Raw genomic sequence first — 110,797 nt, 5'->3', positions numbered from 1 at the left:
ACCTATAACGTTCCATAGATTCCCACTCACGGAAGATTTCCCATGCCTCATTCGGCCACCCGCCTTGATGCCGCCCCGCCCACTCCCTTCAACCTGCGCCCCCTGCTGCTGGCCAATATGGCCTGCACCATGGCGATGATGGCGTTTGTCTCGCTGATCGGCCCCATCGCGCGGGTGCTGGGGCTGGCGACCTGGCAGGCCGGCGCGGCGGTGACGGTGTCCGGTGTGATCTGGATGCTTTTGGCGCGGCCCTGGGGCCAGGCCAGTGATCGCCTGGGTCGGCGGCGCGTGCTGTTGCTGGGCACCGGGGGCTTCACCCTGGCCTATTGGGCCCTGTGCGTGTTTATCGACGCCTCCCTGCAACTGCTGCCCTCGGCGATGCTGGCATTTATCGGGCTGGTGCTCGGGCGCGGGTTGATCGGGGTGTTTTACGCGGCGATCCCAGTGGGGGGCTATGCGCTGATCGCGGACAATATCGAGCCGGCCCATCGCGCCAAGGCCATGGCCTCGCTGGGGGCGGCCAACGCCTGTGGCCTGGTGTTGGGCCCGGCGATTGCCGCGCTGCTGGCCCGCCACAGCCTGAGCCTGCCGTTTTATGTGATGGCGCTGCTGCCGATGCTCGGGTTTCTGGTGTTGCTGATGAAGCTGCCGCGCCAGGAATTGCACCTCAAACAACCGCCCAAGGCCGTCAACCTCTCGGACCCACGCTTGCGCCGGCCATTGGTCGTGGCCTTTGCGGCGATGCTCTGCGTGTCGATTGCCCAGATCACGGTGGGCTTTTTTGCCCTGGATCGCCTGCAGATGAACCCCGCCGACGCCGCACAAACCGCCGGGATCGCCCTGACCATGGTCGGCCTGGCCTTGATCTGCTCGCAATTGCTGGTGCGCAAGCTGGAATGGCCACCCCTGCGATTGATCCGCGTCGGCGCGCTTGTTTCGGCCCTGGGGTTTGCCGGGAGCATGTTCGCCGATACGGCGTGGATCCTCTGGCTGTGTTTCTTCGTCTCGGCGGCCGGCATGGGCTGGATCTTCCCATCGTTCGCCGCCCTGGCGGCCAACGCGGTGGACGCCTCGGAACAAGGCGCCACTGCCGGATCGGTGGGGGCGGCGCAAGGGCTGGGCGTGGTGGTCGGGCCGCTGGCCGGGACCCTGATCTATGCCGTTGAACCGCGGCTACCCTACCTGGTCGCCGCTGCCCTGCTGTTGCTCATTGCGCTCTGGCCGGCACCGCGCCACTAGAGGATCCGGTAAAGCAAGCGCTCGACTCGGACGCGACTGACCCGGCGCAGGAACTTGCCGACGGCTTCGGGGTAATCCACCAGTGTCTGCAACTGCTGGTAGCCCTGGATCCGCGTGGTGTGCTGGAAAATGTCCTCCAGCTCGCGGCGCCGTGGCGCCAACCACTGGCCCTGGGGATCGTCGATCAGCAGGGCGTTTTCCAGGTCCAGGCGAAAGGCCCGGGGGTTGAGGTTATTGCCGGTGAGCAAGGTATAGCGTTCGTCGACCCACATGCCCTTGAGGTGATAGGTGTTATCCCCGTCGCGCCACAGGTGCAGGTTGAGTTGGCCACTGTCGATCATGCGCTGGTGGCGCTTGGCAAAGCGGCGCAGGCTGATTTCGTAGAGATACGGCAGCGCGGCGATGATTTTGAAAGGCTCGCTGGGCGGGATGTAGAAGTCGTTGGCGGTCTTGTCGCCAACGATGATGTCGATCTTCACCCCACGGGCCAGGGCCCGGTTGATTTCCCGGGTCACCGGCAGTGGCAGGTTGAAATACGGGGTGCAGATGGTCAACTGCCGCTGGGCACTGGCGATCAGCTCGCAGATCACCCGGCTCAGCGGGTTGTTCTTGCCCACTCCCAACAACGGGCTGACCGACAACCCACCAATCCCAGCCTGGCCGGCCGTGGTGTCATAGGTCGCGTGCTTGAGCCGGCTGCGCAGGTCGCCGATGTCATTGCGCAGGCTGCGGGTGGTGGGCAGGTTGGGCAGGTCCAGGCGGTGTACCGCCTTGGCCGCCACCAGGCCGTGTTCCACCAGGTGCTGCATGGAGTCGGCCAATGGCTTGTTGTGGATCAGGTGATAGCGGTCGAAGCGGTATTTATCGAACTTGTGCAGATACACATTGTTCAGGCTGGCGCCGCTGTACAGCACGCTGTCGTCGATCACGAAGCCCTTCAGATGCAGCACGCCAAACAGCTCGCGGGTCTGCACCGCCACCCCATACACCGGCACATGTGTCGGATGTGACTGAGTCATTGCCTGGTACCAGGCGCTGTTGCCCGGCTGCTTGCCCGCACCGATCAACCCGCGCTGGGCACGCAGCCAATCCACCATCACCACAATATCCAGTTCGGGCCGTGCGGCCTTGGCGGCGTGCAGCGCGTCAAACACCTCCTGGCCCGCTTCGTCCTGTTGCAGGTACAACGCGACGATGTAGATGCGGTGTTGGGCCTGGGCGATTTGCTCCAGCAGGCAGCGGCGAAACTCGGCGGCGCCGGACAGCACCTCAATCGCGTCGGTGGCCAGGGGGAAACCGCGCAACTTGGGCAACAGGGAACGTTTGAATAACGACGGCATAGGGCTCGCAATGATCGAATCCGAAGAGCCCGAGAGCTTACACCATGGGGGGTCCTCAGGTCTGCCCACTGGCCACTGAAAATAATTGATTGACCAAGAAGAACGATCGTTCTACTGTTTGCAGTATGAACAATATGACCAGCAGTGAAACCCGCGACATTATTCTGGACGTCACCGAAAAGTTGATCTATCGGCACGGCATTGCGGCCACCGGTATGGATCTGTTGGTGAAAACCGCCGGCGTCTCCAGGAAAAGTATCTACCGCTACTTTGCCAATAAGGACGAACTGGTGATCGCCGCCCTGCAGCGGCGCGATGAGCGCTGGTTGCAGTGGCTGCGCAGCGAGGTCGAGCAATACGCCAGCAGCGGCGCCCGCTTGCTCGGCGTGTTCAGCGCTCTGAAGACCTGGTTCGGCTCTGCGGACTTTCGCGGCTGCGCCTTTATCAATACCAGCGGCGAAACCGGTAACCCGCAAGACCCGGTACGTTTACTGGCCAAGGCACACAAACAGAAGCTGTTCGAGTATTTGCTTGAACTGTGCGAGGCACATGGCACCCCGGCCCCGGAGCAGCAGGCCGCGCAACTGCTGATTCTGGTCGATGGCGCCATTACCATCGCCCTGATCATGGGCGATGTCACCGCCGCTGATAATGCGCAATGCATGGCGCATAACTTATTGGCACTTTGAAAGTTGTACGGGTTTAACAACTAACGATCCAAAGGAGCAGTCAAATGACCGCCAATGCACACGTGCGTCCGCCCTTGCCGCCCTTTACCGAGCAATCGGCCATTGAAAAGATCCGTCTCGCCGAAGACGGCTGGAACTCCCGTGACCCGCAACGCGTGTCGCTGGCCTACACCCTGGACACCCAGTGGCGTAACCGCGCCGAATTCGCCCATAACCGCGAGCAGGCCAAGGACTTCCTGACGCGCAAATGGGCCAGGGAACTGGACTACCGCTTGATCAAGGAGTTGTGGGCGTTTACCGGCAACCGCATCGCGGTGCGTTATGCCTATGAATGGCACGACGATTCCGGCAACTGGTTCCGCTCCTACGGCAACGAGAACTGGGAGTTCGACCAGGACGGTCTGATGTCCAATCGGCATGCGTGCATCAATGACATGCCGATCAAGGAAAGCGAACGCAAGTTCCACTGGCCGCTGGGACGGCGCCCGGATGATCATCCGGGGCTGTCCGAACTGGGGCTGTAACCTTGTAGGAGCCGGGGGGCGTCGAGTCCTTGCCGGCTCCTGCAATGCCCGTCAATCCTGCTTCAACCCCACCTGATACAACACGCCATCCTCCTCATCCGTGAGTACGTACAGGAAACCATCCGGGCCCTGGCGTACATCGCGGATACGCGCCTTCAGTTCGCCCAGCAGGCGCTCTTCGTGGACCACCTTGTCGCCCTTGAACTGCAGGCGAATCAGCTCCTGGCTGGCCAGGGCGCCGATAAACAGGTTGTGCTGCCAGGCTTTGAAGCGGTCAGCGTCGTAGAACGCCATGCCGCTGATGGCCGGTGACTTTTCCCACACATGATGGGGGCCGACCGTGCCTTCGGCTGTCTTGCCACGGGCCTCGGGAATCGGCAGCAAGGAATAGTTGATGCCGTGGGTCGCCAGGGGCCAGCCATAGTTCTTGCCACGTTCGATGATATTGATTTCATCGCCGCCACGCGGGCCGTGTTCGTTTTCCCAGAGGGTGCCAGTCCACGGGTTCAGCGCCGCGCCCTGTGGGTTGCGCTGGCCATAGGACCAAATCTCCGGCCGCGCTCCCGGCTGGCCGACAAACGGGTTGTCATCCGGCACGCGACCATCCGGGTAGATGCGCACCACCTTGCCTTGCAGCTTGTCCAGGTCCTGAGCCGTGGGCCGATCGTTGTTCTCGCCCAGGGTCACAAACAGGTAGCCGTCTCGGTCAAACACCAGGCGCGAGCCAAAGTGATTACCGGTAGAGAGCTTGGGCTCCTGGCGCAGGATCACCTGGAAGTCCTTGAGGCCGCTCAAGTCATCGCTCAAACGGCCACGGCCTACCGCCGTGCCGGCCGTACCGCCCTTGCCGCCACCTTCGGCGTAGGACAGGTAGACCAGGCGGTCTTCCTTGAAATCCGGTGACAACACCACATCCAGCAAACCGCCCTGCCCTTTGGCCCAGACCTGCGGCACGCCACTCAATGGCGCCGATAATTTGCCATCACTGCTCACATAGCGCAGCGCGCCTGGCCGCTCGGTGACCAGGAAACCTTGCTTGTCGGGCAAAAACGCCACCGCCCAGGGATGGTCCAGGCCTTTGACAATCGGGGTCGCGGTGAGGCTGCCTTGCTCGCTGGGGAACTGGCGGGTCTCGGCGGCCAACGCGGGCAGCGCGCTTGCCAGGGCGACAGCGCAGCAGGTCGCTAAAAGGGTTTTGCGTAGAAACATACGTGGGGTTCCTTGCGTTCAGGGCCGGCGATTGCCATTGGCATCTTGTGTCGGGGCTGAAGGTTGGGTGGCAGGGCGTGTGGGCACTGCATCACGTTGCGGATAGCGATTGCCGATACCGCCGTTTTCCAGGGTCGGCGGCCGCGGTACCGGCGCGGTGTAGGTACCGCGGGCGGCGGGCGTATTGGGCTGGGTGCCCTGCATGCTATTGGGATTGGCCCGCTTGATCGGGCTGTTATACGGGTTGTTGTTGCCGGGCAGGTTTTGCGCCTGCAACCCGCCACTCAAGGCAAGGCCCAGGGCCAGTACTGCAAGGCTGCGTGTACGGCTGTTCAAGACAAAACCTCTATAGGGCGAGGAATACCTGCATTCGATAACACGCTACGCCCTGGGTTCGGATTTGGTAACTAAATACTTTCCAGGCAGGTGTAACACGGCTTTTCGAATGCCCCTGTGCCAACCGGCCGACAGCCGAAACTTTTGCCAGCGGCTACAGGTCACCTGAAGACCATTCCCCATCAGGAAGCACGGCCATGCCACGGGCAATATGGAAAGGCGCAATCAGCTTCGGCTTGGTACACATCCCCGTGTCGCTGGTCTCGGCCACCTCGGCCCAGGGCGTGGATTTCGACTGGCTGGACAAACGCAGCATGGACCCCGTGGGCTATAAGCGCATCAACAAGATCACCGGCAAGGAAGTCACCGAGGACAACATCGTTGGCCATTGCGCTGTTCATGACACAGCAACTGCCGGAGCGTTTTACCGCCACCAGCGGCCCCAAAAACCGCATCGGCAAGATCTTTATCGACTACCTGCGCAATGGCCGCGGTGCCAGCACCGTCGCCGCCTATTCGGTACGCGCCCGCCCGGGGCTGCCGGTTTCCGTGCCCATCAGCCGAGATGAACTCGACAGCCTGCGCAGCGCCCAGCAATGGAATGTGACGAATTTGCAGGCGCGCTTAAACAGCCTGAAAGCTGATCCCTGGGCGGGTTATGCCAACCGCCAACGGCTCAGCAAGAAGATGTGGCAGAAACTGGGGGCCCAGCCGCCTGAATAGAGCCCCCCGGTGGCAAGGGGGCTGATGCTCAGATCAGGATAAAAATCACTGCCAAACCGGCAAAGATCGCCCACTTTTCCAGGTAATAGCGGGTGCGGTTACGCTTTTTCAGCTCCTTGCCCCGCAAGCGGATCTTGTACAGGCGGGTGAAGGCGCGGTTCAAGCCACCGGTCTTGTCCCCGGCATCATTGGGTGAGCCGGCGGCCGCCATGACGTTGCGGCTGAACCAGCGATTGAATGCAGCCGCCCAACGATATTTCATCGGCCGCTCGATATCGCAGAACAGAATGATGCGGTTTTGCGCCGTGGTGTTTTCGGCGTAGTGGATGTAGGTCTCATCGAACATCACCGCCTCGCCGTCACGCCAGTAATAATTCTCACCGTCCACGTTGATGTAGCAGCCTGGATCGTTGGGCGTATCCAGCCCCAGGTGGTAGCGATAGGAGCCAGCATAAGGATCGCGGTGGCGGACCAGCCTGGAACCTGGCGGCAGTTCGGCAAACATCGCCGCTTTGATCGAGCCGATACTTTGCACCAGCTCGGTAGTGCGCGGGCACAGCTTCATGGCCGAGGGGTGACTGTCGCCGTACCACTTGAGGTAGAAACGCTTCCAGCCCGATTTGAAAAACGAGTTGAAGCCCACGTCGTTGTATTGGTCGGAGCGCTTGATCTCGCCGGCGCGCATCAGGTTCTGGCCTTCCTCGCGGATCTCCTGCCAATGCTCCTGGAGCGGGCTCAGGTCGGGGAAGTCACTGGGGGCAAGGTACGGCCGGCCGGGCAGCTTGGAGAACAGGTAAAGGAAGCAATTGACCGGGGCGAGGAAGGTGGAGTGGTCGCTTAATTGACGGCCCAGCTTATGTCGCACCCGGCCACGCAGATGGACATACGCAATGGACGTAACGTACAGAGCAACAATAATGAGTTTCACGAGAATTCGTCACATATCAGAAGAGTACAGGCTGCTCCGCCAGGCCCTACCGGGCTGGGGATGGAAAATGCAGCACCTGAAATCACAATTCATTAACAGACCCACGACCGTCTTGGAGACAATTCGGATAGTGGCCAATGGCAGTTATTTTAGCCATAGTTTGTAACCAAAGGTTAACTAAGAATTGTGAAAAGGTGTCTTCCGACTGTATAGCCGCGCCACCTCGAACGGGCGGTGGCGGGAGTGCCGGGCTGCGACGCAGCCCGGGAAAGGTCCGGTGTGACTCAGCCCAATGGCGGCTCATCCTTGCGTTCACGCCGGGTAAAACGGTCATCGTCCAGGCCTGAATAGGCCACAGTCTGGCGCCGCGTCAAGACCAGATGGCGAACCAGCGCAACGAACATCCCCAGCAGCAAGCCGACTGCCAGGCTCAATGCAACCACCAGGACTTTTTTCGGTTTGATCGGGCTCAGCGGCTCTTGCGCGCGCCGGTCAATCGTCACCAGTTTCAACGCACTCATATCAATATTCAGGCCACGCAGGCGTGCCACTTCAGCACGCAAGGGCTCGACGTCCTGCAGGAAAATATCTTCATTGCCCCGCCGCTTCAGGACTTCGACTTGGCGATTGACCTCCAGCAGTTGCAGCTCCTTGCCGATTTCCGCAACACGGCTACTGGTGAAGTCATCGCTGGTCCGCTGCTGCAAAGCCCTGCGCTCGGCTTCGAGGGCGTCGGTGCCGAGGAAGTACAGGGGAATCTGCTGATTATTGACCTCGGTACGCATCACCTGACTGGAGCCACTACGCCCGGCATCGGCCATAGACGAGGGTGTGGTCGGGCTCTTGATACCCATGGACTTGGCAATCGAGATCGCTTCGTTCAACTCTGCCAGGCGGTTGGAACGCTGCATTTTCATCTGTAGGCGCAGGGCACTGAGTTCATCTTCCAGCTGTGCGCGTTTGAGCTTGTCGCCCTCCAGCAGCTTGGCGATCTTCGATTCCTTGTCGGTTTCATAATTGGAGCGCGCTGCATCAATCTTGCCCTTGAGCTCGGTGAGGCGGTTGTTGACGATCACCTTGAGGTCGGCGCCCACCTGCTCACGCTCTTGCGCAATGGCGTAGTCGACAAAACCGTTGAGAATCGCCACCCCGTCAACGTCCGTGGGGTATTGCAGCTCAAGACGAATATAGCTGCTCAGGGAGTCGGATTTTTTCGGGTCGGGCAGGATCAGCTTGATCGAGTTACGGTTGAACGCTTCGAAACTCTGTTCAAGGCTGCGCCCTGGCTCCTGAAACGCCTGGAACAACGCGGGGTTGGCCTTGAAGAAGCTCAGTCGTGCGTCATACGAATCCAGTTGCGCGCCGACTTTGGCCAGTGCGTCCGCTGGTGGCAATTTGTAGACTTCGGAGCGATTGAGGGCATCCAGCTCATTGATAGCCGCCGGGCGCAGCACGCTGCTGACCTGATACTCACGGGGCGCCAGCAACGCATAGCCAACGCCAATCACGCCGGCAAACAGGGTACAACCGATGACTAGTTTCTTTTGTCGCCAGATTGAGTGGAACAGATCAAATAAATCAATTTCATCGGACACCACGGGGGCTTGCACCTGGGGAGCTCTGTTCAAAATGGGGACACCCTTCTAAAAGTGGACGCTGGCTGCCCACTACACGATAGATCTGAATAACCAACTGAAAATACAGGGACAACGCCCTGGATATAGCCAATACGACACGAGGCGACGGTTATCCGACCATTGCGTCACTGAAAAAATCCCTACCGCACTCAGAATGTTTTCCTTCAGAAAAAATAATGTCATATACGGCATTGATCAGCGTAGACGACATATCGGAAACCACCGCGCTCACGATATGTCAGAATCGCTTTAAATATCTGCTGGCAAAGGAAAAAAACCGACCGCAGCACAACTTTGGGAAATTTCCTACAAAATCTTTTAACGGAACTTGCTACGGAGCATTTCTTGCTGTTGGCGGGCCCGCCATTTATATGTCGCATCAAAAAGGATTTTTTACATGCCCTCGTCCCCTTCCCGCACCACGCCGTGCCCGACCGAACAGGACAAACAAGCCCTGCAAGGCACCTGGGAACAAATCGCCCTGGAAGACAGCGGCATCGCCAACCCACCGGATGAACACAGTGCGCCCGGTGCGCTGACCACAATCGAGGGGGATCAGTTTCGGGTCATGACCCAAGATGGCGAGGTATTACTGCAGGGCAGTTTTACCCTGGACGCCAGCACCACGCCCAAGAGCATCACCTGGATCGACGCCATCGGTGCCGACGCCGGAAAGCACCTGCCCGCCAGCTACACCCTGGATGATGAGCGCTTCGTGTTTATCGCGGCGGATGAAGGCATGCCCCGGCCGACGCGTTTCAGTACGACGCCAGGGCAGACAATGCGCACTTTCGTACGCCGGTCATGAACGGATGAGGGGCATTCGTTTTTGCGACAGGATTTTCACGAAGTATTCACGTTTGGCGCGCTAGGTTAGACCCAACTCCTCAGATGAATCCCTTGGCCCGCCGCCCCAGCGGGCCTTTTTTTTGCCTTCAGGCCGGGCGCTTGACGGCGGTCAGGGTGTAGCACATCGGCAGTTGCGCCGGCTGGTTCTCGTACTGGTCGTAGAGCTCTTCGCGATTGGAGTGCGGGTACTCCTGCAGGTGGCTGATCTGCAAGCCTGCCGCGATGGCCGCGCTGACAACCTCGCCTAAGGTGTGCACGAACCAGTAAGACGCCGCGGCTGCGCTGTTACTCGGCCCTTCATAGACAATCGCCTCGTGCTGCACAAAAGGCTCGCGGCGAAAATATGAGGTGACCGGCAGCATCGGGTTCGGCGCTTCGGGGTCGAACACTTCCAGGATCGGATGAGTCTCGTAGATCACCAGCGTCCCGCCGTCTTTGAGGGTGCTGGCGACATGCCCCATGAATAGCCCGATATCCGGCATCCAACCCAACACCCCGATGGTGATCAGGGCGATATCAAAACGCCCCTGCAACCGCTCGGGCAAATGATGAATATCGGCTTCGATAAACTCGGGCGCATGGGGTGAGCGACTGGCCAGCTCCGCCGCCTGTGCCAGAAATGCATCGGACTGGTCGACCCCCACCACACTGCTGGCGCCCAGCCCATACAGCGACAGGCTTTCACGGCCGTTATTGCAACCCAGTTGCACGGCGTCCCGCCCCTTGACGCCCACCTGCATTAACAGGGTGGTCAGGGTGGGATCCAGGCAGGAGAAATCAGGCGCGCCGACATCCGCGAGCAGGCTTTGCCAGTGCTCGGTAGCTTTGTGGTGTTCGGCGGATTCGTTCCAGGCGGCCTTGTTGCTGGCGATTGCCTGTTGAGCAGACAGCGTGTCCATTGCGTCTCCAAACCATTGAACGTGCGCAACACGATGGCGATGAGCGTCGTCAAGAAAACAGAAGGGAGTCCGCCCCGCACCGACAGCCTCGCCATCCTTGAACCGGTAAAGAGCCATCACTGCAGGGCGAACGCTGGAAACTTAATCCACGGTCATTGCATGTTCAACTGTTAACAAACACAGATCGGACGGCCGATACAGTTTCGATACAACTCGATGCTTTTTGTAAGGATTTCCGCAAAAAAAAGACAAACCAGGCACTTCCAGCGGCCCGACACGCCTGCCTGTCATATAACTCACGCCGCACATATGCGACAATGCGCGCCAAATTCCAACATACACCCCATATTTTCTGCTCGGCGACTGGGCTTCACGCCTTGATGTCGCTGTTGACGCATGCCCGTTGGCCCGGGCTCCGAATGGGTCCCGGCCCAAATAAGCGCACCCCAAGCTATTGATAGGTAAAGTAATTGATCTCCACAGCTAACATCACCATGCAGTTCGGCGCCAAGCCGCTGTTTGAGAACGTCTCGGTCAAGTTCGGCGCCGGTAACCGTTATGGTTTGATCGGTGCCAACGGTTGCGGCAAGTCGACCTTCATGAAAATCCTCGGTGGCGATCTCGACCCGTCCGGCGGCCAGGTCATGCTGGAGCCGAACGTGCGCCTGGGTAAGCTGCGCCAGGATCAGTTCGCCTACGAAGAATTCAATGTCATCGACACCGTGATCATGGGTCACGAAGAGCTGTGGAAGGTCAAAGCCGAGCGCGATCGCATCTACTCGCTGCCGGAAATGAGCGAAGAAGACGGCATGGCCGTGGCCGAGCTGGAAACCGAGTTCGCCGAAATGGACGGCTACACCGCCGAATCCCGTGCCGGTGAACTGCTGCTGGGCCTGGGTATCGGCATCGAGCAGCACTTCGGCCCGATGAGCGAAGTGTCTCCAGGCTGGAAGCTGCGCGTATTGCTGGCCCAGGCGCTGTTCTCGGATCCGGAAGTGCTGCTGCTCGACGAACCGACGAACCACCTGGACATCAACACCATTCGCTGGCTGGAAAACATCCTGACCCAGCGTAACAGCCTGATGATCATCATCTCTCACGACCGTCACTTCCTGAACAGCGTGTGCACCCACATGGCTGACCTGGACTACGGCGAGCTGCGCCTGTTCCCGGGCAACTACGACGAGTACATGACCGTGGCGACCCAGTCCCGCGAGCAATTGCTGTCGGACAACGCCAAGAAGAAAGCGCAGATCTCCGAACTGCAATCGTTCGTCAGCCGCTTCTCGGCCAACGCCTCGAAAGCCAAGCAGGCCACTTCCCGCGCCAAGGCGATCGACAAGATCCAACTGGCCGAAGTCAAGCCTTCGAGCCGTGTGAGCCCGTTCATCCGTTTTGAACAGACCAAGAAACTGCACCGCCAGGCGGTCATCGTCGAGCGCATGGCCAAAGGCTTTGACGGCAAGACCCTGTTCAAGGACTTCAGCTTCCAGGTTGAAGCCGGCGAGCGCGTGGCGATCATCGGCCCGAACGGTATCGGCAAGACCACCCTGCTGCGCACCCTGGTCAACGAACTGACCCCGGACGCCGGTAGCGTGAAGTGGACCGATGCGGCCGAACTGGGCTACTACGCCCAGGACCACGCCCACGATTTCGAAGACGACGTCACCCTGTTCGACTGGATGGGCCAGTGGGCTCAGGGCGAACAAGTGATCCGCGGCACCCTGGGCCGCATGCTGTTCTCCAACGATGAGATCCTCAAGTCGGTCAAGGTCATCTCCGGTGGTGAGCAAGGTCGCATGCTGTTCGGCAAGCTGATCCTGCAAAAGCCCAACGTGCTGGTCATGGACGAACCGACCAACCACTTGGACATGGAATCCATCGAGGCGCTGAACCTGGCGCTGGAAAACTATCCGGGCACGCTGATCTTCGTCAGCCACGACCGTGAGTTCGTATCGTCCCTGGCCACCCGCATCATCGAGTTGAGCCCAAGCGGCGTGATCGACTTCAGCGGCACCTATGACGACTACCTGCGTAGCCAGGGCGTGGTGTTTTAAGGGCCGCCAATAGCGGTTAGCCACACGCTGCAAGTAAAAGCCCCGTCAGCAGTGACGGGGCTTTTTGCATTTCCAGGCTCGACCAACGGCGCGTCAGGGCCGATGATTGTTAGCCTGCTTCCTTTTCTTCCAAGCCCTTGCCATGATGCGTTCACCGCCCTGCCGCGAATGAGCCTCCATGCCAGCCGCCCCCAGCTCCCTGTCGATCACCCTGCAGATCGTCTCCATCGTCTTCTATACCTTTATCGCGTTTATCTGCATTGGCCTGCCGATTGCGGTGATCCCCGGCTACGTCCATGAACAACTGGGTTTCAGCGCCGTGGTGGCCGGCGTAACCATCGGTTCGCAGTACCTGGCCACCCTCCTCAGCCGCCCCATGGCCGGGCGCATGTCGGACAACGTCGGCACCAAGCGCGCGATCGTGCTGGGCTTGAGCGGTATTCTGCTCAGCGGTGTCTTGACGTTTTTTGCCACGCTGCTGCACAGCCTGCCCAGCCTGAGCCTGGGAATTCTGCTGGTCGGTCGCGTGTTGCTGGGCGTGGCCCAGGGCCTGATCGGTGTCGGCACCATCAGTTGGTGCATGGGCCAGGTCGGCGCCGAACACACCGCGCGCTCGATCTCCTGGAACGGCATCGCCTCCTATGGCGCCATCGCCATTGGCGCGCCGCTGGGCGTGGTGATGGTTGCGCAATACGGTTACAACAGCCTCGGTCCCGCGCTGGCCGTGCTGGCAGCCCTGGGCCTGGTGCTGATCCGCAAAAAACCCTCGGTGCCGGTGGTGCGCGGCGAGCGCCTGCCGTTCTGGGCGGTGTTCGGGCGGATCGCGCCGTTTGGTGCCAGCCTGTGCCTGGCGTCCATTGGCTACGGCACCCTGACCACCTTCATTGCCCTGTTCTACCTCAATCGCGGCTGGACCGGCGCCGCCTGGTGCCTGACGGTGTTTGGCATCTGCTTTATCCTCTCGCGCCTGCTGTTTATCTCGAGCATCAGCCGTTTTGGCGGGTTTCGCGCGGCGATTGCCTGCATGACCCTGGAAACTCTCGGCCTGACCCTGCTATGGCTCGCGCCCTCGCCCGCCATTGCCTTGATCGGCGCCGGCCTCACCGGGTTTGGCTTGTCGTTGGTGTACCCGGCACTGGGCGTCGAAGCCATCAAACAGGTGCCCAACAGCAGCCGGGGTGCCGGGCTGAGTGCCTATGCGGTGTTTTTTGACCTGGCGCTGGCGATTGCCGGACCGCTGATGGGTGCGGTGGCGTTGAACCTGGGCTACTCGTGGATTTTCTTTTGCGCGGCGCTACTGTCCGTCACGGGCCTGGGCCTGACCTGGCTGCTGATGCGCCGGGCCTACTGATCCGCAGTCTGCATCCCGGCCCGCGAGTGCTGGCCGAGGGTGCGACTGAAAAATCGTCCGGCCTCGGAGATCAGGTCGCGGTGAATATCCTCGCGGTCCACCCCATCGGCATCGGTACAAAGCGCCGGCATCAGCGCCAGTTGCTCGTCATCGCAAGGGGCCATGAAGATAAAGTGCCCAGCCCCGGCCAACAGTTTGAAATCCGGCGGCTGTGGCAGCTTGCGCGCCAGGGCGGCGGCGTTTTTATCCACGGCTACCAGCTTGTCGCCATCGCCGCTGTACAGCAGCACCGGCACATGCACGTCGCCCAGGGTCTGACGACCGAACATCAGGCTAAGCGGCGCCATCAGCATCAACGCGTGGATCCGTGGGTCGGCCTGGGGTTGCAGGTCATCACGGTCGGCCACCAGCTCACCCTTGGTGGTACAGGCGTCGCGGTCTTCGGGACGCTCCTGGCAATAGCGGCGCAAACGCTCGAGATCCGGTTTGGCCCCGGCCAGGATCAGCGCCGTCTCGCCGCCCGCCGAATAGCCGATCACCCCTACCTGGCCCACGTTGACGAACGGCGACAGCATCGGGTCGCCCAGGGTCGCGGTAATCGCCGCAGAAATCTGGATCGGCCGGCCATACAGGTTACTCAAGGTACCCAGGCGGCTGTGGTCCTTATAGTTGTCGCCCGGGTGCAGCACGGCGACCACCACAAACCCCTTGCGCGCCAGCGACGTCGCTAGGTCGTGCAAAGCCAGGGGCGTGCCGGTGTTGCCATGGGACAGCATCAGCAACGGGAAGCGGCCGATGGCGACCTTGGCGTCCTCGGCGGCGGCGACGCGATACGCCCCCACCTGACTGAGATGTTCATCACCCGTGGACGGATAAAACGCGATGGCTTTCATCGGCTGCGAATCCAGCGGGTCAAGAAAGCTCATGCGGTGATAGCCCACGCTCCAATGGGGGTGCGGGGCGACAGCGGCGTGCACTGAAACGAGGCCGCCAAGCAGGGAAACCAGCAAGACTGCACAAAGACGCATCATGGGGATGTCCACCTGTGCCGTGTGACGCCTGCAGGCCGATGCAGGCTCGGGCGGTATAACCCGGTGCTGCATAAGCTGCGCCATATTCGCCGGTTCAAAACAAAAAACTCCGTATTCCGCCAGCATTGAAGCTAGCAGAATACAGAGTTTAGACAGCCCGAATCAGATTGAAAGGCGCTCGTGCTTACGCCGCGACGAACAACTGCTCGCTGATCAGCGCGTTGGCATCGTTCAATGCCTTGCTGCGTGCTTCGTCACCATAGGCCAGGCCGTGGGCCCGTACGAACTCGATATCGGTGATACCGAAGAAACCCAGCAGCACTTTCAAGTAGTCCTCGTGCCCGACGCCGGTCGGTTGGCCAACGTGCAGGCCACCGGCGGTGGAGACCACGATGACTTTCTTGTTGCCGCACAGGCCTTGCGGGCCGGCTTCGGTGTAGCGGAACGTCTGGCCAGCGACGGCAATGCGGTCGATCCAGGCCTTGAGCTGGGTGGGAATGGTGAAGTTGTACATCGGCGCGGCGATAACCACCGCGTCGGCAGCCAGGAACTCGGCCAGGGTCGAAGCGCTCAGGTCGGCTTCGTGCTTCTGTACTGCATCACGCAACTCGGCGGCGGTGCCCAACGCGCCCAGGGTAATCCCGGAAAAATGGTTGATACCTTCGCTGGCCAGGTCACGGTAGGTTACTTCCACACCCGGCTCAGCCGCCTGCCAGGCCTTGACCACTTCGCCGCTCAACTGGCGGGATACCGAGTTGTCACCGAGGATGCTGGAATCAATATGCAAGAGTTTCATGTGGGATCTCCAAGTGAGGATCGCCACCGGCGATCTGATGGGGAGAATCCTACAGATCAATCCAATAGCCGATTAGCCGGTTAAAATGCGATAGTTCGTCCCACTGACAGGACAATAGGCCCAACATGCAAGACCTCAATGACCTCTACTATTTCGCCAAGGTGGTGGAAGCCGGTGGCTTCGCGGCGGCAGGCCGGCTGCTGGGCATCCCCAAGTCGCGGCTGTCGCGGCGCATTGCCGAACTGGAAGAACGCCTCGGCGCCCGCCTCTTGCAGCGCACCACCCGGCAACTGACCCTGACCGCCGTCGGCGAACGCTACCTGGTGCACTGCCAGGCGATGCTGCTGGAAGCGGAAATGGCCGACGAAGCCGTGGTCAACATGTCCAGCGAACCCCGGGGCCGGCTGCGGGTCAGTTGCCCGGTGGGCCTGGCCCACGAAATCCTGCCGACGGTGGTGGCGCAATTCCTCGCGGCCCACCCACTGGTGCAACTGGAGATGATGCTGATCAATCGCCGCGTCGACCTGGTGGCCGAGGGTGTAGACGTAGCTTTGCGTGTGCGCGAGTTGGGGGACGAAGACCCACTGCTGGTGACCCGTCGCCTGCGTCAGGCGCAGACGGCCATGGTCGCCAGCCCCGAGTTTGTGCGCGACCGCCAGATCAACAGCCCGGCCGACCTCAAACACCTGCCGGTATTGGGCGCCCTGGAAGCCGACCGTATGGTCCACCTGCGCATGCTCGACCCTGCCGGCAATGCCACCGACCTGGCGATGGAGGCCCGCCTGGGCATCGACGACTTCCTGGTGCGCAAGGCCAGCGCCCTTGCCGGCCTGGGCTTCACCGTGCTGCCCATGATGTATTGCGAGCAGGAGCTGGAAAGTGGCCAACTGGTGCAACTGCTGCCCGAGTGGTCGCTGCCCGGTGGCTGGCTGCAAGCGGTGTACCCGCATCGACGCGGCGTATCCCCAGCGGTGCGCGCCTGGATCGACTTTCTGGCCCATGCCTTCAACAGTTGCGGAGATCGACTGCTATGAGTACCCGGAGCATGACCGAAGACGACGTCGCCCAGTTCTGCCTGGGCTTGCCCGGTGCACGGGAGGATTACAAGTGGGGCGGTGTGCGGGTGTTCTCGATTGCCGGCAACAAGATGTTTGCCCTGCAGAACCTGCGCGGCGACTCCCTGGCGTTCAAGGTCGACAAGGAACTGTTCCTTGGCCACGTCGACCGCCCCGGCATCCACCCGGCGCCGTACCTGGCGCGGGCGCAGTGGATCATCATGCAGGTGCCCTACCCACTGGGCGGCGAAGAACTGCGCGGCTTGCTGCAGCGCTCCCACCAGTTGGTGGTGAGCAAACTGCCCAAACGCACGCAGATCGGCCTGAGGCTGGACGAGTAAGCCAGCCCAGGTCGTCTTGGACACACCTTGATCATCGAGACATGCACAGCCCCCTGTGGGCGCAGCTTCGCTCTCAAGCCCCGCGCGGCTAGAAGACTGCCAGCAGCGTGCCACCCAGAAACAACCGATCAATCCAGAACACCTGGTGCAGCAACACAATCAGCCAGAACACCACCTGATAAGACACCTTGCGCGTCTTGTGCCGGAACACCTGCTGCGCAACCAAGGCCCCCGGCCAACCACCAGCCAGCTCCATGGCATGCAGGATCTTCTCCGGGGTGCGCCAGCTATCGCTCTGGGCCTTGCGCTTGTCGCTCCAGTACAGGCAAAACGTCACCACGCTGACCAGGCCATAGGCCGCCAACGGGATCAGCGACACCCCGCGATACGCCAGCAGTGCCGCGCCAAACAACGGCACGGCACACAACAGTGCAAACACCACAGCCTTCAAGCGCAGATGCTGGACTGTCATCACGCCTTGGCCGCCGCCCAGTCAATCCAGCCGAACTGCCAGGTGGCCAGGATCAGCAAACCGAACGCAATGCGGTACCAGGCAAACACTGCATAGCTGTGGCTGGCGATGAACTTGAGCAAGCCACGCACTGCAATCATCGCGAAGATGAACGAGACCACAAAACCGACGGCAAACACCGGCAGATCCGCAGGCTGGAACAGGTCACGGTATTTATAGCCCGAGTACACCGCCGCCCCGACCATGGTCGGCATCGCCAGGAAGAACGAAAACTCGGTGGCCGTCTTGCGCGACAGGCCAAACAACAGGCCACCGATAATGGTCGAGCCGGAACGCGAAGTCCCTGGAATCATCGCCAGGCACTGGGCAAAGCCCACTTTCAAGGCGTCTTTCCAGGTGATGTCATCGACGGTTTCGGCATGGATGACATGCTCGCGACGCTCGGCCCACAACATGATCACCCCGCCGATCACCAGCGCAGTGGCCACCGTGATCGGGTTGAACAGGTATTCGTGGATCAGGTCGGCAAAAATCACCCCCAACACCACCGCCGGCAGGAAGGCGATCAGCAGATTGACGGTAAAGCGCTGGGCGTTGCGCTGGGTCGGCAGGCCGGTCACCACGTCGAGGATCTTGCGCCGGAACTCCCAGACCACCGCCAGGATGGCGCCCAGTTGAATGATGATGTTGAACGCCATGGCGCGCTCGCCACCGAAGTCGAGCAAGTCAGCGACGATAATCTGGTGCCCGGTACTGGAGATCGGCAAGAACTCTGTCAGCCCTTCGACAATGCCAAGTATCAATGCCTGAAAGGCGGTCCAAAGATCCATTATTCCCCCAAAGGTCATGCGACGGCATGCCTCGTTGATATTTTCTAGGTGTTCACTAACGATGAGCACGCGGCAAGGCTGCGCGCAGGATCAAGGCTGACCTGCAAAAATTCTGTGAAAAATCAGGCAGTACTCAGGTTTTTTGATTCCGGGCCGAAAGCCTATCAGACAAGCCCGAATTTCGCTTCGCGTTATCACTGGCCGATCAACGCAGCACCGAAAATTATAAGAACGCGGAGTGACAAGACTATGAACAGTTTGCGCAATATGTCGATCAGTCGGCGCCTCTGGATGATCCTGATAGTCGCCGTGTTGATGTTGATGACCCTGGGTTTGTTGATGCTCAAGCAGATCCACGACGACCTCTACCAGGCCAAGAGCCAGAAGACCCAGCATGTGGTGCAGACCGCCAGCGGGATTCTGAATTTTTATCACGGCCTTGAAACCACCGGGGTGCTGACCCGCGAAGCCGCGCAGAAACAAGCCCTGAGTGTGGTGCGCGGTCTGCGCTACGACCAGAACGAATACTTCTGGATCAATGACCTGACGCCGGTGATGATCATGCACCCGGCCAACCCCAAGCTCGACGGCCAGAACCTATCGGCCATACGCGATCCGGACGGCTTTGCGATCTTCAATGAGTTCGTCACCCTGGCCAAGGCCAAGGGCGTCGGCATGGTCGATTACCGCTGGCCGAAACCCGGCGCGGCTGAGCCCGTGGCCAAGACCTCCTATATCCAGTTGTTCGAACCCTGGGGCTGGATCATAGGCTCCGGCGTCTATGTGGACGACGTACAGGCACAATTTCGCGGCCAGGTCTGGAAAGCCTCGCTGATCGGCCTGGGCATTGCCCTGATCATGGCCCTGCTGGTGGTGCTGATTGCCCGCAGCATCGTGCGCCCGTTGCAGGAAGCGGTACAGGCCATGGCCAACATCGCCAGTGGCGAAAGCGACCTGACCCGCAGCCTCGACACCCATGGCCAGGACGAAGTCACGCAACTGTCCCGACACTTCAACACCTTCACCGCCAAACTGCGCCAGGTGGTCAGCCAGTTGCAGGTGTGCGCCAATGCCCTGGCCCAGTCGTCCGCCGAGCTGGGCAACAACGCCAGCCAGGCCCATGACCGCAGCCAGCAACAATCCCAGCAAATGGAGCTGGTGGCCACCGCCATCAATGAAGTGACCTACGGCGTCCAGGACGTGGCCAAGAATGCCGAGCACGCCGCCAGCGAAATGCGTGACGCGCAGACCCAGGCCGAACAGGGCCAGGTCAATATCGACGGCAGCCTGCAACAGATCGACGCGCTGTCCGGCACCATCAGCCAGGCGGTGGAAGTGATCCGCACCCTGTCCACCGAAAGCACGCAGATTGGCGGGGTGCTGGAGGTGATTCGCTCGATTGCCGAGCAGACCAACCTGCTGGCTCTCAACGCCGCCATCGAAGCGGCCCGCGCCGGCGAACAAGGCCGTGGTTTTGCCGTGGTCGCCGACGAAGTGCGCCTGCTGGCCCAGCGCACGCAAAAATCCACTGCCGAAATCCAGAACATGATCGAGCGCCTGCAAGGGCATTCCGAAGCAGCGGTCAAGGTCATCAGCGACAGCCACCAGGCCTCGCAACTGACCATCGAACAAGCCGGTCAGGCGGGCGCCAGCCTGAATGCCATCGGCCAGGCCCTGCGCAACCTCAACGGCCTGAACGCCTCGATTGCCAGCGCGACCCTGCAACAGGCCCACGTGGTGGAAGACATCAATCAGAACGTGACCCAGGCCGCCGGCCTGTCCCACAGCACTGCGCTCGCGGCCCAGCAATCGAGCGAGGCCAGCGTGCATCTGAAGGACTTGAGCGAAGAACTCAACGGCCTGCTGCGCCAGTTCAAGGTCTAGCCCTCCTCCCGGCAGCAGCCCGCTCGCCACAGCGAGCGGGTTTGCCACAGCAATCCTTCTTCCCATAATTAGCCCCCGGCCTGGACAGGATTTTGCCCGGCCGGTTGGGTACAATCGCCCTCCTCTTCGACTCTTCCAAGGAATCCCATGTCCGGGCTTGAACTGTTTGCCGCCGCGCTGGGGGTGATTGCCGTCTGGTTGACGGTCAAGCAGAACCCGTGGTGCTGGCCGATCGGCCTGGTCATGGTGCTGCTGTACACCTGGGTGTTCTTCGAGGTGAAGCTGTATTCCGACATGCTGCTGCAAGTGGTGTATGCCGGCCTGCAGGTCTACGGTTGGTGGCAATGGACTCGCGCCGGCGAGGTCAAGCAAGGGCGCCAGGTCAGCAGTCTTGGCAGCCAGGCGATCCTCCTGAGCCTGACGGTTGGCGCAGTCGGCAGCCTGTTGCTGGGCGCCGCCATGGCACACTGGACCGATGCTGCACAACCCTGGCTGGACGCCGCCCTGACCGGCTTCAGCCTGGTGGCGCAGATGTGGATGGCGCAAAAACGCGTGCAATGCTGGGCACTGTGGATTGTGGTCGATGTGATTTTTGTCGGCCTGTTTGTCTACAAGGGGCTGTACCTGACGGCCGCGCTCTATGCCCTGTTCACAGTGATTGCCGTACAAGGCTGGCGCGAATGGCGCGCCGATCCGGCGTTGCGCACATGAAGGTGCTGGTGATGGCAGGCCCCGAGTCCAGCGGTAAAAGCTGGCTGGCCGAGCAGTTGCAGGCGCATTTCGGTGCGGTGCTGGTGGGCGAGTATGTGCGCTATTTCATCGACCACTACCAGCGTGATACGACCCTCGCCGACATCCCGGACATCGCCCGTGGCCAACTGGCCTGGGAAGATGCCGGCCGTGCCCGGCAGCCGCAACTGCTGATCCTCGATACTCACCTGCTGACCAACAAGCTGTGGAGCCTGACGCTGTTTGGCGATGCCCCCGCGTGGCTCGACGAGGCACTGCTGGCCCGCCATTACGACCTGCACCTGTTGCTGTCGCCCGAAGGCATTGGCTGGACCGCCGACGGTCAACGCTGCCAGCCGGACCTGGCCGACCGCCTGGCCTTCTTCCAGGCCAGCCGCGACTGGCTGGAGCAGCATCAGCAACCGTACAAGGTGATTGGCGGGGATTGGCAGGCACGCCATGACCAGGCGTTTGCCGCCGTGGCACACCTGCTCGACCAATAAAGCCCCTACTCGTGGATCAGTTGCCGTTGATACTGTGGGTCAGCCTTGATCTGCTGTTCGGTAAACGGCAACGGGCTGAGCTTTTTCGCGGAAAACGCCTGGGTCTGGTCCTTGAAGTACGGCGACGCCGGATCGCTGGACAGTGAGAACGCCAACACGCCTTCCGCTTTCGGCCCCTGGTCGTCGAAGGTGACGATCTGCAAGTAACTGCTGCCGCTGACCACCTCACGCTTGCCATCGGCCCTCGGCACGCTTTGCATGGCGTTGTAGATCCCCAGTTCCTGTGGGCCACCGTGCATCGGAGTGCTGCCCGAGACCTGGATATCGCCCCAACGAGTGCCTTCTTTCAACCCCGATTCACTCACCTGCGCCATTGACGCCAGCATTGCCTCACGCAACGCCTTGGCCACCTCCGGCTGCTCGATGAGCAACCCGCGCGGGGTGGTTTGTGGGTGGTCCGGGTCAAACGCAACGCGCCACACCTGCGGCACTTGCTGCAGGTGCTCCATGACCTGGAAGAAATGCACCAGGCCCAGGCCGCTGTCGAGGTTGGCCTTCTGGTCCCAGTCCTTGAGGCGGGTACACAGGGTTTTCAGGGCGGCATCCGTCTGTTGCGCGCAGAACTTGAGCAGATCCGGCATCACCTGCCCAGCCAGGTACACCTGGTTATCCAGCACCATGTGTTGCAAATCGGCGACGGTGATCGGCTGTGTGTCCAGGTCCTGCAAGCGCTGCAAGGCAAAACGCGAACGTGCGCCCAAGGCAATGTGATCCTGGCTGACCACCGGCGAAAAGCCGGCCAGCGGGGCCTTGGGGTTGGCCATCCAGGCCGAGTCGTTGGAGTGCTGCACGTAGTCCCGGCGCGCCAGCTGCGGCAGTTGATCAGCGGCAAAGATCCCCGGCTGGGCGGCGCGCGGGTCGATATCCCAGGCGCAGGCACTGTGGGCACCGTCAAGCATGATCATCTGCAGACCGGCACGCGGGTCGCTGCATTGTTCGAGTTTTTTTGCACTGACGTTCGGCACCACCGACAGGTTCATATACAGGCTCTGCCCCTGATCGTCCGCCGCCAGGGTGTTGACCCAGGGAATCCCTTGCAGGCGGTGTACCGAGGCTTGCAAGTCCTTGAGGCTGCGGGCCTGGTTCATCGCGTACCACTGCTGCAGCACGCGGTCATTGCCCAGGTTGGCGTCGCGCAGGCTGAAAGCGTATTGCCCGTTCCAGTCGAGCTTGCCCGGCCATTGCACCACCGGCCCGAACTGCGAACTGTAGACCGTTTGGGTGTGGGCCTCGGCGCCCTTGACCTGTACCGTTACCTGGGTTTTCTGCAGGGGGATCGACTTGCCGTCGAGCAAATAGCGGGTCGGGTCCTTCGGGTCCAGGGTCAGGCGATACAGGGTGAAATGCTTGGATGTGTCCACCGTATGGGTCCAGGCCACATGCTGGTTGAAGCCGATATTGACCACCGGCAGGCCCGGCAAGGCGGCGCCCATTACGTCCAGCTGACCAGGAATGGTCAGGTGCATCTGATAAAAACGCATGCCGCCGATCCACGGGAAATGCGGGTTGGCCAGTAACATGCCGCGCCCGTTGAACGAGCGCTCGCTACCCACCGCCACCGCGTTGCTGCCGCGCTCCAGGGCAAAGCGTTGCTGCTTCAAGGTGGCGACCTCAAACGCTCGCACATCGCTCTGCACCGCCACGCCTGGCTGGGGTGGCGTCGCCCCCGCCAAGGCCTCGGCGAATTGCCCGACACCACCTTCCACCAGCAATCGGCGGGTCAGCTTGACCAGGTCATCGGTCGTGATCGGCCGCACCCAGGGCGCCCTGGCACTGCATCGGTCGGTCCTTGGCCCCGCGCTCTTGCATGTAGCGGTTGTAACCCGCCGCATAGCCGGCAAGACGCTGCTGCATCTGCGGGGTCTGTGCCTTCCAGAAAGCCGTCACTGCTTCGGGCGTATTGAGCCAGGTAAAGAACACATCGCTGGTCAGGTTGTTGCGCTCTTCCAGGGTCGCCTGCTCGGCACCCGAAGTAGCGGGCGCGCTGGCCATTGACCGTGACCACTTCGTTGGCCAGCAGGCACAGGTTGTCCTGCGCGTAGGCATAGCCGATGCCATAGCCCAGGCCGCGCTCATCGTTGGCGCGGATATGCGGGACACCAAACCCGGTGCGGCGGATATCGGCGCTCAGTGTGCCCGCCTGCACGTCGCTCACCTGGCGGGCCGTCGCACACAGGCTCACCCCCAGCAACACACCCGCCACGCAAACCCTGGACAACCCGTTGGAAATAATCACGCAGACCCCATCATCAAGCCAAATTGAACGCCCAAGGCGGGGCCGACTCGCCAACACCAGCCCATGGATAAAGACGTAGAAATCCGCAGAAATTTAGGCAGCGCGCGCCTTATTTACCGGCGCCAGGAAGGTGACAGACGTGAGACCGAGAAAATTTATCCGGCTTGGACTTCATGATTTGCGTGGCTCATACGTCTTATTAACTAGAGAGCACCATCGTTTTCCTGATCAGGCTCTGATAAGGAGTTTTTGCATGCACAACCCGCAACTGCCCACGGACGGACATTTTATGGCACACGACGCCGCTTTCGGCGCAAGTAACCCAGCCTTCGGCAAGGCCCCCGAGCATCAAGGCAACCAACGCATCCGGCATCTGCTCAAGTGTTTTGGGTTGCGTACCAGCCTGATCCGGCTGAAAGTCATCGACGCCCTGCTCACCGCCGCCGAGAACGGCCGCTCGCTGGGTGTACGGGGTGTGCACAGCCACTTGCTGGAACTGGGCATCCCGCTGTCGTTTCTCAGTGTGCGCGAGGTGCTCAAGCGCCTGTGCAGCGAGGGCGTGATCACCCTCAACAGCGACAAAAGCTACAGCCTCCATGAAGAGGCTGCCAAGGTCCTGGCTGCCAGCGCCTGACTTACAGGTTGGGCTTGACCTTGCGGCGCATGATGCCGTTGATCACCACCACAATCACCGCCACGGCAATGGCGATGTACTGGAACGTCTTCTCACTGATGGCGCCGATGTTCTGCAAATAGGACAGGCCAAACATCGTGCCGAGGACGACCAGGGAAATCAGAATCGAGTAAATCAAGCGTTGCTTCTGGGTCATGACGGGTTCCTGAAACCTGAAAATTGTATCTAGAGCGTATCAGGGCCTCATGTTACAGGCGATAAAGCGCTTTGGCATGACCCTATTTGCCTTGCCAGCGCAACGGTTGTGGCGAGCGGGCTTGCCCGCGCTGGGCTGCGTAGCAGCCCCAATACACCCAGCGCATTGCTTCAGTTGAACACGCGGGGCCGGATTTTAGGGCTGCTACGCAGCCCAACGCGGGCTAGCCCGCTCGCCACGGGGCAGTTGGTCAGGGGCTTATTGGTCCTTGAACTGCGGCGCACGCTTGGCCACGAACGCGGCCATGCCTTCCTTCTGATCCTGGGTCGCGAAGGCGGCGTGGAACACCCGGCGCTCAAAGCGCACGCCTTCCGACAGGCTGACTTCAAAGGCGCGGTTCACGCTTTCCTTGACCATCATGCTGATCGGCACCGATTTGCTGGCGATCAGCGCCGCAACCTTGAGCGCCTCGTCCAGCAGTTCGTCCGCCGGCACAATCCGCGCCACGATGCCGCAACGCTCGGCCTCCACGGCGTCGATAAAACGCCCGGTCAGGCACATCTCCATGGCCTTGGCCTTGCCCACCGCACGGGTCAGGCGCTGGGTGCCACCCATGCCCGGCAGGACGCCGAGGTTGACTTCCGGCTGGCCGAACTTGGCCGTGTCACCGGCCAGGATAAAATCGCACATCAACGCCAGCTCACAGCCGCCCCCCAGGGCAAAACCATTGACCGCCGCGATGATCGGCTTGCGGCGGTTGGCCACACGGTCGCTGTCGCTGAACAGATCGTCGAGGTAGATCTGCGGGTAGGTCAGCTCGGCCATTTCCTTGATGTCGGCGCCAGCGGCAAAGGCTTTCTTCGAGCCGGTCAACACGATGCAACCGATGTCGGGATTGGCTTCCAGGCTGTCCAGGGCCTGGTTCACTTCGCTGACCAATTGCGCGTTCAAGGCATTCAGCGCCTGGGGGCGATTGAGGGTAATCAGCCCGACACGGCCTTGAACGTCGAGCAAAATGGTTTCATAACTCATTGATCCGTTCCTCTTCAAAGATTGCGCGAAATGACCATGCGCTGAATATCACTGGTGCCTTCATAAATCTGGCAGACCCGCACATCACGGTAGATCCGCTCCAACGGGAAGTCGCTCAGGTAACCGTATCCACCCAGGGTTTGCAAGGCGGCAGAACAGACTTTCTCGGCCATTTCCGAGGCAAACAGCTTGGCCATGGACGCCTCCACCAGCGCAGGCTTGCCGCTGTCGCGCAGGGCCGCCGCGTAGTGCACCATCTGCCGGGCCACAGCGATCTGGGTGGCCATGTCCGCCAGGCGAAACGCTACAGCCTGGTGCTCGATCAGCGGTTTGCCGAAGCTTTCCCGCTCACGGGCGTAATCCCGGGCAGCTTCGAACGCCGCACGGGCCATGCCCACCGATTGCGCGGCAATACCCACGCGACCGCCCTCCAGGTTGGCCAGGGCGATTTTGTAGCCTTCGCCCTCCTCGCCCAGGCGGTTGGCGACCGGCACCTTCACATCCTCAAACAGAATCTGACAGGTGTCGGACGCATGCTGGCCCAGCTTGTCCTCGACCCGCGCGACGGTGTAGCCCGGCGAGTCAGTGGGCACGATAAACGCGCTGATCCCACGCTTGCCGGCCGCAGGATCGGTCACGGCAAATACAATCACCACCCCGGCGTTCTGCCCGGAGGTGATGAACTGCTTGCAGCCATTGAGCACGTAATGATCGCCCTCAAGACGCGCGCGGGTTTTCAGGCTGCTGGCATCGGACCCGGCCTGGGGTTCGGTCAAGGCAAACGCACCGAGCATTGCGCCGCTGGCCAGGGGCTTGAGGAATTGTTCTTTCTGCAGGTCATTGCCGAACTTGAGAATGGGCACGCAGCCCACCGAGTTGTGCACGCTCATGATGGTCGAGCAGGCGCCATCACCGGCAGCGACCTCTTCCAGGGCCATTGCATAGGCCAGGTAGCCGGTGTCGCAGCCGCCCCACTGTTCCGGCACGAGCATGCCGAAAAAACCCAGCTCGGCCATCTCAGCGATAGCCTCCCTGGGGAAGCGATGCTCGCGGTCCCACTCGGCAGCGAACGGTTTGAGCCGCTCCTGGGCGAATTGCCGGGCCGCGTCGCTGATTTGCAGTTGTTCGTCATTGGGCAACATAAAAATTCCTTAATCCAGGCATTCGACGGCCATGGCGGTGGCTTCACCGCCGCCGATGCAGATGGCTGCAACGCCGCGCTTGAGGCCCCGCTGGCGCAGCGCTGAAAGCAGGGTCACGAGGATCCGCGCGCCGGATGCGCCAATCGGATGCCCCAGGGCACACGCGCCACCGTGGACGTTGACCTTGTCGTGGGGGATTTCCAGCTTGCTCATGGTCACCAGGCTGACCACGGCAAAGGCTTCGTTGATCTCGAACAGGTCGACATCGCCCAGGTCCCAGCCGGTCTTGCTCATCAGCTTGCGAATCGCCCCCACCGGCGCCACCGGGAACAGCCCCGGCTCATCGGCAAAGGCCGCATGGCCGTGGATCACTGCCAGAGGCTTGAGCCCACGCTTCTGCGCTTCGGACTGGCGCATCATCAGCAAGGCCGCCGCGCCGTCGGAGATCGAGCTGGAGTTGGCCGCCGTCACCGTGCCGCCTTCGCGGAACGCCGGCTTCAAGGTGGCGATCTTGTCCAGGCGCGCCTTGGGCGGCTGCTCGTCATCGGTGATGGTCTTTTGTTCCTTGCCCACGGTGACCTGCACCGGGACGATCTCGGCGCTGAAACGCCCGGCACTGATCGCCTGCTGGGCGCGGGTCAGCGAGGCAATGGCAAACGCATCCTGGGTTTCGCGAGTAAAGCCATTGGCCTCGGCGCAATCCTCGGCAAAGGTGCCCATCAGGCGGCCCTTGTCATAGGCGTCTTCGAGGCCGTCGAGGAACATATGGTCAAGCACCCGGCCATGGCCCATGCGGTAGCCGCTACGGGCCCGATCCAGCAGGTACGGGGCATTGGACATGCTTTCCATGCCGCCGGCGATCACCACCTGCACGCTGCCGGCCAGCAGCGAGTCATGGGCGAGAATCGCCGCCTCCATGCCCGAACCGCACATTTTGTTGAGGGTGGTGCAACGTGTCGATTTATCCAGGCCGGCACCCAGCGCGGCCTGGCGTGCCGGGGCCTGGCCGAGACCGGCGGGCAGCACGCAACCGAACAGCACTTCATCCACGGCGTCGTGGGCGATACCGGCGCGCTCGACAGCCGCACGAATCGCGGCGGCGCCCAGTTGCGGCGCGGTCAGGCCCTTGAGGTCGCCCTGGAAGCCGCCCATGGGCGTGCGTACGGCGCTGACAATAACAATCGGATCGTGAAGCTGAGTCATGACAAATCCTCCTTACTTGGCCGCCATGCGCAAGGCCCCGTCAAGACGGATCACCTCGCCATTGAGCATGCTGTTTTCAATGATATGCCGGGCCAGCGCGGCGTATTCGGCCGGTTTGCCCAGGCGTGGCGGGAACGGCACGCCGGCCGCCAGGGAGTCACGAACCTCCGGGGTCATGCCGGCCATCATCGGTGTTTCAAAGATGCCCGGGGCGATGGTCATCACGCGGATGCCGAAGCGCGCCAGTTCACGGGCGGCCGGCAGGGTCAGGCTGGCAATCGCGCCCTTGGACGCCGCGTAGGCGGCCTGGCCGATCTGCCCGTCGAAGGCCGCCACCGAAGCGGTGTTGATGATCACCCCGCGCTCACCGTCGGCATCCGCCGTGGTTTCGGCAATCGCCGCTGCGGCCAGGCGCAGCAGGTTGAAGCTGCCGACCAGGTTGACGTTGATCACCTGGGCAAAGCTGGCCAGGGCATGGGGCCCATTCTTGCCGAGGATTTTCTCGCCACGCACCACGCCCGCGCAGTTGACCAGGCCATGCAGGGCGCCAAACGCCGCCACCGTGGCCTGTACCGCAGCTTCGGCGGCCGCTTCCTGGCTGATATCCGCGACCACACTGCGCGCCTGCGCACCCAGTTTTGCAGCCTGGGCCGCCACGGCGTCGGCATTCAGGTCCACCAGCATCACCTTGGCGCCTGCGGCCACCAGCATTTCGGCGGTAGCCGCGCCGAGGCCCGAAGCGCCGCCGCTGACCATAAATACCTTGTTTTCAATCTGCATCGTTGTTTCCTTAAAAGGGGATCAAGCCGTGGTCGCTGCCTGGACCTTGGCGATTTCCTGGTTACGCAAAATAAACCGCTGCAGCTTGCCGCTCGGGGTCTTGGGCAAGTCGCTGACAAATTCGATTTCCCGTGGGTAGGCGTGGGCCGCCAGGCGCTTGCGCACATGCAGGCGCAGTTCCTCGGCCAACGCGGCGTCGGCGCGGTACTGGCTGTTGATCACCACAAAAGCCTTGACCAGTTCGGTGCGCTCGGCGTCCGGCTTGCCGACCACGGCGGCTTCGATCACCGCCGGGTGCTCGACCAAGGCGCTTTCCACATCGAACGGTCCTACCCGGTAGCCAGACGTCGTGATCACATCGTCGCTGCGCCCGACAAAACTGATGCTGCCATCGGGGTTCAATTCCACGGTGTCGCCGCTCAAGTAGTACTTGCCGACGAAGGCCTTGGTCTTGACCCCTTCATAGCCGGCGAACCAGCACATCGGTGACTGCTCGCGGTCGATCGCCAGGATGCCGGGCTGGCCGGCGGGCAGTTCGTGGTGGTTGTCGTCCAGTACCACGATGCGGTGCCCCGGCGAGGCAAAGCCGGCGGAGCCGACATGCACCGGGTGTTCCAGTCCGTGGTGGTTGCACAGGACCATGCCCAGTTCGGTCTGGCCGTAATGGTCGTGGATGGTCACGCCCAGGTTATCGGCGAACCAGCGGATCACTTCCGGGTTCAGCGGCTCGCCGGCGCTGCTGACAATGCGCAACCGGCCCTTGATCGAGCGCGCGAACTGCTCGCCGCCGGCGATCAGCAGGCGGTAGGCCGTGGGCGAACCGGTCAGGTTGGTGATCCCGTATTTGTTGATGACCCGGCAGGTGCTTTCCAGGGTGAACGGGCCATCGTAGAAGGTGATCGGATGGCCCATGGACAACGGCCCGGTCACACCGAAATAGATGCCATAGGCCCAGCCCGGGTCGGCGACGTTCCAGAACGCGTCTTCGGGGCGCAGGTCCACGGCGTCGCGGGTATAACTCTGGAACGCAACCAGGGCCTTGAGCGGCACGGCCAGGGCTTTCGACGGGCCGGTGGTGCCAGAGGTGAACATCAGCAGGAATGGATCATCGGCGCCCAGCAGTACCGGTTCGCACACATTCGAATAGTTGGGCAACTCGGCCCAGAAGCTGAAATCGCCGCGCACAATGCCTTCGCCCTTGGCGCCGGCCACGGTGACGATTGTCGGGCAGTCAGCGACTTCGGCAAGCTTGCTGCGGTTGACCGCGTCGGTCACCACCAGCGCCGCGCCGGAGCTGTTCAGGCGATGCTCGATGGCCTTGGGGCCAAAGGCCGTGAACAGCGGTTGATAGACCGCGCCGATGCGCCAGGTGGCGAGCACCGTCACCAGCAATTCGGCAGTGCGTGGCAACAGGCCGGCGACCTTGTCGCCACGCTTGACGCCCTGGGCCAGGAGGAAGTTGGCCAAGCGCGCCGCCTGATCCTGCAATTCGCTGAAGGTCACGGTGGCGCTGCGGCCATCCTTACCCTCCCAAAACAACGCAATGCGCCCCGGCAACGCGTGCCGGTCGCAGCATTCGACGCAGGCGTTGAGCGCCTGCAAGTGGCCGGCCAGTGCGGCCTCGACGGTTTGCTGGTAGTTGAACTGGGTGGTAGCAGCCAAATAATCGCGCATCGTGGCAAATCCCTGTGTCTTTTGTTGTTTTGGGGGGCGTGCTTTTGCGGGGTTGAATCGGGGGAAATAGTGGCGCCAGAGCGGCGCAGGGACAATGGTCAAAGCTTTCAATATGGCTGACTGGTTTGGCCAATGGCGCCTTGGACCAAACCGTTGCGTCATAGAGGCCAACAATCAGCCGGTCAACGCAAGCGATTGGACGCCCCGCCCGCCGGCTTCTAATCTGAGGGCCTGCGCCACGAAGAAGCCCCTCGATGATTGTTCGCCCCAAACCCAACCTATTCGGCATCCTGTTCTCCCTCAAGGGTTCGATTGCCAAGCGTATTGCCCTGCGCAGCCTGCTGGTGACCCTGCTGGCCTCGGTGATCGTGCTGGTGGAAACGCTGCACCCGGCCTACTTCTCCAAGGTCAACGCCACGCCGTTCACCCTGCTCGGGCTGTCGCTGTCGATTTTCATGAGTTTTCGCAACAACGCCTGCTACGACCGCTGGTGGGAAGGCCGCAAGCAACTGGGGCAGATGGTCATTGAAATCCGCTCGCTGATCCGCGAAACCCAGGTTTTTACCCAGCCAGGCGAACGCGAGGGCCTGTTGCGCGGCCTGTGTGGTTTTGCCCATGGCCTGGTGGCGCGCCTGCGCCTGGAAGACGAGGCCCGTGCCACCCAGCCGTGGGTCAATGTCGAGTCCGGCCACCCGAACCTGCCGGACCGGATCCTGCAAACCTTCGGCGCCCACTGCTCGGATGCCGCGCAACAGGGACGGATCAGCGACTGGCGCTACACCCAGCTGGAAACCCGCCTGGTGGGGCTCAGCCAAGTCCAGGCGGCGTGCGAACGGATCAAGAGCACACCGCTGCCCTTCCCCTACACCTTGCTGCTGCACCGCACCATCTATCTGTTCTGCATCCTGCTGCCCTTTGCCATGGCCGAGCCCCTGGGTTGGCTGACACCGATTTTCACCGCCATCGTCAGCTACACCTTCTTTGGCCTGGATGAAATCGGCGATGACCTGGAGGACCCCTTCGGTTTCGACGAGAACGACCTGCCGTGCAATGCCATCGTGCGCACCCTGGAACGGGAGATCCTCGCCGCCCTGGGCGAAACTGCCCTGCCAGCGCCCCTGGAGCCCGTGGACTATGTGCTGACGTGACGCGGGTTTGACACTCGCCGGTGTCTGACCGAAGCTGAGCGCTTTGCACTAGCTGCCCAGCTTTCGGACGCCTGCATGTCAAAGTCACGCCGTTACGCGATCATCGGCCTGAGCGCCCTGTTATTGGTGGTACTGGTTTTTTGGTATTTCTCCCGCAGCCCGAGCGTGTCCGTGCCGCCGGCTGTTGCCCACGGTTACTCCAAAGCCCTGAAAAAAGCGCATAACGGCGAGCCCGGCGCCGCGCGCGTGCTCTATCAGCAACTGGGGCGCCCAGACCTGTCCGACGTGCGCCGCGCCGCCCTGCACAGCGAATTGCACAACTACCCAAGCCCCCAGGCCTTGAAGCTGGCGGACAAGGACTTGAGCCACCCATCCCCCCTGGTGCGCCAGGCAGCCATTGCCAGCATTGTCGGCCTGGTGCCTAGCGGCCAGCGCACCCTGTTGCTGGGCCCGTTGCTCGACGATGACGAGCAAAGCGTGCGATTTGCCGCCGCCAACGCCCTGCTGGGCCTGTCGCCCGACACCCTGGGCCTGTATTTCGGCCCCTTGCAGCTCGTGCTGGATGAGTATGTAAAGTACCTCAAGGCCCAGCCCGAAAGCCCTGATGGCTGGATCCAACTGGCGCGCCTGTACATCCACAGTGCCCTGTTGCCCGAGGCCCAACATGCCCTGGAGCAGGCGCTGCGCCTGGACCCGGACAACCTGCCGGCGGTGGTTTCACGCATCGAGTTGCTGGATAAACAGGGCAAGGTCGATGACTCGCGCCAGATCCTCGCCACCCAACTGCAAGCCCACCCCGAGTCAGCCTATCTGCAACACGCCCTGGGCATGTGGCTGCTGCACCATGGCGAACGGGAATACGCACTGCTGGGCCTGTCCAAGGCGGTGGAGCTGGAGCCCGACAATCAGGATTACCGCTACGACCTGGCCACCACCTTGCATGACCAGGAGGAACTGGAAGCCGCCCAGCGCCAGCTGGAAGAAATCGTCCAGCGCCATCCCGCCAACCGCAAGGCACGGGTGCTGTTGATCAACTACTGGAAGGAAAGCGGCCAGTTGCAGAACGTGCAGGTACTGCTGGCCCAACTGGAGCAGCAAAACCCGGACGATCCCGCGCTGCAGCAGGGCCTTTGAAGCGCTGCAGGCATTGAAAACTGTGGATTGGCCTGCACAAAAACGAGAAAACGTTGAACCGCCCCACAGCCCCACGGTCAAGTGAATATGGCGCGCCTTAGCCGGCACGCCGCTCAACTTATACGTGACCCGAGGGCACTTCTTGTCTACATCCAAAGAGCTGTTCACAGCAAAGGCGGCCACCGGCATTGAAGGTCTTGATGACATTCTTTCCGGGGGGCTATCGCGTAGCCATCTGTTCCTGCTCGAAGGTGAGCCCGGCACCGGCAAGACCACCGTGGCCCTGCATTTTCTCCAGGCCGGGGCCAAGGCCGGGGAACGATCGCTGTATATCACCCTGTCGGAAACCGAGCGCGAGCTGCGCCAGGGCGCCCAGTCCCACGGTTGGGAGCTGGATGAACATATCCATATCTTTGAACTGACCCCACCCGAAAGCCTGCTCAATGCCGAGCATCAGCAAAGCCTGCTGTACTCCTCCGACCTGGAGCTGGGCGAGGCTACCCGGCAGATTTTCGAGGTGGTGGAACGGGTCAAGCCGACCCGCGTGGTGATCGACAGCCTCTCGGAAATCCGCCTGCTGGCGCAAAGCTCGTTGCGCTATCGCCGGCAGATCCTGGCGATCAAGCACTACTTCGTGCGCTACGACGCCACCGTGCTGCTGCTGGATGACCTGACCACCGAATCCCTGGATAAGACCGTGCACAGCGTGGCCCACGGGGTGATCCGCCTGGAAGAACTGACCCCCAACTACGGCGCGGAACGACGCCGGGTCCGGGTGGTGAAGTACCGGGGCCAGAAGTATCGCGGCGGCTTCCACGATTTCACCATTATGCAAGACGGTGTGCATGTGTTCCCGCGTCTGGTGGCCGCCGAGCACCGCGGTGGCTACAACCGGCAGACCCTGACCAGCAGCATTCGCGAGCTGGATGCGCTGCTGGGCGGCGGTATCGAGACCGGCTCCAGCACCCTGATCCTCGGCCCTGCCGGTACCGGCAAGTCGCTGATCTCGATGATCTTCGCCGCCGCCGCGGTGGCCCGTGGCGAAAAAGCCGCCCTGTTTATTTTCGATGAAGAGCTGGGCCTGTTGTTCGACCGCATGAACAACATAGGCATCGACCTGGCCGCCCTACAAGCCACCGGCAATCTGCTGATCGAGCAGGTGGACGCCGCCGAGCTGTCGCCCGGCGAATTTTCCCACCGGGTACGGCGCTGCGTGGATGAGCGCCAGATCAAGACCGTGGTTATCGACAGCATCAACGGTTACCAGGCGGCCATGCCCGAGGAAAACGCCCTGGTGCTGCACATGCACGAGCTGTTGCTGTACCTCAACCGCCGGGGCGCAGCGACCTTCATGACCGTGGCCCAGCACGGGTTGGTCGGCGACATGCAAGCGCCGGTGGATATCACCTATCTGGCCGACACCGTGATCCTGCTGCGCTACTTCGAAGCCCTGGGCAAGGTACGACGGGCCATTTCCATCATCAAGAAACGCACCGGCAGCCATGAGTCGACCATTCGCGAATACCGCATCGGCAGCCAGGGCATGACCATCGGCGAACCCCTGGAAGCCTTCCAGGGCGTGCTGCGCGGCGTCCCCACCTACATGGGTGCCGGCAACCCGCTGCTCAAGGATGAGCGCTTGTGAGCAGCCTGCCGGCCATTTCCGAGCGCGCGATCATTCTCGCGCCCTTGGGACGGGACAGCACGCTGGCGCTGATGATGCTCAACGAAGCAGGTTTCAGCGGTATTGCAACCCCCAACCTGTCATCGCTCTGCGATGAACTGGAACAAGGCGCGGGCCTGCTGATCATCGCCGCCGAAGCGTTGCATGGGGTCGGGCTGGAGCCGCTGCTGGAGTATCTGCAGCAGCAGCCGGCCTGGTCGGACCTGCCCATCGTACTGCTGACCCACCATGGTGGCACCGAACAGAACGCCTCATCGCACTTGAGCGCCAGGCTGGGCAACATCACCTTGCTGGAGCGGCCGTTTCACCCGGTGACCCTGATCAGTCTGGTGACCACCGCCCTGCGCGGGCGGCGACGACAGTACGAAGCCCGCGACCGCCTGATCGACCTGAGCCAGAGCGAACTGCGCCTGCAAAGCACCCTGGAAACCCTTGAACAACAAGTCGAAGAACGCACTGCGCAATTGCGCAGCAACGAAGAAGCCTTGCGCCAGTCACAAAAAATGGAAGCCGTCGGCCAATTGACCGGCGGCATCGCCCACGACTTCAATAACATGCTCACCGGGATTATCGGCAGCCTGGAGCTGCTGCGCCGGCGCCTGGCCCGGGGCCGCCTGGATGACCTCGACAGCCTGATCGACCTGGGTGTGACCTCGGCCAACCGCGCCGCCGGCCTGACCCACCGCCTGCTGGCGTTTTCCCGCCGCCAGTCGCTGGATTCCAAGCCGGTGGAGATCAACCAACTGGTGACCTCCATGGGCGAACTGCTGCAACGCAGCCTCAATGAAAGCATCGTGCTCGACATGCAGTTGAGCGGGCAGCTGTGGACCGCCGAAGCCGACCCCAATCAACTGGAAAGCGCCCTGCTCAACCTGGCCCTGAATGCCCGGGACGCGATGCCTGATGGTGGCCGGCTGGTGGTGGAAACCCGTAATCGCCACCTCGACAACGTGTTTACCGCCGCCTACGGCACTTTAACCCCCGGCGACTACGTGGAGCTGAGTGTCAGTGACACCGGCTGCGGCATGCCGGAAAACGTGATCAGCCGAGCCTTTGACCCCTTCTTCACCACCAAGCCCATCGGCCAGGGCACCGGCCTGGGTTTGTCGATGATCTACGGCTTCGCCCGCCAGTCCCATGGCCATGTGATCCTCCACAGCGAGGTCGGCAAAGGCACCACGGTGAGCCTGTTCCTGCCGCGCTTTGTCGGTGAAGTCACCGCCGATGTCCCCCTCGACTCGACCCTGCCGCCATTCGCCAACGCCGGTGAAACCGTGCTGATCGTCGAGGATGACCCGGCGGTACGGGTGCTGGTGAGCCAGGTGCTGAGTGAGCTGGGCTATGCCTTTGTCGAAGCCGCGGATGCTGACAGTGCGCTACCGATTATCGAATCCAGCCAGCGCATTGATCTATTGATCAGTGATGTAGGGTTGCCGGGGATGAACGGTCGCCAGTTGGCAGAGATCGGCAGGCAGATTCGCCCGGACTTGAAGGTGTTATTCATTACCGGGTATGCCGAGCATGCGGCGGTGCGCGGGGGGTTCCTGGATCCGGGCATGCAGTTGATCACCAAGCCCTTTACCTTCGACCTGCTGACGGCGAAGGTGCGGGAGATGATTGCGACGTGACACGGATGAGCACAGCGGGAGCCAGGCTCCCGCATCGCACAGCGATCAGGCAGCAGGTGCGCGTAGCACGCGGGCCTTGGTGAAGACGACTGCATGCTGATTATCGGCAAGCCAGTGCTGGTTTTTTACTTCACGCCAACAACCGTTGGATATGCTCCTGCAACGTATCCAGGTCAAACGGCTTGGCCAGGATCGGTGCATTGCGCGTAATCGGGCTATTGCAGTCGAGGATCTCCTGCGGATAACCACTGATAAAGATCACCTTCAGCTCCGGCCGCAGCTTGATCGCGGGCTCGGCAATCTGCACCCCGGAAATTCCGCCAGGCAGGCGATAGTCAGTCACCATCAAGTCCAGGTGGGGCTTGGAAGCGAGGATTTCAAAGGCCTGCTCGCCGTTGATGGCCTTCAGTACCCGGTACCCCAGGCCCGAAAGGTACTCGCCCAATACGAACATGATCGACTCGTCGTCCTCGACGATCAGTACAACATCTTGCGCATCTTCACTCATGGGAAGCCTTTGTCCGGTCAATTGCTGCTGATACGACCCTTGGGTCACGCAGAGGTTGCGTCTGGCTGACGATTGATTTCACGCCGCGCCCGCCAAAGGCAGGCACACACGGAACAATGCGCCCTCGCCTATCCGGCTCTCGACTTCAATCGTGCCGCCGTGGGCCGCAACGATCTGCTCAGAGATAAACAGCCCCAGGCCCAGCCCTGCCACCGCATGGTTGGCGGACACCCGCTCGAACTGCTGGAAAATCCGCTTCTGATTGTCTTCGCTGATGCCGATGCCGTGATCCCGTACTTCCACCCTGGCCTCGTCATGTTCGGCGTACACCCGCACCGTCACCGGGCTCTTGGCGCCGTAGCGCAGGGCATTGGTCAGCAAGTTGGAGACCACCTGCTCAATACGAAACTCATCCCACTTGCCCTCCACCGGCTGCGGCGCATCCAGTTGCACCGACGACTCGGCCGCTGCCACTTGTGGGGCAAAGTTCTCCAGCAGGTTGCGCACCAACTGCGCCAGGTCGAAATGCCCCGGGCGGATCGACAATTTGCCGGTGCGGATCCGCGAGACGTCGAGCATGTCTTCGATCAAGCGGATCAGGCTCTGGATCTGCCGCTCATCGCGGTCGACCATGGCGTGCATCTTGTCCAGGGTAAAGGCGGCGGCGTTGTCCCGAGCCAGGTGCATCTTGCGCAGCTGGGTTTCCAGGATCAGGCCGTTGAGGGGCGTGCGCACCTCGTGGGCGACGATCGACATGAAGTCATCGCGCATGCGCACCGCCTGCTCCAGTTCCGCCTGGGTCGCCTGCAGGCGGTTGAGCAACAGTTCCTGCTCGCGGCGACTGTGCTCCAGGGCTTCGACCTGCAGCTTCATGGCCTTGCTCTGGCGATACAGGTCGACGAACACATTGACCTTGCTCTTGACCGCATGGATGTCCAGCGGCTTGTGCAGGAAGTCCACCGCACCGCTCTCATAGCCTTTGAAGGCGTAGTTGAGCTCACGACCGGCGGCGCTGACAAACACGATGGGAATGTTCTTGGTCTTTTCGGTGCCGCGCATCATTTCGGCCAGTTCGAAGCCATTCATGCCGGGCATCTGCACGTCGAGAATGGCCATGGCGAACTCGTGCTCCAACAGCAGCGACAAAGCTTCGTCGGCACTCAATGCCTTGTAGACATGACGGTCCTCGCGCTTGATCAGCGCTTCAAGGGCCAGCAGGTTTTCCGGCAGATCGTCGACGATCAGCAGTTTGGCCTGGATAGTACTTAGCATGGGGAGGGTTCCAGGGAAGCCAGCAAATCGCCAATGCGGCTCAAGGTGAGAATATGGTCAGGGGTATGCAGCGCCAGGGCCGCCATGGGCATTACGGCCACCCGGGCCTCCGCGGGGTCCTGGATGACGGTGGTACCGCCGCGCTGCTTGACCTGGGCCAGGCCGCGCGCGCCATCCTGGTTGGCGCCAGTCAGCAGGATCGCCAGCAGGTTCGGGCCATAGGCGTCGGCGGCCGACTCGAACAGATAATCAATGGCCGGGCGGGAGTGATGCACGCGCTCTTCCTGGCTCAAGGACAGGCTGTGGTCATGCTCCACCGACAGGTGGTAGCCGGGGCTGGCAAAATACAGGGTGCCGGGCTGGATCGTTTCCTTGTCCCGGGCTTCTACTACCGGTATTGCCAGACGCCGATCAAAGACTTCTGCCAACTGGCTGCGACGTTCATCCGGCAAGTGCAGCACGGCGATGATCGGTAGGTTGAACCCTGGCGCCAAGGCCCCGAAAACACTCAGCAACGCCTCGACCCCGCCAGCGGAAGCGCCAACGACAATGGCTTGGACACCCGACACCAAGGCCGGGCTGGCAGCTGCTTCATTCATGATTTGCGGTAGATCCGTTCTTGCTTGACCAGGGGTTCGAACTGTTTGCTGTAGGCGGAGAAGTCCAGGGTTTCCTTACTGCCCAGCACCAGGAAGCCACGATGACACAGCGACTCATGAAACAATCCAAAGGCCCTATCCTGCAACTTTTTATTGAAATAAATCAGCACGTTACGACATGAAATTAATTGTGTTTCTGAGAATACGCTATCCGTCGCCAGGCTGTGGTCGGCGAACGTTACGTTCTCGCGCAGAGTCTTGTCGAAGATTGCGTAATCGTAGGCCGCCGTGTAGTAATCGGCAAACGACCGCTGCCCGCCCGCCTGCTGGTAGTTGTGGGTATAGGCTCGCACACTCTCCAGGGAGAAGATCCCCTGCTTGGCCTTTTCCAGGGAGCTGGGGTTGATATCAGTGGCATAGATGATCGTGCGTTCAAGCAGCCCCTCCTCACGCAGCAGGATGGCCATGGAGTACACCTCCTCCCCCGTGCTGCAACCGGCGATCCAGATCTTGATCGACGGATAGGTCTTGAGCAGTGGCACCACTTCCTGGCGAATGGCCAGGAAGTGCGACGGATCACGAAACATCTCGCTGACCGGAATGGTCAGGAACTGCAGCAACTGCATAAAGGCCGTGGGATCGTGCAACACCCGCTCCTGCAAGGCCGAAATGGTCTTGCAGTCGAACTGGCGCAAGGCATGGGCCACACGGCGCTTGACCGAAGCCCCTGAGTAGTCGCGAAAGTCATAGCTGTACTTGAGGTAAATCGCCTCGATCAGCAAGCGCAGTTCAATATCAGTACTTCGATCCACTTAGTGTATTTCCACTTAAATGCGTTCCATCTTGGGCAACCACACCCGGATCAGCGAGAACAGGCGGTCCAGGTCAATGGGCTTGGCCAGGTAATCGTTGGAGCCCGCCGCGAGGCAGCGTTCCTGGTCGTCTTTCATCGCCTTGGCCGTCACCGCGATGATCGGCAGCTTGCGCCAGCGCGGATCCTGGCGGATCAGGGCGGTGGCTTCGTAGCCGTCCATCTCCGGCATCATCACGTCCATCAACACCAGGTCGATGTCCTCGACCTCATTGAGTCTCTCGATGGCCTCACGGCCGTTACGGCCAATGACCACAATCGCGCCCTTGTGCTCCAGGGCGCTGGTGAGGGCGAAGATGTTGCGTACATCGTCGTCCACCAGCAGCACCTTGCGCCCCTCGAAGACCTTGTCGCGACTGCGGGCGGTCTTGAGCATCTTCTGCCGCTCCTGGGACAGCTGGGATTCGACTTTGTGCAAAAAGAGTGTCACTTCATCCAGCAACCGTTCAGGTGAACGTGCGCCCTTGATGATGATCGAGCGCGAATACTTGCGCAGCTCCGCCTCTTCGTCCCGGGTCAGGTTGCGCCCGGTGTAGACGATCACCGGCGGGAACGAACAGATATCCTCGGTGGCCATGCGCTTGAGCAACTCGTTACCGAGCATGTCCGGCAGCTTGAGGTCGATGATCATGCAGTCGTAGACCGTGCTGCGCAGCAGGTCCAATGCTTCCTGGGCGAAGCCGACGGCGGTGATTTCAATGTCTTCATCGCCGATCAGGCGGGCGATGCTCTCGCGCTGCAAGTCGTCGTCTTCCACCAGCAGGATGCGTTTGACCTTCTGCGTCAGCTTGGCCTCCAGGCGTGCAAACACGTCCTTGAGCTCTTCGCGGGTGGTGGGCTTGACGGCATAGCCGATGGCGCCCATATGCATGGCGGCCTCCACGCGATCCTCCACGGAAATCACATGCACCGGGATGTGGCGGGTCTCGGCGTGCTCCTTGAGGCGTTGCAGCACGGTGAGCCCGGAGTGGTCCGGCAGGCGCATGTCCAGCAGGATCGCGTCGGGCAGGTACTGCTCGGCGAGGTTGTAGCCCTCGTCCGCACCATGGGCCACCAGGCAGTGGTAGCCCAGTTCATGGGCCAGGTCGAAGAGGATCCGTGCAAAGTTCGGCTCGTCCTCCACTACCAGGATGCAACGGGTGGCGAACGGTGCCAGCTCGCGGTCGTCGGCAAAACGCGGGATCAATGCTTCGTCTGCCACCGGCAGCGGCGAAATTTTCACTGGCGCCACGGGTGCCGGGGCAACCGTCACGGCCCGCGACTGCTCGATAGCCGGCGCGTCTTCGTCGCGCTCCACATACTGCTCCGGCAGCACCAGGGTGAAGATACTGCCCTGGCCCGGCTCACTGGTGACATTGATATAGCCGCCAAGCAAGGTGGCCAGGTCACGGGAAATCGACAGCCCCAGGCCCGTACCGCCATAACGACGGTTGGTGGTGCCATCAGCCTGGCGGAACGCCTCGAAGATGCTTTCCTGCTGGTCCAGGGCGATGCCGATCCCGGAGTCGCGCACGGTAAAGGCAATGCCCTCCCCCGGCTGGCGGGAAATGGTCAGGCTGACCTGGCCCTTCTCGGTGAACTTGACCGCATTGGACAGCAGGTTCTTGAGGATCTGCTCCAGGCGCTGGCGGTCAGTGAACAGCATCAGTGGCGCGCCGGCCTGGACCTCCACCTGGAAACCCAGCTTGCGGTCGCTGGCCAACGGCTCGAACATCCCGCGCAAGCCCTCGGCCAGGCGCGCCACGCTGGTGTTTTCGGGGCGCATATCGAGCTTGCCGGCCTCGACCTTGGCGATATCCAGGATGTCGTTGATCAGGTTGAGCAGGTCGTTACCCGCCGAGTAGATCGACTCGGCAAACTTGACCTGTTCGGCGCTGAGGTTTTCCTCGGAGTTCTCCGCCAGCAACTTGGCCAGGATCAGCGAGCTGTTGAGCGGCGTACGCAGCTCATGGGACATATTGGCCAGGAACTCGGACTTGTACTTGCTCGAGCGCTGCAACTCATCGGCGCGCTCCTCCAGCTCGACCTGTACGCGATTGAGCTCGACGTTCTTGCGGTCCATGGCGTCGCGCTGGTCGGCGAGGATCTGGGTCTGATCGGCCAACTGTTCGTTGGTCTGTTCCAGCTCGGCCTGCTGGGTTTCCAGGTGGGCCTGGGACTCCTTGAGGATGCGCGACTGCTCTTCCAGCTCCTCGTTGGCGGTCTTGAGCTCTTCCTGCTGCACTTGCAGCTCTTCATTGAGCTGCTGGGTCTCGGCCAGTACTTCCTGCAGGCGCTGGCGATAGCGCGCCGCCTCGATGGACGTGCCGATATTGCCGGCGATCAGCTCCAGCAGCTCCACATCGCGCTCGTCCAGTGCGCGCAGAAAGCCCAGCTCGATCACCCCGTTGACCCGATCATCATCGCTGGTCGGCACCACCAGCACGCTGCGCGGTGCGCCATCGCCCAGGCCGGAACTGACCTTGAAGTAGTCCACCGGCACATCATCCAGGCGAATCAAGCGATGCTGCTGGGCAGCCTGGCCGACGATGCCCTCGTCGCGGTAGATCGCCTGCTCCTGCTGCTCCTGCTCACGGGAGAAGCCATACGTCGCCACGCGCTTGAGGCCACCGTGCTCCTCGCGCACATACAGCGCGGCCACCACCGAGCCCATGTATTGGGCACAGAACTGCAGGATATTGCGCCCCAGCAGGTTCAGGGTCAGTTGGCCAAGCACCTGTTCGGCCAGCTCGGTCTGGCCGTTGCGCAGCCAGGCCTGCTGTTCCAGGCGCTTGGCAATCTTCATCTGCGAGGCCAGGTTGGCACTGTAACTGTCTGAAAGAGCTAATAGATTCTTCCTTCCGACATAGGCCAGGAAGCCGCTCAAGCCCAACACGAACAGCAAGTAAACCGCCACGCTGAATACCGTGGTGCGGGTCACGTCCTTATTACGCTCGAGCCGGAACTGCTGCTCCATGGCAATCGCTGCGTCGTATTCCTTGCGGATCTCGTCGGTCAGACGCTTACCCCGCCCGGCCTTCACCGCGCCACGGTAGTCGCCGTTTTGCCGTTGCATGTCGATCATCGTCTGGGCGTAGTTGTTCCACTCCAGCTGCAATGACTCCAGGCGCTTGAGACGATCCACTTGCTGGGGGTTATCCGCGACCAACGACTGCAAATTGCGCAGATCGGAAATGATCCGCGGCTTGGCCACCTCGTAGGGGTCGAGGAAATGCTCGTCGCCGGTAATCAGGAACCCGCGCATGCCGGTTTCCTGATCCACCGTCAGTTTTGCGGTCTCATTAAGGTTATTGATCACCCGGTCCGTGTGTTCCACCCACTGGATCACCGACAACAGATAGGTGATCAGGCACACGAAAAACACCGCGCTGAGCACGCCCACACCCAACGGCAAAGCCACGTTGCGGCTCAGGAGTTTGCGGAAGCTGTTTTCATCGACTGACGAAGCGGGAGTCATGGGCGTGCCTTGGCCAAGTGCGGAAAAACCGGAAGTTTGCCCCAAAATCGACCACAAGGGCTATGTTTCTGCCGTATTTCAACGACACAGCCAGGACATCAAGCCTGATTATCGGCACAATGCCCGCCCTGTTTCGGGAACTTGCCGGGATCGACGCAACTCACTAGAGGATGGTCTTTCAACTGCTCAAGACCTGTACCTCCACTATCTGGGAACCCTCACTATGTCCGCAGCCTCCACCATCCTTGTCGTCGAAGACGACGCCATCGTGCGCATGTTGATCGTCGATGTGCTCGAAGAACTGGAGTTCAAGGTGCTTGAGGCGGCAGACGCCGAAGCGGCGCTGGCGTTCTTGGAAGACAGCGCCCATGTGATCGACCTGATGATGACCGACTGGGGCCTGCCGGGCATGAATGGCAAGGAACTGGCGGATAAAACCTGCACATTGCGCCCAGCCCTGCCCATCCTGCTTGCCAGTGGCTATGCCGAAAACATTGAGTTGCCTGCCGGTGTGCAGATGATTGCCAAGCCGTTCTCCATTGAGCAACTGCGCGACAAAGTCAAAGGCATGCTGGTGGGCGGCTGATCGCACCCAGGTGTCCGTAGGCGGCCTTGTTGTGGCGAGGGGGCTTGCTCCCGCTGGGGCGCGAAGCGACCCTGAAACGAGACTGGGGCCAGCCCGCTCGCCACAAGCCACTGTTCGCGCTCGCTATTTGGCCTTGAACTTGGAGTAGGACTGGTGCAAATCAGCCGCCCAGCCGTCTATCACCCCCTTCACGTCAGCCGCTTTCATGACCTGGCTATCGTTCTCCAGCGGCTTGCCAGTGCCTTTGCGCACAACCTGGGCAAGCACCCGCCCACTGCCACCATCGAGAAACTGCGCCTCGGTGCCCAAGGTGGTTTCCTGGTCGCGAATCCCCGTGCCGGTACTCACCGCTGCTGCCACCAAGGCCACCGGAATGAACTCATAGGGCTTGAGGCCTTCAGTCTTGCGACTGACCGCCGTGATCGCCGCCCGTACCACGATCACCCCGGGGCCCGGAGCGCTGGCCAGTGGCAGTGACTTGACCAGCTCACGCTTTAGCGCCTGGTTGTAGTACTCGTTGATGCTGCGCAAGGTGTCTTCGGGGATTTGCGCCGTGGCTTGGGGCTTGGGGAAAAACTGGGTCGGTTCGATATACACCGAGGTGTAGCGCTTCAGATTCAGCTTGGGATCGACCCAGCGCATCACCTCTACGCCCGATGGCGACTTGGCTTCCTTCAACTGGCTGTAGTCCGAAAGAAACCCCGAATACTCGTCCGGCTGTGGGACTTTACTCGCGCAACCGGCCACCCCGAGTGAGGCAATACACAACGCACTGATCATCAGCCCTAGCTTCATGGCGCAACTCCTTGGCGTTTATCGCCGAAACGTGAAGTTACAGGTATAGCCAATTCCTCAGAAATAACCTGCCTCCAGCCCCCCAGTGCGGGTTATTTCGCAGCTTCGATTTGCCCCGCAGTTGGGCGCTCCTGCTTAACCTCAGCGCCGCCGAAACAGCGGCCGCGGCTCAATCACCGAGCGGCCATAGCTCACACTCATGCCCGCCAGGCCCTTGAGCGCGTCAGCGGCCGACTTGTCCTCGCGCACGGCGAACCCATCGAAGCCACACTGGCGCATATGGCTGAGCTGGTCGCGCAGCACATCCCCCACCGCCCGCAACTCACCCTGCCAGCCCAGGCGGGTGCGCAGCAGGTAGGCCTGGCTGTAGGCTCGGCCATCGCGAAAGCTGGGGAAGTCCAGGGCAATCAGCGGCAGCACATCCAGCCACGGCTGCAGGTGTTCCACTTCATCATCCGGGCCGAGCCACACCGCGTCCTGTGGCGGGTCTGGCGCAATGCGCCGGCTCAGCCACAGGACCAGCGGCAGAATCAGCGCCCCCTCGGGCAGCGCTACTTGTGCATCGCGCACCAGGGTCCAGGGGTCATCGTGCTTGATACGCGCCACGCCCTGTTCCAGGCTCAACAGATTGTTCATGCCGGTTGCACCACGCTGCCATACACCCGCTCCTTGAACGGCTCCAGGCCGATGCGTTGCACGGTGTCGATAAAGGGCTCGTCACTCTCCCGGTAGCGGACGTAGGTGGCGATCAGGCGGGAGATCACATCCGGGATTTGTGCCGCACTGAACGCTGGGCCAATCACCTTGCCCAGCGCGCTGGCCTTGCCCTGGGCACCGCCCAGGGTGATCTGGTACCACTCGCTGCCATTTTTATCGACCCCCAGGATGCCGATATTGCCGATATGGTGATGCCCACAGGCATTGATGCAGCCGGAGATGTTCAGGCTGATATCACCCAGGTCATGCAGGTAGTCGAGGTTGTCGAAGCGCTGCTGGATCGCCTGGGCGATGGGGATCGACTTGGCGTTGGCCAGGGCACAGAAGTCGCCGCCCGGGCAGGCGATGATATCGGTCAGCAAGCCGACATTGGCGCTGCCCAGGCCCTGCTCGCAGGCCAGGGTCCACAAGGCATGCAGTTGCGCCTTGGGTACGTCCGGCAGCACGATGTTCTGTTCATGGGCGGTGCGGATTTCACCGAAGCCGAACTGTTCGGCCCACTGCGCCACGGCGTCCATCTGCGCGGCACTCACGTCGCCCGGCGGCGCGGCGATCCCCGGCTTGGTGGACAGCACCACACTGGTGTAGCCGGGTACTTTGTGGGGCTGCACATTGCGTGTCACCCAGCGTGCGAACGCCGGGCTGTCGGCCATGTGCGTGCCAAAGTCCAGGTCGGTATCGGGCAGGGCCTGATAGTCCGGCGGTACAAAGGCCGAGGCCACGCGCTGGTACTCATCCTCGGTCAATTGCGCCGGGCCATCGCGCAGGTGCTGCCACTCCTCCTCCACTTCCTGGGAAAACGCCTCGATACCCAGGGCCTTGACCAGGATCTTGATCCGCGCCTTGTATTTGTTATCGCGCCGACCATGGCGGTTGTACACGCGCAGGACCGCTTCGACGTACGACAGCAGATGCTGCCAGGGCAAGCCATCGCGAATCTGCAAGCCGAGGATCGGCGTGCGCCCGAGGCCACCGCCCACCAGCACGCGCAACAGCATCTGGCCGTCGGCGTCCTGATATAGATAAAGGCCGATGTCATGCATCATGATCGCCGCCCGGTCCTGGCGCGCCGAGCAGATGGCGATCTTGAACTTGCGCGGCAAAAACAGGAATTCGGGGTTGATGGTCGACCATTGCCGCAGGATCTCTGCGAGCGGGCGCGGGTCCAGCAGTTCGTCGGCGGCCACCCCGGCAAAGGCTTCGGTGGTGATGTTGCGCACGCAGTTGCCCGAGGTCTGGATCGCATGCATGTCGACTTCGGCCAGGCGCTGGAGGATGTCGGGCACCTGCTGCAACTCGATCCAGTTGAACTGCATGTTCTGGCGCGTGGTGAAGTGGCCGTAGCCGCGGTCGTAATCCCGGGCAATGCTCGCCAGGGTGCGCAGCTGCTGCGCACCGAGGGTGCCGTAGGGAATCGCCACCCGCAGCATATAGGCATGCTTTTGCAGGTACAGGCCGTTTTGCAGGCGCAGCGGCAGGAATTCCTCTTCGCTCAAGTCGCCAGCGACAAACCGTTCGACCTGATCACGAAACTGCGCCACACGCTCGAAGACCAGAGCCCGGTCGTACTCATCGTACCGATACATCTCGCTACCTCATCATGGCTGACCGCGCTCGACGGCAGCGGTTTCTATGGGGGCGACTATGCACCTACAGCTCAAGACGTCACAGATTCAGCTAAAAACTAAAAAACCATATCAGCCACGGAATACCCCATGTTTTAAGGGATAGACTCTGATCCGTATTAATGTAGTTTTTCTGAGCCTGTTTTGTTTTTCATGGATTTCCTACAGTGCCCGGGACTTGAAACCGTGGAAGACTGACCATGAGCACAGCATCAACCGGGCAGGCCTATAACTATAAGGTTGTCCGTCAATTCGTCATCGCCACCGTGGTTTGGGGCGTTATCGGCATGGCCATGGGCGTATGGATCGCCTCGCAACTGGTATGGCCGGACATGAACCTGGACCTGCCCTGGACCACGTTCGGCCGGTTAAGGCCGCTGCACACCAGCCTGGTGATTTTCGGCTTTGCCGGCAGCGCGCAATTTGCCGCCAGCTACTACGCGGTCCAACGCACCTGCCAGGTGCGCCTGTACAGCGACTGGCTCGCCGCCTTTACGTTCTGGGGTTGGCAGTCGGTGATCGTGATCATGCTGATCACCCTGCCCCTGGGCTACACCACCACCAAGGAATACGCCGAGATCGAATTCTCCGGCGCAGTGTGGATGACTGTGGTGTGGGTGGCCTACGCCATCGTGTTCTTCACCACCGTGGTGCAACGCAAGACCCAGCACATCTACGTCGGCAACTGGTTTTTCGGCGCGTTTATCGTGGTGATCGCCATGCTGCACGTGGTCAACCACCTTTCCATCCCGGTGGACTGGTTCAAGTCCTACCCGGTGTATTCCGGCGCCACCGACGCCATGGTGCAGTGGTGGTACGGGCATAACGCAGTAGGGTTCTTCCTGACCACCGGGTTCCTGGGGATGATGTATTACTTCGTGCCCAAGCAAGTCGGGCGGCCGGTGTATTCCTATCGCCTGTCCATCGTGCACTTCTGGGCGCTGATCACCCTGTACATTTGGGCCGGGCCTCACCACCTGCACTACACCGCGCTGCCAGACTGGGCGCAGTCGTTAGGCATGGCCATGTCACTGATCCTGCTGGCGCCCAGCTGGGGCGGGATGATCAACGGCATGATGACCCTGTCGGGTGCCTGGCATAAGTTGCGCACCGACCCGATCCTGCGGTTTCTGGTGTTGTCGTTGGCGTTCTACGGCATGTCGACCTTTGAGGGGCCGATGATGGCGATCAAGACGGTCAACGCCCTGTCCCACTACACCGACTGGACCATCGGCCACGTCCACGCGGGTGCCTTGGGCTGGGTGGCGATGATCACCTTTGGCTCGCTGTACCACATGATCCCGAAAATCTTCGGCCGCGAGCAGATGTACAGCGTGCCGCTGATCAACCTGCATTTCTGGCTGGCAACCATCGGCACCGTGCTGTACATCGCCTCGATGTGGGTCAATGGCATCACCCAGGGCCTGATGTGGCGGGCGGTCAACGACGACGGCACCCTCACCTACTCGTTCGTCGAGGCCTTGCAGGCCAGCCACCCGGGGTTTGTGGTGCGGTTTGCCGGTGGGGTGTTCTTCCTGGGCGGCATGCTGCTGATGGCCTACAACACCTGGCGTACCGTACGGGTGGCTGACTTGAAGGTGGCGCACAGTGATGCGCAGATCGCCTGATGTGGGAGGTCATTTTCAACCTGGCGGCGGTGATCTGCCTGTATGGCGCCGTGGAGTACTGCCTGCGCGGGCAATCGGGAACCGAGCTGGATGAGGCGAGCCTGATACCGTTTGCCGACGACCCGGAAGTGGCGCGGCGGGTGGAGCTGGCGACGGGCAAGCAGGTCAAGGCGGTGGCGCCTGAAGAGGCCAAGCCGGGCTGGGGTAATGTAGAGCTCTAAAGCTCGGTGTTGGGCTTTTTGTGAGAGCGGGCTTGTGTGGGAGCGGGCTTGCCCGCGATGGCCATAGGTGTCTACACAACTCGCTCTTTTTTGGTTATTGGGAATGAGTACATATCCGTTGCTGCGGTTACGGCCACTTAGGGTTCCGCCCTTACGGCGGCTCACTTTGGAAGAGCGCCAAAGTAAGCAAAGCGCTCTTGCCGGTATGACTCACCCACATGGGTTACAAATCAGTTCACGCACATAGGTAACAGTTATTAACTGGCAGGGTCGATTTTGTGAGGATCTGACCATGCCCTGGGAAGAGCTGAAACCTATGGACCTCAAAGTGATGTTCATCGCCGCCTATTTGGCTGAAAGAGATACCTTTAGCCAGCTGTGCCGCGACTACCAGGTCAGTCGAAAGACTGGCTACAAATGGGTCGAACGGTACGAGGCTGAAGGACCCAGAGGGCTCGAAGAACGTAGCCGGTGCCGGCACAATCAAACCTATGTTGTGCCTCTTGCTATCAGGCAAGCAATTATCGAGCTTCGTTCTATCGGGGAGACTATTCCCGGGCCGAAGAAGATTCAGAACGACTTGCGCCAGCGTTTTCCCGGGCAGGATCCACCCTCGAAAACAACCATTTACAACATCCTCAAGGCCGCTGATCTGATTGCACCTCGACGTGTGCGTCAGCGCGTGGCTGTCTATCCAAAGCCCCTGTGCAAGGCAGAGACCCCAAATCAGCTCTTTAGCGCTGACTACAAGGGGCAGTTTCTGACAGGGGCCGGAGTGTGGTGTTATCCGCTGACGATCATGGACCATGCCAGCCGCTTTCTACTGGCCTGCCAGGGCATGCGCAATACCAACTTCAAAGAAACCCAACAAACCTTCGAGCGTGTTTTTCGCGAGTATGGCTTGCCTGAACGTATTCGGACCGACAACGGCATACCGTTTGCCAGCACGGGCCGTGCAGGGTTATCACAGCTGTCGATCTGGTGGCTGCGGTTGGGGATTATCCCTGAGCGAATTGAGCCCGGCCGCCCAGATCAGAATGGGCGCCATGAAAGGATGCACCGAACCCTGAAAAGCACTTTGCCCCAACCAGCGGCGATTGCTTGGGAAGCTCAGCAGAAACACTTTGATCGCTTTATGCAGCACTATAATCATGAGCGAGGGCACGAGGCGCTTGGCCAGAAAACACCAGCCTCATGTTATTTGCCCTCACCCCGCGCTTACCCGGAAAAGCTGCCTGAAATGGGGTATGCGAGCCACGTGGAGTGTTACCTGGCTGATAGTAATGGAATCATCAATCGAGCAGGTCTTAGGATCTACATAGGCAATCTGCTCAAGCATCAGACCATTGGAATGGAGCTAATTCGAGATGATGTCTGGGAGGTGATCTTCGGGCCTGTGATCCTAGGCCGTGTCGATGCTAGAGACGCAAAGAACGGGTATGTTTCAATCAAAGTGTCACCTATGTGAATGCACTTTTTTGTAACCTATGTGGTTGTCCCGTACATGCCCCACCACTCGGTGCCTCGCCTAGGCTCGGCATGCCCGCAGTCAGGCATTGCTCCGTGGGCCCGCCGCGATCGGCCATCCATGGCCGTGTCGCGGCTACCCCGGCATCCATGCCGGGGTGCCCACTGCGCAATACCTGCCTGCGGCCAGCGTGGTTTAACGGGGCGCCTAAGATCAAGATCAAAAGCCAGATCAAAAGCAGAGCAACAGCAACAGCAATGCCAAAGCCGGGGCGCGAAGCTCCATTCCCCTGTGGGAGCTGTCTCGCCCTGCGAGGCTGCGATAGCGGTGTGTCAGACAACATAAAGGCTAGCAGTGCCGGCGCCATCGCAGCGATGCGGCGATCCGACAAGCCAGCTCCCACAGGTATATGCGCACGCTTCGACGATCAGGTCGGCTGTCAGGCCGCCTCGCTTTGCTTTTGATCTGAGGCGCCCCGTTAAACCACGCTGGCCGTCATCCGATATTGATTTGGGGGGTAACCCGGCAGGACGCCGGGTTAGCCGCGCTGGGCCATGGATGGCCCATCGCGGCGGCCCCCCAAATCAATGTCGGATGACGGGCACACCGAGCCTAGGCGAGGTGCCGAGTGGTGGGGCAAGAGCCCTTTTGGTTACTTTTGGCTGGGCCGGCACTCCGGGCTCTTTTCCAAAAGTGACCCGCCGTAAGGGCGGAACCAATAGCCGCCGTGACCGCAGCAACGGATATGTACACAAACCCAGAAAAGAGTGGTGTAGAGACTCACGCCGCGATGGCGGTATCTCAGGTTAGGAACACTTGCCTGACACACCGCTATCGCGGGCAAGCCCGCTCCCACACAAGCCCACAAAAGCCCGCTACCACATTTGCCCGGGGATCAGCCCCGTTCGCGCGGAATCAGGCTCTGCAACTGCAAGGCCAGAAAATTGGCATCAAAGGTGAACGTGTCCGGGTCTTTCAAACCATTGGTTTTCTTCCACAGCCAATCATCATTCCCCGGCAACAACACCAGCGAAATACTGCCGTAGCGAGCAGCAGTCAGCCCCATGACCGACAACGAAATCAACCCACCCGCCCCCATCACATCCGGCACAAACTCCACCGGTTTGCCTGCGATATGAATGGTCAGTTTCTCGGTCTTGAAAGTCGACGTCTCCACCGGCACGCTTGGGCCAGACGCCACATAAGCCTCACGCTGCACCTCCAGCAAACCATCACGCTTGACCGGCGCCAACCACTGCTCGATCTCGCCGTACAGCTCAGTGATTTTCTGGGTCCAGCGGGCTGACTGCACCTCGAACTGCTGGCGCTTGTGCGCTTCGCTGTCGGCGTAGTGACGAAGCATCTCGCCCAATTGCTGTACATCGTCCATTGCGGTGTTCCTCGGGGACTGCAAACAACGATCATGGCAGATGCAGCAGCGCCGCGTATGACTAACGCTCACTGGTTGGGTAAGGTGTGGCTTTCGCCTATTCGCTTGAGGAGCTTTGCATGCGCACCATCGGCCTAATCGGCGGCATGAGCTGGGAGTCCAGCGCCGAGTATTACCGGATCATCAACCAGCAGGTACGCGACCGATTGGGGCCGCTGCGCTCGGCACAAATCCTGCTGTACAGCGTCGACTTCGGTCCGGTGGAACAGGCCCAGCACGCCGGGCGCTGGGATGACGCGGCGCTGATCCTGCAAGACGCCGCGCGCCGCCTGCAAGCCGGTGGCGCCGACTGCATCGTGCTGTGTACCAACACCATGCATCTGCTGGCGCCACAGATCGAAGCCGCCGTATCGCTGCCGTTTCTGCATATTGCCGATGCGGCCGGCGCGGCGGCGGTCAAGGCCGATACCCTGACCGTCGGCCTGCTGGGCACCGCGTTTACCATGGAACAGGATTTTCTCAAGGCGCGCCTGGCAGCCCAGGGCTTGAACGTGCTGGTGCCCGACGCAGCAGAACGCCACGCCGTGCACCGGATCATTTATGAAGAGCTGTGCGTCGGGGTGATTAGCGAGACCTCACGCCAGGTTTACCAGCAGGCCATTGCCAACCTCGCAGCCCGTGGTGCCCAGGCGATTATCCTGGGGTGTACCGAAATTGGCCTGCTGATCAAACCCGAGCACAGCCACCTGCCGTTGCTCGACACCACCGAGCTGCATGCACAGGCTGCGGTGGCGTTTGCCCTGGGGGATCAGGCGGTCTGACGCAGGCGGGCCATGCTCAGGGCGTCGACAAATACGCCGTCACGCACGGCGTAATCGCGCAGCCGGCCTTCAGTCTCGAAACCGAACTTGCGGTACAACGCCTGGGCCGGCTCGTTGTCGACATACACCGTCAGTTCCACCCGGTGCAGGTTCATCCAGTTGTCGGCCACCTCCAGCGCCGCGCCCAGCAGTTGGGTGCCCACGCCCTTGCCCTGCCAGGCCACGGCCACCCCCATGCCGATACTGCCGACATGGCTTTGCCGACTGCGCGCATATTGCTCCAGGGTGCAGTTACCAATGACCTCGCCCGCCTGCACCGCCACCAGCCTGAGCAGTCGCTCATTGGTATCGGCCAGGCGCTTGCGCCACACCTCCAGCGACTGGAACGGCATCTGCAGCACCTGACGGCACACGGCCGGGTCGTTGTAGAGCGCACGCATGCCTTCGAGATGGCTTTCGGCAAAGCGCTGGATCACGATCGTGGAATCAGGTGTAGGCATTGTGTTTCATCCTTTGAAAGACAAGTGGCCGAGCAGTGTAGGCGGCGACAGCAAGCGCTGTCATCCGCGACTGCGTTGCGCGCCCAAGCGCCACACCCGCGCAATATCCGCCGCCCGCTCACGCAGCAACCGCGGTGCTTCGCTGCAGGCCTGCTCCAGGCTCATCGGCCCGCCAGGCAAAGCAAACGCGGCGTCGACGCCATGGGCGTACATCTGCTCGTAGCCCTCGCCCAGCGTGCCGGCGATCACGATCACCGGAACACCGTGCAGCTTGGCCACCCGCGCCACGCCAAAGGGGGTTTTGCCGCGCAGGGTCTGGGCGTCGAAGCGGCCTTCGCCGGTGATCACCAGGTCGGCGCCGCGCACGGCGTGTTCCAGGCCCACCAGTTCGGCGACCACCTCCACACCCGGGCAAAACTGCGCGCCGAGGAAGGCCTTGGCGGCAAAGCCCAGACCACCGGCCGCGCCGCTGCCCGGCTCGTCGCGCACGTCTCGGGGCAGCACCTCGGCGCAGTGGTCGGCAAAGTGTCCGAGGGCCTGGTCCAGTTGCTCGACTTGGTGTGGGTTGGCGCCTTTTTGCGGGCCGAAAATCGCTGAGGCACCGTGGGGGCCGCACAGGGGGTTGTTGACGTCGGCGGCGATGTCGAAACGCACCTGGGCCAGGCGCGGGTCCAACTGCTCAAGTTTGATCCGCGCCAGCTGCGCCAGGGCCAGGCCGCCGCGCGCAAGGGGTGTGCCTTGGGCGTCGAGCAGTTGCACGCCCAGGGCCTGCATGGCTCCGGCGCCGCCGTCATTGGTGGCGCTGCCGCCGATCGCCAGGATGATCCGCTGGGCCCCGGCGTCCAGGGCGGCGCGGACCAGCTCACCCGTACCGAAGGTGCTGCTGGAGCAGGCATCACGCTGCCCCGGCGGGACCCGTTGCAGGCCGCTGGCTTCGGCCATTTCGATGATTGCCGTGGCACTTTCAGCCAACCAGCCCCAGTGCGCCTCAACGGTGCCGCCCAACGGGCCTTGCACGGTGCAACTGCGCAATTGCCCGTGGCAGGCCGCGAGCACCGACTCCACCGTGCCTTCACCACCGTCCGCCATCGGGCACTGGATCAGTTCGGCATCCGGCCAGACCTGGGCCAACCCTTGGGCAATGGCCTGGGCCACGCCTTCGGCACTCAGGCTGTCCTTGAACGAGTCGGGGGCGATGATGACTTTCATGGGCTTTCTCCGGTTTTTATGACGCCCATGCTGCCAGTTGGCACCGGCAATGACGCCTGTCCAATGCACAAGCGTGGCAGGGGTTTGTTGTTCATTTCTACAAAAGCGCCTCCTACAGGGTTTGCGGCAGCAGTTGCACCCCCAGGTACAGCGCGAGCATGCCATCCAAGGTCAGGGGATCGACACCGCTCAATTCGGCAATGCGCTCCATGCGGTAGCGCAGGCTGTTGCGGTGGATGCCCAGGGCGTCGGCGCACGCTTGGCTTTGCCCGTCGTGTTCGCACCAGCTGCGCAGCGTTGCCTGCAGTTGGCCGTTGGCGTCCTTGGCCAGGACCTTGCGTAACGGGTTGAGCAGTTCGTCGAGGGCGTCGTCGTTGCGATGGCGCCAGAGCATCACCGGCAACCGATAGCGGTTGAGGGTCAGCAGGCGTGACTGGGGCAGTACGTCGCGGCCATAGGCGAGCAAGTCCGCCACCCGCCGATAACAGCGGCGCAAGCCGGCCAACCCATCGGCCTGGCCACCCACGGCGACCCGCAGGATGTTCCAGCCCGAGGCCTCGAGTTTTTCCAGCAGGCGCGGGTTGTCCATCGGCACCGCCGCCGGGCGGCACCACAGCAACGAAAACTCTGCGGAGCTGACGCACCAACTGTCCGGGTATCGGGAGGCCAGCCAGGCTGCCAGGGCTTCGGCGGTCTGCCCCGGGCCCAGTTCAAACAGATAGGGGGTGCGCGGCAACTGCGGCTTGAGCCCCAGTTGCTGGGCCTCATCCACCAGGCGCGGCGATTCGCCGCTGTCGGCCAGCAGCAACGCCAGCAGATCATCACAACGTTGACGTCGCCATTGCTGCTCCGCCTGTTGATGGCGCTGGCTGACCAGCATCTCGGCGGTCATGCGCACCAGTTCGGCATAGGTGCGCAGCAACTGCGGTTCACCACTGATGCCCAGCACGCCGATCAGGCGCTGATCATGCAGCAGCGGCAGGTTGATCCCCGGCGCCACACCCTTGAGGTGCTTGGCGGTCTGGCTGTCGATTTCCACCACGCGACCGTTGGCCAGGACCAATTGCGCGCCTTCATGGCGGGTGTTGATGCGCTCCGGCTCGCCGCTGCCGAGGATCAGGCCCTGGCTGTCCATGACGTTGACGTTATAGGGCAAAATGGCCATCGTGCGATTGACGATATCCTGCGCCAAGTCATGATCGAGTTCGAACATGGGGCTAAATTCCTTGAAAGCGCTGCATTACGCGATTGTTCAAAGGCACAGCGCAATGGATGGATCGCTGTGCGGGGGCACAAAGACATGGCACCGTCCCGTGACCGAGACTCTTGGGGCGATCAACGTTACCCGCGCATCGCGAAAAATCATAATAAAGAGAGAACGCCATGTCACAGAGCGCCGCCGCTACCCTGGCCAACGATGACGACAAAAACGCCGTCTACAAGCGCATCACCCTGCGCTTGATCCCCTTCATTTTCATCTGCTACCTGTTCAACTACCTGGACCGCGTCAACGTCGGCTTCGCCAAGTTGCAGATGCTCGACGCCTTGAAGTTCAGTGAGACCGTGTACGGCCTCGGGGCCGGGATCTTCTTTATCGGCTACGTGCTGTGCGGCGTGCCGAGCAACCTGGCGTTGACCAAGTTCGGTCCACGGCGCTGGATTGCGCTGATGATGATCACCTGGGGCACCCTGTCCACCTGCCTGCTGTTTGTGACCACGCCGACGCACTTCTACACCTTGCGCCTGTTTACCGGTGCCGCTGAAGCGGGCTTTTTCCCAGGCGTGGTGCTGTACCTCTCGCAGTGGTTCCCGACCTTCCGCCGTGGGCGGATCATGGCGCTGTTCATGTCGGCAATCCCGGTGTCCGGCCTGCTCGGCAGCCCGTTCTCCGGCTGGATCCTCAACCACTTCGCGGCGGGCCAGGGTGGCCTCGCGGGCTGGCAGTGGATGTTCCTGCTGCAAGGTGTGCCGACGGTCATCCTCGGCGCCCTCGCCTACTTCCTGCTCAGCGACAGCTTCGCCAACGCCAAATGGCTGACCGCCCATGAGCGCGCAGTGCTCGAGGCCGACCAGGCCACCGACCTGGCCAACAAGCCCAAGACCACCACTGATTCGCTGCTGGAAGTGTTCAAGAACCCGGCGATCTGGGCGTTCGGCCTGATCTACTTCTGCATCCAGAGCGGCGTGTACGCCATCAACTTCTGGCTGCCGTCGATCATCAAGAACATGGGCTTTAGCGATAACCTGGTGATCGGCTGGCTGAGTGCGATCCCTTATCTGCTGGCGGCGGTGTTCATGTTGCTGGTGGGCCGCTCCGCCGACCTGCGCAAAGAGCGCCGCTGGCACCTGGTGGTGCCGATGCTGATGGGCGCTGTGGGCCTGATCATCGCGGTGAACTTCGCCACCACCCCAGCCATTGCGATCCTTGGCCTGACCATCGCCACCATGGGCGCCCTCACCGGCCTGCCGATGTTTTGGCCGGTGCCCACCGCCATGCTCAGCGCCGGCGCGGCCGCGGGCGGCCTGGCTTTGATCAACTCCATGGGCCAGATGGCGGGCTTCTTGAGCCCGTATGTGGTGGGGTTTGTGAAAGACGCCACCGGTTCCACCGACCTGGCGCTGTACCTGCTGGCGGCGGTGATCGTCGCGGGTAGTGTGCTGGCGTTGCGCATGACCCGGACCCTGAAGGCCTGACACGGCACAAAAAATGTGGGAGCGGGCTTGCCCGCGATAGCGGTGGATCAGTCCTATATATTGACTGACACGCCGCCATCGCGGGCAAGCCCGCTCCCACATTGGGTTCGGTGTTTACAGCAAACCGCCGCCGTCGATGTCGATCACGCTGCCGGTCATAAAACCATTTTCCATGGCCATCAAATAACCCGCCGCCACCTCCTCCGCCTGCCCCACACGCCCTACCGGCAACGCCCCACCCGCCTTGGCGAACATGCCCTGACGCTGCTCCTCAGGCATCCCCGCGTATGCCGGCGTGTCGATCACCCCAGGGCTGACCACGTTGACCCGCCGTGGCGCCAGTTCCTTGGCCAACTGCTTGCCCAACGCTTCGGTCGCGGCATTGATGCCGACCTTGATAAATTGCCCCGGCACCCGCTTGCGTCCCAGTTGCCCCGAGGTGAGGACGATGCTGCCGCGCTCGTCGAGAAATGGCAGCGCCTGCTGGATTGCGCGCAAGGCGCCCCAGAGCTTCACATTGAAGTTGTCCTGGGCCAGTTGCAGGTCGGTGTCCTGCAGGTGTTTGGCCTGGACCGCCGGACCCGAGGTGAACACCAGGTGATCAAAACGCCCCACCGCTTCGAACAGGCGCTGCAGAGCGGCGCTGTCGGTGACGTCCACCGGCTCGCTGCGCACGCCGTTGTCGACCGTCGACGACAGGCGTCGCCCGGCCAGTACCACGTGCGCGCCACGGGATGCCGCCTGTCGGGCGACTTCGGCACCAATGCCGCTGCTACCGCCAATCACCACCACGGTTTGGCCCTTGAGGGGAGATGTCATGGGAACTGCCTCGTCCTGAAAAAATGAGCGTTCATCTTCCCAGCTTGGCAATCATGGAAAAATCCCGGTAAAACGACAGGATCTTTAAAGGATTTTTACAAATGAGCTCAATCCTTGACCTGGAAGTGTTTGTGCGCACCGCCGACAGTGGCAGCCTCTCGGCGGCCGCCAGCAGCCTTAGCCTGACCCCGGCCGCCGCCAGCATTGCCCTCAAACGCTTGGAGACCCGCCTGGGCATGCGCCTGCTGGCCCGCTCCACCCGCAGCATGCGCCTCACCGAAGAAGGCCGGCGCTACCTGGACAGCGTGCGGGTGGCCCTGGAAGCACTGGCTGAGGGCGAACAGGCGATCAAGCAACACGGCCAGAGCCTCAGCGGCTTGCTGCAACTGTCCGCGCCCTCGGATTTCGGACGCAATGTACTGCTCGGTTGGCTGGACCAGTTCAAGCGCGAACACCCGAATATCCGCCTGCAACTGCTGCTTAACGACAGCAACGCCGACCTGTTCCGCGAAACCGTGGACATCGCCCTGCGCTTTGGCGTGCCAAGGGATTCCAGCCTGGTGGCGCTGCCGGTGGTCGCCGATCACCGCCGTATCGCCTGCGCCAGCCCCGCGTACCTGGCACGCCACGGCACACCCCAGGTGCCGGCCGAGCTGACGCAGCACAGCACCCTGCGCTACATGCGCCAGGGCCGGGCCAATAGCACCTGGTATTTTCGCCAGGGCACGTTGCTGGAAGAGGTCGAAGTGGGCGGCGACTACCTCAGTGATGACGGGGAAATCGTGCGGCGCTGGGCCCTGGCCGGCCACGGTATTGCCTACAAGGCCAACCTGGATGTAGCCGGCGATATCAAGGCCGGGCGCCTGGTGCCGTTGTTCGGCGAATGGCAAGGCGAGCCCACGCCCTTCAACCTGATGTGCCCCCATCGCCTGCAGGTGTCGGAGCGTGTCAGAGTCCTGCATCGCTTCTTGCAGGCGCGCGCTGGCGAACTGCTCGCCGAATAAGCGCAACACAGCGCAAAAACGCTGTGGCCAACGCGGTTGTAGGCACCGAGCCAGCGACGTCGGGCTTGTTCTAGAGCCTTGCTCTCTGGTATTGCATAGCAACTGTCTGCGCTTTTGAGGAGTCCTCCATGATTTACCGCACACTGGGCCAGTCCGGGCTCAAGGTCAGCGCCTTGACCCTGGGCACCATGATGTTTGGCGAACAGACCAACACCGAAGATTCGCTGCGTATCATCGACAAGGCCTGGGATCAGGGCATCAACTTTATCGACAGCGCCGACGTCTACACCGGCGGGCGCTCCGAGGAAATCGTCGGTGAAGCCATCAGCCGCCATCGCGCCGACTGGGTCGTCGCCTCCAAAGTCGGCTTTGGCCCGCCGGACGGCCTGCCCAACCGCAGTGGCCTGAACCGCAAGCGCATTTTCAACGCGCTGGAAGCCAGCCTCACCCGGCTCGACACCGACTACCTGGACATCTACTACCTGCACCGCGAAGACCACGACACCCCACTGGACGTCACGATTTCAGCGATCGGCGACCTGATCCGCCAGGGCAAGGTCCGTTACTGGGGGCTGTCCAACTACCGCGGCTGGCGCATCGCCGAAGTGGTGCGCGTGGCCGAACGCCTGGGGGTCGACCGGCCGATCATCAGCCAGCCGCTGTACAACATCGTCAACCGCCAGGCCGAGGTGGAGCAGATCACCGCCGCAGCCGCCTATGGCCTGGGCGTGGTGCCCTACAGCCCGCTGGCCCGCGGGGTGCTCAGTGGCAAGTACGCGCCGGATATCAGCCCCGAAGCCGGCAGCCGCGCTGCGCGCCAGGACAAACGCATCCTGGAAACCGAATGGCGCGTGGAATCGCTGCGCATTGCCCAGCAGATCCAGCAATACACCGCAGGACGCGGTGTGGGCATCGTTGAATTTGCGATTGCCTGGGTGCTGAACAACCAGGCCGTCAGCTCGGCGATTGTCGGGCCGCGCACCGAGGCGCAGTGGGATGCCTACACCGGGGCGCTCGATGTGAAGATCAGTGCCGAGGATGAGGCGTTTATTGACTCACTGGTGACGCCGGGGCATGCGTCGACACCGGGGTTCAATGATGTGGGGCACTTTGTTTCCGGGCGCATCCACCGCCCCTGAGCCCCTGTGGGAGCTGGCTTGCCTGCTCCCACATCAGCCCAGCGGCACATCCAGGCTGACCTTGACCCGGTCCATCACCACAATGCTGCGAAACCATTTGATATTGCGGTTCTCGTAGAACAGCGTGCGGGCCAGGGTTTCGTAGGCTTTCATGGTCTCCACCACAATCACCAGCATAAAGTCCGCATCGCCGGTGACGTAATAGCACTGCTGCACCTCGGGGATCGACATCTGCACCTTGAGCACATCGAGGTCTTCGATATGGGTGCGCTCGGCGTGCACCTCCACCAGGATCGTGATCGGCTTGCCCACTGCATCCTGATTGACCACCGCCGTATTCGCGCTGATCGCCCCGCTCTGCTCCATGCGCTTGATGCGCCGCTGCACGGCGGCGGTCGACAGGTTGACCTGTTCGCCAATTACCCGCAGCGCGGTGGTGTTGTCGCGTTGCAGGTGCTTGAGAATCGCGCGGTCGAAATCATCCAGGGGCGGCTGGGGGCTGACGGGCATGCTGGCGAACCTTGGAGGTGAGAAAATTTCCCATAAGATGCCGTAAAACAGAGCAAACGTCTCACCTCAAAAGCAATATATTCCCACCTGAAATTCCCCCCTCTTTTGTTTGAATCGGTTTGGCGAGGACTGTGTGTCTAAAGGTGTTGTTTTATCGGTAGCGGCCTCGGTGTTGTTTGCCGTGATGTATTACTTCACATCACTGCTTGCGCCCTTGAGTGGCCTGGAAATTTTCGGCTGGCGCATGCTGCTGACCGTGCCGTGCATGACGGTATTTATGGTGGTCAGCGGCGAGTGGCGTCAGGTGTGGCAATTGCTGCGATTGCTTGCGGGCAAGCCACGGCTGATCGGTGGGATTGTGCTGTCGTCGGTGCTGCTGGGGGTGCAACTGTGGCTGTTTATGTGGGCGCCGCTCAATGGCCGCAGCCTGGATGTGTCCCTGGGCTACTTCCTGCTGCCGCTGACCATGGTCCTGACCGGGCGCCTGGTGTATGGCGAAAAACTCTCGCGATTGCAGCTGATCGCAGTGGTGTTTGCGGCGATTGGCGTGCTTAACGAGTTGTACCAGGTGGGTGGTTTTTCCTGGGCGACGCTGCTGGTGATCATCGGTTACCCGATCTACTTCGTGCTGCGCAAACGCCTGGGCACCGATCAGCTGGGCGGCCTGTGGCTGGATATGGCGCTGATGCTGCCGGTGGCCTTGTGGTTTGTTCAAAGTGGCGAACAGGGCTTCGCCGTGCTGGATGCACACAAAGGGCTGTATGGATTGATCCCGATGCTCGGGCTGATCAGTGCTTCGGCGCTGGTGTGCTACATCATCGCCAGCCGCCTGTTGGCGTTCAGCCTGTTCGGCCTGCTCAGCTATGTGGAACCGGTGCTGTTGCTGGGGGTGGCGTTGCTGCTGGGGGAAAGCATCGGGCCGGGTGAATGGCTGACCTATATCCCGATCTGGCTGGCGGTGATGGTGCTGGTGTTCGAAGGGTTCAAGCATCTGGTGCGTCAGCGCCGGGCTTGAACGGGAAAGGTGTAGGAGCCGGCAAGCCGGCTCCTACAGGGGGCTAGGTTCAGTCGGTGGTCAACACGCCACGACGAACCTGGTCACGCTCGATCGACTCGAACAGAGCCTTGAAGTTGCCTTCGCCGAAACCGTCATCACCCTTGCGCTGGATGAATTCGAAGAACACCGGGCCCATCAGGGTTTCCGAGAAGATCTGCAACAGCAGGCGCTTGTCGCCGGCCACGGACGAACCGTCCAGCAAGATACCCCGCGACTGCAACTGCTCCACCGGTTCGCCGTGGTTTGGCAGGCGGCCTTCGAGCATCTCGTAGTAGGTGTCCGGCGGCGCGGTCATGAAGCGCATGCCGATCTTCTTCAACGCGTCCCAGGTCTTGATCAGGTCATCGGTGAGGAACGCCACGTGCTGGATGCCCTCGCCGTTGAACTGCATCAGGAACTCTTCGATCTGGCCGGCGCCTTTGGACGACTCTTCGTTCAACGGGATGCGGATCATGCCATCCGGGGCGCTCATGGCCTTGGAGGTCAGGCCGGTGTATTCGCCCTTGATGTCGAAGTAGCGCGCTTCGCGGAAGTTGAACAGCTTCTCGTAGAAGTTGGCCCAGTAGACCATACGCCCGCGATAGACGTTGTGGGTCAGGTGGTCGATGACCTTCAGGCCGGCGCCCACTGGGTTGCGGTCCACGCCTTCGATAAACACGAAGTCGATATCGTAGATCGAGTTGCCTTCACCGAAACGATCGATCAGGTACAGCGGCGAGCCGCCGATGCCCTTGATGGCCGGCAGGTTCAGCTCCATCGGGCCGGTTTCGATATGGATCGGCTGGGCACCCAGCTCCAGGGCACGGGTATAGGCCTGTTGCGAATCCTTGACGCGGAACGCCATGCCGCACACCGACGGACCGTGCTCGGCGGCAAAGTACGAAGCGATGCTGTGGGGTTCGTTGTTGAGGATCAGGTTGATCGCGCCCTGACGGTACAGGTGCACGTTTTTCGAGCGGTGGGTTGCCACCTTGGTGAAGCCCATGATCTCGAAGATCGGCTCCAGGGTGCCTGGGGTCGGCGATGCGAATTCGATAAATTCAAAGCCCATCAGGCCCATTGGGTTTTCGTATAGATCTGCCATGATTTGGCGCCTCATCATCTTTTTTAGAATTAAGTAAATTAACTGCCAGCAAGGATGAGGTGAGCAGGTGGCGCACAGGAAATGCCCCGCACGCTGCGGGCGAGGAAGTCACCGTAGATGAGTTGGAACCCGAGTAGCTTCATGGTTGAGTCATTCTCTTACGGGCGTCTCTGACGGACGAGGCCTGCATGGAAACAGGCGCTTATTCTTGTATGCGTAAACCGATTCTACACAGCGTAAACAGCTTTGTCCGTATTCCTTATCAAATCCCTATGCCCAGGCGGGCGCAAGGGGTTTATTGCCCAGATAGATGCCCGGCAGGATCAACGGGCGCGGGTTGCATCAGGGGTGGCAGGGCAAGATCCAGGCTGGCGTGGGGGGCAACCATGCCCTGCTGATCGCTGGGGACCACCTGCCCGCCCACGACCAACGCGACGTCATGGAACGTCACATGGAAAGGCGACGGGTTGAAGACACGCAGGACCGCCGGTTTGCCGGTGTGCAGCGTCCAGATCAGTTGCCCCGGCGCATCCAGGGGGCTACCCGACAAGCCCTGGGGCCGGAAAAACACCTTGGTGCGAATGCGAAAGGCGAAACGCAACTGGTTCTGGCGCTCTGCAGCCGCGAATGCTTCCGGCTGGCGGGTCGCGGGCGGCACCTCCAGCACGTTGAGCCAGAACAGCGATTCCCTGTCCCTGGGCAGCGGTTCCTGGGTATACGCCAGGCGTATGGCCTGGCTCTTGCCCGGATCCAGGCGAAACACCGGCGGGCTGAGGGTGAACGGCACCTCACTGTGCTCGGCAGTCAGCCGTGCATCACCGCCATCCAGCCACACTTGCACCAGGCGCGCGGCATGCGCATCATCGTTGCTCACCTGCACGGTGATTTCCCTGCGCGGCTCAGGGTAAATCTGCCGGGTGCCACTGATGATCACCCCGGCCTGTGCCTGCCCGAAGACCAGGCACAGGCAGAGCGCTACCTGCAGGCGTGCTACGCAACCCATGGCCCGGGCCCTCGGTCTATCGGGCGATCAGGGAAAGATCACCGAGTACTGCACCGCCGTAGTCACCAGCCCTACCCCCGCCGCCCCGCCCGTGGCGATGTAACGTGCCGCAAAGGGCAAGGTTGCCAGGCCGCCGGTGACCGTGGCCGTGCTCGAAGCATGGCCGGTACGCAAGTCCATCGGCTTCTGGGTGGCGCCGTCGAGAATTTGCACCTCTACTTTGGCGGCAGCGGTTTTGGGGGCCATGTTGCGCAAGTTGCCGGTGGCCGGATTGATCGCCGGGCTGGTGCTTTCATACAACACAGCCACCTTGCTCGCATCCGCACAACTGGCGCCGCCGCCCACATAAATAAAGAATGGCTTGGCGCTGGCGGTTGCCCCCTCCGTCGACAGGGCGCTGGCTTGCACTTTGTCCAGGACCACCGGAAAGTTCGCACCGGAGCCCGCGACACCACCGGTCCCGCCACTGATCGTGCAGGTGGTGCCGGTGATTTCTCCGGTCAGGGTGATGGTGCCATCGGCGGCAGTGGCCAATGGTACGGCAAGCCCGCAAGCAAGCAGCAAGGCAATCGCCAGGACATGGTTTTTCATACACGTGTTCCTAAGGGTTAAGGCGAGCCCCGGTCAGACGACGCGCAGGCACAAGCCCGCCCGCCGAGTTCGAGCTCAATGCAGCAAAACTGTTGGTTCTTGAATGGCAGCCTCTTCACGAGACTGAAGTTTTTTCTGACAGGCACTGATCCAAGCAACAACGCAATAGACCAAACAATTTTTTCTCGTCAAAATATGTTGCAAAGTTTGGCAAGATTAAAAAACACGCACAACTAACCAAGTCGTTAGGTCTACGCTTTGCTAATGCCATAGACCAACTATCATTGTTACTTCAGACGTACTGCCTGTAGCCGCTACCAGGCCCTTCCCTCACTTTGCTACAGGCTGCGTAAATGCCACTTACCCTCAAAGGTCCGCGCAAGCGCGCCGCCCGCTCCTTGATCACGGTCCTGTGCGGCCTGCTGCCGATTCTGCTGGGAGTGGCCATCCTGCACCTCCAGGCCAAACGCACCCTGGAGCACAGCACGTCGCAGACGGCGACCGAGGCCGTGCGCCAATTCGACCTGATGCTCGACAACACCGCCCGTGCCGCCCAGGAACTGCTGCCGCTGGCGGGCAAGGCCTGTGACAACGCGGTGCAACTGGCGCTGCGCGAGCAAGTCACACGGCGCCCCTTTGTACGCGCAACCACCTTGTCGTGGAAAAAATCCATTTATTGCACCTCGCTGTTTGGTGACACCCACGTGTCTGCGGTCAATCCTGACGACTACGTCGAGGGTCGCCTGTGGCTGATGAATGGCAACCCGGTCACCCCCGATACCGCCCTGTTGGTGTACCGGCTGGTGGAGGGCGACAAGGCTGCGTTTGCTTCGATTGACGGTTACCACCTGACCAATGCCCTGCGCCTGATCAGCCGCTACGCGGACCTGGTGTTGCAGGTCGGCCCCAATTGGTTGGGCAGCGACGGAAAAGTCAAAAACAGTGCGCCGCCGGAGTTTCCCGTGGCCCACCAGCACCTCGCCTCCCAGCGCTACGCGTACAGCGTGGAAGCCGGCATGCCCGAAGGGGAAGTCTGGCGGTATATGGAAGCCCGCTACCCGGCGCTGTTCAGCCTGCTGGTGTTTTTCGGCGTGCTGGCCGGCGTGCTGGCGCACTGGGTGCAAAAACGCTCCTCCGCCCCCACCCACGAACTGCAGCGGGCGCTGGGCGCCAATGAGTTCGTGCCGTATTACCAACCGGTGGTTCGTGGCGATAACCTTCAATGGGCCGGCTGTGAAGTCCTGATGCGCTGGCAGCACCCCAAGGAAGGCCTGGTGCGCCCCGACCTGTTTATCCCCCTGGCCGAGCACTCCGGGCTGATCGTGCCCATGACCCGCGCCTTGATGCGCCAGGTCGCCACACAACTGGCGCCCCATGCCGATCGCCTGGGCAGCAATTTCCATGTGGGGATCAATATCACCGCCCGGCATTGCCAGGATCTGGTGTTGGTGCAGGACTGCCGGGAGTTCCTCGCCGCCTTCAAGCCGGGCCAGGTACTGTTGACGCTGGAGTTGACCGAGCGCGAACTGATCGAACCCACCGAGGTCACCCGCCAGCTGTTCCAGGCCCTGCACGAACTGGGCGTGATGATCGCCATTGATGACTTCGGCACCGGCCACTCCAGCCTGGGTTATTTGCGTAACTTCAATGTTGACTACTTGAAGATTGATCAAAGCTTTGTGGCCATGATCGGAGCCGATGCGTTATCGCGGCATATACTCGACAGCATCATTGAGTTATCCGGCAAGCTTGATTTGGGCATCGTCGCCGAAGGCGTGGAAACCCAAGAGCAATGTGACTATCTGGCCGCGCAAGGTGTGGACTTCTTGCAGGGCTACCTGTTTGGTCGCCCGGAGCCTTTTGACGCATTCATTAAATCTTTGCGGCGCGATTGAATATCCATCTAGCATCAGATGAAAAATTGTTATTTATACAAAAGACGTGATTTACTCGTGGCGCATTAACTACTACAATTTTTCCTGCCTGCGCCGAATCGGCAGGAGAACCACTTTTACCGAGTCATGCTGAGGCTCTTGGCTTATAGCTTTGTTTGCAGTGGGTATCAGCCAAATACACTATTGGAGTAAATATTTTGTCCAGACTCGCCGAATTTCGTGCCGCAGAAAAAGCCCTTCAAGAACAGCTCGCCCAGCTGGAATCCCTGAAGAACGACGCTGGCCTGAAGAAAGAAATCGAATTTGAAGAAAAGCTTCAAGGGCTGATGAAAACCTACGGCAAGAGCCTGCGCGACATCATCTCCATCCTTGATCCAAACCCAGGCAAGTCGGGGATCCAAGTGGCAGCCGCCCCCAAAACTCGCCGCGCACGCGTGGTCAAGGTGTATCACAACCCGCACACGGGTGAACTGATTGAAACCAAGGGCGGCAACCACCGCGGCTTGAAGGCCTGGAAAGAACAGTATGGCGCTGCCACTGTAGATTCCTGGCTGCGCGGCTAATACAGGCGCACTAATAAAAAGCCCCGCTGATGCGGGGCTTTTTGTTTTTGCGCCTCGATTTCAAACGCTGCCGCGTGCGAAAGTGAACTTTGAAATACACTCCACTTCGAACACAATCGCCGAACAGCCGCTGTACACCGCAGTCCTGTAGTTATGGGTTTTTCTGTCAATGTGCCATGTCAGGCATCTAGCCATCGCCGATCAAAGTTTCAGGCTTGCACGTACCGAGCTGACTTCTTCCTTGCTCGACTCATAGGCAGCGGCTTGCCCGGCATATGAAAAAACATAGGCCTTATTCGTATCGACAGCACCCACCAGTGTTTGCGAGAGCACATGCCGACCGTTCTCGGTAATCACGCAGGTAGTTTCCAGCGCCTCAAGATGACTTAAGGTGCTTGAGTGAATCTTGTTGCAGACACTTTGATAACCACTGCGGGCAAAGTCCTTCTGGATGGACTTGCGCATATCCAGCAACACCCCTTGCAGATTGACCACATGCCCAGGCTCGATCGGCGTACCCGTCAACTCCATGACCATCAGCGTCTCGCCGTTCTCATCGTTCTTGATCGCGCGCTGGCGCGACACCGGGGACGGCGTGGCCGGCGCATCGGCATCCGCCACCACCTCCTCCACCTGCCAGCCGCTGGGCCAATGAATCTCGGGGTCTGCCGCCAGTGCAACGGTGCTGCCCAAGACAAGGCACAAGGCGGCCAACAATGGTTTGTTCAATCGGCTCATTGCAAAAAACACTCGAAGTTCAAGCCGCAAAGTTTGAGCCCGCCGAGGGGATGGCCGCAAGGCCCGGGTGCGTTTTTCATTTGGCGCGGCCGGTGCAGCTTGCGTATCATGATCCGGCTACACGGATCTGCCGCACGCCAAGGGACCGCTCAAATCACGAGCTGCGTCTGCCCCATTTTTTCTGGAGGGCCCATGAGCCTGCACGAATTGAACACCTTCCCGGGCGTCACCGCCCAACCCGACACCGCCACTTCGAACTTCGTGTTCAACCACACCATGCTGCGGGTCAAGGACATCACTAAGTCCCTGGACTTCTATACCCGCGTCCTGGGTTTTTCCCTGGTTGAAAAACGCGACTTCCCGGAAGCCGAGTTCAGCCTGTACTTCCTCGCCCTGGTCGACAAGGCGCAGATTCCGGCCGATGCCGCCGCGCGCACCCAGTGGATGAAGTCGATCCCGGGCATCCTGGAACTGACCCACAACCACGGCACCGAAAACGATGCCGACTTCGCCTACCACAATGGCAACACCGACCCGCGCGGGTTTGGCCATATCTGCATTTCGGTGCCGGATATCGTCGCGGCCTGCGAGCGCTTTGAAGCCTTGGGCTGTGATTTCCAGAAGCGCCTGACCGATGGGCGGATGAAAAGCCTGGCGTTTATCAAGGATCCGGATGCGTACTGGGTTGAGATCATTCAGCCAGCGCCGCTGTAAACCGGTTTGTTGCCCCTGTAGGAGCGTATCACCGTGGTGTAACGGTCACGTCGAGTCGCCTGTCTCGCAGACCAGCTCCCACAAAAGCAACACCCACAAAAAACCCATGATCACTCATGGGTTTTTTAGTATCGGGCCTTACGCTCGGATCAGGTAATCAAAAGCACTCAGGGAAGCCTTGGCGCCCTCGCCCACCGCAATCACGATCTGCTTGTACGGCACGGTGGTGACGTCACCGGCGGCAAACACGCCGGGCAGTGAGGTCTCGCCACGGGCATCGACAATGATCTCGCCACGGGGCGACAGCTCCACGGTGCCCTTGAGCCAATCGGTGTTAGGCAACAGGCCGATCTGTACAAAGATACCTTCCAGGTCGACGGTCTTGAACTCGCCGGTATCACGGTCTTTGTACGCCAGGCCAGTAACCTTCTGGCCATCACCTTTGACTTCACTGGTCAGCGCACTGGTGATCACGTCAACGTTCGGCAGGCTGTAGAGCTTGCGCTGCAATACGGCGTCGGCGCGCAACTTGCTGTCGAACTCCAGCAAGGTCACGTGGCTGACAATACCGGCCAGGTCGATGGCTGCTTCAACGCCGGAGTTACCGCCACCGATCACCGCCACGCGCTTGCCCTTGAACAGCGGACCATCGCAGTGCGGGCAGAAGCACACACCTTTGGCCTTGTATTCCTGCTCGCCCGGCACCCCCATTTCGCGCCAGCGGGCACCGGTGGCCAGGATCACGGTCTTGGACTTGAGGGTCGCACCGCTTTCAAAGCGAATTTCATGCACCTCACCGGGATTTTTCGCCGGGATCAGGCTGCTGGCGCGCTGCAGGTTCATGATGTCCACGTCGTACTGACGCACGTGGGCTTCCAGGGCGCTGGCGAGTTTCGGGCCTTCGGTTTCCTGCACCGAGATAAAGTTCTCGATGGACATGGTGTCCAGTACTTGCCCACCAAAACGTTCGGCGGCCACACCGGTACGAATACCTTTACGCGCGGCGTAGATCGCGGCGGCAGAACCGGCCGGACCACCACCGACGACCAGCACATCGAACGCGTCCTTGGCGCTGATTTTCTCGGCGGCCTTTTCGATACCGCTGGTGTCGAGCTTGGCGAGGATTTCTTCCAGCCCCATGCGGCCCTGGCCGAAGTTCACACCGTTGAGGTAGACGCTGGGCACCGCCATGACCTGGCGCTCGTCGACTTCCGCCTGAAACAGTGCGCCATCAATGGCCACGTGGCGGATGTTGGGGTTGAGCACGGCCATCAGGTTCAGCGCCTGGACCACGTCCGGGCAGTTCTGGCAGGACAGCGAGAAGTAAGTCTCGAAGTTGAACTCACCTTTAAGGCTGCGAATCTGTTCAATCACTTCGACACTGGCCTTCGACGGGTGGCCACCGACTTGCAGCAGGGCCAGCACCAACGAAGTGAATTCATGGCCCATGGGGATGCCGGCAAAACGCAGGCTGATATCGGCACCCGGGCGGTTGATGGAGAACGACGGCTTGCGCCCATCATTGCCATCGGTTTTCAGGGTAATCAGCGTGGTGAGGCTGGTTACGTCCTGCAAAAGAGCAAGCATTTCCTGGGATTTCGCACCGTCGTCGAGGGAGGCAACGATCTCGATCGGCTGGGTGACCCGCTCCAGGTATGACTTCAACTGAGCTTTAAGATTGGCGTCCAACATACGGGCGATTTCCTATTTCAAATCAATTCGGTAAAAAAAACGCCCGAGCGAATCTCGCCCGGGCGTTTTTGAGGGCGGTGCGGCTTACTTAAGGTGCGGCAATCCGCCCTTGATACTTCACAGACTTAGATCTTGCCGACCAGGTCCAGGGACGGAGCCAGGGTAGCCTCGCCTTCTTTCCACTTGGCTGGGCACACTTCGCCTGGGTGGGCAGCGACGTACTGGGCGGCCTTGATTTTGCGCAGCAGCTCGGAAGCGTCACGGCCAACACCGCCGTCGTTCAGTTCAACGATCTTGATCTGGCCTTCAGGGTTGATCACGAAGGTGCCACGGTCTGCCAGGCCAGCTTCTTCGATCAGCACGTCGAAGTTGCGGGAGATGGTCAGGGTTGGGTCGCCGATCATGGTGTACTGGATTTTGCCGATGGCTGGCGAAGTGTTGTGCCAGGCAGCGTGGGCAAAGTGGGTGTCGGTGGACACGCTGTAGATCTCGACGCCCAGCTTCTGGAATTCGGCGTAGTTGTCAGCCAGGTCTTCCAGTTCGGTTGGGCAGACGAAGGTGAAGTCAGCTGGGTAGAAGAACACGACAGACCACTTGCCTTTCAGGTCAGCGTCCGACACGTCTACGAAGTTGCCGTTTTTGTAAGCGGTGGCTTTGAACGGTTTTACTTGGCTGTTGATGATAGGCATCGTTGACTCTCCGTCAGGGGTTAGTAAGTTGATGGGTGAATCCTACCCAGTCTCATCGCCGATGGCTCATTGCCAAACCTGATGCCGCTGATTGGTTTTGGCTATCAACCAGCTGTATTAATAGAAGAAATCTTAAAGCAGCGGATCGCGGGCCTGAGTCATGCCAAGAAAGGGCGTCGCTTCAACATAGCGCATGGCGGACTTCATGTCCTTCCAGCCGACGTAACTCATCAACGACTTCAAATCCCAACCGCTGCGATGGGCCCAGGTGGCGAAGCCCCGGCGCAAGGAGTGGCTGGTGTACTGCTCGGCAGCAATGCCCGCGCGCCCGAGGGCCTGGCGCAGCAGCGGGATCACGCTATTGGCGTGCACCCCACCCCCTCCTCGCCCAGGTTGCCCCAGCGATCGATCCCGCGAAACACCGGGCCGCGCACCAGGGCCGAGGCACTCAGCCATTCGGTATAGGCCTGCACCGGGCACAAGCGCAGCAGTGCCGGGGTTTGATAGGTCTGGCCGAGGTTCTCGCGGTCACTCTTGCTGCGCGGCAAGTACAAGGTGATGCCCGCGCCTGGTACCGCCTGCACATGCTCGATCTTCTGCAGCCGACACAGCTCATCACTGCGAAAACCACGCCAGAAGCCCAGCAGGATCAAGGCCGCGTCGCGCTTGGCGCGCAGCCAGCGCGGCCGATCGCCCTCTGTCCGCGCCTGCTCAGCTTCGCGCTCAAGCCAATTGACCACCTGCTCCAGGTGCTGGAGCTGCAAGGGCTCGGCCTGTTTTTCCTGGGCTGGGTGCACGGCGCGGATGCCCTTGAGCACCTTGCGCACCACCGGCGCTTTGGTCGGGTCCGGGAAACCCTGGCTGGAATGCCATTGCGCCAGCGCCGACAAGCGCAATTTCAGGGTATTGACCGACAACACCCCGGCGTAAGCCACCAGATAACGGGCCACGCTGTCGCTGGTGGCGGGCAGGAAGCCACCCCAACCCACTTCAAAGTGCTCGATGGCGGCGCGATAGCTGCGTCGGGTGTTATCGCGGGTGGCGGCGTTCAGGTAACGATCAAGTTCACTCATAGCGCTATCGCCAAGGGGTTGGTGTACGGGCATAGGGGATGAATCTGCGTCAAATGGGTCATCACACGGGATAATACGCCAATATCCCATCTGTAAAATCATCAATTTAAAGGCAATTTTATTCGTGATACAGTATGTATATACATAATACATACCACAGTACTAAATCGACGGAGACCCCATGGCTCGCGGCGGCATCAATAAAGCAGTAGTTCAAACGGCACGCCTGGCAATCCTCGCCCGCGGCGAAAACCCCAGCATTGATGCGGTACGCATCGAAATGGGCAATACCGGCTCGAAAACCACCATCCACCGCTATTTAAAGGAGCTGGACGAGAGCGAAACCCGCCTCGCCATTACCGAGGCGCCCATCGACGATGAGCTTGGCGAGCTGGTCGCACGCCTGGCCCAGCGCTTGAAAGAGAAGGCTCAGGAACCCATCGACCAGGCCCTGGCGCAGTTCGAGCAGCAGAAAACCGCCCTGCTCACCCAGGCAGAGGCACTGACCGCAGCCCACAACCAGCTCCAGCAGCAATTTGATATTCAGGCCGCCGCCCTGGCGGAAGAAAGCGCAGCCCTGCAGACCGCCAGCACCAGCCTGCAAACCGAGCAAACCCGTAACGCCGGACTCAGCCAGGCGTGCAGCGACTACGAGCTACGACTCGCGGACAAGGACGAACAGATTCGCTCGCTGGAAGACAAACACCTGCACGCCCGCGACGCCCTTGAGCACTACCGCACTGCGATCAAAGACCAACGCGAACAGGAACAACGCCGCCACGAAGGCCAACTGCAGCAACTGCAGGCCGAACTGCGTCAGGCCCAGCAGAGCGCCATGGTGCGCCAGGACGAAATCACCCAGTTGCACCGTGACAATGAACGGCTATTGATTGAGCACCGGGTCACGGCGAAGGAGTTGGCGACTCTGCAAGAGCAAAACCGCAAGGATCAGGCCCAGCAACTCAAGCTGAGCGAACAGGTAAGCCTGATTGATAGCGAGCGCACCCTGCTCCAGGAGCGTCTGCGGGTTGCCGTGCTGGACAACCAAGCACGGCAGGAGGCCCTGGCCGAGCAGCAGCACAGCCGCAAAACCCTGGAACTGGAGCTGCTCAAGGCCCAGGCCACCATTGAGGCGCTGCGCCTGGCCGCCGTCGTTGCAACGGCGCCAGAGGCAACAGGGAATACCTGATCAGCCAGCGACAGGCGTGCGCATGGTGACAAACTCTTCCGCCGCCGTCGGGTGCACGCCGATGGTCTCGTCGAAATGCTGCTTGGTCGCCCCCGCCTTGAGGGCGATCGCCAGGCCCTGGACAATCTCACCCGCATCCGGCCCGACCATGTGGCAACCCAGCACCTTGTCGGTATCGGCATCGACCACCAGCTTCATCAGCGTGCGCTCCTGGCACTCCGTCAGGGTCAGTTTCATCGGCCGGAAGCGGCTTTCGAAAACCTGCACGTTATGCCCATCGGCCCGCGCCTGCTCTTCGCTCAGGCCCACGGTACCGATATTCGGCAAGCTGAACACTGCCGTGGGGATCATCGCGTAATCCACCGGGCGGTACTGCTCAGGCTTGAATAGACGCCGCGCCACCGCCATGCCTTCAGCCAATGCCACGGGCGTCAGTTGCACGCGACCAATCACGTCGCCAATGGCCAGGATCGACGACTCGGCGGTCTGGTACAGATCGTCAACTTCGACAAAGCCACGCTTGTCCAGCTTGACCCCGGTGTGCTCCAGGCCCAGGTTATCCAGCATCGGGCGCCGGCCCGTGGCGTAGAACACGCAATCGGCTTCCAATACACGACCGTCTTTCAGGGTGGCCTTGAGGCTGCCATCGGCCTGCTTGTCGATACGTGCGATATCAGCGTTGAATTGCAGGTCCAGGCCACGCTTGGTCAGCTCTTCCTGCAAGTGCTTGCGCACCGCGCCATCGAAGCCACGCAGGAACAGATCGCCGCGATACAGCAACGACGTCTGCGCGCCCAGACCATGGAAAATCCCGGCAAATTCCACCGCGATATAACCACCACCCACTACCAGTACGCGCTTGGGCAGTTGCTTCAGGAAGAACGCCTCATTGGAACCAATGGCATGCTCATGCCCCGGAATCTCGGGGATCTGCGGCCAGCCGCCCGTGGCGATCAAGATGTGCTTGGCCGTGAAGCGCTCGCCGTTGATCTCGACCTCGTGGGGGCCGGTCAGACGCGCATGGCCTTCGTGCAGGGTCACCCCGCTGTTCACCAGCAAGTTACGGTAAATACCGTTGAGGCGATTGATCTCGCGATCCTTGTTGGCGATCAATGTCGCCCAATCAAAGTTCGCCTCGCCCAAGGACCAGCCAAAGCCGCTGGCTTGTTCGAAGTCTTCGGCAAAGTGCGCGCCATACACCAACAGTTTTTTCGGCACGCAGCCAACGTTGACACAGGTACCGCCCAGGTAGCGGCTTTCCGCCACGGCCACCTTCGCGCCAAAACCTGCGGCGAACCGCGCCGCCCGTACACCACCGGAACCGGCGCCAATCACATAAAGATCAAAATCGTAGGCCATTTCACTCTCCTCGGCAGGGCATCAGGATACCCGCTTACGCCCAAAAAACCAGAAAGCCACCCGTAGGTGGCTTTCTTGAGACTCAACAGGCGATGCTTAATCAGTAAGCCTTGCCAGTCTTGTAGAAGTGCTCGTAGCAGAAGTTGGTCGCCTCGATGTAGCCTTCAGCGCCACCGCAGTCAAAACGACGGCCCTTGAACTTGTAGGCAATCACGCAACCGTCTTTGGCCTGTTTCAGCAAAGCGTCGGTAATCTGGATTTCGCCGCCCTTGCCTGGCTCGGTTTCTTCGATCAGCTTGAAGATATCCGGGGTCAGAATGTAGCGACCAATGATTGCCAGGTTCGACGGGGCATCTTCCGGCGCCGGCTTCTCGACCATGTCGCGAACGCGGATCAGGCCATCACCGATGTCATCACCGGCGATCACCCCGTACTTGTTGGTTTCCGCAGGGTCGACTTCCTGCACCGCAACGATGGTGCAGCGGTACTTCTGGTAGAGCTTGACCATCTGGGTCAAGACGCCGTCGCCTTCCAGGTTGACGCACAGGTCGTCCGCCAGGACCACGGCAAACGGTTCGTCACCGATCAGTGGGCGACCGGTAAGGATGGCGTGGCCAAGGCCTTTCATCTGGGTTTGACGGGTGTAGGAGAACGAGCACTCGTCGAGCAGCTTGCGGATACCGACCAGGTATTTTTCCTTGTCAGTGCCCTTGATCTGGTTTTCCAGCTCGTAGCTGATATCGAAGTGGTCTTCCAGTGCGCGCTTGCCACGGCCGGTGACGATGGAGATTTCGTTGAGGCCGGCATCCAGTGCCTCTTCGACGCCGTACTGGATCAGTGGCTTGTTTACCACCGGCAGCATTTCTTTAGGCATGGCCTTGGTCGCTGGCAGGAAGCGAGTACCGTAACCGGCTGCTGGGAACAAGCATTTCTTGATCATAAAAGTCCTTAATAAGGGCTGTGCGTACGAAATTCGGCGCAGTCTAATCAGGCCGCAGCCACCTTACAATGGGCGCTGCTGGCGTTGCGATGTCAACATAGAGAAAAAATGTCGGCGTTAGTTCCACCGATCCTGCAATTGGCCCTACCAACGGCAAGCTCAAACCAACCGTGCCCCGCTACTTAAAAGGCCTTCGGTTGTTTTAGCACGCTTTTGGGTGCAGAGCACTGACCTGCAACAACTTGCGCTTGCCCTGCGCGTTTGGCGTTATCATAGCCCGCTTGAACCAGACCACGAGATTGTTAATCGATGTCAGAACCCAAAGGCGTAAACGGCTACCTGATCACTAAGCGAGCAGACGGCTGGCACCTGATCAATTTTCACGGAGACAGCGTCGCCGGGGCATTCGCCACCGAGAGCCAGGCTATTGCAGTAGCCGAAGTGTTTGTGGACGAAGCCGGTCACGCATCGAGCAAAAGACCAAAGGGGAAATAAGCCCCTACGATTGCACATAAAAAGCCCCGATGATCGGGGCTTTTTTGTTTGACAACAGCCATCCCATTGCATTGCCTGTATCTGCGCCCTGGCAGAGCCGACGCACTCACTCAGGAGAGGGAAAATTAGTTCGCTCTCCTCAACATACACTATTGCCTCCAAACACTTGCCAACCTATTTTTATAGCAACTCGCCCCCTCGCCAAACCAAATGTAGTCCAAGTCTTACGGTCATTTCTCGATTATTGAAAAACGGCCATAACTTTCCTATATGCCCCACCACTAAAAGACTACGCAAGCAAGGGAGCCGGACGACTTCCTTACTAAAACTAGTAGCCTAATAATTGCCCCGCCTCGAATGTTCTCCCGAAGTGCAATACAAATAGTTGGAAAACCAGCACTTCGCTGAACACCAACTCAACCGCACCCGGGCTGAGTTTTCTGCGAGCCTCCGCTGAGGCAAAGAGCCGACTGGCCGGACCGTTCCGGCTTGCCGCACGACCCTGGACTGCGCCTATAAAGCGGCGAACTCAATCGCAAGCTTTCGATACCTCAAGAGAAGAGGAGAAATCCAAAGCACTGAAACCTGGACACTTAACTGCACACTTCATAACCGCTTTTTAATAGGTCCTACGCACAGTTGCGGCCGGACTTCTCAACAACACTTACTCTGTAGGTACCTGCAAATGAAAAATAATTTTAAAACTGCACTGCTAACTATCGGACTATTTGCTGGCGCGATCTCTGCCGCTCATGCGGCAGATGGGACAGTTACGTTCGAAGGGTCGGTCCACTCGGGTGCTTGTTCCATTAAGCCTGACTCCGTAGATCAAACCGTTCATCTTGGCGCGATCGCCAAACATCAATTGCAGACAGGGGGGAAATCTGAAGCCCGGCGCGTTCTGATTGAACTTGAAGGCTGCGACCTGGCAGGCCTGACTGATAATACGGTGACGACTACATTCACGGGCGCGCCCTCAAGCGTTGTCCCGGGCGGGTTGGGCACAGTGGGTAGCGCGGGCGGTATCGGCATCATGATGACCCATGGCAGCCAGCCCATTGAGCTGGGTGTCGCAACGACCCCGCAAGCCATTGCCGTCGGTAACAACACCCTGGAGTTTGGTGCCTATGTACAAGGTGCCGCCACCGGCACGATCGTGCCTGGTGATTTCAGCGCGGTGACCAATTTCACCCTGGCCTATCAGTAAGTACGGCCCCCGCCACTTCGGGTGGCGGGGGACTCTGACGGGAGATACAGGTGAAAACATTCCTGAGTTTCGCCATTGCCTCTTCATTGACGGTGCTCATCAGCCCTTGCGTTTTCGCGAATGCGGCGGCGCAAGGTGAGGGGTTAGTCACCCTGGGAGGAGAAGTCATTGACTCCGCTTGCGGGCTGGAACTGGTCAGTGCCGATCAAACCATCGAGATGCCACCCGAGCCCATAGGCCGGCTGCTGCGCAGTGCGATAGGTGAACCTCACCCCTTCCAGTTGCGCCTGGTCAATTGCTCCTTGACCCGCCCTGACCCGTCACGCCCGGATGTGAACCTGCCGGATTGGCAGCACCTGCAAGTGACCTTTGACGGTGCCCGCGATAGAGACGGTCGCTCCTTTGCTGCCTTTGGTGGTTCACAGGGGGTCGCCCTGCATATTTGGGATGCGGCCGGCCAGGAGAGCATTCCGGGTGAGCCGATGCCGTTGCTGCCGTTGGCAGAAGGCGACATGACACTGCACTACACGCTTCGCCTGGTCGGCAACGGGCTGCCGCTGATGCCTGGCGCTCACGGTGCCGCCGTGCGGTTCAAGCTGGAATATTTTTGAACATTGATGAGTCGTTTTTTCATGTTGAATACGTCGAAGGTCAAATATTCGCTGCGTCCAGGCCTATTTAGCGGGTTGATGTCACTGGCTGGAACTGCAATGGCCAGCGGGGATATCGAGTTCAATACGGATGTTCTCGATCTGAATGATCGCACCAATATTGACTTGTCCCGATTTGCGCGCAGCGGGTTTATTCTGCCCGGCACCTACTCAATGGTGGTGCAGGTCAATGCCCAGCCTATTGCTGAGCAGTCGGTGGTGTTCTATCCCCCCGATAATGATCCCAAGGGCAGCCAGGCCTGTTTGTCCCCCGATCTCGTCGAACAGCTTGGCCTCAAGGCGTCCGGCGCAGCAAAACTCACCTGGTGGAATAACGGGCAGTGCCTGGATATCCAAGGGCTGCCAGGCATGGAAGTGAGTGGGGATCTGGCCACCTCGACGCTGACAATCAACCTCCCCCAGGCTTATCTCGAATACAGCGACATCAATTGGGACCCGCCCTCGCGCTGGGATGAAGGTGTGCCGGGGCTGTTGGCGGACTACAGCATCACAGCGCAGTCCAACTATCAAAACAATCGCGGCAACCGCAACAACCTGAGTGGGAACGGAACGCTCGGCGCGAACGCCGGGGCCTGGCGCTTCAGGGCAGACTGGCAGGGGCGTTTCGAGAGACGCCGTGAGGGCGAAGCCAAGGACCAGAAACTGGACTGGACGCGCTACTACGCCTATCGCGCAATTCCTGCGCTGAAGTCGCGCCTCGTGGTGGGAGAGAACTACCTGTATTCGGACCTGTTCGACAGTTTCCGCTTTACCGGCGCCGCACTCAGTTCGGATGAAAACCAACTGCCCCCCAACTTGCGTGGCTACGCTCCGGAAGTCGTCGGAGTGGCGAAAACCAATGCAAAAGTCGTCGTCAGCCAGCAAGGCCGTGTGCTGTATGAAACCCTGGTCGCGGCAGGCCCCTTTCGCATTCAGGATCTTAACGATGCCGTGTCCGGCTCGCTGGATGTGCGGGTGGAAGAACAGGACGGCTCGGTCCACAGCTTCCAGCTAGATACGGCGGGTGTTCCCTACCTGACACGCCCCGGCCAGGTTCGCTACAAGCTGGCAACGGGACGACCGTCCAACCTCCAGTACAACGGTGACGGTGATTTTTTCGGGACCGGCGAGTTCTCCTGGGGGGTCAGCAACGGCTGGTCGCTGTTTGGCGGCGGGATCACGGATAACAACTACCATGCGCTGTCCGTCGGCGCTGGGCGTGACCTGCTCGCGTTCGGGGCCCTGTCGCTGGATGTCACCCAGTCCCAGGCAACCGTCTGGAATGAGCGGCTCGCGGGTAAATCCTACCGCCTCCAATACTCCAAGCACTTTGAGCAGTACGACAGCCAGATAACCTTCGCCGGCTACCGGTTTTCCGAGAAGGGCTTCCTGAGCATGAGTGAATACCTCAACGCTCGGCATTACGGTTTGAATGGCGAACTCGGCGGGCGCGGGGGGTACAACGAGGACGGTGAACGCATTGATGACTGGAAGCCTATCGGCGGGAGCAAGGCCCTTTATACGGCCACGGTGAATAAGCAGTTTCGCGACCTTGGGGCCACGGTCTACGCCAGTTACAACAAACAAACCTATTGGGACCGGCCACACACGCAGCGCTGGAACATGTCCGTGTCACGTTATTTCAATGTGGGCACCGTGAAAAACATGAGCCTGTCCCTGAACATCTATCGCACCCTGGAATACAGCTACAAGGATAACGGTGCGGCGCTGACCGTCAGCCTGCCGCTGGGGCGCACCGGCACGCTGTCGCTGGATGCCTACCGGGCCGCGGGCGATAACAGTTTTTCGTCGCGCTTCAGTGATCGCCTTGATGCGCGCAATAGCTACCAACTCCGTGCAAGCGATAGCTCTGCCAGCGGCTATCTGACCCACATGGGCGATCAGGCCGATATCGACCTCAGCGCCAGCCAACAATCCGGTAACAGCAGCCTCGGCGTGTCTGCGCGCGGCGGTGGCACGCTTACGTCTCACGGCGCTGCGCTGCACCGGACCAACAGCACGGGCGGAACCCGCCTGATGGTCGACACCGGCGGCGTACCTGATGTGCCTGTGCGGGGTTACGGCAGCCCAAGCCGCAGCAATGCCTTTGGCAAGGCGGTTATCTCGGATATCAGCAGCTATCAGCGTACGGCGGCCAGCGTCGACCTGGAGAGCCTGCCGAACAATGTCGAAGCCACTCAATCGGTGACGCAACTGACACTGACCGAAGGGGCTATCGGCTACCGCTCACTGGACGTGATTGCCGGCGAGAAAGCCATGGCGGTTCTTCGCCTGGAGGATGGCAACTCACCGCCGTTCGGCGCGCAGGTCAAGAACATGAAACAGCAGGATACCGGGATTGTGAATGACGACGGCCATGTCTATCTGAGCGGCATACAGGCCGGCGGGCAGATGGCCGTCAGTTGGGGAGGTGCCGAGCAGTGCATCCTCACGCTCCCTGTCGTTTTGCCTGCTGATGGCTTGACCGATGCCCTGCAATTGAGCTGCCGCAAGACCGCTACTGATCAATCCTTGCCCGTGCCGCCGGTACTGAGCGGGCAGCCTACCGATACGGAGAACACATCCTCATGACGCTCAAGACGCGCCTCCCTCTTCCGGCCTTCGCCCTGCTGGCACTGGGCTTGAGCCCGAGTGTAAATGCCGCGGTCGGCCTGGACCGCACCCGAGTGATTTTCGATGGTGGCAAACAGGCCACCAGCGTGAACATCACCAATAACAACACCCAATTGCCGTATTTGGCCCAGGGCTGGATCGAGGATGAAGCGGGCACGAAAATCACCACTCCCCTGATCGTGTTACCCCCGGTTCAGCGCTTGGAGCCGGGGAAACAGAGCCAGGTGAAAGTCCAGGCATTGCCGGCGGCAAAAATGCTGCCGCAGGATCGCGAGACGGTCTACTACTTCAATTTGAGGGAGATCCCGCCGCGCAGTGATAAATCCAATACCCTGCAAATCGCCCTGCAGACCCGAATCAAACTGTTCTACCGGCCGCAAGCCATTGCGCCGAGCCAGCAAGACCTATCCACCCCCTGGCAGGAAAAGCTGACCCTGACCCGCATAGGCGCCAGTTATCAGGTGAATAACCCAACGCCTTACTACGTGACCCTGGTGGATGCGCGCAGCAGCAGGGACGGCAAAACCGTACCGGGCTTCGAGCCGGTGATGGTACCGCCCAAAGGCGCGCTGACGCTGGGGCCATCGGCCGACACACTCGGTACTACACCCTACTTCTCCTACGTCAACGACTACGGTGGTCGCCCACTGCTGGCTTTCACCTGCAGTGGTGAAACCTGCAAGGTCAGCTCACAAACCCCACCGCCCAAATGAGTAGCACCTGCCGCGGGAGAACATCATGAAATCGCACAATGGGAAGGTCTTGGGCGGCCTGTTGTTGGCCTTTGCCTTGGTGGGGGGCGCACACGCCGAGGATGATATCGAGGGCATGAATGGGCTGCTGAACATTAACGGGGCCATGCATGAGACCCCTTGCAGCCTGGAGATGACGTCACTGCACCAGACGATTGACCTGGGCGCCGTGTCCACCAGCCAATTGCAGCGGCCGGGCGACCAGGCAACAACTGTGGCATTCCAGCTGCATTTTACCGATTGCCAGCGCACCGCCGGCAGCATCCGTAGCGAACGTACGGGGAACCTGGCGTGGAGTGCCTTTCAACCAGTGCTGTCGGTGACGTTTGTCGCCCCTGCCGATAACGATGATCCGCGGCTGGTCAAAGTACAAGGCATCACCGGGATGGGCCTGCGCCTGACCGATGACGTGGGGCGGGATGTACGGCTGGGCTCCAGGGGCGAACCACTGTTTCTGGCATTGGGCAGCAGCACCCGGACCTGGAATGTTCAGCCTACGCGCACCTCTGCACCACTGACCAGCGGGGCATTTCGCGCCGTAGTGGATTTCAGGCTCAATTATGACTAAGGGCAAAACAATGGCTAAGTCAATCGGCGCGCAGGCCATTCTTACCGGCGCCCTGGTGTGGGCGGCAGGCCAAGCAGTGTCGGCCGATACCAATCTGATCATCCGGGCACAAATCATCGCCCCGCCGCCATGCGTCATCAACAGCGGGAGCACGCTCGATGTGCCGTTTGGCAATAACCTCCTGACATCACGGGTTGACGGGGTCAATTATCGTCGAAGCGTGCCTTACACCGTGACATGCGACTCGCCCTTCAGCAACGCGATGACCCTGGAACTCAAGGGCACCGGAGCGGCGTTTGACAGTCGCGTGCTCGGCACCCGCAAGGCCGATCTTGGGGTAAAGCTGTTCGTGAATGACGCCGACTGGCCGCTGAATACGGCTGTGAGGTTTACCTATCCAAACTTTCCGATCGTGCAGGCCGTGCCTGTCAAACGCGCGGGCAGCAGTCTGACAGGAGGGGTGTTTGATGCCGCCGCCACCCTTGTCATCGAGTACCAATGAAAAGGAGCGATCAATGACCCGTTGCCAGCAGCGAGCATTGCTCGCCTTGTGTTCCATCGGCCTTTGCAGCAATGCGCTGGCCAACCTGACATTCAGCGGCACGCTGAACGAGCCGCCGCCCTGCACGATCAACGCAGGCAATAGCATTGAAGTCGATTTTGGGGATGTCGGGGTCAAGCGGGTCGACGGAGTGAAGTACCGTCGCGGGCTCGGCTACACCATCAATTGTGCCCCCGCCACGCTGCCGTGGGAGCTTAAGTTGAGTATCAGGGGCACGGCGACAGGGTTTGACGGCGCCGCATTGCAAACCAATGTGCCTGCACTGGGGATCCGGATTTTCCAGAATGACCAGCCGTTTCCACTCAACACACCGCTGGACATCACCCTGTCGTCACCGCCGGCATTGGAGGTTGTTCCCGTCAAACAGCCAGGCACCACGCTGTCCCCTGCACAGTTTACGGCGGTGGCTACGTTGCTGGCCGAATACGAGTAGGAGATGCGTCCATGGGACACGAAACGATTTACAAGGGCTGGCCAAGTGCAGGGCTGGCCTTACTGCTGACCACCGGCCTGACCCCCGAGGGGCAAGCGGCGGACAACCTGCGCTTGAAGGGCAACCTGGTGGAAGAGGCCTGCACTATCCGTCCAGGCGACGAGGCCATCACATTGGAGCTCTGGGACCTGACCAGCAAGCATCTCTACATCAACACCCGCTCCCAGGGTCGGGGTTTCAAGCTGCACCTGGAAGATTGCAACACCACGATCAGCAACACGGTCACCATCACGTTCGGCGGCAGGGAAAACCCGGCGCTGCCCGGATTGCTCGCGCTGGACGCAGGGAGTGGTGCCTCAGGCATTGGCATCGGTATCGAGACACCGAGCCAAAAGCCATTGCCTCTGAATACAGTCAGCGACGAACAGGTGTTGCGTAATGGCAGCAACGTTATTGAGCTCAAAGCCTATGTACAGGGTGAGCCGAATGCCATCAGGGACCAGAGCATTGGCCATGGCGCCTACACCGCGACCTCTACTTTTACCCTGGACTACCCGTAGTTCGTAGGCTCAAAAAACCGATTGATACCCATAGGCTTTCAGGCCAACCAGGTTTACAGCGACTGATTGTTCGCTGGACAGCGCCTGCGTAGAGAAGCAACGAGAGATCAAGATGAAACGACTATATGAAGCCATGGTGCTTCTCCTGCTGATTAGCGTTAGTTCGGCCGCGCTGGCTGTCGATTGCCGGATCAATGGTGGGGAGTGGGCGCGGGTGACCCACCTGACCGTCCCCGTAGACGTACGGCTCGATACAGATCGCGTGAGGATTCTGATGGAGGGCGCCCGGCTCGAATGTCGGTTTACCGCCGGCGCAGGCCCCGTTTGGGGGGAGGATTACTGGGCAACCGGGAATGCCTCGGGAACACCCTGGACGTCCGGCCCCAAATTCACCCGGGAAAGGAGCGGTTTGCGCATCAATGGCAGCTTCCTCGATACGCCGGTTCCGGCGGGTATCCGCGTGGCCACCATGCCCAACAACGGGATCGGCTACCCGATCAATATCACCCCCTATATTCTGGTGCGTAACGATCCCTCCAATCCTATTGATGTGCGCACAGGAGACACCCTCGGCCTGTTGCGCCTCACCAGCTCGAACAATTTCGACGGCACCCGACCGCAACTCACGGTCACTTATACCGCCGCCAACGACTTCACCATTTCCCCGTCAACCTGCACGATCAACAATAACAACCCGATCGAGATCGACTTCGGCGATGTACACCAAAGGGCAATCGGCACCGACCCGCTGACAACCACCGTTCGCCGTGACCGCCGACTCACCTACGCGTGCCCGGACCCGGGGATCACCACGCCGATCACCATTACCTACAAAGGTACCCCTTCATCGTTCGACTCCAGGCTGCTGCTGATGAGCAACCCGGATGTCGGCACGGCACTCGTAAGGAGCGCAACGGCCGTCCAGGTCGGCGGCGCCTTCCTGTCCAGTATTACCAATAGCGTGGGCGGCGACGATGTGACGTTTACCCTCGTCCGGCGAGCCGGCTCCCTGCCCACCCCAGGCCCCGTCAGCGGCAGCGGTGTACTCGTGATGGGTGTGCCATGACACACGCAAAAGGCCAGGGCCGGACACATCGCGGGGGCGCAGTCGCAGACTTTGTTTCTGAGACTGCGCATTAAGTGGCAGTTCGCTATACTCTCGCGCCAACGCCCCACGACAGTGTCAGCGCCCCTCCAACACCCTCGACGACGACCCAACTCATGAACAAAATCCTGGCACTGATCTCGGTACTGGCGCTTGCCGGCTGCACCACCACATCTGATATCTATCTGAAAAATGGCGAACAAGGCCTGACCATCGACTGCTCGGGCGAGGCCAACTCTTGGGCCAGTTGCTATGAAAAAGCCGATGCATCCTGCGCAGGCACCGGTTACCGCATCGTCGGTACCGAAGGCACGCCGGCCTTGCAGGACAGCGACAAGACCCTGGGCGTGGACGTGGGCAATTTCAAGGGCCGCAGTGTGGTGGTGGTCTGCAAGTAACCCCGGGCGGTTACATGTGAATCTCGGCGAACTTGATGCCCAGGCTACGAATGGTATCGATCAGGTCATCCAGTTTCGCAAAGGATTCGACCTCGTCCTGGTCATCCACCAGGAAAAAGCTGCGCCCGCCGCTTTTCTTGAAAAATACAATCCACTCCCCCGAATTGGCCGGATTTTGAATCACATGGGTCGCAGAGATGTGACCCTCTGCATGCCGCTCTCTGACGCGTTCACGTTTCATAATTGCTTTCCAGAATGACAATGCCGCTCAAACCCCGGGGTTTGAGCGGCATTTTTTGTGGTCGGCGGATAGTTTAACGGATGCCTTGGCCAATCAGTACGCCATCAACCGTTTGCCCGTACAGATTCACGCCATCATTGGCGTGGAACTTGACGCGGGTCTTCTCCACCGAGCCGTCCACCAGGCGCGGATCCTGGGGGCGCTCATGGCGGTTGACGTAGGCCGCCACGTCCCAGGCCTGCTGGTCGCTCAAGCTACCGCCCTTGCCCAGCGGCATGTTGTGCTTGATAAAGGAGGCCGCCGTGTTGATCCGGTGCATACCGGCGCCCCAGTTATAGGAGTCCTTGCCCCACAACGGTGGCATCACGTAGCTATCACCGACCTTCTGCCCCTGCCCCTCGCCGCCATGGCACACCGCACACTGTGCCTTGTACACCTCGGCCCCTTGCGCCAGGTTGTAGCCTTTGGCCGGTTGTGGCACATCAGGGTAACCACGCCCAGGCAACTCCACGCCCAGCGGCGCCTTGCTCGCCAGCCAGTAAGCGTAGGTCGACAGCGCGGCAATCTCAGGGCTGTCGGCTGCCGGTGGCGTGCCGCCGTCCATGCTGAACTGGAAGCAACCCTGCAAGCGTTCGGCGAAGGAGTTGACCTTGTCATTCTTTTTTCGATAGGCCGGGTACATCGGGTAAGCCCCCCACAGCGGCGAGGAGTTGGCCAGGCGCCCCTGATCCAGGTGGCAGTTGCTGCAATTGAGACCGTTGCCGACAAACTGCGGCGCCAGGCGCTTGGTATCGACGAACAACGCATAACCCTGCATCACCAACTTGCCGTAGGCATTGTCGGGCAACTCGCTTGCCTGAGGTGGCTGGAACGCCGTGGTGGCAGGCACCGCAGCCGGCACCTGCAGTTGCGACTGATCTTCCATGGCTATCGGTGCGGCCAACGCTGGCACACTGATCAACGCGACCAGCACGGGTGCAAATGACAGGTTCTTCATGGCTTGACCTCCTGGCCAGGCAAGGAGGCGAAATAACCGGCAATCCCCTGCACTTCGTCATCCGTGAGGGATTTGGCCACATGGCCCATCAGGTCATTGGGATCATTGTGCCGGGTGCCACTGCGCCAGGCATTGAGCTGGGCGGCCAGGTAGGCGGCAGATTGCCCGGACAGCGGCGGGAACGCCTCGCCAACGCCGACACCTGCAGGGCCATGGCAACTGACACACGCAGGAATCTGCCGCTCCCAGGCCCCCTGCAGTGCCAGTTTTTCGGTGGGATTGGTCGGGGCCATGCTGCGATGGCCGGTTTGCACGGCCGGCGCCGGCATCGCCGCCAGCGTCTGGGTCACTGCGGCGATTTCTTCATCGGTAAGCGCCTTGGCCAGCGACGTCATCACCGGGTTGCTGCGCGCACCACTCTGGAAGTCATGCAGTTGTTTGCTCAGGTAAGCCTCCGGCAACCCCGCCAGCCGCGGAAACCCCGCAGCCGCCAGCCCCAGGCCATCGGCGCCATGGCACGCCATGCAAGCCGCCGCGCCAGGCTGCGCGCCACCTTCATTGAACACCTTTTTGCCCTCCAGCGCCTGCGCGCTGCCGAGCATGAGCAGCAGGGCGCCACCCATCAACACTCTCTCCACAGACATCATCACGACTCCATTTTTATAGTTATATGCTTAGACCTACAATGCATAAGCCTACAAATGGTAGGGTAATGGGCTGACAGTCACAACCGCTGGCTAAGAAATTTCAGGCAATAAAAAGCCCGGCACTGCAAGCGCAGGCCAGGCTTCTTGATCGGAGTTGATCGCGTATGAGCGGTGAGGTGGACTCAGCCGGAAATGCAGTCTTCCGCAGCTTTCTTCACATCACCCGGACGAATCGGCACATTGGACATGCTCTCGTAGAGCTTGATGCTGCTACCGCTGGAGCGGTCTTCAATCTCGAAAATGGCCGACGGGTCAGCCGAAAATTTCTGCGGCACAATTACCCGCACACCTTCCTTGAGCGGCTCGATCTGCGACGGGCGACGGGTCGCCGACAGTTTCTGCACCACACACGCCGCGTATTCCTGCGGTTTTTTCCCGGAGATAACCGCCAGGGTTGGCGGTGTCTGCTTGATGTCTGAAACCGAAGCACATCCACCTATTGCCAGGGCCAGAACCAATACACTCCACTTCATACAAAACCTCCGATAAAGACCCTACGACAGCGAAGATGGTATTTTTCTCCCGCCAACGTAGGATTTATCCCTGATATATCGGTAAATAACTGTTTTAAATTGTCGAAGACGCCGACGACGACCCGATAATAAACGTGCTGGGGCTGATAAACTCCATCTTAACCCACGTATCGTTCTGATTTTTCAGAAAAAGCCCTTCTGGAGACACCCCCCCATGAAATTCATCCACCAGCGCGAACACTTGAACGAAGGGGACATTGTCGTCATTGAATGCTCGCAGACCTGCAATATCCGCCTGATGAGCGATGCGAATTTCCGCAGCTTCAAAAATGGTGGTCGCCACACGTATCACGGTGGCGCGTTCGACAAATTCCCGGCCAAGATCACCGCGCCAAGCACCGGGTTCTGGAACATCACCCTGGATGTGGTGACACGCCGTGCCATCAGCGTTACCCGCAAGCCGGCCTTGTCCCATAAAATCCGCATTGTTCGCCGCACCAGCACCAAACTCAGCTGATTGCGCTGCCTTACACCACAGGAATGCCCGTGAACCAGACCACCAAATACGTCATCAAGTACAAGCTCAACGGCGAACGCCGTTTTGAATTTGCCCAACTGCAGTCGGCCAGCACCGAAGAGGCCCAGGCGGCCTTGGCGAAAATCCACGATGCCAGTGACGAAATCACTGAGATCACCGTGAGCAAGGCCCTGTAAACCATCCCCAGCAGCGGAGTGATTGTGCAACATGGACCCTCATTCCACCGGCGACCTGTTCAGCGACGAGGCCTTGCAGCAACCGGCCCGTCGCGAGCAAATCGGCGAACAATCCTGCGTCCTCAGGGGCTATGCCCTGCCCTGGCTTGAACGTGTCTTGCCCGAGCTGCGTGCCGTCCTGGTCCAGTCCCCGTTCCGGCATATGGTCACCCCCGGTGGTTTTACCATGTCGGCGGCCCTGAGCAGTTGCGGCGCACTGGGCTGGACCACCAGCCCCCAGGGCTATCGCTACAGCCCCCTCGACCCCGAGCGCCAGCAGCCCTGGCCGAGCATGCCGGCGGTGTTGCGCGAACTGGCGATCAACGCGGCTAGCGCTGCGGGCTTCGACGGTTTTGCGCCGGACGCCTGCCTGATCAACCGCTATGTGCCGGGTGCGAGGATGTCCCTGCACCAGGACAAGAACGAGCGCGACTACAACGCGCCAGTGGTCTCGCTGTCCCTGGGCCTGCCGGCGGTGTTTCTGTTTGGCGGCCATCAACGCAGTGACAAGACGCAGAAGATCTCACTGTTCCATGGTGACGTGGCGGTCTGGGGCGGCGTTGACCGCCTGCGTTTTCATGGGGTGCTGCCGATCAAGGAAGGCGCGCACCCGCGCATGGGGCCACAACGGATCAACCTGACGTTTCGCACGGCCGGCTGAGCCCGGTGAATTCAACCGCAAGCAACGGAGTGTGCGGCCCCTCCCCGGTGATTATCCTGGCCACTGATCCATTGCCGAGCTATTGCCATGAGCACTGAAGATGATCTGCGCTGGGCGGCCATTGTTGCCCGTGACGCTACGGCCGACCTGACCTTCGTCTATGGGGTCAAGACCACCGGGGTGTATTGCCGCCCCAGCAGCAGCGCACGCCAGCCGCTGCGCAAGAACGTCGAGTTCTTCGACACCCCGCAGCAAGCCGAAGCCGCCGGGTACCGCCCCAATAAACGCACCTCGGCCGATCAGACCCAGGTCGCGCAACGCCATGCGCACCTGGTCGCCGCTGCCTGCCGCCATATCGAACAGGCCGAGACCCTGCCCGCCCTGGAAGACCTGGCCAACGGCGCCGGCCTGAGCCCCTTCCACTTCCACCGCGTATTCAAGACCCTGACCGGGCTGACGCCGCGGGGTTATGCGCGGGCCCATCGTTCACGCAAGGTCAGGGCTCACCTGCAGGACAACCAGTCGGTGACCGACGCGCTGTACGACGCAGGCTTCAACTCCAACAGCCGCTTCTATGCGTCTGCCGACCAGTTGCTCGGCATGACACCCAGCGACTACAAGGCCGGCGGCATCCATAACGATATCCACTTTGCCATCGGCGAGTGCTCCCTGGGGGCGATTCTGGTGGCGCAAAGCAATCGCGGGGTCTGCGCGATCCTCCTGGGCGACGACCCGGACCAACTGGCGCGCGACCTGCAGGACCAGTTCCCGCAGGCCAATCTAATCGGCGCCGACCCCGGTTTTGAACAGTTGATTGCCCAAGTGGTGGGTTTTATCGAAGCGCCCGCCCTTGGCCTGAACCTGCCCCTGGACCTGCGCGGCACCGCGTTCCAGGAGCGTGTCTGGCAGGCCCTGCGCGACATTCCGTTAGGCAGCACGGCCAGCTATGCCGAGATTGCCCAACGCATCGGCGCGCCCAGCGCCTTTCGCGCCGTGGCCCAGGCGTGCGGCGCCAATCGCCTGGCCGTGGCGATTCCCTGTCACCGCGTGGTACGCAGCGATGGTCATCTTTCGGGCTACCGCTGGGGGGTGGAGCGCAAGCAGCAATTGCTCCAGCGCGAACGCCGCTCCGTGCATGAACAGGCGCCGGCGTCCAGTGAATAATACAGACTGGCCTTGCCCCGGCCGCCCCTGTTAAAAATGCCGGGCAGCCCTCCCCGGGCGTTCCACCACTGGAGAAGCGAACCATGAGCACCTGGCCAGATACGCGGATTATTGACCTCTTGGGCATTGACCTGCCGATCATCCAGGCCCCCATGGCCGGCAGCACCAGCCCGCAGATGGTGATTGCCGCAAGCCAGGCCGGCGCCCTCGGCTCCATGCCGGCGGCCACCTTGAGTCTCGAGCAACTGCGCCAGGCGCTGAGCACCATTCGCCAGGCCAGTGCCCGACCGTTGAACGTCAATTTCTTCTGCCATCAGCCACCAGTCCCTGCCCCCGAACGTGACCGCCAGTGGAAGGCGATGCTGGAGCCCTACTACCGTGAACTGGGGGCCGATTTTGACGCACCGACCCCGGTCTCCAACCGCGCCCCATTCGACACTGCCAGTTGCGAAGTGGTGGAAGAGTTCCGCCCCGAGGTAGTCAGTTTCCACTTCGGCCTGCCGGAAAAAGCCCTGCTGGACCGGGTCAAGGCCACCGGGGCAAAAGTGCTGTCATCGGCCACCACCGTCGAAGAAGCGATCTGGCTGGAGCAGCACGGCTGCGATGCAATCATTGCCATGGGCTATGAAGCCGGTGGGCATCGCGGGATGTTTCTCAGCGATCGGCTCACCAGCCAGATTGGCACAATGGCCCTGGTGCCGCAGATCGTCGATGCGGTCAGTGTGCCGGTGATCGCGGCCGGTGGGATTGGCGATGCACGGGGCATGGTTGCCGCGTTCGCCCTTGGCGCCTCGGCGGTGCAGATCGGCACGGCCTATCTGTTCACGCCCGAAGCCACTATCACCCCCGCCCACCATCAGGCATTGCACAGCGCCCAGGCCAGCGAAACGGCCCTGACCAACCTGTTCACCGGGCGCCCGGCGCGGGGGATCGTCAATCGGGTGATGCGCGAACTGGGGCCGATCAACCCAGCGGCGCCGGCGTTTCCATTGGCCGGCGGTGCCTTGATGCCTTTGCGCGCCCTGGATGAAGCCGACTTCAGTAGCCTGTGGGCCGGCCAGGCGCTGCGCCTGGGGCAGGACCTGTCCACCCGCGAGCTGACGCTGAACCTGGCCCGGCAGGCCCTGGCGCAACTTAATAAGCGCTGAGCCCCTGAGACAACTTTGCACTGTACCGACGATGGCGAAGCGCTATATATTCCCATACATAGCGATTACCTATAACAAGCCGCCACGTCGGCACCCCAAGGAGCTGCTGCATGATGATTCGCGCCCCAGGCCTGGCCACCCTGCTTGCCCTCTTCACCCTGGGCTCGGCCCACGCCGATGAAGTCCAGGTAGCCGTCGCCGCCAACTTCACCGCCCCTATACAGGCCATCGCCGCCGACTTCAAACAAGACACCGGGCACACCCTGGTCGCCGCCTACGGGGCTACCGGGCAGTTCTACGCCCAGATCAAGAACGGCGCGCCGTTTGAGGTATTCCTCAGTGCCGACGACAGCACCCCGCAAAAGCTCGAGAGCGAAGGCGACACCGTCAAGGGCTCGCGCTTCACCTATGCCGTCGGCACCCTGGCGCTGTGGTCGGCCAAGGAAGGTTATGTGGATGCCAAGGGCGATGTGCTGCAGAAAAACCAATACCAGCACCTGTCCATCGCCAACCCGAAAGCCGCCCCCTACGGCCTCGCAGCCACCCAGGTGCTGGCCAAGCTGGGCCTGACCGACCAGGTCAAGAGCAAGCTGGTCGAAGGCCAGAACATCACCCAGGCCTATCAGTTTGTGTCCACCGGCAATGCCGAGTTGGGCTTTGTCGCCTTGTCGCAGATCTATAAAGACGGCAAAGTCAGCAGCGGCTCGGCGTGGATCGTTCCTGGCCAGATGCATGACCCGATCAAACAGGACGCGGTGATCCTCAATAAAGGCAAGGACAACCCGGCCGCCAAGGCGCTGGTTGACTACCTCAAGGGGCCAAAAGCTGCCGCGATTATCAAATCCTACGGTTATCAACTGTAAATGCCCCTATCGAGTGCCGATTTTTCTGCGATCTGGTTGACCCTGAAACTGGCGTCGCTGACCACCGTGATTCTGCTGGTCATCGGCACTCCGATTGCCCTGTGGCTATCGCGCACCCGCTCCTGGTGGCGCGGCCCCATCGGCGCGATCGTGGCCCTGCCGCTGGTGCTGCCGCCCACGGTGATTGGCTTCTACCTGCTGCTGACCATGGGCCCCCATGGCTACCTCGGGCAGTTCACCCAATGGCTGGGCCTGGGCACCCTGACCTTCAGCTTCGCCGGCCTGGTGATTGGCTCGGTGATCTATTCCATGCCGTTTGTGGTGCAACCATTGCAGAACGCGTTCTCGGCCATCGGCAGTCGCCCCCTGGAAGTCGCCGCCACTTTGCGGGCCAACCCCTGGGATACCTTTTTCACGGTGATCCTGCCCCTGGCCCGGCCCGGTTTTATCACCGCGTCAATCCTCGGTTTTGCCCATACCGTGGGTGAGTTTGGCGTGGTGCTGATGATCGGCGGCAATATTCCCGACAAGACCCGGGTGGTCTCGGTGCAGATCTACGATCACGTCGAAGCCATGGAATACGCCCAAGCCCACTGGCTGGCCGGGGCCATGGTGGTGTTTTCTTTCCTGGTGTTGCTGGCGCTCTACTCCAGCCGTAAAACCAAAGCGGGCTGGAGCTGATGTCGATGATCGAGGTGCGCCTGCAACTGCAGTATTCCGGCTTTGCCCTGGACGTGGACCTGAGGCTGCCGGGGCGTGGCGTCACCGCGCTCTACGGGCACTCCGGCTCGGGCAAGACCACCTGCCTGCGCTGCATTGCCGGGTTGGAGCGGGCCGGTGATGGGTTTGTGCAAATCAACGAGCAGGTCTGGCAAGACAGCCGTAACGGGGTGTTTGTACCGCCGCACAAACGTGCCCTCGGTTATGTATTCCAGGAGGCCAGCCTGTTTCCCCACCTGTCGGTGCTGGCCAACCTGGAGTTCGGCCTCAAGCGTATACCCAAGGCCCAGCGCCGCGTGGACATGATCCAGGCCACGCAACTGCTGGGCATTGGCCACCTGCTGGATCGCCATCCCGAGCATTTGTCCGGCGGTGAGCGCCAGCGCGTCGGCATCGCCCGTGCCCTGCTCACCAGCCCGCAATTGCTGCTGATGGACGAACCCCTGGCTGCCCTCGACAGCCAGCGCAAAGGCGAGATCCTGCCCTATCTGGAGCGCCTGCACGACCAACTGGAAATCCCGGTGCTGTACGTCAGCCATGCCCAGGATGAGGTGGCGCGCCTGGCCGATCACATTGTCCTGCTCAGCGAGGGCAAGGCCCTGGCCAGCGGCCCGATTGGCGAAACCCTGGCGCGGCTCGACCTGCCGCTGGCCCTGGGCGACGATGCCGGCGTGGTGATCAACGGCACGGTCAGCAGCCACGACGCCCACTACCAGTTGCTGACCCTGCAATTGCCCGACAGCCCATTGCAAATGCGCGTGGCCCATACACCGCTGGCGCCGGGCAAACACTTGCGGTTCAAGGTCCGCGCCCGGGATGTCAGCCTCAGCCTGCAACCCGGGGAGCACAGCAGTATTCTCAACTGCTTGCCCGTGACCGTGATCCAGGAGATCCCTGCCGATAACAGTGCCCATGTGCTGGTGCGGCTGGATGCTGCGGGCACGCCGTTACTGGCGCGGATCACCCGTTACTCGCGGGACCAGTTGCACGTGCATCCAGGGCAGGCACTGTGGGCACAGATCAAGGCGGTCGCGGTACTGGCTTGAACGGACGGCGCAACGCTGCGGTCAATCAGCCATACCGGCCTGATTTATTGCCAAGGACTTTGCCCCATGCCCGACTCCACCGTGCCTGCCGACCTGCCCCGTGACCTGCACTACGTTGATGACAGCCAACCGGGCCTGAGCCGCCGCAAACTGCGGGGCAAGTTCCAGTATTTCGACAGCCACGGCCAACGCCTGACCGACGCCGACGAAATCCAGCGGATCAACGCCCTCGCCATCCCGCCGGCCTATAACGACGTGTGGATCTGCGCCGACCCCAAGGGCCATCTGCAGGCCACCGGGCGCGATGCGCGCGGCCGCAAGCAATACCGTTATCACCCACGCTGGCGCGAGGTGCGCGACAGTGACAAGTATTCGCGCCTGCAGCAGTTCGGCAATGCGCTACCCAAATTGCGCAAGCAACTGCAAGCGCAAGTCGACGCACCGGGCTTCAATCGGGAGAAGGTCCTGGCCACCGTGGTGTTATTGCTCGATGCCACGCTGATCCGCGTCGGCAACAGCCAATACGCCCGCGATAACCGCTCCTATGGCCTGACCACCCTGCGCACCCGCCACGTGGATATCAAGGGCAGCGAAATCCAGTTCCAGTTCCGTGGCAAGAGCGGTGTCGAGCATCAGGTCAGCATCAAGGACCGGCGCCTGGCCACCGTGCTCAAGCGCTGCCTGGAGTTGCCGGGGCAGAACCTGTTCCAGTACCTGGACGAAAACGGCGAGCGGCGTACCGTCAGCTCCACCGACGTCAACGCCTACCTGCACAGCCTCACCGGCGCCGACTTTACCGCCAAGGACTATCGCACCTGGGCCGGCAGCGCCCTGGCCCTGGCGGTGTTGCGGGAGCTGGCGTGGCAACCGGAGTCGGATGCCAAAAGGCATGTGGTGGAGATGGTCAAGAACGTCGCCCGGCAACTGGGCAACACCCCGGCGGTGTGCCGCAAGTGCTACATCCACCCGGCGGTGCTGGAGCACTTCAGCCAGGGCGGGCTGGCGAAACTGCCCAGGCCCAGGGTGCGCAAGGGCTTGAAAGCCGAAGAGGTGGGGCTGGCGATGTTTCTTGAGCAACTGCAGACGGCGGCATCACCGATGTAGGAAAAATGACGCAACTGCGCTAGGCTACCGGTCCTTTCCGACCGCAGGACGACCGCCGACGTGAACAACTAAGCCTTCCAACATGTAAACGCAACGAGCCGCCTGGCGCGCTTGTTGGCTTGTGCCACATTGTTCTGGAGGTGCTGATGACTGACGTCAACCGGCTGCCTGTACTTGTTTCCTTGCATCACGTGGGTTTTCAGTTCGCCAATGGCGAGATTCTGCTGGAAGACCTCAACCTGTCTATTGATTGCACCCCTACCGGGATTGTCGGCCGTAATGGCATGGGCAAGAGCGTATTGGCGCGCCTGCTGGCCGGCGTGCTTGTTCCGTCCTGTGGCGTGATCAAATTATCGGCCCGTATCGCCTATGTCCCACAGACCATTGAGCTGTTACCGGGACAGACCGTGGCCCAGGCCAGCGGTTGCGCACAAACCCTGGCCGCCCTTGAACGCATGGCCCGGGGTCAAGCGCAGGCTGACGACCTGGAACTGATTGATGATCGCTGGGACCTGGCCGAACGCCTGCGCCAGGCACTGGACGCCGCTGGCCTGGCCGAGATCAGCCCCGACCAGCCCGCCGAACAGCTCAGTGGCGGCCAACTGGCCAGGGTCGCGCTGATAGGTGCTTTACTTCGCGCCCCGCAATTGCTGATTCTCGACGAGCCCACCAACCACCTCGACAGCGCCGGTCGCGACTGGCTGCTGGCGACTCTCAACGCCTGGCGCGGCGCCCTGGTGGTGGTCAGTCATGACCGGCGCCTGCTCAACACCCTGGGGCGAATCATCGAGCTGTCGCCCCTCGGGGCCCGGCTCTACGGCGGCAACTACGACGACTACCGGGCGCAGCGCGATGCCCAGCAGCACGCCGCCCAGGCCACCCTGGAACATGCCCGCCTGGATCGGCGCCGCGAGCGCCAGCGCCTGAAAAAAGACCTCGACAGCTTCCAGCGCCACGCCGCGAGCGCCCGTAAACATGCCGAGACCGCCAACGTCGATGCCTTCACCAAATCCCGCTGGAAAGGCGCCGCCAACGAAATCGTCAGCAACGTGCGCAGCGCCCACGTGCAACACAAACAGGTGTTGAACGAACGCGTGCGCTCGGCCCACGAACGGGTGGTGGACGAAACACCGACCTTCCTCGCCTTGCCCGGCACCCTCCTGCCTGCTGGCCGCCAGGTGCTAACCCTGACCGACTGCCAACTGCCCTGGCTCGCTCCCCACGCGCCGAGCACCTTTATCAACGCAAGCCTGTGTGGGCCGATACGGGTCGCAGTCCACGGTCCCAATGGTTGCGGCAAGTCCACCCTGCTCAAGCTGCTGGCCGGCCAATGGCAACCGGTCAGCGGCGCCTGCACGGTGCACGTACCCTGTGCCTATCTCGATCAACAGTTGACGCTGCTCGATGACCGGCAGTCGATCGTCGAACAACTCAAACTGATGGACACGCCCCTGGCCGAAGCCGAGCTGCGCACCCGCCTGGCCCTGTTGCAACTGGACGCATTGCGCGTAACCCAACCCATCGGCCAGCTCAGTGGCGGCGAGCGGTTGAAGGCCGCCATGGCGATTGCCTTATGGCGCAAGACCCCGGCGCAATTGCTGCTGCTGGACGAGCCCACCAACCATTTGGACCTGGAGTCGGTAATGGCCTTCGAACAGGCTTTGCAAGGGTTTAGCGGCGCGCTGATTGCGGTCTCCCATGACGCGGCATTTCTGCAGGCACTCAAGCCGACTCACGTCCTGACCTGGGACGCCATGGGCTGGCGCTTGGAGGTGAACTGAAGATGTTCCAAGTCATTGCAGTTCAGAGGAAAGCGTCCTACGGTAGTGGCCGGATAATCTCATTGAGGAACCTCCCGCCGTGCTGCCCTCCTCCCCGAAACCCTTGGTCAATACCGTCCTGCAGCATCAGCACAAATGGCGCGGGCGCATTGGCCTGACGCTGGTAGCCAGCCTCTCGGTACTGGCCGGCATGACTGACGCCATTGGCTTTATGGCCAGTGGCGATTTTGTCTCGTTCATGAGCGGCAACACCACGCGGCTGGCGGTGGCGATCAGTGAAGGCGACCTGGGGCTGACCGGACGTCTGACGCTGCTGGTGGCGACGTTTATTCTGGGGAACGCCCTGGGTGTGATCATCAGTCGGATCAGCAAGCGCCACGCGTTGCCGCTGTTGCTATGTATTGCCACGCTATTGTGCGGGGCAGCAGCGTGGCCGCTGGCCGAACAATTGCCTGCCGTGCTGGCCGCGATCATTGCCATGGGCATGCTCAATGCGGCGGTGGAACAGGTCAATGGCCTGCCCGTGGGGCTGACTTACGTGACCGGCGCGTTGTCGCGGTTCGGTCGGGGGCTGGGGCGCTGGATGCTGGGGGAGCGTCGCGATGGCTGGCGCGTACAGTTGATTCCCTGGGCCGGGATGTTTGTCGGCGCGGTGATCGGCGCTTTGCTGGAGCATCAGATGGGCATTCGCGCCCTGCTGGTCAGCGGCCTGCTGTCGGCGCTACTGGGTCTGCTGTCGCTGAAGATCCCACGGCGTTGGCACTTGGGTTATATGCCACGCTGAAAAGGTGCCCGCCCAACACAAGGCCTCGACGTCCATGTACTGGTAAAGAGCCATGATGTTGGGCGAGCGCGAGAATATTAAGGCAAAGCCGGCGGTGTGTCCGCCGGGCATTTCTGAAGAAATCTAAGGAAACAAACTACAGACAGGTCGCCAAGGCCGCCAGGCGACGCTTGGCAGCGAAATTATCTTCGGCTGCGTAGTAACTGACGGTGGTGCTGGCGCCGGCACTGCGCACATCGACAAAGTAGTCACCGCCCGTGGTGTAGACCGTATGACCACCGCCTTGCGCCGGCTCCATAAAGCCCCCGGCATCAACGCCGAACACCGCTTCGTCCTGCCAACCGAACTGGATGCACTGGGCAACGACCAGCGCGGCCTTGTCAGAGGCCAGGGTTTTATAGGGCGCGCCTGCGCGTGCGTCTTTCATCTTCGAACCTGCGCAACCGGCCAGCGCCGCCAGGACCAACGCACCTATCACCACCTTCCGCATGCCATCGCTTCCTTGAAAAAAACGCGACTGTACCACTGCCTACAACAACCAGCGAAACAGATAGAACAGCGCCATGCTTGATAGCACCGTGGTCAAGACGCTGCGCGTCCAGAACATCAAGGCCACCGCGCAGATACCGGCCAGCAGGTAGGGGTTGGTGGGGCTCAGGTTGAGCTTGTGCTCGGCCAGGAAAATGATCGGCCCGCAGATCGCCGTCAACATGCCGGGCACCGCAAAACCGAGAAACTCCCGGGCGCCGCGATTCAGGCGAACCGGCAAGCGCGGCTCAAGAAACAGATAACGGTTGAAAAACACCGCCAGGCCCATGCCGATAATCATCACAAAAATCATCGCTGCCCCACTCCCAAGCGCTTGCAGGCATAGCCTGCACTCATGCCCAACAACCCCGAGACCACCACCGCCGACTCCCAGTGCCAGTAGCTGAGCAGCACCGAAAACAGCAGGGCCACCGCCACACACACCACCGTCGGCACATCACGCACCACCGGGGTGATCAAGGCGATAAAGGTCGCGGCGATGGAGAACTCCAGGCCCAGTTGATCGAGGTTGGGGATGCTCTTGCCGAGCACGATGCCGGCCAGGGTGAACAGGTTCCAGGCCACGTAGAACGTCAGGCCCACGCCCAGGGCATACCAGCGGTTGAAGGTCTGGCGGTCGTATTGGCTGACCAGGGCAAAGAACTCGTCGGTCAGCAAAAAGCCCAGGCTCATGCGCCACCGCGCCGGCAAAGGCGACAGGGTGCTGCGCATATGCATGCCATACAGCAGATGCTGAGAGGTCAGCAGCAAGGTGGTGAGCAAAATGGCAATCAGGCTCGCGCCGCTCTTGACCATGCCAATCGCCACCAACTGCGCCGCACCGGCAAACACAATGGCCGACAGGCCCTGGCTTTCCAGCGGGGTGAACTGGGCGTCAATCGCCAGGGAACCGGCCAGCAGGCCCCATGGGGCACAGGCCAGCGACAGGGGGATAATCGCAATCGCGCCACGGGCGAAAGCGTAATGCGGTAAGGCAGTAGGCATGGACAACAGGCTCATCGGCAAACAGCCCGTAAGCATGCCTGCCAGCGCAGCGATTGTCTTGAATGATCTTGCGCGCGGCTAAGCCGCCGAATCAGGCCAGCTTGACCGACACCCGCTCCACCGCATCCCTGGCCTCACGCAGTTCGTGGGCGTCCTGGTTGAGCCGGTGGATGGTGTTGAGCAGGCGCTGGCGCAGCACTTCATCGCTGAGTTTTTCGACAGCGCGCATCAAATCGAAGGCCGCGGTTTCGTTGTTGTCCGCGACGGAATCGAGGGTCTTGCGCAGGTTGCGAGTGGCACGGGTCACACGGTTACTTCCTTTTTCATCAATGGCGGGCACTTTAGGACAGTTGTGTTTCATTTTAATTTCAGTCACTTGCGGGCAATCCCCAGACCCTTGACCTGGATCAACGGGATATTCGTTGCACACTACATATGGATATCCGTATATTCGCATCCTCATATGTTTAGTGGCGCCGATCATGAGCGATCCGTTCTCCCCCCCAGACGTTTTTAAATGCCTGGCCGATGCGACACGCATCAGGCTGATCTTGTTGATCCTGCGCGAAGGCGAGCTGTGCGTCTGCGAGCTGATCCATGCCCTGGATGACAGCCAGCCAAAAATTTCCCGTCACCTGGCCCAACTGCGCAGTTGCGCACTGCTGGTAGACCGTCGCCAGGGCCAGTGGATTTACTACCGCCTCAACCCCCAGTTGCCGCAATGGGTGAGCACGGTGCTGGAGACCACCTTGCAAGCCAATCAAGCCTGGCTGCAAAGCGACGCACAGCGCCTGGCTGCAATGGGTGACCGACCGCAACGCGCCAGCACCTGCTGCTGACCCCTGGAGAACACTTTTATGCTGATCGCCTTCGCGATATTTCTCGTCACCATTGTCTTGGTCATCTGGCAACCCAAAGGCCTGGGGGTTGGCTGGAGCGCATCCATAGGCGCGATCCTGGCCCTGGCTTGCGGCGTCATCAGCCTGGCGGATATCCCCGTGGTGTGGCAGATCATCTGGAATGCCACCGGCACCTTCGTCGCCCTGATCATCATCAGCCTGATCCTCGACGAGGCCGGCTTCTTCGCCTGGGCCGCGCTGCATGTCGCGCGCTGGGGGCGCGGCCGTGGCCGCCGGCTGTTCGCCTATATGGTGCTGCTGGGGGCGCTGGTCTCGGCACTGTTCGCCAATGACGGTGCGGCCCTGATCCTGACGCCGATTGTCATGTCGATGCTTCTGGCCCTGCGCTTCTCACCCGCCGCCACCCTGGCCTTCGTGATGGGTGCAGGGTTTATCGCCGACACCGCCAGCCTGCCGCTGGTGGTCTCCAACCTGGTGAATATCGTCTCGGCGGACTACTTCAACATCGGCTTCAACCAGTACGCGGCAGTGATGGTGCCAGTCAACCTGGTCAGCGTCGCCGCTACCCTGGCCGTGCTGCTGTGGTTCTTCCGTCGTGACATCCCGCACAGTTATGACCCCGCCGACCTGCCTGAACCGGCCAGTGCCATTCATGACCCGGCAACTTTCCACGCGGCCTGGTGGGTGCTGGGCATCCTGCTGGTCGGCTGCTTTGCCCTCGAACCCCTGGGTATTCCCATCAGCGCCATCTCGGCCGCCTGCGCCCTGCTCCTGCTGGTGATCGCCGCCAAAGGCCACAAGATTTCCACACGCAAGGTGCTCAAGGAAGCGCCCTGGCAGATCGTGATTTTCTCCCTAGGCATGTACCTGGTGGTCTACGGCCTGCGTAACGCCGGACTGACCACCTACCTCGCCACCTGGCTCAACACCTTCGCCGATTACGGCGTGTGGGGCGCGGCCCTGGGCACCGGGTTGCTGACGGCGCTGCTGTCTTCGGTGATGAACAACCTGCCGACGGTGCTGATCGGCGCGCTGTCCATCGAGGCCAGCCATACCGTGGGCGTGGTCAAGGAGGCGATGATCTACGCCAACGTGATCGGCAGCGACCTGGGCCCGAAAATCACCCCTATCGGCAGCCTGGCGACGTTGCTCTGGCTACATATCCTGGCGCGCAAGGGCATCCGTATTACGTGGGGGTACTACTTCAAGGTCGGCATCGTCCTGACCTTGCCGGTGCTATTGCTTACCCTGGCGGCGCTGGCCCTGCGCCTGAGTGTTTAACGGGAGAATTGTCATGAAAGTCCTGTTCATCTGCACCGCCAACAGCTGCCGCAGTATCCTCAGCGAAGCCCTGTTCAACCACCTGGCCCCGCCAGGGTTCCATGCCATCAGCGCCGGGAGCTTTCCCAAGGGCCAGGTCCTGCCACGCAGCCTGAGGAGTACATTGCAGGCCGCGGGCATCAGCACCGACGGTTTGTACAGCAAGGGCAACGAGGCCTTTGCAGACAGCCCACCCGACATTGTGATCAGCGTGTGCGACAAAGCCGCCCAGGAAGCCTGCCCGGTGTACTTTGGCCCGGCAATCAAGGCGCATTGGGGGCTTGAGGACCCGTCGGACCTACACGGCGATGAGGCGCAGATTGACGCCGCCTTCCAGGCCACCCTGCAGATCATCGAAACCCGTTGCCGGGCGCTGTTCGACCTCCCGTTCAGCCGCCTCGATGCGGCACAGATCAAGGCTGAGCTGGATCGTATTGGCTTGTTATAAGCGGAGAATGTCATGACCACCCTACCCAACCTCGACCTCACATTGAGCACCCCACTCCACGCTGACACCGCACAACGGCCACGGATTCTCCTGCTCTATGGTTCCAACCGTACGCGCTCTTTCAGCCGACTCCTGGTGGAAGAAGCGGCGCGAGTGCTTCAGCATCTAGGCGCCGAGACACGGATCTTCAACCCCGCCGGCCTGCCAATGCCGGACGATGCTCCGAACGATCACCCCAAGGTCCAGGAACTACTGGCCTTGATGCAATGGTCCGAAGGCCAGGTGTGGTGCTCACCGGAACGGCACGGCTCGATGTCAGCAGTGTTCAAGGCGCAAATCGACTGGGTACCCCTGGCACTGGGTGCCATCCGCCCAACCCAGGGCAAGACCCTGGCGGTGATGCAAGTCTGCGGCGGCTCGCAGTCTTTCAACACTGTCAACCAACTGCGCGTCCTGGGGCGCTGGATGCGTATGCTGACCATCCCCAACCAGTCATCTGTGCCCAAGGCCTTCATGGAGTTCGACGATCAGGACCGGATGAAACCTTCAGCCCTCTATGATCGCGTGGTGGATGTCATGGAAGAGTTGGTCAAGTTCACCCTGCTGGTGCGTGAGCATCCGGAACTGGTGCAGCGCTATTCTGAGCGCAAGGAAGATGCTCAAGCGCTCTCTGACCGGGTCAATCAACGGTCGATCTGAACGCAGGTAAACGCGTATGCTTTGCTGCACCCGATGCCACTGAGCCCACCCCATGAGTTCCCTGCACCACGCCTGGCTGGGCCCTTACGAAATCAGCAGCACCACCTGCACCGGCCTGACCTTTGCCCGGCATAGCCACGACGAGTGCGTGATTGGCGTCAACCTGGTCGGCGCCGAGCAGGTGTGGCTGGACCGGCGCACCTTCGAGGCCGGGCCGGGCAGTATCACCCTGTACAACCCCGGCCAGATCCAGGGCGGCGGCGCGGCCGAGGGGGCACCCTGGCACTTTGTCAGCCTGTACGCCGGGGCCGATCGCCTGGCCACCGACCTTGGGCTGGCGCACCTGGAGTTCGATCGTGCGCTGTGCTTTGCCCCGGAACTGGCGGCGCAACTGGCCCAGGCCGCCAAGGGCGCATTAAGCGCCGACCCACTGGTTTGCGGGCTGAGTGAAGACGCCCTGGTGTTGCTGCTGGGCGAAGTGGTCAGGCTCAGTGGTGTGCGCCTGCCCAGTAGCGCCAGCGCCGGGTCGGGGATGGTGGCCCAGGCTCAGGAACTACTCGCTGCGCAGTTACATCAAGGCGTGGCGCTGGATACCCTGGGCGACGAGTTGGGCCTGTCGAAATTCCACGTCCTGCGCACCTTTCAGAAAGAAACCGGCCTGAGCCCCCGGCAGTGGGCCATGCAGTTGCGTACCCGCCGAGCAAAAGGCCTGCTGCGCAGCGGCCTGAGCGCCGCTGAAGTCGCCCATGAAGTGGGCTTTGCCGACCAGAGCCACCTCAACCGGCACTTCCGTGCGGCGTATGGTATTACCCCTGGCCGTTATCAGAGCGCAATCCGGTCCAAGACAACTCAGCGCCCGCAGCCGCAAACTGACCTGTAGCAGCCGACGTGTCGGCGAAGGTGCGTGATTGATTTTGGGGGGGTGATGCTGACAATCTTTTTTTCCGCGCTGGTCTTCGGCTTTGTATTTTGCCTGTCCCCTGGCGCAGTGCTGGCAGAAACCCTGCGCCGCGGCCTGCTGCATGGGTTCGCCCCGGCATTGCTGGTGCAGGTCGGGTCGCTGGTGGGCGATGCGACCTGGGCGGTGATCGGCCTGACCGGCATGGCCCTGCTGATCCAGCACGACGCGGTACGCGTGCCCCTGACCGCCGTTTGCGCGCTGTACCTGGCCTGGCTCGGTCTGCGCAGCCTGCTGGATGCCTGGCACCTGCCGCAACCCGACAGCGCCCCGGCCAGCACCGGGCGCAACGCGCTGATGGTCGGCGCAACCCTCTCCTTGGCCAACCCGAAGAACATTGTGTACTGGGGCGCCCTGGGCAGTGCCCTGGCAGGCATCGTCGGCACCACCCCGAGTCACGGTCAGACCCTGATGTTTTTCGCCGGTTTTATGCTGGCGTCGATCCTGTCGTGTTTTCTGATTGCGGGCTTGGTGAATGTCTTGCGAAAGAACGCCTCGCCAACTTGGCAGCGAATCAGCCATGGCGCCTGCGGCCTGGTATTGATGTATCTGGCGTTATTGGCCGCCTACAGTGTATGAACTTATATATAACGCCAATCTGAATGAAGTCTGAACAAGCGCCCAAACAAGTTCATTATTGATTGACATCCCCTACCTGCCTGAGTAGATTGCCCGTGCCTGCAACTCGGGCCTTATTTCAACCTCACAAAAGAAGCCAATGGACACAGTATCTAGTCGCTGTCCGCTCCCCGTGAATACAGGGGGCGGACGCCAAACCCAGAGTAAAGACGGGACTCGCCTTCCAGGCCGGGTTAGCTGCGCTAGAGCTTGATGCTCCAACGTAACTGCCTTGAGCCGGCGCCAGTCCGGTCCCGAGGTGTGTTATGAATTTCCAGACCCTTGTTCTACCTGATGTACGCACGCTGGCTTCAGCCCTGCGTGCCACGCCGTGCCGTGTTTCCCGGGGCATTGCCCCCGCGCGCACGGCCCTCGCCTGCCCCTCCCCGCGTATCAGCCCGGTGCACCTGCGTGCTCACTGGCGCCTGTGCCCCACCACCGGCCACCTGGTCCAGCAATGGGACCATGCCGACCCTCAAGATCCACAGAGACGGAACGTTTCCAGCCTGCCTGTTCACGTGCGCCTGTTGTTGAGCGCGCACGCGGCATAAGCCGACTGGAAACAGCAACTTCCTGATAGTTGGTCAATTAATTAACTGGCGTTCTTTGCGAACTAAGCCAGCGGCAGTTTTCTGCGCGCCCGTTAATTAACTCACCTCTTTAAAGTTATTAGAACTGATCGCAAAAAATTGCGACTCGGCATGTTCGTGCTCGCCTGCCCACCAGGCAAGTAATGAGTATGTCGACAGGAGTACACACTATGAGCGCCGTAAAAACCACGCAACTGCCCAACAAGCACCGCGCCACCCATGACAGCAAACTGTCGATGCGTGCCGCCCGCGAAGCGCAAAACGGCCTGGCGGCCACCCTGGCCAACGTCCGGGCGACCAAGGACGGCCTGACCGAACTGGATGCCAGCGCCCGCCTGCAACGCGAAGGCTATAACGAAGTGGCCCACGACAAGCCGCCACACGCTGTCGTGCAATTCCTCCAGGCCCTGAACAACCCTTTTATCTATGTGCTGCTGACCCTGGCGGTGATCAGTTTTGTCACCGACTACTGGCTGCCGCTGCGCGCCGGTGAGGACGTCGACCTGACCAAGGTCATTATCATCATGACCATGGTCGCCCTGAGCAGCCTGCTGCGCTTCTGGCAGGAGCATCGCTCGGCCAAATCCGCCGAGGCGCTGAAGGCCATGGTGCGCACCACCGCCACGGTGCTGCGCCGCGAGCAGGTCGGCGCCCAACCCATCCTGCGCGAAGTGCCGATGCGTGAACTGGTGGCCGGCGATATCGTGCAGTTGTCGGCCGGCGACATGATCCCGGCCGATATCCGCCTGATCGAGTCCCGCGACCTGTTTATCAGCCAGGCCGTGCTGACCGGCGAAGCCTTGCCCGTGGAAAAATACGACACCCTGGGCGACGTCACGCAAAAATCCGCCACCCTCAGCGCCGCCGACCAGAGCAACCTGCTGGATCTGCCCAACATCTGCTTCATGGGCACCAACGTGGTCAGCGGCCGCGCCCAGGCAGTGGTGGTGGCGACCGGGCCACGCACCTATTTCGGCTCGCTGGCCAAGGCCATCGTCGGCTCCCGGGTGCAGACCGCCTTTGACCGTGGGGTGAACAGCGTCAGTTGGCTGCTGATCCGCTTTATGCTGGTGATGGTGCCCATCGTGTTTTTCCTCAATGGCTTTTCCAAGGGCGACTGGGGCGACGCGTTCCTGTTTGCCCTGGCGGTGGCCGTGGGCCTGACCCCGGAAATGCTGCCGATGATCGTCAGCGCCAACCTGGCCAAGGGCGCGAATGCCATGGCCAAGCGCAAAGTGGTGGTCAAGCGCCTCAACGCGATCCAGAACTTCGGTTCGATGGACGTGCTGTGCACCGACAAGACCGGCACCCTGACCCAGGACAAAATCATCCTCGAGCACCACGTCAACGCCTTCGGCCAGCGGGACGACCAGGTGCTGTCCCTGGCCTGGCTCAACAGCCATCATCAAAGCGGCATGAAGAACCTGATGGACCAGGCGGTGCTCGCGTTTTCCCAGCACAACCCCAAGTTCCAGGTGCCGTTTGCCTACAGCAAGGTCGATGAACTGCCCTTCGACTTTGTTCGTCGGCGCCTGTCGATTGTGGTCAAGGACAGCCACGGCGATCACCTGCTGGTGTGCAAGGGTGCCGTGGAAGAGATGCTCGCTATCGCCACCCATGTGATGGAAGGCGCGAGCGCCGTGGCTCTGGACGAGCGTCGTCGCCAGGAACTGCTGAACACCGCCAACGAGTTCAACGAGGACGGCTTCCGCGTGCTGGTGGTGGCCACCCGCAACATTCCCAAGGCCCTGGCGCGCCAGCAATACACCCCCACCGATGAACGCAACCTGGTGATCCACGGCTTCCTGACTTTCCTCGATCCACCGAAGGAAACCGCCGGCCCGGCGATTGCTGCGCTGCAAGAGATCGGAGTCGCGGTCAAAGTGTTGACCGGCGATAACGCCGTGGTCACTCGCACCATCTGCCGCCAGGTTGGCCTGGAGCCTGGCGAGCCGCTGCTCGGCGTGGATATCGAAGCCATGGACGATGCGACCCTCAAGCAGGAGGTTGAGCAACGCACGGTGTTCGCCAAGCTGACGCCGCTGCAAAAATCCCGGGTGCTCAAGGCTTTGCAGGCCAATGGTCACACCGTGGGTTTCCTCGGCGACGGCATCAACGATGCACCAGCCCTGCGCGATGCCGACGTCGGCATCTCGGTGGACAGCGCGACTGATATTGCCAAGGAATCGGCCGACATCATCCTCCTGGAAAAGAGCCTGATGGTGCTCGAAGAAGGTGTGCTTAAAGGGCGCGAGACCTTCGGCAATATCATGAAGTACCTGAACATGACGGCCAGTTCCAACTTCGGCAACGTGTTCTCGGTGCTGGTGGCCAGTGCGTTCATCCCTTTCATGCCGATGCTGGCGATCCACTTGCTGCTGCAGAACCTGATGTATGACATCTCCCAACTGGCCCTGCCGTGGGACAAGATGGACAAGGAGTACCTGGCCAAGCCCCGCAAGTGGGACGCGCAGAACATCGGGCGCTTTATGATCTGGATCGGGCCGACCTCGTCGATCTTCGACATCACCACCTTTGCCCTGATGTGGTACGTGTTTGCGGCCAATAGTGTGGAAATGCAGACCCTGTTCCAGTCCGGCTGGTTCGTCGAAGGGCTGCTCTCCCAGACCCTGGTGGTGCATATGTTGCGCACCCGCAAGATCCCGTTCTTCCAGAGCACCGCCGCCTGGCCGGTGTTGATGATGACCAGCCTGGTCATCGCCCTGGGGATCTATGTGCCCTTCTCGCCCCTGGGCACGATCGTGGGCCTGCAACCCTTGCCTTGGGCCTACTTCCCTTGGCTGGTCGGCACCTTGCTCGCCTACTGCTGTGTGGCACAGCTGATGAAGACGATCTACATCCGCCGCTTCAAGCAGTGGTACTGAGTTTGCTGTTGTGACCGGGCTGGGTGTGGCAGACAGGTTTGCCACACCCAGCCCACTCCAACAGCACCATCGCTACAGATAATTCTGTTCATTTGGAGCATGACCCCATGCACAAACACACCTTCCTTGCTGCCTTTGACTGGCTACCGGCATCGCGGCAACGGGCGCTGCGGCGCAACCTGATTTTTATCGGCGCCTTCCTGGTGCTCGGCCTGCTGTCCAAGGCCTTCGCCGCCGGTGGTTCCTATGTGGTGGACGATGGCGCCATCAACGCCCCCGGCGAATGCAATATCGACGGAGGCTACACCCGCTCGACATCGCACACCACCCTCTCCGCCGCCTGCACATCCCGCGCAATGCCCAACCTGCAATGGGGCGCCGCCCTCGAGGATGACCCTGAGCAGACCCAGCTCAGCCCGCAGTTCAAGGGCTCATTGTGGGCCTGGCAGGATGCCGGCGTGGAGATCGCCTGGGCGGCGGCAGCGCATATCGCGGTGGATCGCCGGCACCCATTCGACGGCGCAGACCTGAGCCTGCCGCTGACCTGGCAAGCGTCTCAGACGCTACGCTTGAACCTCAACGCCGGCTGGGCCCATGCCTATGACGATGGCGAACAAAACCACCGACTGACCTGGGGCACAGGCCTGGAATACCGCTTGGCGAACTCGTTGACGCTATTGGCAGAACGCTATGGCCAACAAGGCGGCGACCAGGCCTGGCAAGCCGGGCCGCGGGTGCATTTGGGTCAGCAAGTCGATGTGGACCTGGTGGTCGGACGCAACCTGACCGGGGATCGCGACCGCTGGCTGACGACCGGGGCTACCCTACGGTTCTGAAACACTGGAGGGAGATCAATGTGGGAGCTGTCGAGCTTCAGCGAGGCTGCGATGGCGGCGGTACTGCTGGCATTGATGCTGGCTGAGCCACCGCTTTCGCAGCCTCGCTGGGGCTCGACAGCTCCCACAGGGTTTATCGGGGTTTGCGGGATCTGTGTTCTCGAACGCGGGCGCCCTACAGCGAACACGTTATGCCAGCTGGCACAAAATAATGTGGGAGCTGTCGAGCCCCGGCGAGGCTGCGATGGCGGCGGTATGGCTGGCATTGATGTTGACTGACCCACCGCTTTCGCAGCCTCGCTGAAGCTCGACAGCTCCCACAGGGTTTATCGGGGTTTGCGGGATCTGTGTTCTCGAACGCGGGCGCCCTACAGCGAACACGTTATGCCAACTGGCCACAAAATAATGTGGGAGCTGTCGAGCCCCGGCGAGGCTGGCGGGGGGGGGGGGGGGGCGGTATGGCTGGCATGGATGTTGGCTGAGCCACCGCTTTCGCAGCCTCGCTGAAGCTCGACAGCTCCCACAGGGTTTATCGGGGTTTGCGGGATCTGTGTTCTCGAACGCGGGCGCCCTACAGCGAACACGTTATGCCAGCTCCCACAGGGTTCGTCGGTGTTTGCCGGGACTGCGGACCTTACCGCGGGCGCCCTGCAGCGAACACGTTATGCCAGCTGGCACAAAATAATGTGGGAGCTGTCGAGCCCCAGCGAGGCTGCGATGGCGGCGGTATGGCTGGCCTTGATGCTGGCTGAGCCACCACTATCGCAGCCGCACTAGGGCTCTGCAGCAAGCACACGCTTCAAGTTGCCTCGGTATCAGGCCGGTTTGGCTTGCTGCTCAAGGTGCAGTTGCAGCTCCGGCTCGATGCCCAGCGCACCTGCCAACTCGTCCAGGTAGTTGCGCTCGGCGTCCTGTTGGTCATCCACCAACATGACGCTGGCCAGGTAGACCTCGGCAGCCACCGCCGGGTCATTGGCATATTCGGCAAAGTCGGTTGCATCCAGGGGCTTGGCGACTTGAGCGTCGAGCCATTGCTGCAAGTCCGGATCGTCGGTGTGGCGCCCGATCTCCTGGGAGATCAAGGCCTTTTCTTTCTCATCAATCCGCCCATCCGCCTTGGCCGCCGCGATCAATGCACGCAGTACCGCATGGCTATGGGCCTCGACATCGGCGCCAGACAACTGGTCAACCGTCTGCAGCGCCTGTTGCGGCGCCGAGGCCTGTTGCCGTTGCCAAGCCTGATACGCCTGGAACGCCATCATCCCCAGTGACTCCAGGGCCGCGTAGTTGGTACCGCCAGTGCGCGCGCGGGTCGATCCGCCCGCCTGGGGCCCGCCCAACATGCCACCCAGACCACCCAGCAGATCGCCGAGGCCGCCACCGCCCGACGCCGTTGCGGAGCCGCCGCCGCGCAGCAACCCACCGAGCAGGCCGCCCAAGCCACCGAGCCCTCCCGCGCCACCCTGGGGTGCCGCCGAGCCGCCTTGCTGCGCCATCGAGGCTTGGCCTGCACGGAGCAGTTGTTCCAGTAGAGCACTGGTGTTCATGGTATCGCCCTCCTTTGGGCTGTGCGCCAGACAATCAACAATAGTCCCTGGAACCGGTAACGCCAAGGCCGCCCAGCAGGCACGGAGTTGGCGACCTGAACGCGCCCCAGCAAACCCGGCGCAGGCCTTTAGCCACCGTGAGAATTCTTCAGATTCGGCACACCAAGACGGGTGGTGAACGTCAGCGCGCGCGTGGGGTCGGAAATATAAGGGCTCGGCCTCAATCGGCCTGGCCTTGAGCGCGAGCATCAACAGATTAGCGGTGCCGCGTACCCTCACAGAAGGAGACGCTGACATGGTCACTCACTTCAAGGTCGCGGGGCACCTCGCTTGCGGCCATCACGGCAATAACCTGACGTCCACGGTGGAACTGAACCGGGTTAAATGCCGCACCTGCCGCAACACCGATGCCTACAAGGAAGCCCGCCGTAACCAGCGCAACGCATCGCGCCGCGCAGCACGCAGAGCCCGCTCCGGTAGCCCCCACAATGACTGGCGCAGCGCCTGGACCCAACGCCTGACCGAGCTGCCCGGCCTGCAGCGCCTACCACGCGGCTTCAGCGGCCAGCCCTTCGTCTGACCCGGTGCGGGGGCCACAAAACCGGCCCCCTCCAAGGTTATGGGATCGGCCGTGGCCGGGCCTTGTAGCCCGGCAAGGTCGCGGCATAGGCCAGCGCCTGTTCGCGGGAGCTGAATGAAGCCAGTCGATCATCCTTGGTGCAGACGCGCCATGGGCCGCTATTGACCCGGACAATTTCATAGCCATTGAGCTGCATCTTGTTCAACAGGGGAACGCTCATAGTCACCTCTCCTCTTCCAGAGATAATCCACGGGTTGCCCGGTCCACCATACTCCCGATCCCGGCCCTGCGGCCTACCGAACGTCGCTGACTGCCGCTCGCGCTCACCATGATCCTGCCAAGGGTACATAGACGATCGGGCTCAGTTTCAACCAGGCATTTATGGTAAAAAACAGCGGCATCAAGTCAACGCACAACCCCTTCCCCTTGATAGCAATGGAGGCTTCATGAAACTGGTTGGCATGCTGGACTCGCCTTATGTACGCCGCGTGGCAATTGCCCTGGATCTGTATGGGGTGGACTTTGAGCAGCAATCCCTCTCGGTGTTCAGCACCTTCGACGAATTCGCCAGGATCAACCCGGTGGTCAAGGCCCCGACCCTGGTGCTCGACGACGGGACGGTGCTGATGGACTCCAGCCTGATCCTGGATTATTTCGAAACCTTGGCACCGGCCGATAAAAAACTCTTGCCCCAAACCGCTGCGGCCCGTGCACGGGACCTGCAAGTGATCGGCCTGGCATTGGCCGCCTGTGACAAGAGCGTGCAGATTTACTACGAGCACAACCTGCGGCCCGCAGAGAAGCTGCATGCGCCATGGCTCGATCGGGTAACCGGGCAACTGCTGGCGGCCTATTCGGGCCTGGAAAAACTCTTGGCCAACGCTCCAGGCGAGCCCTTGACCCAGGCGTCGCTGAGCGTCGCGGTGGCATGGTCCTTTAGCCAGTACGCCGTGCCCTCGGTGGTCAAGGCCGAGGACTTTCCCAACCTGCAACGCCACGCCCAGTTGGCCGAGCAACACCCGGCATTCGGCAAATACCCTATCGAATAGGCGGCAGCGCCGCGCCGATCAACCCCGCCAACCCCAGCAGGCACGCCAGGCCAACGCCATAGGCCAGGGTGCGCCAGGGTTGGCGGCGACCCAGGTACATCAAGGTATGTAGCACCCGCGCGACGGTGAACAGGGCAAACAGCCAGGCCGTCGCCACCCCAGGGGTGCCCAACGCCACGCACAACCCGCCCAGTGCGAAGAACAGCGGAATATTCTCCAGGTCATTGGCCCAGGCCCTGCTTGCCCGGCTGACGGCGGACAGTTCGTGCACCAGGGCATCGCGCTTGAAAAAACCGGCATCCTCGGGGTTGGTGAACGCCCGGTGCCTGAGGCGGAAAAACCCCTGGTAACAGGAAATCGCCAGCATCTTGGCAAATAACACCAGCACGCACAGGGCAAACACATGCAGGCTGCTGCTCATTGCCGGCCCCTGGCAAAGCCGTTGACCACGATGTACAGCAGCGGGCCGACTGAGACAAAGACCGCCGTCAGCAGCCAATAAGGCAACACACTGGCCAGCGACCGACCCTTGGCCCGGGCGTCGCGGTACATCCACACACACGCCAGGGCCGCCATCAGGTACAGGTCGATCACCACCTGGGCGGTATCGGGCCTGGATAGCAGCTCAAGGCCGAACGCCAGCAGCGACTGCTCGGCCCAGAGCAGGGTGCCCAG

Annotated in this window: 115 protein-coding genes and 3 pseudogenes (1 of these 118 only partly in view); 64 read left to right on the top strand and 54 right to left on the bottom strand. The window is 61.2% G+C overall.

Annotated elements, in window-relative coordinates; translation table 11 throughout:
• The first annotated feature begins 42 nt into the window (after positions 1-42).
• Positions 43-1,239, top strand: a complete 1,197-nt coding sequence (locus tag PSH80_RS12295) for an MFS transporter (protein ID WP_057444795.1) — start codon at positions 43-45, stop codon at positions 1,237-1,239.
• Here PSH80_RS12295 and pssA read toward each other — a convergent pair.
• Positions 1,236-2,579, bottom strand: a complete 1,344-nt coding sequence (gene pssA / locus PSH80_RS12290) for a CDP-diacylglycerol--serine O-phosphatidyltransferase (RefSeq protein ID WP_057440111.1) — start codon at positions 2,577-2,579, stop codon at positions 1,236-1,238. The genes PSH80_RS12295 and pssA overlap by 4 nt on opposite strands.
• Positions 2,580-2,704: 125 nt before the next feature.
• Here pssA and PSH80_RS12285 point away from each other — a divergent pair, with 125 nt between their 5' ends.
• Both PSH80_RS12285 and PSH80_RS12280 read left to right on the top strand, forming a co-directional pair.
• Positions 2,705-3,268 (top strand): TetR/AcrR family transcriptional regulator, encoded by a 564-nt coding sequence (locus PSH80_RS12285; RefSeq protein WP_305420358.1) that lies wholly within the window; start codon positions 2,705-2,707, stop codon positions 3,266-3,268.
• A 44-nt stretch (positions 3,269-3,312) separates the two neighbouring features.
• The gene (locus PSH80_RS12280; RefSeq protein WP_057440109.1) at positions 3,313-3,792 is read left to right on the top strand and encodes a nuclear transport factor 2 family protein; all 480 of its coding nucleotides are present in this window, start codon (positions 3,313-3,315) and stop codon (positions 3,790-3,792) included.
• Between the two features lie 51 nt (positions 3,793-3,843).
• Here the strand turns inward: PSH80_RS12280 and PSH80_RS12275 are convergent, their stop codons facing one another.
• The 3 genes from PSH80_RS12275 to PSH80_RS12265 all read right to left on the bottom strand — a co-directional run bounded on the left by PSH80_RS12275 (position 3,844) and on the right by PSH80_RS12265 (position 5,653).
• On the bottom strand, positions 3,844-5,001 hold the full coding sequence (locus PSH80_RS12275; protein WP_120732949.1) for a PQQ-dependent sugar dehydrogenase: 1,158 nt from the start codon (positions 4,999-5,001) through the stop codon (positions 3,844-3,846).
• An 18-nt stretch (positions 5,002-5,019) separates the two neighbouring features.
• Positions 5,020-5,337, bottom strand: coding sequence for a hypothetical protein (locus PSH80_RS12270; protein WP_120732947.1), 318 nt, complete (start codon positions 5,335-5,337; stop codon positions 5,020-5,022).
• A 154-nt stretch (positions 5,338-5,491) separates the two neighbouring features.
• Positions 5,492-5,653 (bottom strand): hypothetical protein, encoded by a 162-nt coding sequence (locus PSH80_RS12265; RefSeq protein WP_240435990.1) that lies wholly within the window; start codon positions 5,651-5,653, stop codon positions 5,492-5,494.
• Here PSH80_RS12265 and PSH80_RS12260 point away from each other — a divergent pair.
• A pseudogene (locus tag PSH80_RS12260) lies at positions 5,589-5,720 on the top strand (Ku protein); the annotation flags it as partial. The gene PSH80_RS12265 and the pseudogene PSH80_RS12260 overlap by 65 nt on opposite strands.
• A 1-nt stretch (position 5,721) precedes the next feature.
• Positions 5,722-6,060, top strand: a pseudogene (gene ligD / locus PSH80_RS12255) (ATP-dependent DNA ligase); the annotation flags it as partial.
• A gap of 28 nt (positions 6,061-6,088) precedes the next feature.
• Here the strand turns inward: ligD and lpxO are convergent.
• Together lpxO and PSH80_RS12245 are read right to left on the bottom strand one after the other, a co-directional pair.
• A complete protein-coding gene (gene lpxO / locus PSH80_RS12250; protein WP_169990088.1) occupies positions 6,089-6,988 on the bottom strand; it encodes a lipid A hydroxylase LpxO in 900 nt (299 codons plus the stop codon).
• 284 nt (positions 6,989-7,272) lie between these two features.
• On the bottom strand, positions 7,273-8,556 hold the full coding sequence (locus tag PSH80_RS12245) for a GNVR domain-containing protein (RefSeq protein WP_370693736.1): 1,284 nt from the start codon (positions 8,554-8,556) through the stop codon (positions 7,273-7,275).
• A gap of 466 nt (positions 8,557-9,022) precedes the next feature.
• Here PSH80_RS12245 and PSH80_RS12240 point away from each other — a divergent pair, with 466 nt between their 5' ends.
• A complete protein-coding gene (locus PSH80_RS12240) occupies positions 9,023-9,433 on the top strand; it encodes a TIGR03067 domain-containing protein (RefSeq protein ID WP_057959743.1) in 411 nt (136 codons plus the stop codon).
• Positions 9,434-9,560: 127 nt separating this feature from the next.
• Here the strand turns inward: PSH80_RS12240 and PSH80_RS12235 are convergent, their stop codons facing one another.
• Positions 9,561-10,373: a bifunctional 2-polyprenyl-6-hydroxyphenol methylase/3-demethylubiquinol 3-O-methyltransferase UbiG gene (locus tag PSH80_RS12235; RefSeq protein WP_057440103.1), complete on the bottom strand. Its 813-nt coding sequence runs from the start codon at positions 10,371-10,373 to the stop codon at positions 9,561-9,563.
• A 470-nt stretch (positions 10,374-10,843) separates the two neighbouring features.
• On the opposite strand from PSH80_RS12235, the gene PSH80_RS12230 reads away from it, so the two are divergent.
• The gene (locus PSH80_RS12230) at positions 10,844-12,430 is read left to right on the top strand and encodes an ABC-F family ATPase (RefSeq protein ID WP_071610063.1); all 1,587 of its coding nucleotides are present in this window, start codon (positions 10,844-10,846) and stop codon (positions 12,428-12,430) included.
• A gap of 178 nt (positions 12,431-12,608) precedes the next feature.
• Positions 12,609-13,781, top strand: a complete 1,173-nt coding sequence (locus PSH80_RS12225) for an MFS transporter (RefSeq protein WP_115128153.1) — start codon at positions 12,609-12,611, stop codon at positions 13,779-13,781.
• Here the strand turns inward: PSH80_RS12225 and PSH80_RS12220 are convergent.
• On the bottom strand, positions 13,775-14,812 hold the full coding sequence (locus PSH80_RS12220; RefSeq protein WP_305420351.1) for a dienelactone hydrolase: 1,038 nt from the start codon (positions 14,810-14,812) through the stop codon (positions 13,775-13,777). The genes PSH80_RS12225 and PSH80_RS12220 overlap by 7 nt on opposite strands.
• A gap of 184 nt (positions 14,813-14,996) precedes the next feature.
• A complete protein-coding gene (locus PSH80_RS12215; protein ID WP_198799228.1) occupies positions 14,997-15,608 on the bottom strand; it encodes an FMN-dependent NADH-azoreductase in 612 nt (203 codons plus the stop codon).
• Positions 15,609-15,733: 125 nt separating this feature from the next.
• Here PSH80_RS12215 and PSH80_RS12210 point away from each other — a divergent pair, with 125 nt between their 5' ends.
• A complete protein-coding gene (locus PSH80_RS12210) occupies positions 15,734-16,642 on the top strand; it encodes a LysR substrate-binding domain-containing protein (RefSeq protein WP_198799227.1) in 909 nt (302 codons plus the stop codon).
• 11 nt (positions 16,643-16,653) lie between these two features.
• Entirely contained in the window at positions 16,654-17,004 is a 351-nt protein-coding gene (locus PSH80_RS12205; RefSeq protein WP_120732934.1) for an MmcQ/YjbR family DNA-binding protein, read from the top strand.
• An 88-nt stretch (positions 17,005-17,092) separates the two neighbouring features.
• Here PSH80_RS12205 and PSH80_RS12200 read toward each other — a convergent pair whose 3' ends face one another.
• Together PSH80_RS12200 and PSH80_RS12195 are read right to left on the bottom strand one after the other, a co-directional pair.
• On the bottom strand, positions 17,093-17,476 hold the full coding sequence (locus PSH80_RS12200; RefSeq protein ID WP_057959746.1) for a DUF1294 domain-containing protein: 384 nt from the start codon (positions 17,474-17,476) through the stop codon (positions 17,093-17,095).
• Positions 17,476-18,306, bottom strand: coding sequence for an undecaprenyl-diphosphate phosphatase (locus PSH80_RS12195; protein ID WP_057959747.1), 831 nt, complete (start codon positions 18,304-18,306; stop codon positions 17,476-17,478). Before PSH80_RS12195 ends, PSH80_RS12200 begins: the two co-directional genes overlap by 1 nt.
• A 249-nt stretch (positions 18,307-18,555) precedes the next feature.
• On the opposite strand from PSH80_RS12195, the gene PSH80_RS12190 reads away from it, so the two are divergent.
• From PSH80_RS12190 to PSH80_RS12180, 3 genes are all read left to right on the top strand, one after another.
• Positions 18,556-20,190 carry a methyl-accepting chemotaxis protein gene (locus PSH80_RS12190; RefSeq protein WP_057959748.1) on the top strand — a complete coding sequence of 545 codons (1,635 nt, stop codon included), beginning with the start codon at positions 18,556-18,558 and terminating at the stop codon, positions 20,188-20,190.
• Between the two features lie 147 nt (positions 20,191-20,337).
• The gene (gene pnuC / locus PSH80_RS12185; RefSeq protein WP_057440095.1) at positions 20,338-20,901 is read left to right on the top strand and encodes a nicotinamide riboside transporter PnuC; all 564 of its coding nucleotides are present in this window, start codon (positions 20,338-20,340) and stop codon (positions 20,899-20,901) included.
• Positions 20,898-21,422 (top strand): AAA family ATPase, encoded by a 525-nt coding sequence (locus PSH80_RS12180; protein WP_057959749.1) that lies wholly within the window; start codon positions 20,898-20,900, stop codon positions 21,420-21,422. The genes pnuC and PSH80_RS12180 overlap by 4 nt, the downstream gene beginning before the upstream one ends.
• Positions 21,423-21,427: 5 nt before the next feature.
• Here PSH80_RS12180 and PSH80_RS12175 read toward each other — a convergent pair.
• Positions 21,428-23,718: pseudogene (locus PSH80_RS12175) on the bottom strand (acylase).
• 253 nt (positions 23,719-23,971) lie between these two features.
• On the opposite strand from PSH80_RS12175, the gene PSH80_RS12170 reads away from it, so the two are divergent.
• A complete protein-coding gene (locus tag PSH80_RS12170) occupies positions 23,972-24,352 on the top strand; it encodes a hypothetical protein (protein ID WP_057959751.1) in 381 nt (126 codons plus the stop codon).
• 1 nt (position 24,353) lies between these two features.
• On the opposite strand, the gene PSH80_RS12165 is transcribed toward PSH80_RS12170, so the two are convergent.
• From PSH80_RS12165 to PSH80_RS12140, 6 genes are all read right to left on the bottom strand, one after another.
• Positions 24,354-24,548, bottom strand: a complete 195-nt coding sequence (locus tag PSH80_RS12165; RefSeq protein WP_057440092.1) for a hypothetical protein — start codon at positions 24,546-24,548, stop codon at positions 24,354-24,356.
• A gap of 258 nt (positions 24,549-24,806) precedes the next feature.
• Positions 24,807-25,580 (bottom strand): enoyl-CoA hydratase, encoded by a 774-nt coding sequence (locus PSH80_RS12160; RefSeq protein ID WP_115128145.1) that lies wholly within the window; start codon positions 25,578-25,580, stop codon positions 24,807-24,809.
• A gap of 14 nt (positions 25,581-25,594) precedes the next feature.
• Positions 25,595-26,722 carry an acyl-CoA dehydrogenase gene (locus PSH80_RS12155; protein WP_057959753.1) on the bottom strand — a complete coding sequence of 376 codons (1,128 nt, stop codon included), beginning with the start codon at positions 26,720-26,722 and terminating at the stop codon, positions 25,595-25,597.
• A 9-nt stretch (positions 26,723-26,731) separates the two neighbouring features.
• The gene (locus tag PSH80_RS12150) at positions 26,732-27,925 is read right to left on the bottom strand and encodes an acetyl-CoA C-acyltransferase (protein ID WP_057959754.1); all 1,194 of its coding nucleotides are present in this window, start codon (positions 27,923-27,925) and stop codon (positions 26,732-26,734) included.
• Between the two features lie 12 nt (positions 27,926-27,937).
• On the bottom strand, positions 27,938-28,705 hold the full coding sequence (locus tag PSH80_RS12145; RefSeq protein ID WP_057959755.1) for an SDR family NAD(P)-dependent oxidoreductase: 768 nt from the start codon (positions 28,703-28,705) through the stop codon (positions 27,938-27,940).
• Between the two features lie 21 nt (positions 28,706-28,726).
• Positions 28,727-30,379, bottom strand: coding sequence for an AMP-binding protein (locus PSH80_RS12140; protein ID WP_057959756.1), 1,653 nt, complete (start codon positions 30,377-30,379; stop codon positions 28,727-28,729).
• Between the two features lie 254 nt (positions 30,380-30,633).
• Here PSH80_RS12140 and PSH80_RS12135 point away from each other — a divergent pair, with 254 nt between their 5' ends.
• The 4 genes from PSH80_RS12135 (at position 30,634) to PSH80_RS12120 (ending at position 35,973) form a co-directional block, all read left to right on the top strand.
• On the top strand, positions 30,634-31,527 hold the full coding sequence (locus PSH80_RS12135; RefSeq protein WP_305420344.1) for a bestrophin family protein: 894 nt from the start codon (positions 30,634-30,636) through the stop codon (positions 31,525-31,527).
• Positions 31,528-31,602: 75 nt separating this feature from the next.
• On the top strand, positions 31,603-32,661 hold the full coding sequence (locus PSH80_RS12130; RefSeq protein WP_057959758.1) for a lipopolysaccharide assembly protein LapB: 1,059 nt from the start codon (positions 31,603-31,605) through the stop codon (positions 32,659-32,661).
• A 142-nt stretch (positions 32,662-32,803) separates the two neighbouring features.
• The gene (locus tag PSH80_RS12125) at positions 32,804-34,306 is read left to right on the top strand and encodes an ATPase domain-containing protein (protein ID WP_057959759.1); all 1,503 of its coding nucleotides are present in this window, start codon (positions 32,804-32,806) and stop codon (positions 34,304-34,306) included.
• A complete protein-coding gene (locus tag PSH80_RS12120) occupies positions 34,303-35,973 on the top strand; it encodes a response regulator (RefSeq protein ID WP_305420341.1) in 1,671 nt (556 codons plus the stop codon). Before PSH80_RS12125 ends, PSH80_RS12120 begins: the two co-directional genes overlap by 4 nt.
• Before the next feature lie 130 nt (positions 35,974-36,103).
• On the opposite strand, the gene PSH80_RS12115 is transcribed toward PSH80_RS12120, so the two are convergent.
• From PSH80_RS12115 to PSH80_RS12095, 5 genes are all read right to left on the bottom strand, one after another.
• Positions 36,104-36,481: a response regulator gene (locus PSH80_RS12115; protein ID WP_057440084.1), complete on the bottom strand. Its 378-nt coding sequence runs from the start codon at positions 36,479-36,481 to the stop codon at positions 36,104-36,106.
• Between the two features lie 78 nt (positions 36,482-36,559).
• Positions 36,560-37,753 carry a hybrid sensor histidine kinase/response regulator gene (locus PSH80_RS12110; protein WP_057440083.1) on the bottom strand — a complete coding sequence of 398 codons (1,194 nt, stop codon included), beginning with the start codon at positions 37,751-37,753 and terminating at the stop codon, positions 36,560-36,562.
• A complete protein-coding gene (locus tag PSH80_RS12105) occupies positions 37,747-38,352 on the bottom strand; it encodes a chemotaxis protein CheB (protein ID WP_057959762.1) in 606 nt (201 codons plus the stop codon). The genes PSH80_RS12110 and PSH80_RS12105 overlap by 7 nt, the downstream gene beginning before the upstream one ends.
• On the bottom strand, positions 38,349-39,164 hold the full coding sequence (locus PSH80_RS12100) for a protein-glutamate O-methyltransferase CheR (RefSeq protein WP_057440081.1): 816 nt from the start codon (positions 39,162-39,164) through the stop codon (positions 38,349-38,351). The genes PSH80_RS12105 and PSH80_RS12100 overlap by 4 nt, the downstream gene beginning before the upstream one ends.
• A 15-nt stretch (positions 39,165-39,179) precedes the next feature.
• A complete protein-coding gene (locus PSH80_RS12095) occupies positions 39,180-42,680 on the bottom strand; it encodes a response regulator (protein WP_057959763.1) in 3,501 nt (1,166 codons plus the stop codon).
• A 223-nt stretch (positions 42,681-42,903) separates the two neighbouring features.
• On the opposite strand from PSH80_RS12095, the gene PSH80_RS12090 reads away from it, so the two are divergent.
• Positions 42,904-43,266 carry a response regulator gene (locus PSH80_RS12090; protein ID WP_057959764.1) on the top strand — a complete coding sequence of 121 codons (363 nt, stop codon included), beginning with the start codon at positions 42,904-42,906 and terminating at the stop codon, positions 43,264-43,266.
• Positions 43,267-43,389: 123 nt separating this feature from the next.
• Here PSH80_RS12090 and PSH80_RS12085 read toward each other — a convergent pair whose 3' ends face one another.
• The 3 genes from PSH80_RS12085 to PSH80_RS12075 all read right to left on the bottom strand — a co-directional run bounded on the left by PSH80_RS12085 (position 43,390) and on the right by PSH80_RS12075 (position 46,364).
• On the bottom strand, positions 43,390-44,061 hold the full coding sequence (locus PSH80_RS12085; protein ID WP_057959765.1) for a DUF3313 domain-containing protein: 672 nt from the start codon (positions 44,059-44,061) through the stop codon (positions 43,390-43,392).
• 141 nt (positions 44,062-44,202) lie between these two features.
• The gene (locus PSH80_RS12080) at positions 44,203-44,697 is read right to left on the bottom strand and encodes a DUF934 domain-containing protein (RefSeq protein ID WP_169990074.1); all 495 of its coding nucleotides are present in this window, start codon (positions 44,695-44,697) and stop codon (positions 44,203-44,205) included.
• Entirely contained in the window at positions 44,694-46,364 is a 1,671-nt protein-coding gene (locus PSH80_RS12075) for a nitrite/sulfite reductase (protein ID WP_305420337.1), read from the bottom strand. Before PSH80_RS12075 ends, PSH80_RS12080 begins: the two co-directional genes overlap by 4 nt.
• A 239-nt stretch (positions 46,365-46,603) precedes the next feature.
• Here PSH80_RS12075 and ccoN point away from each other — a divergent pair, with 239 nt between their 5' ends.
• The 3 genes from ccoN (at position 46,604) to PSH80_RS12060 (ending at position 49,720) form a co-directional block, all read left to right on the top strand.
• A complete protein-coding gene (gene ccoN / locus PSH80_RS12070; RefSeq protein ID WP_057959768.1) occupies positions 46,604-48,031 on the top strand; it encodes a cytochrome-c oxidase, cbb3-type subunit I in 1,428 nt (475 codons plus the stop codon).
• A complete protein-coding gene (locus PSH80_RS12065; RefSeq protein WP_115128136.1) occupies positions 48,031-48,252 on the top strand; it encodes a cbb3-type cytochrome c oxidase subunit 3 in 222 nt (73 codons plus the stop codon). The genes ccoN and PSH80_RS12065 overlap by 1 nt, the downstream gene beginning before the upstream one ends.
• 292 nt (positions 48,253-48,544) lie before the next feature.
• Positions 48,545-49,720, top strand: coding sequence for an integrase core domain-containing protein (locus tag PSH80_RS12060; protein WP_047229189.1), 1,176 nt, complete (start codon positions 48,545-48,547; stop codon positions 49,718-49,720).
• An 895-nt stretch (positions 49,721-50,615) separates the two neighbouring features.
• Here the strand turns inward: PSH80_RS12060 and PSH80_RS12055 are convergent.
• A complete protein-coding gene (locus PSH80_RS12055) occupies positions 50,616-51,110 on the bottom strand; it encodes a hypothetical protein (RefSeq protein WP_057440074.1) in 495 nt (164 codons plus the stop codon).
• Positions 51,111-51,229: 119 nt separating this feature from the next.
• On the opposite strand from PSH80_RS12055, the gene PSH80_RS12050 reads away from it, so the two are divergent.
• Positions 51,230-51,931 carry an aspartate/glutamate racemase family protein gene (locus PSH80_RS12050; RefSeq protein ID WP_128593739.1) on the top strand — a complete coding sequence of 234 codons (702 nt, stop codon included), beginning with the start codon at positions 51,230-51,232 and terminating at the stop codon, positions 51,929-51,931.
• Here the strand turns inward: PSH80_RS12050 and PSH80_RS12045 are convergent.
• The 3 genes from PSH80_RS12045 to PSH80_RS12035 all read right to left on the bottom strand — a co-directional run bounded on the left by PSH80_RS12045 (position 51,919) and on the right by PSH80_RS12035 (position 54,853).
• Positions 51,919-52,431, bottom strand: coding sequence for a GNAT family N-acetyltransferase (locus PSH80_RS12045; protein ID WP_115128132.1), 513 nt, complete (start codon positions 52,429-52,431; stop codon positions 51,919-51,921). The two genes, PSH80_RS12050 and PSH80_RS12045, sit on opposite strands and share 13 nt — an antisense overlap.
• Positions 52,432-52,491: 60 nt before the next feature.
• Positions 52,492-53,640, bottom strand: a complete 1,149-nt coding sequence (locus tag PSH80_RS12040; RefSeq protein WP_169990273.1) for a glycerate kinase — start codon at positions 53,638-53,640, stop codon at positions 52,492-52,494.
• A 112-nt stretch (positions 53,641-53,752) separates the two neighbouring features.
• Complete coding sequence (locus PSH80_RS12035; RefSeq protein ID WP_057959635.1) at positions 53,753-54,853, bottom strand: sugar diacid recognition domain-containing protein; 1,101 nt, start codon at positions 54,851-54,853, stop codon at positions 53,753-53,755.
• Positions 54,854-55,023: 170 nt separating this feature from the next.
• On the opposite strand from PSH80_RS12035, the gene PSH80_RS12030 reads away from it, so the two are divergent.
• Entirely contained in the window at positions 55,024-56,334 is a 1,311-nt protein-coding gene (locus tag PSH80_RS12030) for an MFS transporter (protein WP_032860575.1), read from the top strand.
• A 114-nt stretch (positions 56,335-56,448) separates the two neighbouring features.
• Here the strand turns inward: PSH80_RS12030 and PSH80_RS12025 are convergent, their stop codons facing one another.
• Complete coding sequence (locus PSH80_RS12025) at positions 56,449-57,153, bottom strand: SDR family oxidoreductase (protein WP_186626288.1); 705 nt, start codon at positions 57,151-57,153, stop codon at positions 56,449-56,451.
• 101 nt (positions 57,154-57,254) lie between these two features.
• Here PSH80_RS12025 and PSH80_RS12020 point away from each other — a divergent pair, with 101 nt between their 5' ends.
• A complete protein-coding gene (locus PSH80_RS12020; protein ID WP_305420330.1) occupies positions 57,255-58,157 on the top strand; it encodes a LysR family transcriptional regulator in 903 nt (300 codons plus the stop codon).
• Between the two features lie 128 nt (positions 58,158-58,285).
• Positions 58,286-59,296 (top strand): aldo/keto reductase, encoded by a 1,011-nt coding sequence (locus PSH80_RS12015; RefSeq protein ID WP_115128127.1) that lies wholly within the window; start codon positions 58,286-58,288, stop codon positions 59,294-59,296.
• Positions 59,297-59,329: 33 nt separating this feature from the next.
• Here PSH80_RS12015 and PSH80_RS12010 read toward each other — a convergent pair whose 3' ends face one another.
• Positions 59,330-59,806 carry an Lrp/AsnC family transcriptional regulator gene (locus tag PSH80_RS12010; protein ID WP_120732899.1) on the bottom strand — a complete coding sequence of 159 codons (477 nt, stop codon included), beginning with the start codon at positions 59,804-59,806 and terminating at the stop codon, positions 59,330-59,332.
• Positions 59,807-59,939: 133 nt separating this feature from the next.
• Between PSH80_RS12010 and rarD the strand changes: the two genes are divergently transcribed.
• The gene (gene rarD / locus PSH80_RS12005) at positions 59,940-60,821 is read left to right on the top strand and encodes an EamA family transporter RarD (protein ID WP_057440120.1); all 882 of its coding nucleotides are present in this window, start codon (positions 59,940-59,942) and stop codon (positions 60,819-60,821) included.
• 49 nt (positions 60,822-60,870) lie between these two features.
• Here rarD and hppD read toward each other — a convergent pair whose 3' ends face one another.
• The 3 genes from hppD to PSH80_RS11990 form a co-directional block, all read right to left on the bottom strand.
• Positions 60,871-61,947 (bottom strand): 4-hydroxyphenylpyruvate dioxygenase, encoded by a 1,077-nt coding sequence (gene hppD / locus PSH80_RS12000; RefSeq protein WP_057440066.1) that lies wholly within the window; start codon positions 61,945-61,947, stop codon positions 60,871-60,873.
• Positions 61,948-62,242: 295 nt separating this feature from the next.
• On the bottom strand, positions 62,243-62,950 hold the full coding sequence (locus tag PSH80_RS11995; RefSeq protein ID WP_169990258.1) for a molecular chaperone: 708 nt from the start codon (positions 62,948-62,950) through the stop codon (positions 62,243-62,245).
• 27 nt (positions 62,951-62,977) lie between these two features.
• Complete coding sequence (locus tag PSH80_RS11990) at positions 62,978-63,541, bottom strand: fimbrial protein (protein ID WP_128593745.1); 564 nt, start codon at positions 63,539-63,541, stop codon at positions 62,978-62,980.
• Positions 63,542-63,894: 353 nt separating this feature from the next.
• Here PSH80_RS11990 and PSH80_RS11985 point away from each other — a divergent pair, with 353 nt between their 5' ends.
• Both PSH80_RS11985 and PSH80_RS11980 read left to right on the top strand, forming a co-directional pair.
• Positions 63,895-65,436: an EAL domain-containing protein gene (locus PSH80_RS11985; RefSeq protein WP_169990256.1), complete on the top strand. Its 1,542-nt coding sequence runs from the start codon at positions 63,895-63,897 to the stop codon at positions 65,434-65,436.
• Between the two features lie 197 nt (positions 65,437-65,633).
• Entirely contained in the window at positions 65,634-65,999 is a 366-nt protein-coding gene (locus PSH80_RS11980) for a histone-like nucleoid-structuring protein, MvaT/MvaU family (RefSeq protein ID WP_029294664.1), read from the top strand.
• A gap of 201 nt (positions 66,000-66,200) precedes the next feature.
• Here PSH80_RS11980 and PSH80_RS11975 read toward each other — a convergent pair whose 3' ends face one another.
• On the bottom strand, positions 66,201-66,737 hold the full coding sequence (locus PSH80_RS11975) for a DUF4946 domain-containing protein (RefSeq protein WP_305420325.1): 537 nt from the start codon (positions 66,735-66,737) through the stop codon (positions 66,201-66,203).
• 192 nt (positions 66,738-66,929) lie between these two features.
• Here PSH80_RS11975 and gloA point away from each other — a divergent pair, with 192 nt between their 5' ends.
• Positions 66,930-67,451 (top strand): lactoylglutathione lyase, encoded by a 522-nt coding sequence (gene gloA / locus PSH80_RS11970; RefSeq protein WP_057440061.1) that lies wholly within the window; start codon positions 66,930-66,932, stop codon positions 67,449-67,451.
• Between the two features lie 138 nt (positions 67,452-67,589).
• Here gloA and ahpF read toward each other — a convergent pair whose 3' ends face one another.
• The 4 genes from ahpF to PSH80_RS11950 all read right to left on the bottom strand — a co-directional run bounded on the left by ahpF (position 67,590) and on the right by PSH80_RS11950 (position 70,905).
• The gene (ahpF, locus tag PSH80_RS11965) at positions 67,590-69,143 is read right to left on the bottom strand and encodes an alkyl hydroperoxide reductase subunit F (RefSeq protein WP_169990254.1); all 1,554 of its coding nucleotides are present in this window, start codon (positions 69,141-69,143) and stop codon (positions 67,590-67,592) included.
• A 125-nt stretch (positions 69,144-69,268) separates the two neighbouring features.
• Positions 69,269-69,832, bottom strand: coding sequence for an alkyl hydroperoxide reductase subunit C (gene ahpC, locus PSH80_RS11960; protein ID WP_010210361.1), 564 nt, complete (start codon positions 69,830-69,832; stop codon positions 69,269-69,271).
• Between the two features lie 132 nt (positions 69,833-69,964).
• Entirely contained in the window at positions 69,965-70,204 is a 240-nt protein-coding gene (locus tag PSH80_RS11955; RefSeq protein WP_305420323.1) for a tyrosine-type recombinase/integrase, read from the bottom strand.
• Entirely contained in the window at positions 70,186-70,905 is a 720-nt protein-coding gene (locus PSH80_RS11950; protein WP_305420321.1) for a hypothetical protein, read from the bottom strand. Before PSH80_RS11950 ends, PSH80_RS11955 begins: the two co-directional genes overlap by 19 nt.
• Positions 70,906-71,086: 181 nt before the next feature.
• On the opposite strand from PSH80_RS11950, the gene PSH80_RS11945 reads away from it, so the two are divergent.
• The gene (locus PSH80_RS11945; RefSeq protein WP_057959613.1) at positions 71,087-72,094 is read left to right on the top strand and encodes a DNA-binding protein; all 1,008 of its coding nucleotides are present in this window, start codon (positions 71,087-71,089) and stop codon (positions 72,092-72,094) included.
• Here PSH80_RS11945 and gorA read toward each other — a convergent pair whose 3' ends face one another.
• The gene (gene gorA, locus PSH80_RS11940) at positions 72,095-73,453 is read right to left on the bottom strand and encodes a glutathione-disulfide reductase (RefSeq protein WP_057959612.1); all 1,359 of its coding nucleotides are present in this window, start codon (positions 73,451-73,453) and stop codon (positions 72,095-72,097) included. It abuts the gene before it with no gap.
• A 100-nt stretch (positions 73,454-73,553) separates the two neighbouring features.
• On the bottom strand, positions 73,554-74,393 hold the full coding sequence (gene galU, locus PSH80_RS11935; RefSeq protein WP_057440057.1) for a UTP--glucose-1-phosphate uridylyltransferase GalU: 840 nt from the start codon (positions 74,391-74,393) through the stop codon (positions 73,554-73,556).
• A 309-nt stretch (positions 74,394-74,702) separates the two neighbouring features.
• Between galU and PSH80_RS11930 the strand changes: the two genes are divergently transcribed.
• The 11 genes from PSH80_RS11930 to PSH80_RS11880 all read left to right on the top strand — a co-directional run bounded on the left by PSH80_RS11930 (position 74,703) and on the right by PSH80_RS11880 (position 83,757).
• Positions 74,703-74,888 (top strand): hypothetical protein, encoded by a 186-nt coding sequence (locus PSH80_RS11930; protein WP_029294643.1) that lies wholly within the window; start codon positions 74,703-74,705, stop codon positions 74,886-74,888.
• Between the two features lie 685 nt (positions 74,889-75,573).
• Complete coding sequence (locus PSH80_RS11925) at positions 75,574-76,095, top strand: fimbrial protein (RefSeq protein WP_169960843.1); 522 nt, start codon at positions 75,574-75,576, stop codon at positions 76,093-76,095.
• A 50-nt stretch (positions 76,096-76,145) separates the two neighbouring features.
• Entirely contained in the window at positions 76,146-76,706 is a 561-nt protein-coding gene (locus tag PSH80_RS11920; protein WP_057440056.1) for a fimbrial protein, read from the top strand.
• Positions 76,707-76,727: 21 nt separating this feature from the next.
• Entirely contained in the window at positions 76,728-79,337 is a 2,610-nt protein-coding gene (locus PSH80_RS11915; protein WP_305420574.1) for an outer membrane usher protein, read from the top strand.
• Complete coding sequence (locus PSH80_RS11910; protein ID WP_057959608.1) at positions 79,334-80,092, top strand: fimbria/pilus periplasmic chaperone; 759 nt, start codon at positions 79,334-79,336, stop codon at positions 80,090-80,092. Before PSH80_RS11915 ends, PSH80_RS11910 begins: the two co-directional genes overlap by 4 nt.
• A 25-nt stretch (positions 80,093-80,117) precedes the next feature.
• Positions 80,118-80,699, top strand: a complete 582-nt coding sequence (locus PSH80_RS11905; RefSeq protein ID WP_169960845.1) for a fimbrial protein — start codon at positions 80,118-80,120, stop codon at positions 80,697-80,699.
• Between the two features lie 10 nt (positions 80,700-80,709).
• Entirely contained in the window at positions 80,710-81,201 is a 492-nt protein-coding gene (locus PSH80_RS11900; RefSeq protein WP_057444807.1) for a fimbrial protein, read from the top strand.
• Between the two features lie 13 nt (positions 81,202-81,214).
• Positions 81,215-81,694: a fimbrial protein gene (locus PSH80_RS11895; protein ID WP_169960846.1), complete on the top strand. Its 480-nt coding sequence runs from the start codon at positions 81,215-81,217 to the stop codon at positions 81,692-81,694.
• An 11-nt stretch (positions 81,695-81,705) separates the two neighbouring features.
• A complete protein-coding gene (locus PSH80_RS11890; protein ID WP_057440051.1) occupies positions 81,706-82,254 on the top strand; it encodes a fimbrial protein in 549 nt (182 codons plus the stop codon).
• Between the two features lie 112 nt (positions 82,255-82,366).
• On the top strand, positions 82,367-83,320 hold the full coding sequence (locus PSH80_RS11885; RefSeq protein WP_057959603.1) for a fimbrial protein: 954 nt from the start codon (positions 82,367-82,369) through the stop codon (positions 83,318-83,320).
• Positions 83,321-83,475: 155 nt separating this feature from the next.
• On the top strand, positions 83,476-83,757 hold the full coding sequence (locus PSH80_RS11880; protein WP_057440049.1) for a hypothetical protein: 282 nt from the start codon (positions 83,476-83,478) through the stop codon (positions 83,755-83,757).
• 10 nt (positions 83,758-83,767) lie between these two features.
• Here PSH80_RS11880 and PSH80_RS11875 read toward each other — a convergent pair whose 3' ends face one another.
• The 4 genes from PSH80_RS11875 to PSH80_RS11860 all read right to left on the bottom strand — a co-directional run bounded on the left by PSH80_RS11875 (position 83,768) and on the right by PSH80_RS11860 (position 86,175).
• Positions 83,768-83,998 (bottom strand): hypothetical protein, encoded by a 231-nt coding sequence (locus PSH80_RS11875; RefSeq protein WP_057440048.1) that lies wholly within the window; start codon positions 83,996-83,998, stop codon positions 83,768-83,770.
• Positions 83,999-84,071: 73 nt separating this feature from the next.
• Positions 84,072-84,995: a c-type cytochrome gene (locus PSH80_RS11870; protein ID WP_170060427.1), complete on the bottom strand. Its 924-nt coding sequence runs from the start codon at positions 84,993-84,995 to the stop codon at positions 84,072-84,074.
• The gene (locus PSH80_RS11865) at positions 84,992-85,642 is read right to left on the bottom strand and encodes a cytochrome c (RefSeq protein ID WP_057959601.1); all 651 of its coding nucleotides are present in this window, start codon (positions 85,640-85,642) and stop codon (positions 84,992-84,994) included. Before PSH80_RS11865 ends, PSH80_RS11870 begins: the two co-directional genes overlap by 4 nt.
• 182 nt (positions 85,643-85,824) lie before the next feature.
• Entirely contained in the window at positions 85,825-86,175 is a 351-nt protein-coding gene (locus PSH80_RS11860; protein WP_057440046.1) for a hypothetical protein, read from the bottom strand.
• A 214-nt stretch (positions 86,176-86,389) separates the two neighbouring features.
• Between PSH80_RS11860 and PSH80_RS11855 the strand changes: the two genes are divergently transcribed.
• The 11 genes from PSH80_RS11855 (at position 86,390) to PSH80_RS11805 (ending at position 96,199) form a co-directional block, all read left to right on the top strand.
• The gene (locus PSH80_RS11855; RefSeq protein ID WP_003173824.1) at positions 86,390-86,692 is read left to right on the top strand and encodes a DUF1883 domain-containing protein; all 303 of its coding nucleotides are present in this window, start codon (positions 86,390-86,392) and stop codon (positions 86,690-86,692) included.
• Positions 86,693-86,721: 29 nt separating this feature from the next.
• Positions 86,722-86,889 (top strand): hypothetical protein, encoded by a 168-nt coding sequence (locus PSH80_RS11850; protein WP_162947682.1) that lies wholly within the window; start codon positions 86,722-86,724, stop codon positions 86,887-86,889.
• A 31-nt stretch (positions 86,890-86,920) separates the two neighbouring features.
• Positions 86,921-87,589, top strand: coding sequence for a DNA oxidative demethylase AlkB (gene alkB, locus PSH80_RS11845; RefSeq protein WP_057959600.1), 669 nt, complete (start codon positions 86,921-86,923; stop codon positions 87,587-87,589).
• Positions 87,590-87,676: 87 nt separating this feature from the next.
• Positions 87,677-88,753 carry a bifunctional DNA-binding transcriptional regulator/O6-methylguanine-DNA methyltransferase Ada gene (gene ada / locus PSH80_RS11840; protein ID WP_169990250.1) on the top strand — a complete coding sequence of 359 codons (1,077 nt, stop codon included), beginning with the start codon at positions 87,677-87,679 and terminating at the stop codon, positions 88,751-88,753.
• Positions 88,754-88,836: 83 nt separating this feature from the next.
• The gene (locus PSH80_RS11835; RefSeq protein WP_271043430.1) at positions 88,837-89,901 is read left to right on the top strand and encodes a nitronate monooxygenase family protein; all 1,065 of its coding nucleotides are present in this window, start codon (positions 88,837-88,839) and stop codon (positions 89,899-89,901) included.
• 110 nt (positions 89,902-90,011) lie between these two features.
• The gene (gene modA / locus PSH80_RS11830) at positions 90,012-90,764 is read left to right on the top strand and encodes a molybdate ABC transporter substrate-binding protein (protein WP_169990248.1); all 753 of its coding nucleotides are present in this window, start codon (positions 90,012-90,014) and stop codon (positions 90,762-90,764) included.
• Positions 90,765-91,445: a molybdate ABC transporter permease subunit gene (gene modB, locus PSH80_RS11825; RefSeq protein ID WP_057440041.1), complete on the top strand. Its 681-nt coding sequence runs from the start codon at positions 90,765-90,767 to the stop codon at positions 91,443-91,445. It begins immediately after the preceding gene.
• Positions 91,446-91,450: 5 nt separating this feature from the next.
• A complete protein-coding gene (gene modC, locus PSH80_RS11820; protein ID WP_120734425.1) occupies positions 91,451-92,530 on the top strand; it encodes a molybdenum ABC transporter ATP-binding protein in 1,080 nt (359 codons plus the stop codon).
• A gap of 66 nt (positions 92,531-92,596) precedes the next feature.
• On the top strand, positions 92,597-93,634 hold the full coding sequence (locus PSH80_RS11815) for a DNA topoisomerase IB (protein WP_198817433.1): 1,038 nt from the start codon (positions 92,597-92,599) through the stop codon (positions 93,632-93,634).
• 146 nt (positions 93,635-93,780) lie between these two features.
• Positions 93,781-95,415: an ABC-F family ATP-binding cassette domain-containing protein gene (locus PSH80_RS11810; RefSeq protein ID WP_169990246.1), complete on the top strand. Its 1,635-nt coding sequence runs from the start codon at positions 93,781-93,783 to the stop codon at positions 95,413-95,415.
• A 79-nt stretch (positions 95,416-95,494) separates the two neighbouring features.
• The gene (locus PSH80_RS11805) at positions 95,495-96,199 is read left to right on the top strand and encodes a YoaK family protein (RefSeq protein ID WP_057959594.1); all 705 of its coding nucleotides are present in this window, start codon (positions 95,495-95,497) and stop codon (positions 96,197-96,199) included.
• Between the two features lie 136 nt (positions 96,200-96,335).
• Here PSH80_RS11805 and PSH80_RS11800 read toward each other — a convergent pair whose 3' ends face one another.
• From PSH80_RS11800 to PSH80_RS11785, 4 genes are all read right to left on the bottom strand, one after another.
• Entirely contained in the window at positions 96,336-96,689 is a 354-nt protein-coding gene (locus tag PSH80_RS11800; RefSeq protein ID WP_057440037.1) for a hypothetical protein, read from the bottom strand.
• Between the two features lie 39 nt (positions 96,690-96,728).
• Positions 96,729-97,040 (bottom strand): AzlD domain-containing protein, encoded by a 312-nt coding sequence (locus PSH80_RS11795; protein WP_057440036.1) that lies wholly within the window; start codon positions 97,038-97,040, stop codon positions 96,729-96,731.
• A complete protein-coding gene (locus PSH80_RS11790) occupies positions 97,037-97,732 on the bottom strand; it encodes an AzlC family ABC transporter permease (RefSeq protein WP_057440118.1) in 696 nt (231 codons plus the stop codon). Before PSH80_RS11790 ends, PSH80_RS11795 begins: the two co-directional genes overlap by 4 nt.
• Positions 97,733-97,823: 91 nt before the next feature.
• Positions 97,824-98,039: a hypothetical protein gene (locus PSH80_RS11785; protein ID WP_003212603.1), complete on the bottom strand. Its 216-nt coding sequence runs from the start codon at positions 98,037-98,039 to the stop codon at positions 97,824-97,826.
• A gap of 175 nt (positions 98,040-98,214) precedes the next feature.
• On the opposite strand from PSH80_RS11785, the gene PSH80_RS11780 reads away from it, so the two are divergent.
• The 9 genes from PSH80_RS11780 (at position 98,215) to PSH80_RS11740 (ending at position 106,946) form a co-directional block, all read left to right on the top strand.
• On the top strand, positions 98,215-98,571 hold the full coding sequence (locus PSH80_RS11780) for a metalloregulator ArsR/SmtB family transcription factor (RefSeq protein ID WP_057444819.1): 357 nt from the start codon (positions 98,215-98,217) through the stop codon (positions 98,569-98,571).
• Positions 98,572-98,589: 18 nt separating this feature from the next.
• On the top strand, positions 98,590-99,873 hold the full coding sequence (locus tag PSH80_RS11775) for an arsenic transporter (protein ID WP_057959593.1): 1,284 nt from the start codon (positions 98,590-98,592) through the stop codon (positions 99,871-99,873).
• Between the two features lie 13 nt (positions 99,874-99,886).
• Positions 99,887-100,360, top strand: a complete 474-nt coding sequence (locus PSH80_RS11770; RefSeq protein WP_305420302.1) for an arsenate reductase ArsC — start codon at positions 99,887-99,889, stop codon at positions 100,358-100,360.
• 12 nt (positions 100,361-100,372) lie between these two features.
• On the top strand, positions 100,373-101,059 hold the full coding sequence (arsH, locus tag PSH80_RS11765; RefSeq protein WP_057440033.1) for an arsenical resistance protein ArsH: 687 nt from the start codon (positions 100,373-100,375) through the stop codon (positions 101,057-101,059).
• Between the two features lie 52 nt (positions 101,060-101,111).
• The gene (locus PSH80_RS11760; protein ID WP_057959591.1) at positions 101,112-101,939 is read left to right on the top strand and encodes an AraC family transcriptional regulator; all 828 of its coding nucleotides are present in this window, start codon (positions 101,112-101,114) and stop codon (positions 101,937-101,939) included.
• Between the two features lie 45 nt (positions 101,940-101,984).
• The gene (locus PSH80_RS11755; RefSeq protein ID WP_128593754.1) at positions 101,985-102,596 is read left to right on the top strand and encodes a LysE family transporter; all 612 of its coding nucleotides are present in this window, start codon (positions 101,985-101,987) and stop codon (positions 102,594-102,596) included.
• A 305-nt stretch (positions 102,597-102,901) separates the two neighbouring features.
• Positions 102,902-103,186, top strand: coding sequence for a hypothetical protein (locus tag PSH80_RS11750; protein ID WP_081044239.1), 285 nt, complete (start codon positions 102,902-102,904; stop codon positions 103,184-103,186).
• Positions 103,187-103,395: 209 nt separating this feature from the next.
• On the top strand, positions 103,396-106,110 hold the full coding sequence (mgtA, locus tag PSH80_RS11745; RefSeq protein ID WP_169990244.1) for a magnesium-translocating P-type ATPase: 2,715 nt from the start codon (positions 103,396-103,398) through the stop codon (positions 106,108-106,110).
• Between the two features lie 107 nt (positions 106,111-106,217).
• Positions 106,218-106,946 (top strand): hypothetical protein, encoded by a 729-nt coding sequence (locus PSH80_RS11740; protein WP_128593755.1) that lies wholly within the window; start codon positions 106,218-106,220, stop codon positions 106,944-106,946.
• Positions 106,947-107,761: 815 nt separating this feature from the next.
• Here the strand turns inward: PSH80_RS11740 and PSH80_RS11735 are convergent.
• Positions 107,762-108,493, bottom strand: coding sequence for a tellurite resistance TerB family protein (locus PSH80_RS11735; protein ID WP_305420299.1), 732 nt, complete (start codon positions 108,491-108,493; stop codon positions 107,762-107,764).
• 295 nt (positions 108,494-108,788) lie between these two features.
• On the opposite strand from PSH80_RS11735, the gene PSH80_RS11730 reads away from it, so the two are divergent.
• Positions 108,789-109,073 carry a hypothetical protein gene (locus PSH80_RS11730; protein ID WP_057440027.1) on the top strand — a complete coding sequence of 95 codons (285 nt, stop codon included), beginning with the start codon at positions 108,789-108,791 and terminating at the stop codon, positions 109,071-109,073.
• Positions 109,074-109,110: 37 nt separating this feature from the next.
• Here PSH80_RS11730 and PSH80_RS11725 read toward each other — a convergent pair whose 3' ends face one another.
• A complete protein-coding gene (locus PSH80_RS11725; RefSeq protein ID WP_305420297.1) occupies positions 109,111-109,293 on the bottom strand; it encodes a DUF2188 domain-containing protein in 183 nt (60 codons plus the stop codon).
• 226 nt (positions 109,294-109,519) lie between these two features.
• Here PSH80_RS11725 and PSH80_RS11720 point away from each other — a divergent pair, with 226 nt between their 5' ends.
• A complete protein-coding gene (locus PSH80_RS11720) occupies positions 109,520-110,122 on the top strand; it encodes a glutathione S-transferase family protein (protein ID WP_057440025.1) in 603 nt (200 codons plus the stop codon).
• Here the strand turns inward: PSH80_RS11720 and PSH80_RS11715 are convergent.
• Together PSH80_RS11715 and PSH80_RS11710 are read right to left on the bottom strand one after the other, a co-directional pair.
• A complete protein-coding gene (locus PSH80_RS11715) occupies positions 110,112-110,543 on the bottom strand; it encodes an MAPEG family protein (RefSeq protein ID WP_305420294.1) in 432 nt (143 codons plus the stop codon). The two genes, PSH80_RS11720 and PSH80_RS11715, sit on opposite strands and share 11 nt — an antisense overlap.
• A protein-coding gene (locus tag PSH80_RS11710; protein ID WP_057959584.1) for a hypothetical protein crosses the window boundary here: on the bottom strand, positions 110,540-110,797 show its 3' portion. It continues 54 nt past the right edge of the window; the window shows 258 of its 312 coding nt (coding positions 55-312); its start codon lies beyond the right edge, outside the window; its stop codon occupies positions 110,540-110,542. Before PSH80_RS11710 ends, PSH80_RS11715 begins: the two co-directional genes overlap by 4 nt.

This window comes from Pseudomonas sp. FP818 (genome assembly GCF_030687335.1).
GTDB lineage: Bacteria > Pseudomonadota > Gammaproteobacteria > Pseudomonadales > Pseudomonadaceae > Aquipseudomonas > Aquipseudomonas shahriarae.
The sequence above is the reverse complement of the archived record's forward strand: the minus strand, read 5'-3'. Positions and strand labels throughout refer to the sequence as shown.

Excerpts from the sequence above, each read along its gene's own strand:
- PSH80_RS12180 (WP_057959749.1), top strand. The coding sequence starts at position 20,898 with ATGAAGGTGCTGGTGATGGCAGGCCCCGAGTCCAGCGGTAAAAGCTGG.
- PSH80_RS12200 (WP_057959746.1), bottom strand. The coding sequence starts at position 17,476 with ATGACAGTCCAGCATCTGCGCTTGAAGGCTGTGGTGTTTGCACTGTTG.
- PSH80_RS12145 (WP_057959755.1), bottom strand. The coding sequence starts at position 28,705 with ATGCAGATTGAAAACAAGGTATTTATGGTCAGCGGCGGCGCTTCGGGC.
- PSH80_RS11945 (WP_057959613.1), top strand. The coding sequence starts at position 71,087 with ATGGCTCGCGGCGGCATCAATAAAGCAGTAGTTCAAACGGCACGCCTG.
- PSH80_RS12215 (WP_198799228.1), bottom strand. The coding sequence starts at position 15,608 with ATGAAACTCTTGCATATTGATTCCAGCATCCTCGGTGACAACTCGGTA.
- PSH80_RS12280 (WP_057440109.1), top strand. The coding sequence starts at position 3,313 with ATGACCGCCAATGCACACGTGCGTCCGCCCTTGCCGCCCTTTACCGAG.
- PSH80_RS11975 (WP_305420325.1), bottom strand. The coding sequence starts at position 66,737 with ATGAGCCGATTGAACAAACCATTGTTGGCCGCCTTGTGCCTTGTCTTG.
- galU (WP_057440057.1), bottom strand. The coding sequence starts at position 74,393 with ATGATCAAGAAATGCTTGTTCCCAGCAGCCGGTTACGGTACTCGCTTC.
- PSH80_RS12010 (WP_120732899.1), bottom strand. The coding sequence starts at position 59,806 with ATGCCCGTCAGCCCCCAGCCGCCCCTGGATGATTTCGACCGCGCGATT.
- PSH80_RS11925 (WP_169960843.1), top strand. The coding sequence starts at position 75,574 with ATGAAAAATAATTTTAAAACTGCACTGCTAACTATCGGACTATTTGCT.
- PSH80_RS11775 (WP_057959593.1), top strand. The coding sequence starts at position 98,590 with ATGCTGATCGCCTTCGCGATATTTCTCGTCACCATTGTCTTGGTCATC.
- PSH80_RS11910 (WP_057959608.1), top strand. The coding sequence starts at position 79,334 with ATGACGCTCAAGACGCGCCTCCCTCTTCCGGCCTTCGCCCTGCTGGCA.
- PSH80_RS12235 (WP_057440103.1), bottom strand. The coding sequence starts at position 10,373 with ATGGACACGCTGTCTGCTCAACAGGCAATCGCCAGCAACAAGGCCGCC.
- PSH80_RS12150 (WP_057959754.1), bottom strand. The coding sequence starts at position 27,925 with ATGACTCAGCTTCACGATCCGATTGTTATTGTCAGCGCCGTACGCACG.
- PSH80_RS12095 (WP_057959763.1), bottom strand. The coding sequence starts at position 42,680 with ATGACTCCCGCTTCGTCAGTCGATGAAAACAGCTTCCGCAAACTCCTG.
- PSH80_RS12080 (WP_169990074.1), bottom strand. The coding sequence starts at position 44,697 with ATGAACAATCTGTTGAGCCTGGAACAGGGCGTGGCGCGTATCAAGCAC.
- PSH80_RS12025 (WP_186626288.1), bottom strand. The coding sequence starts at position 57,153 with ATGACATCTCCCCTCAAGGGCCAAACCGTGGTGGTGATTGGCGGTAGC.
- PSH80_RS11795 (WP_057440036.1), bottom strand. The coding sequence starts at position 97,040 with ATGATTTTTGTGATGATTATCGGCATGGGCCTGGCGGTGTTTTTCAAC.
- PSH80_RS11760 (WP_057959591.1), top strand. The coding sequence starts at position 101,112 with ATGAGTTCCCTGCACCACGCCTGGCTGGGCCCTTACGAAATCAGCAGC.
- PSH80_RS12020 (WP_305420330.1), top strand. The coding sequence starts at position 57,255 with ATGAGCTCAATCCTTGACCTGGAAGTGTTTGTGCGCACCGCCGACAGT.
- PSH80_RS12155 (WP_057959753.1), bottom strand. The coding sequence starts at position 26,722 with ATGTTGCCCAATGACGAACAACTGCAAATCAGCGACGCGGCCCGGCAA.
- PSH80_RS12035 (WP_057959635.1), bottom strand. The coding sequence starts at position 54,853 with ATGTTCGAACTCGATCATGACTTGGCGCAGGATATCGTCAATCGCACG.
- pssA (WP_057440111.1), bottom strand. The coding sequence starts at position 2,579 with ATGCCGTCGTTATTCAAACGTTCCCTGTTGCCCAAGTTGCGCGGTTTC.
- PSH80_RS12040 (WP_169990273.1), bottom strand. The coding sequence starts at position 53,640 with ATGAAAGTCATCATCGCCCCCGACTCGTTCAAGGACAGCCTGAGTGCC.
- PSH80_RS12295 (WP_057444795.1), top strand. The coding sequence starts at position 43 with ATGCCTCATTCGGCCACCCGCCTTGATGCCGCCCCGCCCACTCCCTTC.
- ahpC (WP_010210361.1), bottom strand. The coding sequence starts at position 69,832 with ATGCCTATCATCAACAGCCAAGTAAAACCGTTCAAAGCCACCGCTTAC.
- PSH80_RS12265 (WP_240435990.1), bottom strand. The coding sequence starts at position 5,653 with ATGCTGCGTTTGTCCAGCCAGTCGAAATCCACGCCCTGGGCCGAGGTG.
- PSH80_RS11985 (WP_169990256.1), top strand. The coding sequence starts at position 63,895 with ATGCCACTTACCCTCAAAGGTCCGCGCAAGCGCGCCGCCCGCTCCTTG.
- arsH (WP_057440033.1), top strand. The coding sequence starts at position 100,373 with ATGACCACCCTACCCAACCTCGACCTCACATTGAGCACCCCACTCCAC.
- PSH80_RS12135 (WP_305420344.1), top strand. The coding sequence starts at position 30,634 with ATGATTGTTCGCCCCAAACCCAACCTATTCGGCATCCTGTTCTCCCTC.
- PSH80_RS12210 (WP_198799227.1), top strand. The coding sequence starts at position 15,734 with ATGCAAGACCTCAATGACCTCTACTATTTCGCCAAGGTGGTGGAAGCC.
- PSH80_RS11930 (WP_029294643.1), top strand. The coding sequence starts at position 74,703 with ATGTCAGAACCCAAAGGCGTAAACGGCTACCTGATCACTAAGCGAGCA.
- gloA (WP_057440061.1), top strand. The coding sequence starts at position 66,930 with ATGAGCCTGCACGAATTGAACACCTTCCCGGGCGTCACCGCCCAACCC.
- PSH80_RS12160 (WP_115128145.1), bottom strand. The coding sequence starts at position 25,580 with ATGAGTTATGAAACCATTTTGCTCGACGTTCAAGGCCGTGTCGGGCTG.
- PSH80_RS11860 (WP_057440046.1), bottom strand. The coding sequence starts at position 86,175 with ATGAAGTGGAGTGTATTGGTTCTGGCCCTGGCAATAGGTGGATGTGCT.
- PSH80_RS12240 (WP_057959743.1), top strand. The coding sequence starts at position 9,023 with ATGCCCTCGTCCCCTTCCCGCACCACGCCGTGCCCGACCGAACAGGAC.
- PSH80_RS11835 (WP_271043430.1), top strand. The coding sequence starts at position 88,837 with ATGAGCACCTGGCCAGATACGCGGATTATTGACCTCTTGGGCATTGAC.
- PSH80_RS12220 (WP_305420351.1), bottom strand. The coding sequence starts at position 14,812 with ATGATGCGTCTTTGTGCAGTCTTGCTGGTTTCCCTGCTTGGCGGCCTC.
- PSH80_RS11895 (WP_169960846.1), top strand. The coding sequence starts at position 81,215 with ATGACCCGTTGCCAGCAGCGAGCATTGCTCGCCTTGTGTTCCATCGGC.
- PSH80_RS11755 (WP_128593754.1), top strand. The coding sequence starts at position 101,985 with ATGCTGACAATCTTTTTTTCCGCGCTGGTCTTCGGCTTTGTATTTTGC.
- PSH80_RS11800 (WP_057440037.1), bottom strand. The coding sequence starts at position 96,689 with ATGCGGAAGGTGGTGATAGGTGCGTTGGTCCTGGCGGCGCTGGCCGGT.
- PSH80_RS12015 (WP_115128127.1), top strand. The coding sequence starts at position 58,286 with ATGATTTACCGCACACTGGGCCAGTCCGGGCTCAAGGTCAGCGCCTTG.
- PSH80_RS11730 (WP_057440027.1), top strand. The coding sequence starts at position 108,789 with ATGGTCACTCACTTCAAGGTCGCGGGGCACCTCGCTTGCGGCCATCAC.
- hppD (WP_057440066.1), bottom strand. The coding sequence starts at position 61,947 with ATGGCAGATCTATACGAAAACCCAATGGGCCTGATGGGCTTTGAATTT.
- PSH80_RS12065 (WP_115128136.1), top strand. The coding sequence starts at position 48,031 with ATGTGGGAGGTCATTTTCAACCTGGCGGCGGTGATCTGCCTGTATGGC.
- PSH80_RS12050 (WP_128593739.1), top strand. The coding sequence starts at position 51,230 with ATGCGCACCATCGGCCTAATCGGCGGCATGAGCTGGGAGTCCAGCGCC.
- PSH80_RS12205 (WP_120732934.1), top strand. The coding sequence starts at position 16,654 with ATGACCGAAGACGACGTCGCCCAGTTCTGCCTGGGCTTGCCCGGTGCA.
- PSH80_RS11875 (WP_057440048.1), bottom strand. The coding sequence starts at position 83,998 with ATGAAACGTGAACGCGTCAGAGAGCGGCATGCAGAGGGTCACATCTCT.
- PSH80_RS11715 (WP_305420294.1), bottom strand. The coding sequence starts at position 110,543 with ATGAGCAGCAGCCTGCATGTGTTTGCCCTGTGCGTGCTGGTGTTATTT.
- PSH80_RS11865 (WP_057959601.1), bottom strand. The coding sequence starts at position 85,642 with ATGATGTCTGTGGAGAGAGTGTTGATGGGTGGCGCCCTGCTGCTCATG.
- PSH80_RS12060 (WP_047229189.1), top strand. The coding sequence starts at position 48,545 with ATGCCCTGGGAAGAGCTGAAACCTATGGACCTCAAAGTGATGTTCATC.
- modC (WP_120734425.1), top strand. The coding sequence starts at position 91,451 with ATGATCGAGGTGCGCCTGCAACTGCAGTATTCCGGCTTTGCCCTGGAC.
- PSH80_RS12030 (WP_032860575.1), top strand. The coding sequence starts at position 55,024 with ATGTCACAGAGCGCCGCCGCTACCCTGGCCAACGATGACGACAAAAAC.
- PSH80_RS12045 (WP_115128132.1), bottom strand. The coding sequence starts at position 52,431 with ATGCCTACACCTGATTCCACGATCGTGATCCAGCGCTTTGCCGAAAGC.
- pnuC (WP_057440095.1), top strand. The coding sequence starts at position 20,338 with ATGTCCGGGCTTGAACTGTTTGCCGCCGCGCTGGGGGTGATTGCCGTC.
- PSH80_RS11725 (WP_305420297.1), bottom strand. The coding sequence starts at position 109,293 with ATGAGCGTTCCCCTGTTGAACAAGATGCAGCTCAATGGCTATGAAATT.
- PSH80_RS12130 (WP_057959758.1), top strand. The coding sequence starts at position 31,603 with ATGTCAAAGTCACGCCGTTACGCGATCATCGGCCTGAGCGCCCTGTTA.
- PSH80_RS12170 (WP_057959751.1), top strand. The coding sequence starts at position 23,972 with ATGCACAACCCGCAACTGCCCACGGACGGACATTTTATGGCACACGAC.
- PSH80_RS11905 (WP_169960845.1), top strand. The coding sequence starts at position 80,118 with ATGAAATCGCACAATGGGAAGGTCTTGGGCGGCCTGTTGTTGGCCTTT.
- PSH80_RS11790 (WP_057440118.1), bottom strand. The coding sequence starts at position 97,732 with ATGCCTACTGCCTTACCGCATTACGCTTTCGCCCGTGGCGCGATTGCG.
- ahpF (WP_169990254.1), bottom strand. The coding sequence starts at position 69,143 with ATGTTGGACGCCAATCTTAAAGCTCAGTTGAAGTCATACCTGGAGCGG.
- modA (WP_169990248.1), top strand. The coding sequence starts at position 90,012 with ATGATGATTCGCGCCCCAGGCCTGGCCACCCTGCTTGCCCTCTTCACC.
- modB (WP_057440041.1), top strand. The coding sequence starts at position 90,765 with ATGCCCCTATCGAGTGCCGATTTTTCTGCGATCTGGTTGACCCTGAAA.
- alkB (WP_057959600.1), top strand. The coding sequence starts at position 86,921 with ATGGACCCTCATTCCACCGGCGACCTGTTCAGCGACGAGGCCTTGCAG.
- PSH80_RS12075 (WP_305420337.1), bottom strand. The coding sequence starts at position 46,364 with ATGTATCGGTACGATGAGTACGACCGGGCTCTGGTCTTCGAGCGTGTG.
- PSH80_RS12090 (WP_057959764.1), top strand. The coding sequence starts at position 42,904 with ATGTCCGCAGCCTCCACCATCCTTGTCGTCGAAGACGACGCCATCGTG.
- PSH80_RS11750 (WP_081044239.1), top strand. The coding sequence starts at position 102,902 with ATGAATTTCCAGACCCTTGTTCTACCTGATGTACGCACGCTGGCTTCA.
- PSH80_RS11900 (WP_057444807.1), top strand. The coding sequence starts at position 80,710 with ATGGCTAAGTCAATCGGCGCGCAGGCCATTCTTACCGGCGCCCTGGTG.
- PSH80_RS12055 (WP_057440074.1), bottom strand. The coding sequence starts at position 51,110 with ATGGACGATGTACAGCAATTGGGCGAGATGCTTCGTCACTACGCCGAC.
- PSH80_RS11915 (WP_305420574.1), top strand. The coding sequence starts at position 76,728 with ATGTTGAATACGTCGAAGGTCAAATATTCGCTGCGTCCAGGCCTATTT.
- PSH80_RS12195 (WP_057959747.1), bottom strand. The coding sequence starts at position 18,306 with ATGGATCTTTGGACCGCCTTTCAGGCATTGATACTTGGCATTGTCGAA.
- PSH80_RS11735 (WP_305420299.1), bottom strand. The coding sequence starts at position 108,493 with ATGAACACCAGTGCTCTACTGGAACAACTGCTCCGTGCAGGCCAAGCC.
- PSH80_RS12105 (WP_057959762.1), bottom strand. The coding sequence starts at position 38,352 with ATGAATGAAGCAGCTGCCAGCCCGGCCTTGGTGTCGGGTGTCCAAGCC.
- PSH80_RS12275 (WP_120732949.1), bottom strand. The coding sequence starts at position 5,001 with ATGTTTCTACGCAAAACCCTTTTAGCGACCTGCTGCGCTGTCGCCCTG.
- PSH80_RS11950 (WP_305420321.1), bottom strand. The coding sequence starts at position 70,905 with ATGAGTGAACTTGATCGTTACCTGAACGCCGCCACCCGCGATAACACC.
- PSH80_RS12115 (WP_057440084.1), bottom strand. The coding sequence starts at position 36,481 with ATGAGTGAAGATGCGCAAGATGTTGTACTGATCGTCGAGGACGACGAG.
- PSH80_RS12165 (WP_057440092.1), bottom strand. The coding sequence starts at position 24,548 with ATGACCCAGAAGCAACGCTTGATTTACTCGATTCTGATTTCCCTGGTC.
- PSH80_RS11815 (WP_198817433.1), top strand. The coding sequence starts at position 92,597 with ATGCCCGACTCCACCGTGCCTGCCGACCTGCCCCGTGACCTGCACTAC.
- PSH80_RS11880 (WP_057440049.1), top strand. The coding sequence starts at position 83,476 with ATGAACAAAATCCTGGCACTGATCTCGGTACTGGCGCTTGCCGGCTGC.
- gorA (WP_057959612.1), bottom strand. The coding sequence starts at position 73,453 with ATGGCCTACGATTTTGATCTTTATGTGATTGGCGCCGGTTCCGGTGGT.
- PSH80_RS11855 (WP_003173824.1), top strand. The coding sequence starts at position 86,390 with ATGAAATTCATCCACCAGCGCGAACACTTGAACGAAGGGGACATTGTC.
- PSH80_RS12190 (WP_057959748.1), top strand. The coding sequence starts at position 18,556 with ATGAACAGTTTGCGCAATATGTCGATCAGTCGGCGCCTCTGGATGATC.
- PSH80_RS11770 (WP_305420302.1), top strand. The coding sequence starts at position 99,887 with ATGAAAGTCCTGTTCATCTGCACCGCCAACAGCTGCCGCAGTATCCTC.
- PSH80_RS12110 (WP_057440083.1), bottom strand. The coding sequence starts at position 37,753 with ATGCTAAGTACTATCCAGGCCAAACTGCTGATCGTCGACGATCTGCCG.
- PSH80_RS11740 (WP_128593755.1), top strand. The coding sequence starts at position 106,218 with ATGCACAAACACACCTTCCTTGCTGCCTTTGACTGGCTACCGGCATCG.
- PSH80_RS11780 (WP_057444819.1), top strand. The coding sequence starts at position 98,215 with ATGAGCGATCCGTTCTCCCCCCCAGACGTTTTTAAATGCCTGGCCGAT.
- ccoN (WP_057959768.1), top strand. The coding sequence starts at position 46,604 with ATGAGCACAGCATCAACCGGGCAGGCCTATAACTATAAGGTTGTCCGT.
- PSH80_RS11990 (WP_128593745.1), bottom strand. The coding sequence starts at position 63,541 with ATGAAAAACCATGTCCTGGCGATTGCCTTGCTGCTTGCTTGCGGGCTT.
- PSH80_RS11810 (WP_169990246.1), top strand. The coding sequence starts at position 93,781 with ATGACTGACGTCAACCGGCTGCCTGTACTTGTTTCCTTGCATCACGTG.
- PSH80_RS12225 (WP_115128153.1), top strand. The coding sequence starts at position 12,609 with ATGCCAGCCGCCCCCAGCTCCCTGTCGATCACCCTGCAGATCGTCTCC.
- ada (WP_169990250.1), top strand. The coding sequence starts at position 87,677 with ATGAGCACTGAAGATGATCTGCGCTGGGCGGCCATTGTTGCCCGTGAC.
- PSH80_RS11720 (WP_057440025.1), top strand. The coding sequence starts at position 109,520 with ATGAAACTGGTTGGCATGCTGGACTCGCCTTATGTACGCCGCGTGGCA.
- PSH80_RS11885 (WP_057959603.1), top strand. The coding sequence starts at position 82,367 with ATGAAACGACTATATGAAGCCATGGTGCTTCTCCTGCTGATTAGCGTT.
- PSH80_RS12085 (WP_057959765.1), bottom strand. The coding sequence starts at position 44,061 with ATGAAGCTAGGGCTGATGATCAGTGCGTTGTGTATTGCCTCACTCGGG.
- PSH80_RS11890 (WP_057440051.1), top strand. The coding sequence starts at position 81,706 with ATGGGACACGAAACGATTTACAAGGGCTGGCCAAGTGCAGGGCTGGCC.
- PSH80_RS12285 (WP_305420358.1), top strand. The coding sequence starts at position 2,705 with ATGAACAATATGACCAGCAGTGAAACCCGCGACATTATTCTGGACGTC.
- mgtA (WP_169990244.1), top strand. The coding sequence starts at position 103,396 with ATGAGCGCCGTAAAAACCACGCAACTGCCCAACAAGCACCGCGCCACC.
- PSH80_RS11995 (WP_169990258.1), bottom strand. The coding sequence starts at position 62,950 with ATGGGTTGCGTAGCACGCCTGCAGGTAGCGCTCTGCCTGTGCCTGGTC.
- PSH80_RS12140 (WP_057959756.1), bottom strand. The coding sequence starts at position 30,379 with ATGCGCGATTATTTGGCTGCTACCACCCAGTTCAACTACCAGCAAACC.
- PSH80_RS11870 (WP_170060427.1), bottom strand. The coding sequence starts at position 84,995 with ATGAAGAACCTGTCATTTGCACCCGTGCTGGTCGCGTTGATCAGTGTG.